A 114,808-nucleotide genomic window follows, 5' to 3' on the forward strand; every position below is an offset into this window, starting at 1 on the left:
GCTTACCGGGCTTACCAGGTGCAGCATGACCTGTAGGCCGGGTAAGTACAGCGCCACCCGGCATTTTTATTGAGCTGAAAACGTGAACACATTAGAACAAACAATTGGCAATACGCCTCTGGTGAAATTACAACGTCTGGCGCCGGATAACGGTAGTGAAATTTGGGTCAAGCTGGAAGGCAATAATCCCGCAGGTTCGGTGAAAGATCGCGCCGCGTTGTCGATGATCGTCGAAGCGGAAAAGCGCGGAGAAATTAAGCCAGGCGACGTGCTGATTGAGGCGACCAGCGGTAATACTGGTATTGCGCTGGCAATGATCGCCGCGCTGAAGGGCTACCGCATGAAGCTGCTGATGCCAGACAACATGAGCCAGGAGCGCCGTGCGGCGATGCGCGCCTATGGTGCCGAGCTGATTCTGGTCACCAAAGAGCAGGGGATGGAAGGCGCGCGCGATTTAGCCCTTGAGATGGCGCAGCGTGGAGAAGGCAAGCTGCTGGATCAGTTTAATAATCCGGATAACCCGTACGCGCATTACACTACCACCGGACCGGAAATCTGGCAGCAGACGTCAGGTCGTATTACCCACTTTGTCTCCAGTATGGGAACGACAGGCACCATTACCGGTGTGTCGCGTTTTCTGCGTGAGCAAGAAAAAGCGGTCACTATCGTTGGCCTGCAGCCGGAAGAGGGCAGTAGTATTCCGGGAATTCGCCGCTGGCCTGCGGAATATATGCCGGGCATTTTTAACGCCTCGCTGGTGGATGAGGTGCTGGATATTCATCAGAACGATGCGGAAAACACCATGCGTGAACTGGCCGTTCGCGAAGGGATTTTCTGTGGTGTCAGTTCTGGTGGCGCGGTAGCGGGGGCGTTACGTGTGGCGCGCGCGACCCCGGGAGCGGTGGTGGTGGCTATTATCTGCGATCGCGGCGATCGCTACCTTTCAACCGGCGTGTTTGGCGAAGAGCACTTTAACCAGGGATTAGGGATTTAGTTTTCAGGCCTGATAATCATAGCACTATCAGGCAAACGTACGGCACGAGCGCCGGATGACGACGTAAAGCGTCTTATCCGGCCTGCCATAATCAATCGTTACGTTTTTCCACAAGCTTATCAAGGAATTGCCACAGTTTCTCATTCATCTGCTGATAATCCCATGCTCGCATCTCTTCAATGGAACGGATGAAACGCTTGCCTTTAGCTTCCGCCAGTTCTTGTTCGGAGTGTTGAATAAGCCCTTCTATAGCATCAGCCGTAAACTCCATATGGCACTGAAAACCATAAACAAAATTACCGTATTGCACGATTTGTCGTGGGCAGCCCTCGCTGGCAGCAAGAATGGTCGCCTGGTCGGTTAATCCTGGCATGTCGTTGTGCCAGTGACCGACGGTAAGCGGTGAGCCGAAATGGCTGAACAGCGGGTGCTGTTGACCGGCTTCGGTCAGAACGATGGGGTAGTGACCAATCTCTTTTTCCGGACTCTGGCACACCTTCGCACCCAGCGCTTCGCCGATTAACTGTGAACCCAGGCAGATCCCTACCACAATTTTACGTGCCGCAATCGCCTGGTTGATCAGATGCTGCTCGGCCTGAGAATCAAAGTACGGGCACTCTGCCAGCGTGGTTCGTGGTGACTGCGGACCGCCAAACACCACCAACATATCGAAATCATCGGCGTTCGCAGGGACCGCTTCTCCGGCATAAACGCGCGACCAACTGACGCTATAGCCGCGTGATTCGGCCCACGGCAGATACGCGCCAGCAGATTCGAAAGACTCATGAATAACAAAATGAACTCGCACTTTTTCTCTCCTGTTAGCGTTTTAGCGCCTGATGAATATCAGCCGCCAGCTTATCAATGTCGCTGTCAGTTAAGGTTGACAGCGTAATACGCAGGCCGTGGGCAGGCGTGTTGACGCCAAACACTTCGCCTTCCCGCACCAGCCAGCCGGACTTTGCCAGCGCAAAAGCGATCGCCTGGCTGTTATCTTCCAGCGGTAGCCACATATTCAGACCGTCACCAACGGGCAACTCAATGCCATGTCGCCGCAGTGCTGCCGCCAACGTTTGCTGCTGGGCGGCGTAAAACTGCTGAGTTTGCGCCAGCGTGTGTTGATAAGTCTCGTCACTCAGGCAGGCGCAGGCCAAATCCTGCAACAGGTGGCTGACCCACTGACTACCGGAGTTGAGCCGTAAACGCAGTTTCCCGGATGTGACGGGATCGCTGGCTACGATGGCCAGGCGTAAATCCGGACCTAACGTTTTTGACATCGAACGGACAATCGCCCAGTGCGTGGTTTCCTTCGCAATCACCGGATACCAGTGGCAAGCAGATAGCAGCGCAAAGTGGTCGTCGACGATCACCAGCGTCTGCGGATAGCGGGCCAGGATTTCCTGCAATTGCGCCGCCCGTGAGGCGCTCAGGCTGCATCCTGTGGGGTTATGCGCGCGCGGTGTCAGAATTACTGCCCGCGCACCTTTCTGTAGCGCGAGTTCCAGTTGGTCCGGCAGCATGCCTTCGTGGTCAACATTGGCCGGACTGGCGGAGAAACCAGCATAACGCAGCATGTTGATGCTGCTCAAAAAGCATGGATCTTCTACGACAACGCTATCACCAGGCAGTAAATGGGCGCACAGTAGCCGTTCGATAGCATCAATAGCGCCGCTGGTGATATCAATTTCCCCTTTGCCGGGCATTGCATTTTGCATCCATTGTGATGCCCATACCTTAAGCCCTGGTGACACAGCGGCATCGCCGTACAAACGCGGATTCTTATTTATCTTTGCGAAATAACTACTCAGGTCAGGAAGACGCGAGGGCGCTGGATTACCGCCGGAAAGATCGATAAGCGGGGTATCCGGATTACCACCTTCCAGCGCAACGGGGGCAGTAATCCCCTTAATCACCGTGCCGTTGCGTCCCAGGCTCTGCGCCAACCCGGAGGTGACCAGGCGTTTGTAAGCCGCCGCGACAGTATTGCGGTTCACGTTTAATTCCGTTGCCAGTTCCCGCACTGGTGGCAACGTTTCTCCCGCTGCCAGCGTGCCTGTAGTGACATGTTGACGGATACTGTCAAAAATTTCGTTAGCGGTTTTTCCGTCGATCATTATTGACCTATGACAAAATGAATTTTAGCATATGACGATAATAGTGAGGCGTAGGCCCGCTGTCCAGCGAGAGGAGAAATTTATGGAGCAGGAGAGTGATATCCAGTCAGTGCTCTTTGACGACACGAATCGGGCGTTACAGACCGATATCGTCGCCGTCCAGTCACAGGTGGTATATGGCAGCGTAGGCAACAGTATCGCTGTTCCGGCTATTAAAGCGCAGGGATTACGCGTGACGGCAGTACCCACGGTACTGTTCAGTAACACCCCGCATTATGAAACCTTTTATGGCGGCGTTATTCCGTCTGACTGGTTTAGCGGCTATCTCCGCGCCTTAAGCGAGCGTGATGCCTTGCGTGAGCTAAAGGCGGTGACAACAGGATACATGGGCAGCGCGGAGCAAATCGCCTTGCTGGCACAGTGGCTGGAAACCGTTCGGGCCACGCATCCGGACCTATGCATTTTGGTCGACCCCGTGATTGGCGATACGGATAGCGGCATGTATGTGAAAGCCGAAATCCCGGAAGCTTATCGTCAGCACCTGCTGCCGTTGGCACAGGGGCTGACGCCGAATGTGTTCGAGCTGCAAATGCTAAGCGGAAAGCCGTGTCGTACGCTTGATGAAGCCATTACGGCGGCACAATCACTGCTCACTGACACCCTGAAATGGGTGGTAATAACCAGCGCGCCGGGGGATACCGAAGAGATTATTAACGTTGCGGTGGTGACGGCTGAAACGGTTGAGGTGTTAGCCCATCCGCGAGTGAAAACGGATCTGAAGGGGACTGGCGATCTGTTTTGTGCAGAGCTGGTGAGCGGCCTTGTACTGGGGAAAGCGCTGACGACCGCGACGCACGACGCCGCGCAGCGGGTGCTGGACGTGATGACGTGGACGCACCAGTGCGGTTGTGATGAATTAATTCTGCCACCGGCAGGGGAGGCGCGATGAAGAGTTACCGGCTGGTAGTTCGCCAGAATGGGCGTATGGTTGGACATTTTGACACCAACGGGGCAGCAGCGCTGGAAGATATCTGTGTAGCGCGGGCCATGTTTGGTATTGCGGGTGGCTACGACTGTGAATTGTTAGTGGCAGACTCGGAGCGACGGATGCTGGAAAGCGGGCCGGAAGGGATGAAGATTCTGATGCGCGAGGCGTGTTACCGACCGGTCACCTCACAGATTTAATGCCGGATGGCGACGAGAACGTCTTATCCGGCCTACGTTACGGAGTTTGCTGTAGGCCGGATAAGCGTAGCGCCATCCGGCAGGGTTTTGATATCCATCAGATAAAAAAAATGGCGCCTGATGGCGCCATCTTTCTCTGCAAAAAGAATTACTTCTTGATGCGGATAACCGGAGTCTCACCCACTGTCACGCTACCGGACAGTTTGATCAGCTCTTTGATTTCGTCCATGTTGGAGATAACAACCGGAGTCAGGGTAGACTTGGCTTTTTCTTCCAGCAGCGGCAGATCGAATTCAATAACCGGGTCGCCCACTTTCACGCGCTGACCTTCTTCAGCGATGCGTTTGAAGCCTTCGCCTTTCAGTTCAACGGTATCAATACCGAAGTGAACAAACAGCTCAATGCCGCTGTCGGATTCGATAGAGAAAGCGTGGTTGGTTTCAAAGATTTTGCCGATGGTGCCATCAACAGGAGCAACCATTTTGTTACCGGTTGGTTTGATAGCAATGCCATCACCAACGATTTTTTCAGCAAAAACTACATCCGGCACGTCTTCGATGTTGACGATCTCGCCAGAGAGCGGAGCAACGATCTCAATAGTTCCGGTGTCTTTCTTATCATCAGAAACCAGAGATTTCAGTTTATCGAACAAACCCATGATCTTCTCCTAAGCAGTAAATTGGGCCGCATCTCGTGGATTAGCAGATTGTTTTTTCTTCAATGAACTTGTTAACCAGCGTCATTAACTCGTCCGTTGTCGGTTGAGCAAGAGCCTGCTCTGCTAACACCTTCGCATCTTCGAAGTTCGTGTTACGGATAATCTTCTTAATGCGCGGGATAGAAATGGCGCTCATAGAGAATTCGTCCAGACCCATCCCCAGCAACAGAAGTGTAGCACGTTCGTCGCCTGCAAGCTCACCACACATGCCAGTCCATTTGCCTTCAGCATGAGAAGCATCAATAACTTGCTTGATCAGCGTCAGCACAGATGGCGACATCGGTTGGTAAAGGTGTGAAATCATATCATTACCACGGTCAACTGCCAGGGTGTACTGCGTTAAATCATTGGTGCCGATACTAAAGAAATCAACTTCTTTGGCTAAATGACGCGCAATTGTTGCCGCAGCTGGTGTTTCCACCATCACGCCAATCTCAATGCTCTCGTCAAATGCTTTACCTTCGTCGCGCAGTTCCTGTTTGTAGATTTCGATCTCTTTGCGCAGTGCACGCACTTCTTCAACAGAGATGATCATTGGGAACATGATACGCAGTTTGCCGAAAGCAGAGGCGCGCAGGATAGCGCGAACCTGGTCACGCAGGATCTCTTTACGATCCATGGCGATACGCACGGCACGCCAGCCCAGGAACGGGTTCTCTTCTTTCGGGAAGTTCATGTACGGCAGTTCTTTATCGCCGCCGATGTCCATGGTACGGACGATGACCGCCTGAGAGCCACAGGCTTCAGCAACGGCTTTATACGCAGCAAACTGTTCTTCTTCAGTTGGCAGCGACTCACGGTCCATGAACAGGAATTCGGTGCGGTACAGACCCACACCTTCAGCGCCGTTACGCTCGGCGCCTTCAACGTCACGAACGGTACCGATGTTGGCGCAAACTTCAACCTGGTGACCGTCCAGCGTGATAGCCGGCAGATCTTTCAGCTTAGCGAGTTCCGCTTTCTCGGTTGCAACCTGCTCCTGAACGGCACGCAGTTGCTCAATAACGTCGTTGGTCGGATTGACGTAAACCTGATTGTTTACGGCATCCAGAATCAGATAGTCGTCGTTTTTCACCTGAGAGGTGACGCTACCCGTACCTACGATGGCAGGCAGTTCCAGAGAACGCGCCATGATAGAGGTATGAGAGGTACGTCCGCCCGCATCAGTGATGAAACCCAGCACCTTGTTCAGGTTCAGCTGTGCGGTTTCTGACGGGGTCAGGTCTGCGGCAACCAGGATAACTTCGTCCTGGATAGCGCTCAGATCAATAATTGCCAGACCCAGAATGTTACGCAGCAGGCGTTTACCGATGTCACGTACGTCAGCCGCACGTTCTTTCAGGTATTCATCATCCAGCTCTTCCAGGGCTGTGGCCTGACCTTCGATAACTTCATGCGCAGCTGCATCAGCCGTCATGTGCTTATCTTTAATCAGGGCTATGATTTCCTGCTCCAGCTCCTCATCTTCGAGCAGCATGATATGCCCTTCAAAGATGGCTTCTTTTTCTTCACCGAACGTTTCACCAGCTTTGGTTTTGATCGCTTCCAGTTGCGCAGATGCCTTGGCACGACCGCTCAGAAAACGTTCAACTTCCTGATCAACCTTGTCGGCAGAAATTTTTTTCCGGTCAATGACGATCTCGTCTTCTTTCAGCAGCAATGCTTTACCGAAAGCGATACCCGGGGATGCTAAAATGCCTGAAATCATAACCCTACCTTACTTGTGACTGATATTTAAAAGAACTCGTTGAACTTACTCGAGTTCAGCCATCAGTTTAACCAGATGCTCAACTGCTTTCTGCTCGTCTTCACCTTCTGCGGACAGGGTGACAACGGTACCCTGAGTCAGGCCCAGAGTCTGCAGTTTAAACAGGCTTTTGGCGCTAGCGCTTTTGCCGTTGGAAGTCACAGTAATTTCAGAAGTAAAGCCTTTTGCTTCTTTAACAAACTGAGCAGCAGGGCGAGTATGCAGACCGTTCGGAGCGGTAATGGTAACTTCTTGCTGGAACATTATATTTCCCCAACTTATAGGTTTAGTGTTGTGGAACTAAAGTCTAGCCTGGCGGCTCAACTTTAGCCTGTATTGTTAGCATCGGCGTAAACTGGACGCGACACAAAAGGAGTTCGGTGCAATCCGTTGCTGGCAACTTCTTGCCGCTGACGTTTCGTTCGTCATTAAACATTATGCCGCGAAAGGAAGAGTTGAACCAAATCATAAAATCGATTCAGCTAGCGCTTTTCCTGTAACGATTAATTTCGCGCATCAAAATAATTAGTTTGGTTAAATACCAGTTCCGGCGGGCTGAATCAATGCCAGGCGAGTTGAAACTTTGAAGCAGGCCACAAAAAAGCACCCCAAAGGGTGCTTTTTTACGCGTTTTTAACATGCTGGCACTACTGTTGCAGTTCTTTCTCTGTAAAGAGATCGGCAAACAGTGCAGTGCTCAGATAACGCTCACCCGATGACGGTAGAATAACCACTATATTCTTATTGGTAAAGGTTTCATCTTCCTGGAGCTTAAGCGCGGCAGCAACCGCAGCACCGGAAGAGATCCCAGCCAGAATACCTTCTTCTTCCATCAGACGACGCGCAGTAGAAATAGCTTCATCATTAGTGATGGCAACGACTTTATCGATAAGCTTCAGATCAAGGTTACCCGGAATGAAGCCTGCGCCAATACCCTGAATTTTATGCGGGCCTGGTTTGAGTTCTTCACCAGCCAGCGCCTGGGCGATAACCGGGGAGTCGGTAGGTTCAACCGCGACGGTGATCAGATCGGTTTTGCCTTTAGTGCCTTTAATGTAACGGGTCACACCAGTCAACGTACCGCCGGTACCGACGCCGGAAATAAAGACATCAACCTGGCCATCGGTATCTTCCCAGATTTCCGGGCCGGTGGTTTTTTCGTGGATTTCCGGGTTTGCCGGGTTGCTGAACTGCTGCAGCAGCAGGAATTTTTCCGGATCGCTGGCCACAATTTCTTCCGCTTTCTGAATCGCGCCCTTCATACCTTTTGCGCCTTCGGTCAGCACCAGGTTCGCTCCCAGCGCTTTTAAGAGCTTGCGGCGCTCAATGCTCATGGTTTCAGGCATGGTCAGAGTCAGTTTGTAGCCGCGAGCTGCGGCAACGTAGGCCAGCGCAATCCCTGTGTTGCCGCTGGTTGGTTCGACCAGCTCTACACCCGGTTTCAGTACACCACGTTTTTCGGCATCCCAAATCATGTTGGCACCGATACGGCATTTGACGCTAAAGCTTGGGTTGCGTGATTCCACCTTCGCCAGAATGCGTCCGTTACCGATACGGTTCAGTCGAACCAGCGGCGTATGACCGATAGTCAGCGAGTTGTCTTCAAAAATCTTACTCATGGCCTGTCCTTAACTGTATGAAATTGGGATACCGCTTCAGCATACCTGTTGAGAAAGTATGGGGAAGTAAGGAATTCGTATATCTATATGCCACCAGGAAATAATGCGTTGCAGTATGGAATAAGAGCGGGCATAAGCCAGCCCGCTTTTACACATTTTTGCATTACTTCCATAACGCGTGCTTAGCACGATAGCAGTCTACCCACATCGCCGTGGCACCACAAACCGCGACCGGCATGATGAACAGATTGAGCACCGGAATCATGGTGAACAGGCTGGTCAATGCGCCAAATTGCATATTGGTGACCTTGCGTGTGCGCAGCGCGACGCGCATCTCCTTAAAAGGCACCTTATGGTTATCAAACGGATAATCGCAGTACTGAATGGCCAGCATCCACGCGCTGAACAGGAACCACAGCACCGGGGCGACGGTCTGCCCAATACCCGGAATGAAATAGAGGATCAGCAACACGACGGCGCGCGGGAGATACCACGCCAGCTTTTGCCATTCACGTTTCATAATACGGGGAACATCTTTCATGATGCCGAGAACGCCGGTGTCAGGCGGTGTTGCGCCCGTTAAGCGTGCTTCCAGCTGTTCTGCCAGCAGACCGTTAAACGGCGCGGCAATCCAGTTGGCTATGGTGGAAAACAGGTAGCCGAACACCAGTAGTACGGAGATAGTGACAATCGGCCACAGCAAGTAGCTGAGCCACTGAAGCCAGTCAGGGACGTGACTCATCAGCGCAGGGATCCAGCTATCGAGTTGTGTGAATAGCCACCAGAATGCGCCGCCCATCAGCAGGATATTCACCAGCAAAGGCAGGATGACAAAGCGACGAATGCCCGGTTGGGTGATGAGCTTCCATCCCTGTGAAAAGTAATAAAGGCCGCTGCGAGGTACGACTGCAGATGATGAAACCATGGTCAGGACATACTCCTTGTTATATAAGCTCTGGTAAACTTTGCGTATCTTACCGGGTTGTTGAGCGTTAAGCTGTTCAGAAATGTTCGAAAAAACAGCAAAAAGCACAATTTTGTTCATCTTTATGCCGTGAAAGCCAAGAGTGCACTTGCACTTGGCGTAATCGACAAATACTCTTAGTGAGTAAATGTTTGCCGTGGTGGCAAGGTGTTAGAACAACAGAGAATATAATGATGCAGGATTTGCGTCTGATATTAATCATTGTTGGCGCGATCGCCATAATCGCTTTACTGGTACATGGTTTTTGGACTAGCCGTAAAGAGCGGTCTTCTATATTCCGCGATCGCCCACTGAAACGCATGAAGTCTAAACGTGAAGACGAGGATTCGTTCGACGACAACGTCGAGGAAGACGAAGGCGTGGGCGAAGTTCGCGTTCATCGTGTGAATCATGCTCCCGGTAACGCGCAGGAACATGGTGTTCCTCCTCAGTCGCCGCAACACCAGTACCAGCCGCCTTATGCGTCTGCTCAGCCGCGTCAATCCGCGCCGCAGCCTGCACAAGCGCCGGTACCGCCGCCGCATGCTCAGCCGCAGCCCGTGCAACCGCAGCAGCCGGTGCAACATCAGCCTGTTCAGCAACAACCTGTGCAGCAGCCGATGCAGCATCAGCCCGTTGCTCCGCAGGTTCAGCAGCCCGTGCAGCAAGCACCGCAACCTGCACCGCAGGCTTTCCAGCCCGCAGAGCCTACCGTTGAACATCAACCGCAGCCTGAGCCGGTAGTTGAAGAAGCGCCTGTTGCTGAAAAACCACAGCGTAAAGAAGCGGTCATTATTATGAACGTTGCGGCGCATCACGGTAGTGAGCTCAACGGTGAAGTGCTACTCAACAGCATTCAGCAAGCCGGTTTTAAATTTGGCGATATGAATATTTTCCATCGTCATTTGAGCCCGGATGGCAGCGGTCCTTCGCTGTTCAGCCTTGCCAATATGGTTAACCCAGGAACGTTTGACCCCGAAATGACGGGTGATTTCAGCACCCCTGGCGTGACTATTTTTATGCAGGTTCCGTCCTACGGTGACGAGCTGCAAAACTTTAAGCTGATGCTGCAGTCCGCACAGCACATTGCCGATGAAGTGGGTGGTGTGGTGCTCGACGATCAACGTCGCATGATGACGCCGCAGAAACTGCGCGAGTATCAGGACCGCATCCGCGAAGTTAAAGAATCTCACGCCTGATTTTCCTCTGGCGTGACATCTCCTTGCTAAACCCCCGCCTGTCGGGGGTTTTTTATCATTGATGGTGCGATATGGAATCAATCGAACAACAACTGACAGAACTGCGAACCACGCTTCGCCATCATGAGTATCTCTACCATGTGATGGATGCGCCGGAAATTCCCGATGCGGAATACGATCGCCTGATGCGTGAACTGCGCGAGCTGGAAGCGCAGCATCCGGAACTTATCACCCCCGACTCGCCAACCCAGCGTGTTGGCGCCGCCCCGTTAGCAGCGTTCAGCCAGATTCGCCATGAAGTGCCAATGCTGTCGCTGGATAACGTGTTTGATGAAGAGAGTTTTCTCGCCTTCAACAAGCGCGTGCAGGACAGACTGAAGAGTACGGATAAACTAACCTGGTGCTGCGAACTGAAGCTGGACGGGCTGGCGGTCAGTATCCTGTATGAAAACGGTGTGCTGGTCAGTGCCGCAACGCGTGGTGATGGTACTACGGGTGAGGATATTACCTCGAACGTGCGCACCATCCGTGCGATCCCGTTAAAACTGCGTGGCGATAACATTCCGACGCGTCTGGAAGTGCGCGGTGAAGTGTTCCTGCCGCAGGCCGGATTTGAAAAAATTAACGAAGAGGCCCGCCGCACTGGCAACAAAGTGTTTGCTAACCCGCGTAACGCAGCGGCCGGGTCATTGCGCCAGCTCGATCCGCGTATTACAGCGAAGCGACCGCTTACTTTCTTCTGCTATGGCGTAGGTGTGCTGGAAGGTGGTGTGTTGCCTGATACCCACCTGGGCCGTCTGCTGCAATTTAAAGAGTGGGGATTGCCGGTGAGCGACAGAGTTACGCTTTGCGACTCTCCGGAGGAAGTACTTGCTTACTATCACAAGGTTGAAGAAGACCGACCGACGCTGGGATTCGATATCGACGGTGTGGTGATCAAAGTCAACTCCATGGTGTTGCAGGAACAACTGGGTTTTGTTGCCCGCGCGCCGCGCTGGGCTGTGGCCTTTAAGTTCCCGGCGCAAGAGCAGATGACCTTCGTACGTGATGTTGAGTTTCAGGTTGGTCGTACCGGGGCGATTACGCCTGTCGCCCGCCTTGAGCCAGTTCAGGTTGCCGGGGTGTTGGTCAGTAACGCCACCTTGCACAATGCGGATGAAATTGAGCGTCTTGGTTTGCGTATTGGCGATAAAGTCGTCATTCGCCGTGCGGGCGATGTCATCCCGCAGGTAGTGAATGTCGTGCTTTCCGAGCGCCCGGACGATACGCGTGAAATTGAGTTTCCCACCCACTGTCCGGTATGCAACTCTGACGTTGAGCGTGTGGAAGGCGAAGCGGTCACTCGCTGTACCGGTGGTTTAATCTGCGGGGCGCAGCGTAAGGAATCGCTGAAACACTTCGTTTCCCGCCGCGCGCTGGACGTTGACGGCATGGGCGATAAAATTATCGATCAACTGGTCGAGAAAGAGTATGTCCACACGCCAGCGGATCTCTTCACACTGACCGCAGGTAAGCTGACCGGTCTTGATCGTATGGGACCGAAATCGGCACAAAATGTGGTGAATGCGCTGGAAAAAGCGAAAGAAACGACGTTTGCCCGTTTTCTCTACGCGCTGGGTATTCGCGAAGTCGGTGAAGCCACGGCGGCTGGTCTGGCGGCGCATTTTGGCACCCTTGAGGCGCTGGAAGCGGCTTCCATTGAAGAGCTGCAAAAAGTGCCGGATGTCGGCATTGTGGTAGCGACCCACGTGTTTAATTTCTTTGCTGAAGAGAGTAACCGCGAGGTGATCGTCCAACTGCTGGCGCAGGGGATTCACTGGCCGGCGCCGGTGGTCATCAACGCTGAAGAAATCGACAGCCCCTTCGCGGGTAAAACGGTAGTGCTGACCGGGAGCCTGAGCCTGATGTCACGCGATGACGCCAAAGCGCGACTGACTGAGTTGGGTGCAAAAGTGGCCGGCAGCGTATCGAAGAAAACCGACCTGGTGATTGCCGGTGAAGCGGCGGGTTCGAAGCTGGCAAAAGCGCAGGAACTGGGTATTGCCGTGATCGATGAAGCTGAAATGATCCGCTTACTGGGTGCCTGAGATGGAAAAAGAGCAGCTCGTTGAAATCGCCAATACCGTGATGCCCTTTGGCAAATATAAAGGGCGTCGGCTGATTGATGTACCGGAAGAGTATCTGCTGTGGTTTGCCCGTAAAGATGAATTCCCGCCGGGCAAGCTCGGCGAGCTGATGCAAATCACGCTGCTGATTAAAACTGAAGGGCTGACGCAACTGGTGCAGCCCCTGAAACGCCCGTTCTAAGCCTTTGCGGCGCGGCTTTTCTGCTGCGCCTGCAATGCGTCTGTTTGTTGCTTGTAGCGACGTGCCAGCACGGCACACACCATCAGCTGAATTTGATGGAAGATCATCAACGGCAGCACCATCATTCCTATCACTGACGTCGGGAACAGAATATTTGCCATTGGGATCCCATTCGCCAGGCTCTTTTTCGATCCACAAAAGACAATGGTGATCTCATCGGCTTTGTTGAAGCCGCATTTCCGCGCAACAAAGACGTTGATGCCAATCACGATTGCCAGCAATACGATGCTGACCACCACGATAAACAGCAGTGAGCCAATCCCCACTTTGTGCCAGATCCCGTTAACCACGGCTTCACTGAAGGCGGAGTACACCACCAGCAAGATGGAGGATTGGTCCGTTTTGGCGATCCATTTTTTATGTCGGGACACCCAGTTACCAATCCACGGACGTGAAAGATGTCCCAGTACGAACGGCAGCAACAGTTGCAGCATGATTTTCCCCACCTGCTCCAGACTGCCTTCTGCGCCATGCATATTCATTACCAGGCCAACCAGTAACGGCGAGAGAAAAATACCCAGCAGGCTGGAGGCCGAAGCGGAACACACGGCGGCAGCAACGTTACCCCCCGCCAGCGACGTAAAAGCGATTGCCGACTGCACCGTGGCCGGCAAAATACACAGGTACAGGAAACCGGTGTACAGCATCGGGTCAACATTTACCGGTGCCCACCAGGCGAACAGAACGCCCAGCACCGGGAAAACAACAAACGTGCTGCACATCACCCACAGATGTAAACGCCAGTGACTACCGCCGGCAATAATGGCTTCACGCGAAAGCTTCGCCCCGTGCATAAAAAACAGTAGGGCAATGGCAGCGGTGGTTAAGCCTTCAAAGAAAGGTACAAAGCCACCTTCGGCCGGGAAAAAGGACGCCAGTAAAACGACCGTAATCAACGTTATCGTGAACGGATCAAGGATACGAAAAAGTTTCATAAAAGCTCCTGAAATTCGGTAGGAACATTTTGCGTTTTTCTGTTTGAGAAATAAAATTGATTTATTGCATCCATATATGAATCGAATAGATGAATTACTCTCTGCGTCAGCTCCGTATCTTTGTTACCGTCGCTCAGGCCAAAAGCTTTAGCCGGGCGGGGGATATCATTGGCTTAAGCCAGTCTGCGGTCAGCCACAGCGTTAAAGAGCTGGAAGGGCAGACGGGTGTGCGGTTGTTAGATAGAACAACGCGGGAAGTAGTGCTGACGGAAGCAGGGCACCAGTTGGCGGCGCGGCTGGAACGTATTCTGGATGAACTGCACAGCACGCTGCGTGAAGCAGGCCAGGTGGGAACGCAGTTAACCGGAACGGTGCGCGTTGCCGCCAGCCAGACAATATCTGCTCACCTTATTCCACAGTGTATTGCCCAGAGTAATCAGCTTTATCCAGCAATCGATTTTGTGCTGCACGATCGTCCGCAACAGTGGGTGCTGGAGAGTATTCGTCAGGGCGAGGTGGATTTTGGCATTGTGATAGATCCAGGTGCTGTGACCGATCTACAGTGTGAAGCAGTGTTATCCGAACCGTTCCTGCTGTTGTGTCGAGAGGATCATCCGCTAGCCCAACGCGAATGGGTAAATTGGCAGGATTTATATCATGAGCGCCTGGTATTACAGGATTACGCTTCCGGCAGTCGACCGTTGATCGATGCGGCACTGGCTCACTTTTCCATTGAGGCCAATATCGTTCAGGAGATAGGTCACCCTGCCACGCTTTTCCCGATGGTTGAGGCGGGGATTGGTATCAGCGTGCTGCCTGCGCTGGCGCTTCCTCTGCCACAGGGCAGCCATTTGCAGGTTAAACGCCTGACGCCGGTTGTGGAACGACAATTGATGCTGGCACGACGTAAAAATCGTTCTTTATCGACTGCGGCCCAGGCGCTGTGGGACGTAGTACGGATGCAGGCCAGTGAATTAACCGCCGGTCGGGCACGGGATCCTTTGTACCAGCTTTAACGATATGGCTGGTGTTAGTCATGTCGTTAAGTTTGGCTTTCAGTATCGATGAACTGATCGTTAACTTTTATATTTTTACCCGGCACCGGACTACCTCTTTATATTTATAAATTCTCCTGCGATATTCTTAGGCAATTGCTTAGCTTGCGGATTTGTAAGGCTATTTTAAATTATTACTTTTTTTCTTGACCTTCCACTTGCTGGAAGGTTGATACTCTTTATACGCAAGTACGGATAGCAGTATCTAATACAATGATGTATAGCAATTGATTAATGAAATGACTAAGCAATTTATACAGTAACTCGTTATAGGTAGAATTAACACGATCCCGATGGAGTAATATTAGTGACATGTTAAATAATCCTACAATAGCTGGTTGCTGAAACTAATCCGGTAAATATATTTAACTAATGGGGTATTGGCGGCGATGATAAGAAAAAATAATATTTTAATTGCAATGCAAATTAGTATGCTGGCATGGTCTGGTTATACGTTTGCAGCAGACAGAGTGTATGTAGCAAATGAAGGTGCAGATTCAGTTAATGTACTTGATGCTGCGTCTTTAAAGACTGTAGATAAAGTACATGTTGGTAAAATGCCGCATAACGTTCAGGTGTCACCAGACAATAAAACAGTTTGGGTAACCAACCTTGGTGCTAACGGGACACATTCATCAGGCTCTGAACATATGGATATGAGTAAAGATGCCCATTCTGAGAAAATGGATATGGGCAAAGATTCTCATGCAGGCAAAAAGGAACATGGCGAAGTTTGGGTTATTAATGCCGAAAATGATACGGTTATTGCAAAACTTCCGGTTGGCGCACACCCTGCGCATGTTGCCGTCACCCCTGATGGGAAAATGGCGTATATCTCAAATAGTGCAGATAACACTATCAGCGTGATTGATGCAGAACATTTGAAAAATTTAACGACAATTAATGTAGGTAAATTCCCTCATGGCCTCAGAGTGAGTCCTGACGGTAAAGAAGTTTATATCGCGAATATGAAAGGGGGCTCGGTATCCGTTGTCGATACAGCCAGTAATAAAGAAGTCGCGCAGATCCCATTAGGTAAAATGCCAGCCCAGGTAGGTTTCTCACCGGACGGAAAACGGGTGTTTGTTTCCCTGTCTGGTGAAGACGCTGTAGCGGTGATTGATACAGCAACGCGTAAAGTTGTGAAGAAAATTAATGTTGGTACCGTACCAATCCAGCTGTTTGGCACTCCGGATGGTAAAAGCATGCTGGTAACCAATCAGGGCTCGAAGAGCAAGCCGGGTAACACAATAAACATGATTGATATCGCAAGCCTTACGGTAGCGAAAACCATCACCACTGGCGATGGGGCCCATGGCGTGGTTGTCGATAAAAATGGCAAGTATGCTTACGTAACTAACTCATTTGCAAACTCTGTTTCGATGATTGACATTAATGAGCGTAAGGTAGTGAACACGCTCCCGGTAGACAACAACCCAAATGGTATCAGCTGGGGCTCTGTCGAAGTGACGCCTAAATAACTGTGCTAGCATTTATCAATACCCGTCATTCGCTGGCGGGTATTTTCATGAATATTCTATAAATAAAGGAACGACAGATGAGAAAGCCGGAGCGGACAAAAACGCTGCCTAGTAAGTTCAATTTTGATGATACTGTAAACAGACTCGTCAGCGTATTGAATGCTAAAAATATTCGTATTTTTGTGCAGGTTGATCAACAGCAAGCGGCAACGGATGTAGGTCTTGCTCTGCGACCGACGATGTTATTTCTGTTTGGTAACCCAAAGGGTGGTACTCCTGCCATGCAAGCAAATCCTCATGCGGCAATAGAGCTACCCCTACGGGTGGTTATTTGGCAGGATGATAATGGTGATACCCATATAGATTATCAGGATGCAAGTACTGTTCTGGAGTTTGATTATGGTGTTGCACATAACGTTGTTGCTCCAGTTAACATCCTGACAACCCTTCTTAACGAAGTGGCCGGTAATTAATTGCAAATAACACTAAATGCCTCGTGGATATTTAGTGTTATTTTTCTGCGTTTATTATGCAAGTATTTAACTCGCTATAATAAACCTATTGAATAATACATATGATGTTCATTGATCTTCAATGTTTGTCAATTCGTCTATTTTATAAATAGAAGATTTTTTGTTTGCAATATTATGTGAAGAGTATATCTTGGCGCTCAAATATTAATATGTAAGTTATGAGGATAGTTATGAAAAAGACATTAGTCACATCATTGGCCGCTTCTTTGTGTTTTCTCAGTCTGTCTGCCTTTGCTGCTACAGAAATCTCGCAACAAGAAGCCAATAGTTTAAAACATGTCAAGTCAATCACCGTAACGGAAAATACGGTGAATCAATGTATGCACAAAATTTCGAAAATGGCAGATAAAGAAGGTGCTGATTTCTTTGTTATTAAGAACTTCTCTTCTATAGGCAATGGTTCTCAGGCTGTAGTGACCAGCGAACTCTATAAGAAGTAAACAGCTGTTTCCCCCGTTTTAATTATTGATTAGCGAAAGTGCGTTGTTGTACCTGCTTTCGCTTATTAATAATCAACAAATGTTTGTCAGTCATTCTCAGGGCGGGTTTTGTCAGCCCACTCGTCTAACGAATTCCTGATGTGTTGGTACTCCTTGCCATTTCTGGCAGAAAAAAAATGTGAGTTCAGGCCGATTTAGCACATGCCATCTATACCGATTTACTATCGGTTATCGGGATAAACGGTATTGGTAATCGATTGCGTAGTCTCGCTATAACAATGCGGTACGCTACGTTATTTCGATTACTCAGTATTAAGGACATCTCATGAGCCACTCTCTTTTCTCGCAAAATCCCTGGTATAGCGCTGATATCATTCGTGGTTACAAACCGGATTTTACGCCGCGCGTAGCCTTTATCCTCGGCTCAGGCCTGGGGGCGTTGGCGGATCAAATTGAGGATGCGGTTGCCATCTCTTACGAGAAACTACCAGGGTTCCCGGTGAGTACCGTACACGGTCATGCTGGTGAACTGGTGTTGGGAAATCTGGCGGGAATTCCGGTGGCCTGTATGAAAGGACGTGGACATTTCTATGAAGGTCGCGGTATGACGGTGATGACGGATGCCATTCGTACGCTGAAGCTGCTGGGCTGTGAGCTGCTGTTTTGCACCAATGCTGCAGGCTCTTTGCGTCCCGAAGTCGGACCGGGTAGCCTCGTTGCGCTTAGCGATCACATCAATACGATGCCGGGTACGCCGATGGTAGGGCCAAACGATGAGCGTTTTGGCGAGCGATTCTTTTCACTGGCGAATGCCTATGATGCTGACTACCGCGCGATCCTGCAAACTGTTGCCGCTGAGGAAGGATTCCCGCTGAGTGAAGGGGTTTTTGTCTCTTATCCGGGGCCGAACTTTGAAACCGCGGCAGAAATCCGCATGATGCAAATTATCGGTGGTGACGTGGTGGGGATGTCGGTGGTGCCTGAAGTTATCTCTGCGCGCCACTGCGGTTTGAAAGTGGTTGCGGTGGCGGCCATCACCAACCTGGCGGAAGGTCTGGGTGATGTTAAATTATCTCACGCGCAGACGCTGGCAGCGGCGGAACTCTCCCGGCAGAATTTCATCAATTTGATCTGCGGATTCTTGCGCAAACTGGCCTGAATAACTAAAAAATGACCCCGCTTGCGGGGTCTTACTTTATGGCAAGGAACGGAAAAATGGGTATCGCATCTCGCTTAAAGCTCATGTCGTTTTTGCAATATTTCATCTGGGGAAGCTGGTTGGTAACCCTGGGTTCCTACATGATTAATACCCTGGATTTTACCGGCGCGAACGTCGGTATGATTTACAGTTCGAAAGGGCTGGCGGCGATTATCATGCCGGGCATTATGGGCATCATTGCCGATAAATGGCTACGCGCCGAGCGCGCCTATATGCTTTGTCATCTGGTGTGTGCGGGCGTGTTGCTATATGCCACAACCGTTACCGATCCGCAGACCATGTTTTGGGTGATGCTGGTTAACGCAATGGCGTATATGCCGACGATTGCGTTATCGAATAGCGTCTCATACTCGTGCCTGGCGCAATCAGGTCAGGATCCGGTCACCGCGTTCCCGCCAATTCGTGTATTTGGCACCATTGGGTTTATTGTGGCGATGTGGACTGTCAGCTTGATGGGACTGGAACTGAGCAGCGCGCAGTTGTATATCGCTTCAGGCGCATCGCTGCTGCTGGCTCTGTATGCGCTTACGTTGCCGAAAATTCCGGTTGCTGAGAAGAAAGCAAACACCACGCTTGCCAGCAAGCTCGGTCTGGACGCCTTTGTCCTGTTTAAAAAACCGCAGATGGCAATCTTCTTTTTGTTTGCGATGATGCTGGGGGCGGTGTTGCAAATCACCAACGTCTTTGGCAATCCGTTCCTGCATGATTTTGCCCGTAACCCGGAATTTGCCGACAGCTTTGTGGTGAAGTACCCCTCCATATTGCTTTCCGTTTCACAGATGGCGGAGGTGGGCTTTATTCTCACTATTCCGTACTTCCTTAAACGCTTTGGCATTAAAACGGTGATGCTGATGAGCATGCTGGCATGGACGCTGCGCTTTGGCTTCTTTGCCTTTGGCGATCCGTCGCCGTTTGGTTTTGTGCTGCTGCTGATGTCGATGATCGTCTACGGCTGTGCGTTTGATTTCTTCAATATCTCGGGATCGGTATTTGTCGAGCAGGAGGTTAGCTCTAACATTCGCGCCAGCGCGCAGGGGCTGTTTATGACGATGGTAAACGGCGTTGGCGCGTGGGTGGGATCAATTCTGAGTGGTATGGCGGTGGACTATTTTTCTGTCGATGGCGTCAAGGATTGGCAAACTATCTGGCTGGTGTTTGCCGCGTATGCGCTGGCTCTGGCGGTTATCTTTGCATTGTTCTTTAAGTACAAGCATGAGCCTGAACGACTGGCACAGAAATCACCGGCACATTGACACTCCATTGGCGGCGGGTTCTGATACCCGCCGTTTCATTTTCTGCGAGGCAATGTGGTAACTTTGCGCATTATCCTTATTTCAGGAGCGCATTATCCATGGAACGCACGCACCGCATCGATCTGAAGTTACTGCGTTATTTTCTTGCTGTCGCAGAAGAACTGCATTTTGGACGTGCTGCTGCTCGCCTGAATATGTCGCAACCGCCGCTCAGTACCCATATTAAAGAGCTGGAGCAACAGCTCGGCACTTTGCTATTTATCCGTCATTCCCGCAGCGTGGCGTTAACTCACGCGGGAAAGATATTGATGGAAGAGTCGCGCCGACTGTTATCCAGTGCTAATCAGGCGCTGGCGAGAGTGGAGCAAATTGGTCGTGGTGAGGCAGGGCGAATTGAGCTTGGCGTTATCGGTACAGCGATGTGGGGAAAAATGCGTCCGGTGATGCGGCGTTTTATGAAGGATAATCCCAATGTTGAGGTGCTGTTTCGCGAGAACATGCCCGCGATGCAGATGACGATGCTGGAACGGCGTGAACTGGATGCGGGAATTTGGCGGATGGCCACTGAGCTTCCTCCCGGGTTTACCAGTTTGCGTTTGCATGAGTCCTCTTTTCTGGTTGCCATGCCGGAAGAACATCCTCTTACTGCCTGTGAGTCCATACCGCTGGAGGCGTTGAGAAATGAATATTTTGTCACAATGCCTTCCATTCATACTGACTGGGCATTTTTGCAGCGAGTTTGCCTGAGTGCTGGATTTTCCCCGATGATTATTCGTGAGGTGAGGGAGCCGCAAACGGTGCTGGCGATGATCAGCATGGGGATTGGTATTACGTTAATTGCTGACAGCTATGCGCAGATGAATTGGCCTGGCGTGGTATTTCGACCGTTAGAGGAACGTATTCCCGCAGATTTGTATATTGTGTATGACCAACAGCAGGCGACACCCGCGCTGGAGAAACTGGTAGCGGCATTGACGATGTGATGTCTGTGCCGGATGGCGACTGACGTCTTATCCGGCCTACGTGTGGGGTATTGTCTGTAGGCCTGATAAGCGTAGCGCATCAGGCGATGCAGGTTCGAATCTTATAAATCGCAGATAGCAAAAAGGCGCCTTTAGGGCGCCTTTTTACATTGGTGGGTCGTGCAGGATTCGAACCTGCGACCAATTGATTAAAAGTCAACTGCTCTACCAACTGAGCTAACGACCCGAAGTGGTGGGTGATGACGGGATCGAACCGCCGACCCCCTCCTTGTAAGGGAGGTGCTCTCCCAGCTGAGCTAATCACCCACTTCGGTACTTCAATTTTATTGTAAGAAATCCAGCTGGCGAGAAAGTGGTGGGTGATGACGGGATCGAACCGCCGACCCCCTCCTTGTAAGGGAGGTGCTCTCCCAGCTGAGCTAATCACCCACTTCTCAATTTCTTACTCTACACGGCGGAGACTACATAAAGTAGTTGGTGGGTGATGACGGGTTCGAACCGCCGACCCCCTCCTTGTAAGGGAGGTGCTCTCCCAGCTGAGCTAATCACCCCCGCTGTGTGGAGTCGCATTATAGGGAGAGTTGAAAATGAGTCAACGCATTTTCTAAAGAATTTGTTCGTTCGTCGTAAATTTAAACAAAACGATCGCAAATCAATCCATGCAGCATGATTTGTATACGAAAATGGCAAAGCGTGATGTTCCAACCTGAACAACATTGAGGAATCAGACCACAGTGATAGAATACGAGCCTGATAATCTTTCCAGGATTTGCCGGTTGTCGGCATCTTTATAAACGTAAGGCCATTTCATGAAAATCAAAACTCGCTTCGCGCCAAGCCCGACAGGTTACCTGCACGTCGGTGGTGCGCGTACTGCTCTATATTCCTGGCTTTTTGCACGTAACCATGACGGTGAGTTTGTGCTGCGTATTGAAGACACCGATCTCGAACGCTCCACTCCGGAAGCTATTGAAGCCATTATGGATGGCATGAACTGGCTGAATCTGGAATGGGATGAAGGCCCGTACTTCCAGACCAAACGTTTTGATCGCTACAACGCCGTGATTGATGAGATGCTGGAAGCCGGTACCGCGTATAAATGCTACTGCTCCAAAGAGCGTCTGGACGCACTGCGCGAAGAGCAGATGGCAAACGGTGAGAAGCCACGTTACGACGGTCGCTGCCGCCACGGGCATGAACATCATGCTGCTGATGAACCATGCGTGGTGCGTTTTGCCAACCCGCAGGATGGATCCGTTATTTTTGACGACCAGATCCGTGGGCCGATCGAATTCAGCAACCAGGAGCTGGACGATCTGATCATCCGCCGTACTGACGGTTCCCCGACCTACAACTTCTGTGTTGTGGTCGACGACTGGGATATGGAAATCACTCACGTTATTCGTGGAGAAGACCATATCAACAACACTCCGCGTCAGATTAACATCCTGAAAGCGCTGAATGCGCCGGTGCCGGTTTATGCACACGTGTCGATGATCAACGGCGACGACGGTAAAAAACTCTCTAAACGTCACGGTGCGGTCAGCGTTATGCAGTATCGCGACGACGGTTACCTGCCGGAAGCGCTGCTGAACTATCTGGTGCGTCTGGGCTGGTCCAGCGGCGATCAGGAAATCTTCACCCGTGAAGAGATGATCAAACTGTTCTCCCTTGGTGCGGTGAGCAAGTCTGCCAGTGCGTTCAACACCGAAAAACTGCAGTGGCTGAACCATCACTACATTAATTCGCTGGCACCTGAATATGTGGCAACGCATCTGCAATGGCACATTGAGCAGGAAAATATCGATACTCGCGTCGGCCCGCAGCTGTCTGAGCTGGTTAAACTGCTGGGTGAGCGCTGCAAAACGCTGAAAGAGATGGCGCAGAGCTGCCGCTACTTCTACGAAGACTTTGCTGAGTTCGACGCGGATGCAGCTAAGAAACACCTGCGTCCGGTAGCGCGTCAGCCGCTGGAAGTGGTTCGCGATAAGCTGGCTGCTATCAGCGAGTGGACGGCAGAAAACGTGCACCACGCGATTCAGGCAACCGCTGATGAGCTGGAAGTGGGTATGGGTAAAGTTGGGATGCCGCTGCGCGTAGCCGTAACCGGCGCGGGTCAGTCTCCGGCGTTAGACGTCACGGTGCATGCGATTGGTAAATCCCGCTGCATTGAGCGTATTAATAAAGCGCTGGCGTTTATTGCTGAGCGTGAAAGCCAGCAGTAAGACCGGTTGAGCTATGAAACAACGGCAGGAGCGTATCCTGCCGTTTTTTTTGCCTGTTATTCAGACTCATCAATACCCAGACGGGTAAGGAAAGTGCGAATACCTTCGCGCGAAATATACATTGCCAGCTTTTCTTGTTCCGTTGGGGACATGTTGTCCAGTGCGCTAATTATCTGGCGACAGGCGTGGCTACGCACCACGTGGGTATATTCTGCCAGCGGTTCCTCAGCCTGATAAATTTCAGGGACTTTGCGAAAAGCCGGAATATTGAGCAGAAACGTACGGACGCTGGAGTCGATATGGATCAGTCTTGCACGACCCCCTTTAACGCCGGGAAACTTTTCGGTGGTCCAGTTTTGTTCTCTGATCCAACGATTGACGGTTTGTTTGGCAACCCCGAGACATTCCGCCAGTTCTTCGGTCGTCATTTTGCTGCGTAATTTTTTCATATTATTTGTTGTCGCGGATCCCTAAGCGTTGTAACAAACCCGTAATGCCTTCACGCAGGATCAGTGACGTAAACATTTTTTGTTCTGACGGAGTCATCTCTTTGGCGAGCCTAATCAGTAGAGCTTCGATAGAGGCATCGCCGGATAACGATAAATTATCTGATAAACCTTCGGCTGAACGCTCAGCACTGCGAATGTATTCACGAACTTGTTCGGTGACGTGAACCAGACGCGCTTTACCGCCCTGTACGCCTGGTTTTGGTGATGTAGCCCAACCCTCCTTGCGCACCCATTTATTGATGGTCTGTCGGCTGTATCCGGTCAGATTAGCAAGTTCTTCTGGCGTCATCCGTTCCTTGAACATAACGATTCCCTGAATAGTCGTGGGGTTAATTAGTGGCTCATTTTATAGCACCATTTTAGTAGAAACCGTGACGCGTTTAACTACTGAATGCGAGTTGTTACGCAATGTTCTTCATTTGACTGCTTTTTCAGCGATTGAATTCTATGAGTTAATTTTGCCGTTGACACACGCGAAGGGAATTCATATGATGCCGCCCGTCAACTCGACAAGCTTTACGTAATGGGGCTATAGCTCAGCTGGGAGAGCGCTTGCATGGCATGCAAGAGGTCAGCGGTTCGATCCCGCTTAGCTCCACCAAATTTAATCCCAATAAATTTGGTACGTACGTAATAGCATCGTGGGGCTATAGCTCAGCTGGGAGAGCGCTTGCATGGCATGCAAGAGGTCAGCGGTTCGATCCCGCTTAGCTCCACCAAAATTTAAACCCTCGCTGAAAAGCGGGGGTTTTTTGTTTCTGTATCCTACCTGTTCTTACCCTGTATCTCTTCGGTTTGCTGAATAGCAGGCATAAAAAAACCGGGGAGAAGAATCTCCCCGGTCTTATCAATACGACGTTGTCTTACGCTTACAGCACCAGTGCGGCGATAGATGCAGACAGTACGCTCACCAGCGTAGAGCCGTACACCAGCTTCAGACCGAAGCGGGAAACCACGTTACCTTGCTCTTCGTTCAGACCTTTAATCGCACCGGCGATAATACCGATGGAAGAGAAGTTAGCGAAGGAGACCAGGAACACGGACAGGATACCTTCTGCGCGCGGAGAGAGCGTGGCGGCAATTTTCTGCAGATCCATCATCGCAACGAATTCGTTGGAAACCAGTTTGGTTGCCATGATACTGCCCACCTGCAGCGCTTCGCTGGACGGCACACCCATTACCCATGCAACCGGGTAGAAGATGTAGCCCAGGATGCCCTGGAAGGAGATGCTGTAACCAAACCAGCCGGTCACGGTGGCGAACAGGGCGTTCAGGGCTGCAATCAGCGCGATGAAACCAATCAGCATCGCTGCAACGATAATTGCCACTTTGAAACCTGCCAGGATGTATTCACCCAGCATTTCGAAGAAGCTCTGGCCTTCGTGCAGGTTAGACATCTGAATGTTTTCTTCGCTGGCATCAACGGTGTACGGGTTTATCAGCGACAGCACGATAAAGGTGCTAAACATGTTCAGAACCAGCGCCGCAACCACGTACTTCGGTTCCAGCATGGTCATGTACGCGCCGACGATAGACATGGAAACGGTCGACATCGCCGTTGCAGCCATGGTGTACATACGGTTGCGAGACATTTTGCCGAGAATATCTTTATAGGCGATAAAGTTCTCGGACTGACCCAGGATCAGGGAGCTGACGGCGTTGAAGGATTCCAGCTTGCCCATACCGTTCACTTTGGATAACAGGAAACCAATCGCGCGGATGATAACCGGCAGAACGCGGATATGCTGCAAAATACCGATAAGAGCGGAAATGAAGACGATTGGGCACAGCACTTTCAGGAAGAAGAATGCCAGGCCTTTGTCGTTCATGCTGCCGAAGACAAAGTTTGTCCCTTCATTAGCGAATCCGAGGAGTTTTTCAAACATCTCGGAGAAGCCTCTCACGAAGCCCAGACCGACATCAGAGTTCAGGAAGAACCATGCCAGTAACACTTCAATAACAAGCAATTGAATAACATAACGAATGCGGATTTTTTTACGGTCACTGCTTACCAGCAGTGCGAGTACCGCAACCACGGCAAGGGCCAGGACGAAATGAAGAACGCGGTCCATATTTGCTCCAAATATGAGGCAGGTTTAGTTTTCGTGCACATTCTATGTAACAACCATAAAGAAAACGAGATCAAACACACACTATAATAAGGACCTGTGACGAGATTCAAAATTAGTGATCGGTGATACACTTCTGTTATGTTTAGTATGGAAGTGAAAAGTTATGTCATTGTGCTAATCTCATAACAATAATTAAACATCTCACCGGTATTTCCAGAATCCTTATCGATCCATAGACAAACGCTATCAGAGAAATCAACTTCACCCATTAAAATGAATTTGATAATCATTCTCAATAGGCGTAGCTTGAAACATAGCAAAGGCTATGTTTCTGAGGCACTAAAATGACTAACGATCGCGTTGAGAGTAGCAGTGGACGGGCAGCGCGCAAGTTGAAGCTCGCATTAATGGGACCTGCGTTCATCGCGGCGATCGGCTACATCGATCCGGGCAACTTCGCCACCAACATCCAGGCAGGGGCCAGCTTTGGCTATAAACTGTTGTGGGTGGTGGTCTGGGCAAATCTGATGGCGATGCTGATTCAGGTGCTGTCGGCAAAGCTGGGTATTGCCACGGGTAAAAACCTGGCGGAGCAAATTCGCGATCACTATCCTCGTCCGGTGGTGTGGTTCTATTGGGTGCAGGCCGAAATTATCGCCATGGCGACAGACCTTGCTGAATTCATTGGTGCCGCGATTGGTTTCAAATTGATCCTCGGCGTGTCGTTATTGCAGGGGGCCGTGCTCACCGGTATCGCGACTTTTTTGATTCTGATGTTGCAGCGCCGTGGGCAAAAACCGCTGGAAAAAGTGATTGGCGGCTTGCTGCTGTTTGTGGCTGCGGCTTACATTGTGGAACTGATCTTTTCCCAGCCGAACTTCGCGCAACTTAGCAAGGGAATGGTTATCCCGAGCCTGCCTAATTCCGAAGCGGTGTTCCTGGCGGCTGGCGTGCTCGGCGCGACTATCATGCCACACGTCATTTATCTGCACTCTTCCTTAACTCAGCATCTGCACGGCGGAACACGTCAACAGCGCTATGCGGCCACGAAATGGGATGTGGCAATCGCCATGACGATTGCTGGATTTGTCAATCTGGCGATGATGGCGACGGCTGCCGCTGCATTTCACTTTAGCGGGCATACCGGTATTGCCGATCTCGATCAAGCGTATCTGACACTTGAACCGCTGTTGAGTCACGCTGCGGCGACGGTATTCGGTTTAAGCCTGGTGGCTGCGGGACTTTCTTCTACCGTGGTCGGTACGTTGGCCGGGCAGGTGGTGATGCAAGGGTTTATCCGCTTTCACATTCCGCTTTGGGTACGCCGTACCGTCACCATGATGCCATCATTTATTGTGATTTTGATGGGACTGGATCCGACGCGTATTCTGGTGATGAGCCAGGTATTGCTCAGTTTTGGTATTGCACTGGCGCTGGTGCCGCTACTGATCTTTACCAGTGACGGTAAGCTGATGGGCGATTTGGTGAATACCCGTTGGGTAAAACAGGTAGGCTGGGTGATTGTTGTACTGGTGGTGGCGCTTAATATCTGGCTGTTGGTAGGAACCGCACTCGGTTTGTAAAAACAAAAGGGCCCGTTGGCCCTTTTGTTACATTAATGATGATGTTTGTGGCCACGCCCGCGACCGCGGTGGTCGTCACGATCGTTCCAGCCTTCACGATAACCACGCTCATAAGCTTTGCGTTTGTCCCAGCCACGATGGTAGCCGTTGTCATGACGCCACCAGCGATTTTTGCGCCACTCATAGTTATGGTGCCAGTAATCCCGGTCGCGCCAGCGGCCGCCATCCCAGTAGTTACCGTAGTTATCGCGATCGCCAATTTGTAATTTTATTGATGGCAGCAGGGTGATTTCGCCAGCGTTCGCGGCCAGCGGTGTAAAAGCCAATAAGACTGCCGCCAGAATCAGTGACCTGAACATGTTTTCTCTCCTTCACGATCGAGCCGTAGCCGGCCTGTTAACGTAATATTACGGGGCAGTAAAGCCCCGTTTCATCGCCTTAACTCTTAAATCGCAAGTGAGAGCACTTTTTGTTAATAAATGTGTCTTTATTTCAATCAACTCAGGATAGCATCAATCTCCGCGCACTCTTCAGACGTAAAGTGACGGTTTGCCAGCATACCGACAGCGTCTTCAATCTGCGCCGTTTTACTCGCGCCAATCAGCACGGACGTGACTTTGTCATCCCGTAACACCCATGCCAGCGCCATTTGGGAAAGCTTTTGCCCGCGTTGTTCTGCCAGCACATTCAGCGCCCGCACTTTTTCCAGCTTTTGTGGAGTGATCTGGTCCGGATTCAGAAAGCGACTGGTGCTTGCCGCACGAGAATCCGCAGGAATGCCGTTCAGATAGCGGTCGGTTAACTGTCCGCCAGCCAGCGGTGAGAAGGCGATACTGCCGACACCTTTTTCCTGTAATAGTGACAGCAAGCCACCTTCGACCCAACGTTCAAACATGGAATATTTGGGCTGGTGAATAAGGCATGGCGTACCTAAATCGTCGAGTATTTCAATCGCCTGCCTGGCAAGATCTGCCGGATAGTTAGACAACCCGACGTACAGCGCTTTGCCCTGACGGACGATGTGATCCAGCGCGCGCATGGTTTCTCTGAGCGGTGTTTCAGGGTCGGGGCGATGGTGGTAGAAGATATCGACATACTCCAGCCCCAGACGCTTCAGGCTTTGATCGAGACTGGCAATCAGATATTTGCGTGAACCCCAGTCACCGTAGGGACCTTCCCACATGGTGTAGCCCGCTTTTGTGGAGATAATAAGCTCATCTCGCCACGGTAAAAAATCTTCCTGCAGGATCCGACCAAAATTACGTTCTGCCGAACCCGGTGGTGGACCATAGTTATTTGCCAGATCAAAATGGTTGATTCCCAGATCGAATGCGCGCTGTAACAATGCGCGACTGTTCTCGACCTGTGTGGTATCGCCAAAATTGTGCCACAAACCCAGAGAGACAATCGGGAGCTTAAGGCCGCTCTGACCGCAGCGGCGGTACTCCATTGTCTGATAACGATTTTCATCTGCGTGATAAACCATGTCACCCCCCTTCCACAATGCGTGTGCCTTTCAGTGTATACGGTTACACCGTCGATTCTTCAATGAATTTTTACCGCCAGAACTGTAAATCTTGCTTTCCACCCCTTCACAGCGACTTTCCTGGACAGTCATCACAGTTCTTCGATACTCAACATGAGGTTACCGTCAGAAGGATAGCTGTCATGCAAACCCCGTATTCCGTTGCTGATTATCTGCTGGACAGGCTGGCAGGCTGTGGCGTTGGCCATCTCTTTGGTGTGCCGGGCGATTATAATTTGCAGTTTCTTGACCACGTGATTGAACATCCCAACGTATGTTGGGTCGGGTGTGCGAATGAATTGAATGCGGCTTATGCGGCAGATGGCTATGCCCGGGTATCCGGGGTTGGGGCGCTGCTCACCACGTTTGGTGTGGGGGAGTTAAGCGCAATTAACGGTATCGCGGGTAGCTTCGCGGAATATGTTCCTGTTTTGCATATTGTCGGCGCACCCTGTCGCGGCGCGCAGCGTCGCGGAGAGTTGATGCATCACACTTTGGGTGACGGTGACTTTCAGCATTTTTACCGCATGCAGCAGGCGGTAACGACGGCCAGCGCGATACTGGATGAACAAAATGCCTGCTATGAGATTGACCGTGTGTTGCGAATGATGCTCAGCGAGCGCAGGCCGGGCTATCTGATGCTACCTGCTGATGTGGCTAAACAGCCTGCTACGCCACCGAATGATATTATGATTGTTCCTCTGAGCGAGCCGGAAAGCAGCGTGATAGAGGCGTTTCGCTACCATGCCCGTGAACGATTGCTGGACAGCCCACGCGTAGCGTTGCTGGCCGACTTCCTCGCGCTGCGTTTTGGCCTGCAGCCGGTTTTACAGCGCTGGATGGCGGAAACGCCGATGGCTCATGCCACGTTGTTGATGGGCAAAGGACTGTTTGATGAGCGTCACCCGGCGTTTGTTGGCACGTACAGCGCTGGAGCCAGCAGCGATTATGTACGTCAGGCGATAGAAGATGCCGATACGATAATGTGTGTCGGCACACAATTTGTCGACACCCTGACTGCTGGGTTTACACAACAGCTACCGCTGGATCGCACCATTGACGTTCAGCCCCATGCGTCACGAATTGGATCCCACTGGTTTAACATCCCGATGGAGCAGGCGGTCACCACATTACGTGAGCTGTGCCTGGAAATGTCGTTTTCTCTACCGCCAGAACGTCCGCCAATTAGGCATGTTCAGGTTGAGAAGGGCCCACTGACGCAGGAAAACTTCTGGCACACGGTGCAGCAGTTTCTGAAGCCTGATGACATTATCCTCGTCGATCAGGGAACCGCCGCCTTTGGCGCGGCTGCGCTCTCACTACCTTGCGGGGCGGAAGTACTGGTTCAACCGTTGTGGGGATCTATCGGCTACGCGCTCCCGGCGGCATTCGGCGCGCAAACGGCCTGTCCGGACCGTCGGGTGATCCTGATTATTGGCGATGGCGCGGCGCAGCTCACCATTCAGGAGCTGGGCTCCATGCTCAGAGACGGGCAATCGCCGGTTATTTTATTGCTCAACAATGACGGTTATACCGTGGAGCGGGCCATACACGGGGCAAATCAGCGCTATAACGACATCGCCGCCTGGAGCTGGACGTCGGTGCCGCAGGCGTTTAGTCGTGAATGTCAGGCCGAATGTTGGCGGGTGAAGCAGGCGGTACAGCTGGAAGAGGTGCTGGCCCGGTTGTCCCATCCGCAACGACTGTCGTTAATTGAGGTGGTGCTACCGAAAGCCGATCTTCCTGAATTATTGCGCACGGTGACCCGTGCGCTGGAATCTCGCAACGGCGGATAGCTATTTATCAGGGCGCTCAGCGACCATCATCGGTTTGCCTGCCAGCAGCAGCCAGGCGGGCAGCATGACGATGCACAGCAGTGGCAGCAGGGTGGAATCTGGCACCACCACTGCTGCCATAAACAGGCTCAGCCAGGCGTCACGGGTGACGACCAGCACCAGCCCGAGAATAGAGCAAGAAACCGTGATGGCAGCCGGCACCGCTTCAACATGGGCGTGCAGCATCAGGCCAAGCGCGACGCCAACGAATACCGCCGGGAAGATTCGTCCGCCGCGAAAACCACTCGCCGCTGCAACCACTAATGCCGTTAGTTTGATCACGGCGAGCATGAAATAATCTGATGTCCCCAGCGTTTGGCTAAACGCCATCTGCTGCATTTCGTCCAGTCCCTTAAACAAGGTAAGCGGCCCGCCGATAACACCCAAAATGCCAAGGATAAAACCGCCTGCCCCGAGGATCAGCACCGGGTGTTTTAATCGATGCATTAAATGGTGCAAACGCGGCAGACACCAGACGGCAACCATCCCAGCGGCAATGGCGATGGCAGCAACAACCGCGCCGCTGAGGATATCGATCAAGTGCATCTGCGTGTAGTGCGCGATGGGCAGTGAAAAATGGGGGTGAAAAAACAGGCTGGTGGTTAGCGAACCTGCGGCGGCGGCCATTAACGGTGCAAACAGGCGATCCCACAAGGGCACATCGTTTGAGCTATTCAGCGTTTGCGAAAATATCAGCGCGGCGGCAACGGGGGTACCAAATAGCGCGCCGATGGTACCGGCAGAGGCGAGAATGGTCCAGTCCAGCTTTGCAATGCGCGGAAACATGCGGCTACCAAGTGCCACTGCCAGAGCGATATTTACGGTCATGATGGGGTGTTCCGGACCCAGACTGACGCCACCCGCGAGGCCGAGGATTAGTGCTGCCAGCAGGCCCGGTATTGCTGACGTTGGCACCGGCATACCAATTAACGGTTCACAGGCCGGATCCGGGCCTGCGTGGCCATGGCTGTAACGGATTACTAACCCGACCATGATCCCCGTGAGTGTCAGCATACCGATAATCCAGACCGGAGAGTCCTGGGCTATACCGATGCTAACAGGCAGACGTTCCCACAAAAACTGCTGTAAAACGGAAGCCACTTTCATCACAACGATCAACACCAGGCTGGACGCTATGCCAATGATTAGCGCTGGGGTTGATAGCAAGAGCATCGTTCTGGCTCGCGGATGGAGCATTTTCTATTCCTTAAAACAGAGTCATAGACATAGTTTGCACAGCCTGTCTGACGACATCGCTGCAAATGGTGCTGAAACGATAAAGTAATTGTGTGATCTGGATCGATTTTCCACGGGCATCAGCCTTCAGACCGTTGTTGTTATGTCCCCATGAATTTACAGTGTGGCAAAGATTTATTCTGACTTTAGCGGAGCAGTGGAAGAATGACAAAATATGCTTTAGTAGGGGATGTTGGCGGCACCAACGCGCGTCTTGCTCTGTGCGATATTGCCAGCGGCGAGATTTCGCAGGCAAAAACCTATTCCGGGTTGGATTATCCAAGTCTGGAGGCGGTGGTGCGCGTGTACCTGGATGAGCATAGCGTTAGCGTTGAAGATGGTTGTATTGCCATTGCCTGTCCGATCACCGGCGACTGGGTGGCAATGACCAACCATACCTGGGCGTTCTCTATTGCTGAGATGAAAAAAAACCTGGGCTTCAGCCATCTGGAAATCATCAATGATTTCACCGCTGTGTCGATGGCGATCCCGATGCTGAAAAAAGAGCATTTAATCCAGTTTGGTGGCGCGGAACCTGTTGAAGGTAAACCTATTGCTGTTTATGGCGCAGGAACCGGGCTCGGCGTGGCGCATCTGGTCCACGTGGATAAACGCTGGGTAAGCCTCCCTGGTGAAGGCGGCCACGTGGATTTTGCGCCTAACAGCGAGGAAGAGGGAATTATCCTTGAGGTTCTGCGCGCGGAAATAGGTCACGTGTCCGCAGAACGCGTGCTGTCTGGTCCGGGACTGGTGAATCTGTATCGCGCGATCGTCAAATCTGACGGACGCCTGCCGGAAAATCTGCAGCCGAAGGATATCACCGCACGGGCGCTGGAAGATTCCTGCATTGACTGTCGTCGTGCGCTGTCGCTGTTCTGCGTCATCATGGGACGTTTTGGTGGCGATCTGGCGTTAACGCTGGGCACATTTGGCGGTGTGTACATCGCCGGCGGTATTGTGCCGCGCTTCCTCGACTTCTTTAAAGCGTCGGGCTTTCGCGGTGGTTTTGAAGATAAAGGCCGTTTTAAAGCCTACGTGCAGGATATTCCGGTGTATCTGATCGTGCACGATAATCCTGGACTACTTGGCGCTGGTGCGCATTTACGTCAGACGCTGGGCCATATTTTGTAAGGTCAGGGCCGGATGGCGCTCAGCGCTTCTCCGGCCTTGTCGTTCTGGCTGTTCATATTTTTTAAAATTATCTTGATCATCTGTTGTTCAAATAAATCGGCATGCAGGTATCTTGTGTTTTTATATTTTTTATCGGTATCCAGATAGGGTTGATGCAAACAACATTCTGGCGGCGTGCATGAGATCAGGGTGTTAATAAGGTCAATTGGTTTAGGGTATTCTATAAATAGCGGGCCATGGCGATAGTTATGTTTATTTTGCCATTCCGCCAGATCGTCCATAAAACACTCTGCGGTTGGTTTCGGCATCGCGCTGGCTTTATATTTGCCCAACACAATATAAGCCAGGTTGTATAACCCGTGCGCGTATGGCCAGAACATTTTATGGAGCTTAGTGAGCCCTGGTTCTCTCAATGCAGACACGCTTTTACAATATAAATCGAGTTGCGTGCCTGCTTCTGTCACATCCTCATCCAGGAGCGCCATCAGATAGCTGAGGATGAACATATCGCTTACTGTTTGCTTCGTGGTCAGCACCTTTTGCGCTCTTTTTCTGGCATCCACTGCAAAGTCTGCACGTTTGTACCACACCGCCATCATTAAATTCGTCATGGCCAGGTTAACAGGGTGACCGTTATCACTCATGCCCAATTTTTCAGGCAATAAGAGCGGTACTCGGTTAAATAAACCCGCGGCAAGAATCTCTAGTGTCGTCCATACATTAATACTGTGATCGCAGCCTGAGTCCACACCCTGCGTCACATGTTTAATCATCGCAGACTGTCGCAGGGATAAGTGTAGAGATTCCATATCATTTGACTGTATCGCGGTTTTATATCCTAATAACTCCGGGCTGCGCTTCATGCGCAGCATAAAAAGCCATGAACTCAGCTGTTGTTGCAGTGAATAATCCAGATGGCATTGTTCATGAATATCCAGGCACTCAGCTAAATAATCGTCCGTACTTATCCATATCAGGGCATTTTTTTCCGCTTCTTTTGCGTATTCGCGTAGATATGTACGTTGATATTTTTCGCTCAGCTTCGCCATGACATCACCTGTAAAAAATAGAGTGACGACCAATATACTACAAACTTAGTTCCGCTATCCCGTTCGTCGCGGAAACGACTGAAAGCGTGCGCTGTACTCTCCATTCGTCACGCTTTTTCAGCACTATAAATGCATTAATTGTCTGAATTCTTTCACTTTGCTCCGACTAACCGGGATTTCAAATTCCAGATCCTTTAAACGCAGAATATAAGTGTTGTTAAACCAGGGTTCGATCTCGCGGATTTTATTCAGATTTACGCAGAACGAGCGGTGGCAGCGGAAGAAATGCGAAGCCGGCAGTTTGCTGCAAAATTCGCTGATGTTCATCGGCATGACGTATGATTCTCGTCGCGTATAGACGAACGTCATCTTTTCATGCGCTTCAGCGTAGTAGATGTCGTTGATTGGGGTCACGATGATCCGCTCATCTTTGATCAGGTTGATCGTATCGTTTTCGCGGGCCACCGGACTTACAGGGGACGTTCCCGTTTGCTGTTGCTGCCAGGCGGCTTCCAGCTTTTGCAGCATGCTGACAATGCGTGATTCCTGGTACGGCTTCAGAATGTAGTCAAAAGCTTCCAGTTCGAAGGCTTCAACAGCATGCTCTTTCCACGCGGTAATAAACACAATAAAGGGTTTATGTGCGAACTGGCTGATATTTTGTGCCAGCAATACGCCGTCCAGCGAGGGAATATTAATATCCAGAAAAATGGCGTCAACGCGGTTGTGCTGGAGATATTTCAGCACGTCCAGACCATCGTCAAACGTGCCGACAATCTCCATCTGGCTGTGCTCTTTTATCAGCCAGCTCAGTTCCTGTTGGGCCAGGAATTCATCTTCAACAATGATGACTTTCACGACTTCACTCCTGGTTAAAGCAATAATGTAGTTGGCGCGGCTACGGGCGAGTGCACATTAGGTACATAAAAGGCAATCTCTGTGCCTGGCTCCAGACGGCGGATATGTAATCCCTCACCGTAGAGCAGCTTAACGCGATGGTGCACATTCAACAGACCAATTTTATTGCCCGGCATTTCATTGGACTCGACCCGTTCAATCACTTTTGGGTCGATACCATGACCCGTGTCTCGTACGGCAATCCGTACCCGGTTGCCGCACTCCGCAACGCTGATAGTGACCACACCTTTCCCTTTGCAGGGCTGAATCCCATGGACGATAGCGTTCTCGACCAACGGCTGAATCAGCAGGCTGGGAATAAAACAGCTTACCTCTTCATCGATATCATAAATAACGGTCAGCTTGTCGCCAAAGCGGGCCTGTTCGATGGTGATGTAATCCTTGATTTGATACAGCTCTTTCTTGATGTCGATCTGCTCATCGTCTTTTAATTCAATATTATAGCGAAGATAGCGCGACAAATTAAAAATGAGCTGACGTGCGGTGTCCGGGTTAAGGCGTACCGACGATGAAATCGCGTTCAGGGCATTAAACAGAAAATGGGGATTTATTTTGCTTTGCAGCGCGCGTAGCTCTGCCTTATTTGCCATTTCTCGTAGTTGCTCTGCGCGGGAGACTTCAAGCTGGGTGGAGATGATTTGCGACAGACCGATCGCCATTTCCTGTAACGAGGAAGTGATTTGATGAGCGTGACAGTAGTAGATCTTCAGCGTGCCGGTCACGACGCCTTTCTCCCAAAGCGGGATCACCAGCATAGAGTGAATTTCCGGGGTGCGATGTGCTTCATCATTGTTTTTTATGATGATTTTACCGTGATTTATGGCCTCCTGCGTGGTGGGGCTGACGAAGTCATCGTTATCGCGGTAGTTAATCTCTCCAACGCCAACATAGGCCAGAACGTGCTGAGTATTGGTGATGGCAACCGCGTCTGCGTGGATATCGTGGCGAATAATTTCGCACACCTGACGTAACGACTCGCTGTTGACCTGGCGAAAGAGCGGCAGCGTTTTGTTGGCGATATCCAGCGCCAGCTTGGCCTGTTTTGCAGCGCTGGCTTCTTTCTCACCTTCAACGCTTTGTACCAGCATCACGATAAAACCAATACAGACGCTGCCGAGGATCATCGGGATACCTATTTTTGAGACAATATCCAGCCCCAGTTCGGTGGTGGGTGCCCAGGCGACGACCAGTATCATGGTCAGTGATTCGCACAGCATTCCGCCTAAAATACCCGCGCGCCAGTGCTGCGCTTTGGGGATCTTACGGTTGATCCACCCGGCAATGCAGCCAGCCAGAATGCTGGTAATAAAGCAGGGTAGGGCAGTTACGCCGCCAATATCGATCAGGTAACGGTGGGTGCCTGCGATCAGTCCCGTAATAATGCCAACCCATGGACCGAACAGGATCCCTCCTGACATGACCGCGATAATACGCACATTGACCAGAGAACCTTCTACCGGTACGCCTGACCAGGTACTGAACAGGGCAAACATGGAGAAAATCGCGGTAACGGCGAGCAGCTCTTTTGGGGAGTGGGCTGACTTGTGCAACAGTTCGCGAAACAGGCGGATACGAATCAGGAAAAACAGACAGAACAGCATCAGTGCTGCCCGGTCAAATACCGCCAGCAGCATATTGAATATTTCGTGCACGGGTGACTCTTGCGCAAGGGTTAAACCACTATGATAGGTAACCTGAGGCAGGATGACCAGCACCCCCGCAGTTCAGAGCTAATGGGGAAAAACCATAATATTAAAAGGGGATTGTTGCATGATTGTTGTATTTACAATACCTGTCCTGTGAGTGCTGCGTTCAAGGTAATGTATTTAACAACAAAATGTTAAATGATGGTAATTTTAAGCGAGTTGTGAAAATGAATATTTCCTCATTTTACTCAGCTGTTCCTCTTTTTCGTCAGGAAAAAATATTTTGTTTTGCCTCTCGACAGAAGGAAATTATTCAGGCTATTTTCTAAACGTGCCACCATCGTGGCAGCGTCGCTCGGACGGTCCGGGCGCTAACGTTAATCTGAGGATATTATGGCTGACTCCCGCCCTGAACGTCGCTTTACGCGTATTGATCGCCTTCCCCCGTACGTTTTTAACATCACCGCTGAACTGAAGATGGCTGCGCGTCGGCGCGGCGAAGATATTATCGATTTCAGTATGGGGAACCCGGATGGGGCCACGCCTCCTCACATTGTCGAAAAACTGTGTACCGTGGCTCAGCGCCCGGATACTCACGGTTACTCCACCTCACGCGGCATTCCGCGTTTGCGTCGGGCGATTTCCCGCTGGTACCAGGAACGCTATGACGTTGAGATCGATCCTGAATCTGAAGCCATTGTGACCATCGGTTCCAAAGAGGGGCTGGCGCACCTGATGCTGGCAACGCTCGATCATGGTGATACGGTCCTCGTGCCCAACCCAAGTTATCCCATCCATATCTATGGCGCGGTGATTGCCGGCGCGCAGGTGCGTTCAGTGCCGCTGGTTGAGGGTGTCGACTTCTTTAATGAGCTGGAACGCGCAATACGCGAAAGTTACCCGAAGCCGAAGATGATGATCTTAGGTTTCCCATCCAACCCGACCGCGCAGTGCGTCGAGCTGGAATTCTTTGAGAAAGTGGTGGCCCTGGCTAAACGCTATGACGTGCTGGTGGTTCACGACCTGGCCTACGCTGATATTGTTTATGACGGCTGGAAGGCACCATCGATTATGCAGGTACCCGGCGCTCGCGACGTCGCTGTTGAATTTTTTACCCTGTCGAAAAGCTACAACATGGCGGGATGGCGTATCGGGTTTATGGTGGGCAACAAAACGCTGGTGAACGCGCTGGCGCGAATCAAGAGCTATCACGATTACGGGACCTTTACGCCACTGCAGGTTGCGGCAATTGCCGCGCTGGAAGGCGATCAGCAATGTGTGCGGGATATCGCTGAGCAATATAAACGTCGTCGCGATGTGCTGGTCAAAGGACTGCATGAAGCAGGCTGGATGGTCGAGATGCCAAAGGCCTCAATGTACGTTTGGGCGAAAATTCCAGAGCAATACGCCGGGATGGGATCACTTGAGTTTGCCAAGAAGCTGCTGAACGAAGCGAAGGTATGCGTTTCGCCAGGGATTGGGTTTGGTGATTATGGTGATACGCATGTGCGATTTGCGTTGATTGAAAACCGTGACCGTACCCGCCAGGCTATTCGCGGCATCAAGGCGATGTTTCGCGCAGATGGCCTGTTACCGACCAGTGCAAAATCGACTTCTGAAAGTACCGACTGACAGAATGTTCCCCCAAAATGCAAAACAGGAGCCTGATGGCTCCTGTTTTTTTGCTGCGTTTTTTAATTTAGATCATCAGGGCGAAAGTACCGGCCCAAACGATGACCATAAAAGAAATGCCCATAAAGAAATATTTCACTTTTCATCTCTCCGCGTACCTGAGGTACGTCTAAATGAACATATGCTTACCTGACAGAGAGCTGATGCACTCGCGAACGAAAGGGAGAATACCCCTCATTTGCTTGGCTGCATCATCTCAGAATTCTGAGCTTTAATGCTCCAGACGGCGCTAATGTACGCCTAAAAATGAGGAGAGACAAGAGGCATTTTTTTATTTAATTTTAATAACTTACAACTGTCGTGATTCGGCGACAGTTTAATTTCTGCCGGTAATAAATTGCTATTGAGCGACGGAATGGTTACTCGGAGAATTCTCATATCGCCATGATGTTAATGCGGTTAATTTTTCGCGGAATGAGATAATGAAAAGGTTAAAAATGACCAGATTAATGATGTTAGCACTCGTTTTTACGCCACTGACGTCGATGGCGGCCTCACCGTTGGCGTTTAATTTCAGCTGCGCAAGTATTGGTGGTGTGAATAGTGATGGCAAAGGCAATGTTTGGATTGATGGCTCGAAGGCGACGGTGAAGGCCTTCAATGAAAATTACTGGGAAGCCAAAAGCGGGAACAATACGGTTTCTATTTCTCGTAAAGATGACGGAAATCCGGACGTTTCCTGGAGTGGGCCGAATCGAAAGCACGGGGTATGCCTGCCTGAAGATAATATTGACTTTTCTGGGGCCAAAAAATCGACCAGCACTGGACCCTCTTTTTCCTGCGCTGCGGTTGCAAAGGGCAGTATCGAGGAGATTATCTGCCACAGTCCTTCGCTCTCAGAAATGGATTTAGCGTTAAACGGGGCCTACAAGCAGGCGCTGGTTAAATCGAGCAATAACCCGACGCTGAAAGCAGAGCAGCGCGGTTGGGTGAAAGGGCGTAACGAGTGCTGGAAGGAACAGGATAAATCAGCCTGCATCGCCCGCAACTACAACGAGCGAATGGCTGAGCTGCACAGCAAATGGGGCGTTAAGTAATTCAACCGTAGAAAAAAAGAAAGGCCTTACGGCCTTTCTTTTTAGATATACAACGAAGCTTCACCCATCGGGCGAGTTTTGAAGCGACGGTGGATCCAGAGATACTGCTCGGGTGCACGCATGATCTCTTTTTCGATAATTTTGTTCATATACGCCGCAGCCTGGCTTTCATCTGCCGGGTAACCTTCCATTTCTGGGGTGATGAACAGGCGGTAACCGGTGTTATCTGCTTTTCTCACCATGGTTACGGTCAGCATTGCTGCGCCCGATAATCGTGACAGCACGTAGGTACCGTTGGTGGTCGCCACGTCTTTGACTGCGAAGAAGGGGGCAAAAGAACTCCCTTTACGACCATAGTCCTGATCGGGGGCAAACCACACTGCCTCGCCTTTTTTCAGGGCGCCGACAATACCACGCAGATTATTTCTGCCGATCATCGCCTTGTTGGAGCGCATACGACCGCGGGTTTGGATCCACTCCATCAACTTATTATTGTGCGGACGATAGGTTGCCATCATTGGCTGGCAAAGCCCCATTACGCGACCACCCAACTCGAGCGACATAAAGTGTACGCCAACGACCATCACGCCACGGTTTTGCATCTGAGCACGCTTCAGGTTGTCCAGCCCTTCTACATCAAACCATTTACGCACCCGACGGTCCGGCCAGAACCAGGCCATACCTGTTTCAAGCAGCCCCATGCCGAGCGAACGGAAATTCTCATCGACCAGTTTGTCTCTTTCTTCCTGTGACAGATTTGGGAAACAGAGTTCGAGATTTTTACGTGCAATAGATTCACGGCGTTTTAAAAATGGACGAGCCAGCGTTCCTGTACGGGTACCAAGAAAACACAATACGGGATAGGGAAGCTGTACCAGTAACCAGAGCACACCAACACCAAACCATGTGAGCCAGTAGCGCGGATGCAAAAACGCGCGTGAAAATTTACATTGGGGGAACATAAGCACCTGTTGTTGATACGAAATAGATGTATCGCGAAGATTCTTTGCCTGTCGCTTTACACTCTGCACTGATCGTTAGGCCGCCATGAACGACATTGGTTCCTGTTAAGAGTGTAAAACTGAGTCAGGACAAAACCACGAGGGGGCATGAATGATCGGACGCACAATGTACACCCGAAAATTAATGTCAGCCAGAAATAATTACTCAAGATTCGTAAATGTTTTTAGGGCGATTAAGGGCAAAATTTCGCCTATATATAATTCGTTGTTTTTATGATGATTAAATAAAAGACGGAGAAACAGTGTAATAGTAAGCGGTCGAATGATTTTTGTGAATAAAATGTTGCTCAAATTGCATGCAGATAGGAATTGTCTTAGAATATAAAGTTAAGGGAGTGTAAGGACTTACGTTAAGTTTACGGCAGACAGGAGGTATCGCTATGCTCTATTTCTGGACCTTTCTCATACTGAGCATTCTGTGCGTCAGTTGCTATATCTGGCAGGTTATAGGCGCTGCGGCGTCAATTAGCGCTTTTCTCGGCATGGCCATCCTTACGGCATTAATTTACGTTTTTACTATGCGGCTGACCAATGGTAACGAAATGGTAACTGGATTATTCCTGTTTCTTGCTCCGACATGTGGTTTGATCATTCGCTTTATGGTCGCGGATGGTAAGCAATAATTTGGAATGTTACGTTTAGCAATAAATTATTACTTTGAGTTGTTTATTATTTATCTGAGTTTATCGAAGTGCCAGCATCGCTGGCACTTTTTTGTGAGACCGAAATGAATTACCGGGCATCCGCCAACTGGAGTGATGCTTCCTCTTGCTGAGCATTTTTTCGCTGTTGCTCAAGTTCCAGCGCACCGCGATGAGAGAGGTAGCAGAACAGGATGCAGCAAACAATACCCCCCATCAGCAGATAGAAGCCGCCGTGCCACCCCATTTTGTCGACCATTACGCCAAACAGACTGGTGCCCAGCGATGCGCCAAAAATGTAGCTCATAAATCCGCGCAGTCCTACTGCAGAACCTACTGCGAAGCTGGGGACGATTTCCATCGTCTGAACAGAAGCGAGGAACTGTGGAACATAGATCAGGCAACCCACAATGGCGGCAAAAATAGTGACCATCAGCAGGGATTCACTTTTCCAGTAGCCGATCAAACAGACGAAAATCAGCGCCATACAAATCATGGCCAGCGGCATGCGACGGCCTTTAAACAGTTTATCGGTAAGCCAGCCCGCCAGTAATGTGGAAGGGATTGCCGCCCATTCAAAAAACAGAAAAGCGATGCTCATTTGCTCTTTCGAGAAATGTTTTTCGGTTAACAGATAAATAGGCAACCAGCTAATCATGCCAAAACGCACCATATAGACGAAGACATCTACCAGTGAAACATACCAGGCATTCTTATTACGCAGCACATAGGTGCAGAAGATCTGGAAGGCGCTCATATTTTCTGGCGCCTGGTCAGTGTGTCGGGAATTTAATACTACTTTTTCTTCCGGCATCATTTGTTCCAGAGCCGGTAAGCCTTCCTGGCGCGGTGAACCTTTCCCCAGAATCAGCACAATAAAAGCAAACAGTACGGCAACACCGGCCGGGACAATATAGCTGGCGCTTTGCCAGTGCTCGCTCCCTAAAATGGCAAAGGCGGCACCAACAATCGGAGCGACAATACCACCGCCAACGTTGTGAGAAATATTCCAGAATGCGCCGACGCGTCCACGTTCTTTACGCGGAAACCAGTTGGCGATGGTAATAAATGAAGGACCAACGCCCATTCCCTGAAACAAACCGTTGAAAACGACCAGAGCGGCAAAAATCCAGAATCCGGTACTGAATCCTAAACCGACGTTTACGATGGCGCACAGAACCAGGCCGCATGCCATAAAGACCTTAGGGCTGGCCTTGTCTGCCAGACTACTCATAATGCCTTTACTGATCCCATAGGCAATAAGCATGCAGCTGCTGAGTAGACCAATTTGCGTGGCACTGAGATCCAGATGTTCTTTCAGGTACGGTGTTGATAGCGTGAAGTTATTACGCACAATATAGTACGCAAGATAGCCAAGAAATACGCTGAGTAATGCCTGAATGCGGTATCGGCCATAAGTTTCCTGGACTTTCTCCGCCGGGACTTTATTTGCCGCTGGCCCTGCCTTAAATATGGATAACATATCATCACCTAAATTTATATTGATGTGAATATCAGGATTTTTCGCAGTGAAGAGTGAAATAGACGGTAGAGAAACTCAAGTTGATGAAATGAGTCACTATTGACACAATTTGTGGATTGCGTGGCTGATTTTGACTCTTTTTAAATAATGGCTTTTCAATTCTATTCTTTTACGAACGCTTTTATCATCGGCGTGTGCGGATATTAACAAATTCAGACTGCGTTTTCGGGTATTCTTTACCGATGTCGTCACTTTCCGTTTGGTTATTCTACGAATAACCTTATTCTTCCCCCAGTCGGTGATAAACGGGTAAGTTTTGTCTCAATATTATTTTTTGCGTATGTTGGTATTTATGAACGGGATCACAAACAGACTTTTGGGCCGGGGGCGTTGTTGGGCGTTCTCGCTCTGTTTTATGTCGTTGTCGGTGAGTTGCCTGGCGCAGGGTAAAGAGCTGGTAATGGCGACAACCTTTTCCCCTGGGGCAACGGCCTGGATTATTCAGCGTTGGCAGACTGAACCGGGGTCGGTGATGATTCGCACGTTAAACCGGACCAGCAGTTCGTTGGAGCAACTGCTGGATACCGCGAATGCGGAAAATGTTGATCTGATTTTGACCTCATCCCCTATGCTGTTGCAGCATCTGCAGGAGCATCAGAAGTTGGCGCCTTTCGAAAATGCGTTGCCGGAAAGCCAGCGGCTGGTGCCAGACTCTATCCGTTCGACCTCCGTGGCAGTGGCGATATCTGGTTTTGGTCTGTTGATTAATCGTTCTGCGCTGGTGGCACGGCATCTGTCGCCTCCTGCCGACTGGGGGGATTTAACGCTGCCCAAATATCAGAACGCGCTGTTGATGAGTAGCCCATCGCGTTCGGATACCAACCATCTGATGGTTGAGTCATTGCTACAGCAAAAAGGGTGGGAAGCGGGGTGGGCGACGCTGCTGGCGAGTGCTGGAAATCTGGTGACGATTTCATCACGCAGTTTTGGCGTAGCCGACAAAATTAAGAGTGGCCTGGGCGTGGCGGGGCCGGTCATTGATAATTATGCCAACCTGTTGCTTAACGATCCTCACCTGGCTTTTACCTATTTTCCACGCTCGGCGGTATCGCCAACCTATGTTGCTGTTCTCAAGAACAGCCAGCACCCCAATGAAGCGCGTCGTTTTATCCGCTATTTGTTAAGCCCGGAGGGGCAGCGGATCCTTGCTGATGCGAATACGGGGAAATATCCGGTAACGCAGCTCGCATCTGATAATCCCCGCGCTGCTCAGCAGGTTATTTTAATGAACCAGCCTCCGCTTAATTATCGGCTGATCCTTAAGCGACAACAGTTAGTGCAGCGGATGTTTGATACCGCCATCAGTTTCCGTCTTGCGCAACTGAAGGATGCATGGCGGGCACTATACAGTGCGGAAGCACGCCTGAAACGCCCGCTACCCGAAATCAGAGCCTTACTTACCAGCGTTCCGATAGATGCCAAAAGTAGTGAAGATGAAGCCTGGCTTGCGCAGTTTGATAATAAAAGCGTTGCCGAACAGCAGATGATGGAGTGGCAGCTCTGGTTTCTTAAAAACCAGCGTCAGGCGATATCAAAACTGGAAGAATTAAAATGAAAGGTGGATCGATACTGCAACGCCTTCGCCAACTCAGCATCAGCAGCAGCCTGCGGGGAGCCTTTCTAACGGGCGCATTACTGACGTTGAGCGTAAGCTGCGTCAGTTTGTACTCCTGGCATGAGCAGAGCTCGCAGATACGCTATTCGCTTGATGATTACTTCCCGCGCGTGCATTCCGCTTTCTTGATTGAAGGAAATCTTAACCTGGTTGTGGACCAGCTAAATGAATTCCTGCTGGCTCCCAATACAACAGTAAGGCTGCAACTGCGCAATCAGATAATCTCGCATCTGGATAAAATCGAAGTGCTGAGCAGGGGGTTGCAACCAGCAGAACAGCAGCAACTGGCGGTGATTTTGCAGGATAGCCGGGCGCTGATGGCGGAACTGGACCGGGTGCTCTACAACATGTTCCTTGTCCGCGAAAAAGTGAGCGAACTTTCTGCGCGCATTGATTGGCTACATGATGATTTTACTACTGAGCTGAATTCACTGGTGCAGGACTTTACCTGGCAGCAGGGGACGTTGCTGGATCAAATCGAGGCCAAAAATGGTGATGCGGCGCTGTATCTCAAACGTGCCCGAGAGGTGCAAAACGAGCAGCAGCAGGTCTACACCCTGGCAAGAATTGAAAACCAGATCGTTGATGATTTACGCGACAGGCTCAATGAACTGAAATCGGGTAGCGACGATGGCATGCTGGTGGAGAATCACATCCGCTACCTGGAAAATCTGAAGAAAACGGCGGATGAAAATATCCGCACCCTCGATGACTGGCCCAGTACTATCACACTGCGACAAACTATCGATGAGCTGCTGGAAATCGGGATGATGAAAAATAAAATGCCCGATACGATGCGCGATTATGTCGCAGCGCAAAAAGCGCTGGTTGATGCCAGCCATGCCAGAGAGGCCACGCTTGGGCGCTTTCGAACACTGCTGGAAGCGCAACTGGGGAGTAGCCATCAGCAAATGCAGACGTTTAACCAGCGGCTGGAACAAATTGTTCGCGTCAGCGGTGGACTTATCCTGCTGGCGACGCTGCTGGCGCTACTTCTCGCCTGGGGGCTTAACCACTACTTCATTCGCTCGCGTCTGGTTAAGCGTTTTACTGCGCTCAACCAGGCCGTGGTGCAAATTGGTCTTGGCAGAACGGATGCCTCTATCCCGGTATATGGACGCGATGAACTGGGGCGTATTGCAGGCTTGCTGCGTCATACCCTGGGCCAGTTGAGTGCGCAAAAAAATCAGCTGGAGCAGGAAGTGACCGAGCGCAAGGAGATTGAATCCGATCTTCGTGCAACGCAAGATGAGCTGATCCAGACGGCAAAACTGGCGGTGGTCGGCCAGACTATGACCACGCTGGCGCACGAGATTAATCAACCGCTGAATGCGCTGTCGATGTACCTGTTTACGGCAGGGAGGGCAATCGAACAGGGGCAACCCGCTCAGGCCAGAAGCACATTAACCAAAGCGGAAGGGCTGATTACTCGCATCGATGCCATTATCCGTTCACTGCGTCAGTTTGCTCGCCGGGCCGAACCTGGCACGCCTCTGCATCCGGTCGATCTCCGACAAACGTTCAACGCTGCCTGGGAGCTGTTGGCCATGCGACACAAGCCACAGCAGGGTACGCTGACGCTCCCAGACCGGGGCGTGTGGGTGGCTGGTGATGAAGTGCGTATCCAGCAGGTGCTGGTAAACGTCCTGGCAAATGCGCTGGATGCCTGTCCGGTTGCGGCGAAAATAGAGGTTCACTGGCAGACCGAAGGCAGCCGGTTGTGCGTATTTATCAGCGATAACGGCCCCGGTTGGCCTGGAGCATTATTACCATCACTGTTAAAACCGTTTACCACCAGTAAGGATGTTGGCCTCGGTATTGGCTTATCGATTTGTGTATCGTTAATGATGCAAATGAACGGCGAACTGCGCCTGGCGTCGACCCCGGGGCGCAATGCCTGCGTCGTTCTGCAATTTAATCTGACGGATGTAAACGATGTTGAGTGATGAATATTCTGTTCTGCTTATTGATGATGATGCCGATGTTCTTGACGCTTACACCTTGTTGCTTGAACAGGAGGGATATCATGTATTCGCATGCAGTAACCCTTTTGATGCCCGAAATTGGCTGCAGGCCGACTGGCCAGGGATTGTCCTGAGCGACGTGTGTATGCCTGGCTGTAATGGAATTGACCTGATGACGTTGTTTCATCAGGATGACAATCAGCTTCCGATCCTGTTGATCACCGGACATGGCGATGTCCCGATGGCGGTGGACGCGGTGAAGAAAGGTGCGTGGGATTTTCTGCAAAAACCGGTTGATCCAGGCAAACTGCTGGTGTTGGTAGAGGATGCGTTGCGTCAGAGAAAATCTGTGATTGCACGTCGTCACTATTGCCAGCAAAAGCTCCAGGTTGAACTGGTCGGCTACAGTGACTGGGTTAATCAGTACCGCCAGCGCTTACGGCAACTGGCTGAAACGGATATTGCCGTCTGGTTTTATGGCGAGCCGGGAACGGGGCGTATGACCGGAGCCCGTTATTTGCATCAGCTTGGGCGCAGCGCTGAAGGACCGTTTATCCGCGGGGAATTGACGTTAGAGAATGCGGGGCAACTCAATGACCTTATTGCCCAGGCGCAAGGGGGAACGCTGGTCCTGAGCCATATTGAGTGCCTTACGCGCGAACAGCAGCACCAGCTGGTGCATTTGCAAAGCCAGGAGCGGCGTCCGTTTCGCTTAATTGGCATTGGCGCCACTTCGTTGGTGGAACTGGCGGCAACTAATCAGATTGTGGCCGAACTCTATTACTGTTTTGCGATGACGCAAATTGGTTGCCAGCCGCTGTCTCAGCGCCCGGATGATATTGAGCCGCTGTTTCGCCATTATCTGCAGAAAGCCTGTCTGCGCCTGAATCATCCCGTGCCCGAGGTTGACGGGGAATTACTAAAAGGAATGCGGCGTCGCGTGTGGTTAAGCAATGTTCGAGAGCTGGCCAATGCCGCCGAGCTTTTTGCCGTTGGGTTATTGCCACTGGCTGAAACCTCGAATCCACAGCTACATTTGCCCGAACCGACACCGCTCGATCGTCGGGTCGATGAGTACGAGCGACAGATCATTACCGAAGCGCTTAATATTCATCAGGGACGTATTAATGAAGTGGCGGAGTATTTACAAATTCCGCGTAAGAAACTGTATTTGCGCATGAGAAAATACGGACTGAGCAAGGAACACTATAAGTTTTAGCAGATGGCGTGTGGGGAAGAAGAGCGGTTGACGGTATTTCGGTGGCGGCGCTAGCGTTCACCGAAATACGCGACGGAACTCTGGGTGATTATCGGGGTGTTTTTCTTACCACATCAAATCGTCAGGAATGACAAAATCAGCATACGGATCGTCTTCGTCCTTCGCTTCCTGGCTCAGTTCGCAATTGAGAACAATATAGCTTGCATCGCGCTGGGCAATCTTGTCGGCGACAACAGCCGGGATAATGGCGTATTCGCTCTCGCTGCTGCTTTCAGCCGTCAGGCGGGCAATGGCCAGACGGCCCTTGATCAACTGAGACTGGGTTACTTTATCAACATAAACTTTTTTGATCAGGTTATTGTCGGTAAAGTTGTAACCAATATCGCCACGGGAAATGGTGATTTTGTTCATTTCAATCAGTTGCTTGATCTGCGCTTTGTATTCTTTAGACAATGCGGCCTGCTTCTGCTGTTCGCTGAGCTGCTTATCACGCTCGACCTGTGCTTTTTTATTTTCTTCAACCGCTTCTCTGGCTTCACGAGCCTGAACGCGCGATTTTTTCGCCGTTCTCTGCACTTTCGCCATTTTTTTGCTGCTGACCAGACCCGCTTTAAGCATCTGTTCTTGTAGGGTAAGTTTTGTCATTGTCGCTTCTAATCCAAAAAATCGTTGTAAGGATTATAACCTTAACGTTCGACGGGACGCCAGAATGATGGCCGCGCCATGGCTGTTATCTCGGGCTGCTGTCACTGTCCTGTGCTTCTCTCTCTTTTGAATCAGTTAATGATTACCTGATTTTTTAATAAAAAATAATATGCCAAATAAGTTAATAAAATGGACTATAGGTTTACAAATCCGTATTAGTCAGGGTTTTATTCTGATTGAAGTAATTAAATAGAGTTATTCTGGCAAAAATTTAATCTAAAAAACAAACGGTTGCCCATTGTTCAAATTTAAAGAGCCGCTTCTTTACGCCGATAACCATAATGAAGATATGGATAATGGAGGGAAGTGGCATGTGGTGGGTTTATCGAATGCCGATGAAAATGAAGTTAATAATTGCGCTACAACCATTATTACTGGCGTTATGTTGGTTTGCTGGTTCAGGAATATTAACGCGCATTGAGACAGAACGGCAGATGGAGAATATTGCCCAACTGACAGCGCTCGCACGCAGTGCCGGAAATGTAGTGCATGAATTGCAAAAAGAACGCGGCATGAGTGTCGGGTTTCTGGGGGCTGAAGGGAAGACGTTCAAAGATGAGTTAAACGCACAGCGGGCTTTGACCGATCGCGAGATCGAGGTATTTGTGCGGTCACTGTCCGATACTGCATTACCGGAAGGGGATGTCGCCACCTCTGTCGCTACGTTTAAGAAAAACATTCTTTCTCTCTCCACTATACGGGAGAACGTCACGCAATTAGGGCTTCCGGCTTCAGATGTCGTTAAGTTTTATACCAACGTCATTGCTGATGTGCTGAATTTTGTGGGTAGATTGGGGCAGTTGACGGATTCTGGCGAGATGGCAAACGCATTTGCCGCCTACTACAACCTGCTGAATTTGAAAGAACAAGCGGGTATTGAACGGGCGCTGTTATCAAATATCTTTTCCTCCGGCCATTTCGCCGACGGACAGTTACATCAACTCAGTGATGTCGTCAGTAAACAGAACGTTTGGTTGGCAGAATCGTTACGCCTGAGTTCACCGGAACAGGCGGCCATGTTGAAAAGCCGCTTACAGTCAGCAGAAGCGTCAAAAGCCCTCGCATTTCGCGAGATCGCGTTTAACCATGTCGAGAATGGTGGATTTGGTGTCGATCCTACTACCTGGTTTAAAGTACAAACCCAGCGTATTGAAGTGATGCGGCAGATAGAAAATGTGACGGCGAATCGTCTGTTGGCGAATGCAGAAAAACTCGCGCAGGATGCACGAAAAAACTGGCAAATATATATGGCTGTTAGCCTGTTAGCGCTCCTGGCATCATTGACGTTCGCTGGGGCCATCGCAATCAATATGCACCGTCAGTTTAGTGACACGCTACGCAAGATTGCGGGTATGAATGGCGATCTGACTCAACGTCTGGCGACCCCGGGCAAAGATGAGCTTTCCTCACTTAATCGTGCCTATAACACGATGCTGGAAAGTATTCAGCATATTGTACAGGAGATTAAGCAAGGCTCCGTGGTTTTGTCCGATGCCAGTAGCAGTATTACGGCGGGAAATCAGGATCTGGCTCAACGTACAGATGAACAGGCTGCATCAATAGTAGAAGCTGTGGCCAGTATGGAGCAGTTATCAACTGCGATTACGCAAACAGCGGATAATGCCCGCGAAGCTGAGCATCTGACAATCAGACTGGAAAAAGAGGTCCGACAGGCCAGTAACGTTGCCAGTGCGGCGAACCAGAGCATGGGGGATATTCGCGCTTCCAGTGAGAAAATCTCGAATATTGTGACCTCGATTGATGATATTTCGTTTCAGACTAACTTACTGGCGCTGAATGCGGCAGTGGAAGCTGCACGGGCTGGAGAGATGGGCAGGGGGTTTGCTGTCGTAGCCAGTGAAGTGAGAAATCTTTCGCAGCGTTGCGCCAAAGAGGCTAACCAAATCCGTGAGCTGGTCGCGCAGAATATGGTCAAAATTAGTGAGGGCGTTGAACGGGTTACTGCATCTGCTACCGCGCTGGAAGCCGCGGCGGATAATACCACCAGTATGAAGCAATATATTGCAGATATCGCTCGTGTGGCGACGGAGCAGTCACAAGGGGTAACCCAGATAAACCTGGCATTGCGACCGATGGAGCAGGTTACACAGCAAAATGCGGCGTTGGTATCTCAGGCTGCGAGCGACAGCCAGCGGCTGGACAATCTGTCGGCAACCATGAAGGATCTGGTTAACCGTTTTGTTGTCTGACGTGATGCAGTTTAACCGACCCGGAAAACATACCGGGTCGGTTAGTTGTCGTATCCTCATGGTGAGGATACGAGGGAAGATTGGTCAGGCACTTTCAGTGGGTTAGAAAAAGATTTCTGACACAGGGATGTCGTCGCTGGTAAAGTGAGCAACCAATACCGAGATCTGGCCAGAAGGGAATTCAGTGTGACCGAGCGTATTGATTATCAGGCTGAAAAATATAGTTTTACTGAGGTGACAGAGTGTTCCCGTCTTACCGGCCAGTGGGCTGATGTTATTGCTGAATGCCGGGAAATGAAGGCGGGGCCCCAAGAACGTCTGCGTATTGCTTTATTGAATGTGGACTACGTGACCAGCTTTGAGCTGCCTTTCCGCTTGTTATTACTCCGTACTCCACAACTGATTGCCAGCGTGCGTGAAGAGCTGCAGCTTAGTCAGAAAAACGTCATCTTTAACGGCAAACGCTTTGGTTGTGTTTACAGCCTGAAAGCGAGTCTCGGTGGGATACCGGATGAATTTCAGTACCGCTTGTCACATCGTATCCGGCGCATTAGTCCTGCAGGTTCAAGCGAAGCGCCATATCAGCAGATTGCTAAAACAGTAAAAGCGCCGCGTGAACGTCTGAAGCTGGCACTGGAATCGGGCCTTGATGTCACTGCGCTGGACGGGCTTTTCTGGTTTGGCAGCCAGCGTATTGCCGCTGATGTGTTGAGGCTGAGAAAAGCAGGGATGCGGATAGCGACAAAGCAGACAATGGTGTCCGACAATCTTACTGCAACAGTGAGGAATGTGCCGTTTTACCGCCTGGCACAGGGATGAACTGACTGGTAAATGAAGGGATTATAACGGGGAGCATAAGAATTCATGGTGTCCCCTGCAGGAATCGAACCTGCAACTAGCCCTTAGGAGGGGCTCGTTATATCCATTTAACTAAGGGGACGTATATCTAACTGATTTTCAAGCGTTCAGCTTGAGTCGCATGTTATCCTATCATTCCCCGTATCATCAAGCATTTCATTCCTTTTATTTCTTATCCTTTCTTATCAATCCGCTTAGAAAATCACTTCGTTCACTTGCCATTGCGTACAGATTGAGTACAGAATGATGAAAATCAGTGTGTACAGGATACAGAGTCGTGGCCCTCAGTGATACCAAGCTTCGCAGCATCAATGCTAAGCCCTACAGCGGCGCACCCGAAGTCACAGATGGTGACGGCCTGAGTGTACGTATAACCCCAACCGGAACGATTACGTTTCAGTTTCGCTACCGTTGGAATGGTAAGCCAGTTCGCCTTTCTGTTGGCCGCTATCCAGCCATGTCTCTCAAAGAGGCTCGTGTAGTCGTTGGCGAGATGCGTGAATTGTACCTCAAGGGGCTAAACCCTAAAAATTATTTTGCTAAAGAAGATGGAGAGCTAACGCTCAAAGAGTGTCTCGACCAGTGGTGGAGCAAATATGTTGAAACGCTGAAACCAAATACACAGACGCTTTATAAGTCGGTTGTGTACAACACCATGTACACAGAATTTCCAGATGCACCGGTAGTAAATATCCCTGTTTCAGCTTGGGTCAGGTTCTTCGACAAGCAGGAAAAGAAAAACGGTAAAAAGGCAAGGGTGCTGCTTCTCCAGCTCAGATCAGTTATGAACTGGTGTATAAGCCGACAGTTAATCGCTTCATGTGAAGTTTTGAAGCTCAGCGTTAAGAACATAGGAAAGAAACCTGATGTTGGTAGCAGGGTTCTCACCTATACCGAGTTGGCAAAAATATGGTTAGCGCTGGAAAACAACAAGATCGTTACCCCTAACAAGGTGCTTCACCAGCTTCTGTTGCTTTGGGGGGCTAGGTTGTCAGAACTTCGCCTTGCGACCGCCAGTGAATTTAATATGGATGATCTGATCTGGACAACGCCAGCAGAGCATTCCAAGATGGGTAATATCATTCGTCGTCCTGTATTTGATCAGGTGAAGCCTTATGTTGAAAGACTACTAAATGCTGGTAATGGTGTACTCTTCCCTGGACAGGAACTGGACAAGGCAATTGATCGTTCGTCAGCAAATCTATATATGAAGAAGTTAAGGGATAAGATTGATATACCGGAATGGCGAACGCACGACTTCAGGCGCTCTCTGGTAACGAATTTGTCCGGGGAGGGGGTTATGCCCCATGTCACCGAAAAGATGTTGGGTCATGAGTTGGGGGGGGTGATGGCTGTGTATAACAAACACGACTGGCTGGTGGAGCAGAAAGATGCCTATGAACTTTATGCAGATAAAGTCTTTTGGTATATCAAAAACATATATTAATTACTTTGCTCTAACATGGTAAACGATTAGTAATTATTCTTGCATAGAGCTTGGTTTGTTAAGTAAATGGTTTTTTTGGTTTTATTTTATAACTGGTTCGGTTGGGCGGTTTTTTACTCGCCCATTCAATATGATTGCTATCACGATGTTTTAAATGATAAACCTACGCAAGTTGTTTAAAAATGTTTTTGTGTCTAAAAAAAATGCTGGGTATGCAGCTTTTAGGTCATTGATGGAGTTTACTGAAACCATCGCGGCAACCTGATTTTTATTTTCAGCGCATTTCTTTTCCGCATTCATATAAAATTCTGAAGCCTTTTTTATCATTTGGTTTGAAAAACCAGAAACAGATATATTTTTTTCATTGGTGTCCACTATTATGACACAGTATCCACTATTATATAACTTACTTTTAGTTATGTGTTCGGCAATTTGACTGAACGCGTTTAATACACTATTAACATTCAGATCCTGTGATAGTAATTTCAACTCTTCGGAAATTACATTGTGACTTTTGTTTAATGTGGGATCTTTTGATTCAATTCTGTAAAATAACTCTGATACTAATATAAAAAAGCGTAACCACCTAGCATCACCTAAACTTGATTTTAATGATTCTCTTCTAAATATCCCAACCATTTCAACAGCAGTTGCCCAACTATGCTGGATTGCTGTTCTTATTTGCATTTCAATTTTTAATCCGTTTAAATCCGGATACTTTTGATTTTGGAATGAATGTACAATATGCAAACTTCTATAGCCAGATTCTTTTGTTCCAGAAATATAATCGTGAATCTTGTGTAATTGGTGTTTGAAAGTAAGTGATAATATTTCTTCTTTTATTGCATATGCTTGTTCTATATTATCAACTATAGCCCTACACCCTCCAAGATCTTGCATGCGACCAAGTTGCATACTCGGAAACCTAGCTAACTTTTCAACAATGGATGGGAGTCTTTTTATCCTTGAAGATATAATTGCATTTGGATTCAGAGCTTTTGCTTCTCTATCTAAGTACTTAGTAAGCTGTTCTAATGGGTATACATGGCACATACGCCAGTCATGGAGTATTTGCACATCTTTATCATCATATATTTGATTTTTCGTAAAACAGTTCACTAAACGTTCTCCCGCTCTAGATACTTCTTTTCGGGAACAACCTAACTCGTACATGATAACCTCCAGCTATGTTTCTATTTAGACTATTCGGTTGGGCATTAAACACTAAATTATGAATTTTATAAACATAGCTTTATACTATTATAAACATAATGTTGCGAATTTGTGATCTGTGTATGAGGTTTTCTATTTTAGAGTAAGGTTTGTGCTGTAATGACATGTCAGATGGTGGTTTTTTGTGCAGATTTGTCAGCCTGATCATTGGATTGTGCCTAATTATGCGACACTTTGAGTGTCTCTAATGCCATCAAGAAGTTATCAGTATTAAAAGTTTTATCTGATGGTGACTTTTTCTTTTTATAATTCTTGTGGTTAAGATTAGGGAGACGGAGTAATTTTATTTGATACACTTAACTAATGAATGTTATTCCGGTTGCAATGTTTTCATATACTGCATGATGACTTCTGCATCCATAATTACAAATATTATTGCTAAGGCTATGGGGTAAAATAAATAATGTTTTATGGTTTGAAGTCTACTGTATATTTTTAATTATTCGGAAGGATTAATACCACCTGCTTCTAACCAAGTTTCAACAGCCTTTCGACTATACCGTGTTGGATATGTTAGAACTGGTTTAGGAAAACCGCGCTCTTTACGTAATCTCCAGACGGCAATTTTTTTCTTACCCAACAGTTCAAATACTTCTTTCTCTTCCATAAAATCATTGCTAGTCATAATAACTTCATCAATAATTATCGTTATAAATACAGGTTTCGTATCCGCCGTGAGCAGCTTTATAGTGGGTAACGACAACACCACGCAATTAGCTTCGCGTCAACCAATGCAATCGCCTTATCAATCACCTTCACTGCATCGGCCATTACGCTGTACCTTCACGAAGTTGGTTAGCGAATAACAGAGCCTGATTACCAGCGTGAACAATGCTTTCTTCTTGCTCTTCTTTCCCTATGGCAATAGTGACTTTTGCGTACTTTTCCACACCAGTGGCCTGGATATCGCGAATAACCTGATCGGTTAATGGAGTTAACCCGCATAATTCTCTCGGTTAGTTTCTCCGTGTTATATGTGCCCTGCACAGCGCTGAATTTTGGTTGCACGAATCCCTCGCCAAAAGGCGAATAAAAGTTTGGGTTTCGTTTCAGTAAATGCTCCATCAAGAGGCACTTAGTGAAACGGGCGACTGCAATCGCCGGTTAGTTTCTCCACTCAATTGAAAGCGCGTTCCGCTGGTTTTGGATTTAACGAACTGGCACTTAATGACAAGGGACAGAACGCGCTTTCAGTTGAGTAAAAAGGGCGGTACCAGGGACTTCAAAGGTTGGTACTGGTACCGCCAAGACTCCACACAGCTTTCTTACTTCCTTGAACCACGCTGGCTACGTGATTTGGTGTGTGGTGGCTGACGCTGATCTCCAGCTCAGTGGCTCGGTGTTTCAATATCGTAACCGCCCGTTCCATCCGCGTTCGATCAGTCCGTATGCTCGCTTAGAACGTTTCGCCTGCTTATCTTTTCTCAACTGTTTGACGGTCAGCCCCGTAATCCACCACAATTGGAAGCGCATTCTGCCTGTTTCACACCTGTCACCCATAACTGGTAAGTGAAGGGGTGCGCTTTCATGTTGTGAGTTGTGCTGCCGGGACTCAAACCCGGACAGCCGGGATATCATTGCAGCAGCAACGAGGAGTCTGGATGCAATATGGAAAGACGGGCACAGATATCAGAAAGCAGGGGTAATACTGGGGGACTTCTTCAGTTAGGGGATCGCCCAGTTGAATCTGTTCGATGATAATGCGCCTCGCCGGGGTAGTGAGAAGTTGATGGAAGTTCTGGATCATCTGAATGCAAAGGAAGGACGGGGGGCGCTTTATTTCGCTGGTCAGGGTATTCAGCAACAGTGGGCAATGAAACGTGAACTGCTATCGCCAAGGTATACAACTAGGATAAAAGATATTTTAAGGGTGAACTAGATATTTTTAAATGATAAGGAATTCAATGTTATATTGAGAATGGTTTGGTGATGTGTTATTGTTTTAATTATTTTATTTTGATTTGGTGATTTCATGAAATTTAATAATTATAATCCTACTCATGATGGTTATCTTCCTGTTAGGGTTCTTCAACATAATATAATTTATGAGTTTGAAAAAGTTGTGTGTGTTTTTACAACTGCATCTGCGAGTGCAATTGCAAATGAAGGTTTAAATAAAAGCATTAACTATATTGTAAATAAAGATGCTCAGAATGGGTATACAGTTGCGCCTCCATGTGTTTATGTGAAATCTAAAACAATTCAGATACAAGAAACATTTTTAGCATACCTTTGGGGGATTAGCTATTGTCTTTATACATTTGCCAATGAAATTATAAGTAGAGAGGGGAATGTTTGTCCTGAAAAAAATAATGAAATTAACAGAGTGTTCAAATATTCCTGCTCATTAATCAATAAATATTCAGAATGGGATAAAACGATAATCCCAAACCCAGAGGAGTATGAGGAAGAGTTCAGGGGTGATATAGAAAAGGTAAATGAGATTTTCCTGATGGCCTTCAATTTCATTCTTTGTCATGAGTTTTCGCATGTTGAATGTGGCCATTGTAATACAAACGGTGACATTTCAGATGAACAGAAGAAAGAATTAGAAATCAATGCGGATAAAAGAGCTATTGAATTACTTACGACCGGTCAAAATACTCCTTCTGTGAGTTATGGAATTAGTGTGGCTATAATTTCGCAGGTGTTTTTTGGAGCGAAATTACATCAAAAAATCCATCCTGATGTAGATGTACGTATTTTGAATGCTTTTACACAATTAGAATTAAATGACAATGATCAATCATGGTTAATAGCTTGCATTGGTATGGCACTGTGGTCTGATAAGTATTCTATGGATTTATTTTGGTGTGAAGGAAAAAGTTTCAAGGATCTGTTTGAAATGATAACAAAATCGCTTGATTGAAGATCTGATATTATCATGGATCTGAATTATTTTGTGTGCCTGAATGTTACGCTATCAGTTTCGGAAGTATACTTTTTCATTTAGCAATTGCTCTTCACGTTCCGTTTGAAAGTGTTAATTAGAGCATAATAAAACTAACTGGCCAATAGGTCTGGATGCTTAGAATGTCATGTTATGATTCTTCAGCGAACAGAACGAAGTAATCTTAACGAGTTATAGGCAATGTTTATTATTTTGTGTACATATTTGAGTACATTTTATTGATTTGAATTTAAATAAACCGTATATTTTCAATTGGTTGATTTTCTTGAGTATTGTATCCATTCACTAAGGGGACGAAGCGGCACGAGTATAGCGTTTTTTACTCACAACGGTAAGTCTCAAGCCGCCCGACTGCTCAAACAGTCACCATTCAGGCCTGTTTTTTCTGGTTTTTCTGCGTTTGCTCATCACGCTTTGCTTGCAACCTGGCTTCTTCCTTGCGTTTGTTGCTCATATCATTGCGGATCTGCGCATGGCTCATTAGCGCGAAAATAAACGTTCCGCCACAGATATTCCCGGCGAGCGTTGGTAGCGCAAAGGGCCAGAAAAAATCACTCCAGTGCAGCGTGCCATTAAAGACCAAATAGAGAATTTCCACCGAGCCGACGACGATATGCGTGGTATCACCTAACGCAATCAGCCAGGTCATCAGAATAATGACCACAATTTTTGCCGCTCCGGCGGCGGGGAACATCCACACCATCGTGGCAATTAACCAGCCAGAAATGATGGCGTTGGAAAACATCTCTGTTGGCGTATTTTTCATCACATCCATACCAATTTTCACGAAGGCATCGCGGGTCTCTTCATCAAAAATCGGCATATGTTCAAAGGCCCATGCGGCAACCCCGGTGCCAATAATATTACCCAGCAGCACCACGCTCCACAGGCGCATCAACAGGCCAAAATTGCCGAGGGTAGGGTTTTGCATCACCGGCAGTACAGCGGTGACGGTATTTTCGGTAAAAAGTTGCTGGCGGGCCATAATGACAATAATAAAGCCGAAGGTATAACCGAGGTTCTCGAGTAAAAATCCCCCTGGCACGCCTTCCAGCTGTACGTGAAAAATCCCTTTTGCCAGTAGCGAGGCTCCCATCGACAGTCCTGCTGCGATGGCTGACCACAGTAGCGCCATCGCGTCACGCTCCATCTCTTTCTCCCCATCCTGGCGAATATGTTCATGGATTGCCATGGCGCGGGAGGGGAGTCTGTCCTCATCAAGCTCTATCTTTTTTCCTGTTAGCTTTTCATCGCTTTCCACCTCGAGTTCGTCGCTGTGTCGATCAATCTTATCTTTCTTGATGTCATTCATGGCCGAATCCTGAATAAGCACGTATTGCTAAAGCGTAGCGGCTTTTGTCTGAAAATCAGCGGGAGAAAGTCTGAGATAGCAAAAATAGTAACGTTTGTTTTTATCGGGTTAGTTAGAATAGAACCGCCGCGGAGTGCGCATTACCAGGCTATGATCAAATCAGTAAGACAGGGTATATAGACATCATTTGACGTGCTGTTACAATCGCTCACATCTAAACAGGCGGATACGTCATCGTTCCGTCATGGATGGCAATCAGCGATAGCCATAAAACACAGGGAGACACTTATGAAGCTTCGCCTGTCGGCGCTTGCGCTGGGAACCACACTTTTGGTGGGGTGTGCGAGCTCCGGTACTGAACAGCAGGGGCGTTCGGACCCATTTGAAGGGTTCAACCGCACCATGTACAACTTCAACTTTAATGTTTTAGATCCATACGTTGTTAGACCCGTAGCTGTTGCCTGGCGTGACTATGTTCCGCAGCCGGCGCGTAATGGTTTAAGCAACTTTACGGGGAACCTTGAAGAGCCGGCCGTCATGGTCAACTATTTCCTGCAAGGCGATCCTTATCAGGGGATGGTGCACTTTACCCGTTTCTTCCTGAATACCCTGTTAGGTATGGGCGGCTTTATCGATGTGGCAGGTATGGCTAATCCGAAGTTGCAGCGCGTTGAACCACACCGCTTTGGCAGCACGTTAGGACACTATGATGTTGGTTACGGGCCGTATATGCAGCTTCCGTTCTACGGTAGTTTCACGCTGCGTGATGACGGTGGTGATATGGTCGATACGCTGTATCCGGTACTGTCCTGGCTGACCTGGCCGTTGTCGATAGGCAAATGGACGGTTGAAGGGATTGAAACTCGCGCGCAACTGCTCGACTCTGACGGTCTGCTGCGTCAGTCTTCCGATCCTTACATCATGGTGCGTGAAGCTTACTTCCAGCGTCATGACTTTATTGCGAACGGCGGGAAACTCAAACCAGAAGAAAACCCGAACGCGAAAGATATTCAGGATGATTTAAAAGAGATCGATTCTGAGTAAGGAATTGGGCAAATAAAAAGGTGAGCTAAAAAGCTCACCTTTTTTACGTCTGAAGAAAATCAGAATGCGTAGTTCAAGTTCATACCGTACAACCAGGCTTTCCCTTCAGATTCAAAGGAGTATGGGCCTTCTTCGAATTTCACTTTCTGACCGTGCATATAAGAGATGCCAACATCCAACGATGCATCCTTATTAAAGGCGTAGGTTGTACCCGCGCTCAGCCAGAAGCGGTCCTGATCCGGAATAGAGATGGAACGACGGTTTGCCGGAACCGGGCTATCATCAAAGGCGATACCGGTACGGAACGTCCAGGTATCATCATAGTAATAGGTAGTACCGAGCGCGATGCGATAGGAGTCTTTGAAGCCTTCTTCTTTATAGAACAAGGTTTGGCCGTTGTTGCCTTTTGCTTTCAGCTCCTGGAACTGACTCCAGCTGGTATAAGCCATGCTGTAGTGAACCGCCCACTGTGGTGCAACGCGGTTATAGCCTGAAAACTCCCACATTTCTGGCAGGTTCAGATCAAGTGAACCATCGATCGTACTGCCGTTGGTTCCTGCTGGCAGGCTGGCGAACACCGGACGCAACTGCGCAGGAATACGGTCCATTGATGGCAGATTGCTGCGGTAATCACCGTTGAAGTCAATTTTTACTTCAGAACGGTAGGTGAAACCGTAGCGGTTATCTTTATCTACTTCATAAAGAAGGCCAGCATTCCAACCGAAGCCCCACTCGTCACCTTTCAGGCGCGCAATCTGTGTATCTGCCGGATATTGCGCGGCCAGTGATGGAGGAATTCTGCCCCCGGAGCCTGCAACGATCTGCTGTGGTAAATCGCCAGCATAGCGTTCAAGCTTCGCTTTTGCATAGACGGCGTTTAAACCGAGACCGAAGCTAAAATGATTGTTCAGGCGATAAGCACCGCTCAGGTTTAGATTGAGCGTTTCCAGATCGGTTTTTCCGCCCATCGAGCCTGCTGTGTAATTATTGTTAAACTCCGTAGCCAGGCCGTAGTTAGAGGTGACTGAGGCCCCCCAACCAAACTGATCGTTAATCGGAGCAACAAAATGCACGTTCGGTATCCAGGCTGTTGGGGCGATATTATCCTGGCTGGCGTCATTGCCAATACGCGAGCGACCGGAAATATCTACATCCGGGTCAACGAAAATTGCACCTGCTGAGAAAGTAGGGCGATCGAACATCATAATCAGTGCCGGGTTACGACTGGCGTTACCTGCATCATCTGCAATTGCGCCTTCACCCGAATATGCCCGGCCAAGGCCAGAGGAAGAAAATTCGTTTAACTGAAAGCCTGCAGACCAGGCCTGTGTGGAGATAATTGCCACTGCGACTGCGAGAGCAGACTTTGTAAACAGGGTTTTCTGGCTCATGACCATAACCTCATAGATTTATTTTTATACAAACAATGTTACATGCCGTAACAGGAGCGCGAAGTGTAGGGTCTGAGGTACGACTTAGAAATCAGACCAGTGGCGTGAGTATAGGTCGGACCAGCTGGAATGTTGCAAGTATGTTTATAAATATTTTCAAATTTGATCAGAGAAACGCGATCCAGCTGGCAAAATTGCGGGGGTGCGCACTCACCTGTTTGGGCGATTTTTGTTTTAGATCATTTTTAAGTGTGATTTCGGTCACTTATCGCATTTCATACAATTAACGACTGGAGAGGCGAATAATGGGAGCGTAAAATATCCCTATCGTTTATCTGGCACCTCAGGTGCGAATACAGAGGAAATCTACAATGAGTAAATGCAGTGCTGATGAAACCCCGGTTTGCTGCTGTATGGATGTTGGCACCATCATGGACAACTCCGATTGCACCGCGTCCTACAGCCGTGTGTTCGCGAACCGCGCAGAGGCAGAAGAAACGCTGGCTGCTCTGACCGAAAAGGCGCGTGGCGTGGAATCTGAGCCTTGCCAAATCACCTCGACCTTTACTGAAGAGTCAGAAGGTGTGCGTCTGGATATCGACTTTGTTTTTGCCTGTGAAGCTGAAACGCTGATCTTCCAGCTGGGCCTGCGTTAATCCCCCTCTGCAAAAGCCCTTGCTATCTGATAGCAAGGGCTTTTTCGTAACTGTCAGTGATTATTCACTGTGTCTTAGCTCCCACTTTCTTTTCTCTCCGCTTGGCTAAATGTAAAAAATTGGTTAAGACTATGATCAGGTCAGACCACTTATTTTATTTTTTTACAGGGGAGTGTTATGAGTCAGGCTTTACCGCTGGTTACCCGCCAGGGCGACCGTATTGCCATTGTAAGTGGGTTGCGTACGCCATTTGCTCGTCAGGCTACCGCGTTTCATGGCATTCCCGCCGTTGATTTAGGAAAAATGGTCGTCGGTGAGCTGCTGGCGCGCAGCGAAATACCTGCTGATGTGATTGAGCAACTGGTTTTTGGTCAGGTGGTGCAAATGCCTGAAGCGCCAAATATTGCTCGTGAAATCGTGCTGGGAACCGGCATGAATGTGCATACGGATGCCTATAGCGTAAGCCGAGCCTGCGCGACCAGTTTTCAGGCAGTGGCGAATGTCGCGGAAAGCCTGATGGCGGGGTCTATTCGTGCGGGAATTGCGGGTGGTGCGGACTCCTCGTCAGTCTTGCCTATTGGCGTTAGTAAAAAGCTGGCGCGGGTGCTGGTGGATGTCAATAAGGCCCGGACTACCGGTCAACGCCTTAAACTCTTTTCCCGACTGCGTTTACGTGATCTGATGCCTGTGCCGCCAGCCGTCGCTGAGTATTCCACCGGTTTGCGTATGGGGGATACGGCTGAGCAAATGGCCAAAACCTATGGTATTACCCGAGAACAGCAGGACGCTCTGGCGCACCGCTCTCATCAGCGTGCCGCTCAGGCGTGGGCTGAGGGAAAGCTGGCAGATGAGGTAATGACTACCTACGCGCCACCGTTTAAAGATCCTTTTTCAGAAGATAACAATATTCGCGGTAACTCTACGCTGGCCGATTACGCCAAACTACGTCCGGCGTTTGACCGCAAGCACGGCACTGTCACCGCAGCAAACAGTACCCCACTGACGGACGGTGCAGCCGCCGTGATCATGATGACGGAGTCGCGTGCGAAAGAGTTGGGGCTGGTGCCGCTGGGATACCTGCGTAGTTTTGCTTTTACCGCCATCGATGTCTGGCAGGACATGCTGCTGGGACCTGCGTGGTCAACGCCGCTTGCCCTGGAGAGAGCGGGTCTGACCATGGCAGATTTAACCCTAATCGATATGCATGAAGCCTTTGCCGCTCAAACGCTGGCGAATATTCAGTTGCTGGGTAGCGAACGTTTTGCCCGCGACGTGCTGGGCAGAGCACATGCCACTGGCGAAGTTGATGACAGTAAATTTAACGTGCTGGGTGGATCGATTGCCTATGGACACCCCTTCGCCGCCACTGGTGCGCGCATGATTACCCAAACCCTCCATGAGTTACGACGTCGTGGCGGTGGTTTTGGTTTAGTGACCGCCTGTGCAGCTGGTGGTTTGGGTGCAGCCATGGTTCTGGAGGCGGAATAATGGAAATGGCATCGGCTTTTACACTAAACGTACGCCTGGATAACGTTGCTGTTGTCACCATTGATGTGCCCGGAGAGAAAATGAACACCCTGAAAGCGGAGTTTGCTTCTCAGGTACGGGCCATTCTGAAACAAATTCGCGATAACAGAGCATTGCGCGGCGTGGTGTTTATTTCGGCTAAACCCGATAACTTCATTGCCGGGGCGGATATCAACATGATTGGTAGCTGTCGCAGCGCGCAGGAAGCCGAAACGTTGGCCCGTCAGGGGCAGCAGATGATGGCTGAAATCAATGCCTTGCCGATCCCGGTTATCGCCGCGATTCATGGCGCATGCCTCGGCGGTGGCCTGGAGATGGCGCTGGCGTGCCACAACCGTATTTGTACCGATGATGTTAAAACCGTACTGGGTTTACCGGAAGTACAACTTGGCTTGTTGCCCGGCTCCGGTGGTACGCAGCGGCTGCCGCGCTTGATTGGCGTAAGTACCGCACTGGATATGATCCTCACCGGAAAACAATTACGCGCAAAACAGGCGCTGAAAGTTGGTTTAGTGGATGAAGTTGTACCGCATTCCATTTTGCTGGAAGCAGCCGTTGAACTGGCTAAAAAGGACAGTTCTGCGCATCGAACACTGCCCGTGAGAGAGCGAGTGCTGGCGGGGCCGCTGGGGCGGGCGCTGTTGTTCCGCATGGCCAGTAAAAAGACGGCGCAAAAAACGCAAGGTAACTACCCTGCAACAGAACGTATCCTTGAGGTCATCGAAACCGGGCTAGCGCAAGGCAGCAGTAGCGGTTACGACGCTGAGGCCCGCGCGTTTGGTGAACTGGTGATGACATCCCAGTCTCAGGCGCTACGGCACATCTTTTTTGCCAACACCGATGTGAAAAAAGATCCCGGAAGTGATGCGAAACCTGGCCCGCTAAACAGCGTAGGTATTTTGGGCGGCGGTCTGATGGGCGGCGGTATTGCCTACGTGACGGCCTGTAAAGGCGGCTTGCCTGTGCGCATCAAAGATATAAACGCTAAGGGAATCAACCACGCGCTGAAGTACAGCTGGGATCAGCTTGAAACGAAGGTTCGCCGCCGTCATATCAAAGCCAGCGAACGCGATAAACAGCTGGCGCTGATTTCGGGATCAATCGACTACCGTGGCTTTGCGCATCGCGATCTAATTATTGAAGCCGTGTTTGAAGATCTGTCGCTAAAACAACGGATGGTGGCAGAAGTTGAGCAAAATTGCGCACCTCATACCATTTTTGCTTCTAACACCTCATCTTTGCCCATTGGCGATATTGCTGCGAACGCTGCAAGGCCCGAACAAGTGATTGGTTTACACTTTTTTAGTCCGGTGGAAAAAATGCCGTTGGTCGAAGTGATCCCGCATGCCACGACCTCTGAGCAGACAATTGCAACTACCGTTAAGTTAGCGAAAAAACAGGGCAAAACGCCGATAGTGGTGAGAGATAAGGCCGGCTTTTACGTTAACCGCATTTTAGCGCCTTATATTAACGAAGCGATTCGTATGTTGACCGAAGGCGAGCGGGTCGAAACCATAGACGCCGCGCTGGTTAAGTTTGGTTTTCCAGTTGGGCCAATCCAACTTTTGGATGAGGTCGGAATTGATACGGGCACTAAAATTATACCAGTGCTTGAGGCTGCATATGGAGAACGTTTTAGCGCGCCTGCAAATGTTGTTGCTTCAATTTTGAATGACGATCGCAAAGGTAGAAAAAATGGTCGGGGTTTCTATCTTTATGGTGCGAAAGGGCGTAAAAGCAAAAAACAGGTCGACCCTGCAATTTATACGCTTATTGGCGTCCAGGGTCAGGGCCGACTTACCGCTGCGCAGATAGCAGAGCGGTGCGTTATGTTAATGCTCAATGAAGCAGCCCGTTGTTTCGACGAGAAGATAGTCCGCAGCGCACGTGATGGCGACATCGGCGCTGTATTTGGTATTGGTTTTCCGCCATTCCTCGGCGGCCCGTTCCGGTATATGGATTCTCTCGGCGCGGGTGAAGTGGTTGCGGTTCTGCAACGGCTGACCACGCAGTACGGCTCGCGGTTTACACCGTGTGAGCAGTTATTGCAGATGGCGGAACGCAGTGAAAGATTCTGGAATATTGGGGAAACTGACCTGAATTCATGAGGTCAAAGGTAGGATGAATCCGCACTGAATGTATGGGTCGCGCTCAAAATGTAAACAGAGATTGACTATACTTACGCCGTTGAGGTAAAAAACAGCGTTTCATTCGGTGAATGGATAAGGCACAATGCCGGCCACCATATCGTTACCACAGCCAATAGGGGCTGTGAATAAAGGTAGTGGTGATTCTGGTTAACAAAAGCGGTGCAATATGCAAGTTTTTATCATGCGTCACGGCGACGCGGCCCTCGATGCCGCCAGTGATTCGGTTCGTCCCTTAACCTCCTGTGGTTGTGACGAATCTCGCCTGATGGCGAACTGGCTGAAAGGTCAAAAAGTGGATATCGAACGTGTTCTGGTGAGCCCGTTCCTACGAGCCGAACAAACGCTGGATGTGGTGGGGGAGTGTATGAACCTGCCAACCGGTGTTGATGTTTTGCCGGAGCTGACTCCCTGCGGCGATGTCGGTCTGGTCAGCGCCTATTTACAGGCTCTGGCCAATGAAGGTATCGCCACGGCACTGGTTATCTCTCACTTGCCTTTAGTGGGATATCTGGTGTCTGAGCTTTGCCCGGGCGAAACACCGCCGATGTTTACCACATCAGCGATTGCCAGCGTTACGCTTGATGAGAGCGGGAAGGGTACTTTTAACTGGCAGATGAGCCCGTGTAACCTGAAAATGGCAAAAGCGATTTAAACAGGCCGGATAAGGCGCAGCCGCCACCCGGAAAATCAAAGAGCCGCAAATGCGGCTCTTTTTGTTTTTTTGCATCACGGAAGTTCGGGCGGTAGCCACTCTTCCACTTCAATCAGCACCAGCAGCGCGGCGTCGCCACCGTACTCTTTCGGTGCCTGATGAAAGGCCATTACGTGCGGATGCTGCGCCAGCCAGAGCGGCGTTTGCTGCTTAAGAATATGCTTTCCGTGGCCATGCATCACGCAGGCACAAAACACATGTTCGCGACGACAGGCGGCAATCAGCGCGCCTAACTCCTGTTTGGCCTGCTGCTGGGTCAGTCCGTGCAGATCGAGAAACAGCTCCGGGGAGTAATCGCCACGGCGCATTTTTTTCAGTTCGAAATGGCTCACGTCGGCACGCAGGTATCTTACCGGGCCGTCCGTATTCAGCAGCGGCTGAAACTCGTCCGAGAAATAGTGGCTGGCATCAGCCTGCTCTTGTAGCAGCCTTTTAACCGGAACCTCGGCAATTTTTTTACGTGGGGGGCGGTGAACAATGGTGTCCTGTTTAATTTTACGCGTACCGGTCATCAGCTGGCGAAACAGCGTCTGATCCTCCTCGCTGAGCGATGTTTTCTTTTTCATTCGAGAGTCTCAACTTTTATTTTCCGTTAGTTTAACCCGACTCGGCGGGCATCCGATCGCTTAAAACGCAATTTTCGCGTTCAGGCCCCGTGTGAATGCTGATTTATCGCCGTCTTCGTGGCAAACTAGCCGCCGAAATTAATACGAGCATGCCCTGGAGGAATACGTGGATAAAATTTTCGTCGATGAAGCAGTGAGTGAACTGCATACCATTCAGGACATGTTGCGTTGGGCGGTCAGCCGTTTTAGCGCGGCGAACATCTGGTATGGCCATGGCACGGATAACCCATGGGACGAGGCCGTACAACTGGTGCTGCCGTCACTTTATTTGCCGTTGGATATTCCAGAAGATATGCGTACCGCGCGTCTGACCTCCAGCGAGCGTCATCGTATTGTTGAACGCGTGATTCGCCGCGTCAACGAGCGCATTCCGGTTGCTTATCTGACCAACAAAGCCTGGTTCTGCGGGCATGAATTTTATGTTGATGAACGCGTGCTGGTTCCACGTTCACCGATTGGCGAGCTTATCAATAACCGCTTTGCGGGCCTTATTAATGAGCAACCGCAGCATATCCTCGATATGTGTACTGGCAGCGGCTGTATTGCCATTGCCTGCGCGTATGCCTTCCCGGAAGCCGAAGTCGATGCGGTGGATATTTCCACTGACGCGCTGGCGGTGACCGAACACAATATTGAAGAACACGGTCTGATCCATCACGTCACGCCGATCCGTTCCGATCTGTTCCGCGATCTGCTGAAAGTCCAGTATGACCTGATTGTGACCAACCCGCCGTATGTCGATGCGGAAGATATGTCCGATCTGCCAAACGAATATCGTCACGAACCTGAGCTGGGTCTGGCGTCCGGCAGCGATGGGCTGAAACTTACCCGCCGCATTCTGGGGAACGCCCCGGACTACCTGTCAGATAACGGTATTCTGATTTGTGAAGTCGGAAACAGCATGGTACATCTGATAGAGCAATACCCGGATGTACCGTTCACCTGGCTGGAGTTCGACAACGGCGGTGACGGCGTATTCATGCTGACCAAAGAGCAGTTAGTTGCTGCTCGCGAGCACTTCAGCATTTATAAAGACTAATTACACGCGCACATACACAACACGCATAACGGAGCCGTGATGGCAGGAAACACAATTGGGCAACTCTTTCGCGTAACCACTTTCGGCGAATCACACGGGCTGGCGCTCGGTTGTATTGTCGATGGTGTTCCGCCGGGCATTTCTCTGACAGAAGCTGACCTGCAGCACGATCTCGACAGACGCCGTCCGGGCACATCGCGCTACACTACGCAGCGTCGTGAGCCGGATCAGGTGAAAATCCTCTCCGGGGTGTTCGAGGGCGTTACCACAGGCACCAGCATTGGCCTGCTGATCGAAAATACCGATCAGCGTTCACAGGATTACGGCGCGATTAAGGACGTTTTTCGTCCGGGACACGCCGACTATACCTATGAGCAAAAATATGGCCTGCGCGACTACCGTGGCGGCGGACGTTCATCCGCACGTGAAACGGCGATGCGCGTGGCGGCCGGAGCTATAGCCAAAAAATATCTGGCGGAAAAATTCGGCGTTGAGATCCGCGGCTGCCTGACGCAGATGGGTGATATTCCGCTGGAGATCAAAGACTGGTCCCAGGTGGAACTTAACCCGTTCTTTTGTCCGGACCCGGATAAACTCGAAGCGCTGGACGAACTGATGCGCGGGCTGAAGAAAGAAGGTGACTCCATCGGAGCGAAGGTGACCGTTGTTGCACGCGGTGTACCTGCGGGTCTCGGCGAACCTGTATTCGACCGCCTGGATGCCGACATCGCCCATGCGCTGATGAGTATTAACGCCGTTAAGGGCGTTGAGATTGGTGATGGATTTGACGTTGTTGCGCTGCGCGGCAGCCAGAACCGTGACGAAATCACCAAAGAAGGTTTCCAGAGTAACCATGCGGGCGGCATTCTGGGCGGGATCAGCAGCGGGCAACAAATCATTGCTCATATGGCGCTGAAACCGACGTCCAGCATTACCGTTCCTGGGCGCACTATTAACCGCTTTGGTGAAGAAGTCGAAATGATCACTAAAGGTCGCCACGATCCGTGCGTTGGGATCCGCGCCGTACCGATCGCCGAGGCGATGCTGGCGATCGTATTGATGGATCACCTGCTGCGTCAGCGGGCGCAAAATGCGGACGTGAAGACCGATATTCCACGCTGGTAAGAGATGAAAAAAACGGCACTTGCGGCGCTGGCTCTGTTTGCCAGTACCGCCTGTCTGGCGGCGACGCCCTGGCAGAAAATTACCCATCCGGTTGCGGGCAGCGCGCAGTCTATCGGCGCGTTTTCCAATGGCTGTATTGTTGGTGCAGATACGCTGCCTGTACAGTCAGAACATTATCAGGTGATGCGTACCGATCAGCGTCGTTACTTTGGCCATCCGGATCTGGTGAGGTTTATCCAGCGTCTGAGTTATCAAGCCAATAGCCAGGGGCTGGGCACGGTGTTAATCGGCGATATGGGTATGCCGGCCGGTGGGCGATTCAATGGCGGTCACGCCAGCCACCAGACGGGACTGGATGTAGATATTTTCCTGCAACTGCCGAAAACGCGCTGGACCCAGTCGCAACTGCTGCGGCCGCAGGCGTTAGATCTGGTCTCACAGGATGGCAAACGTGTTGTGCCGTCACTGTGGAAACCGGAGATTTTCAGCCTGATCAGGCTGGCAGCAAAAGATAATGAAGTAACGCGTATTTTCGTGAATCCGGCGATTAAGCAACAACTTTGTCTGGATGCAGGGACCGACAGGGACTGGTTGCGTAAAGTGCGGCCGTGGTTCCAGCATCGTGCGCATATGCACGTGCGGTTACGTTGTCCTGCCGACAGCCTTGAGTGCGAAGATCAACCGTTACCGCCACCGGGTGACGGCTGTGGCGCAGAGCTGCAAAGCTGGTTCGAACCTCCAAAACCTGGAACCACCAAGCCTGAGAAGAAGACACCGCCGCCGTTGCCGCCTTCCTGCCAGGCGCTACTGGACGAGCATGTACTCTAATGGATCATTTTGCCTCTCTGTTTATGGTGTCGCCACTGCTGTTAGGTGTGCTTTTTTTTGTGGCGATGCTGGCAGGTTTTATTGATTCTCTGGCCGGAGGTGGTGGTCTACTCACCATCCCGGCATTGATGGCGGCCGGGATGCCACCTGCGCAAGCGCTGGCAACCAATAAGCTGCAAGCCTGCGGGGGATCTATCTCTTCCTCCCTCTATTTTATTCGTCGGGGTGTGGTTAATCTGGCGGATCAGAAGCTCAACATCTTCATGACCTTTATCGGCTCAATGAGTGGCGCGCTGTTGGTTCAGCACGTGCAGTCAGATGTTCTGCGCCAGATCCTGCCAGTATTGGTTATCTGTATTGGCCTTTACTTTCTGTTGATGCCGAAAATCGGGGAAGAGGACCGACAGCGCCGACTGCACGGTTTGCCTTTCGCGCTGGTGGCCGGGGGCTGCGTCGGCTTTTACGATGGCTTTTTTGGTCCGGCGGCAGGGTCATTCTACGCGCTGGCCTTTGTCATGCTGTGCGGATACAACCTGGCGAAATCGACGGCCCACGCCAAAGTATTAAATGCCACATCGAATATCGGTGGGTTGTTGCTGTTTGCTCTCGGCGGCAAAGTGATTTGGGCGACAGGTTTTGTGATGCTCATTGGCCAGTTTATTGGCGCACGGATGGGCTCTCGACTGGTACTCAGCAAAGGACAAAAACTCATTCGGCCAATGATCGTTATTGTCTCCGCCGTGATGAGCGCAAAGCTACTTTATGATAATCATGGACAGGAGATTCTCCACTGGCTGGGGATGAACTAATGAATAATACGCATCACTACGAACAGTTAATTGAGATTTTTAACGGCTGCTTTGCCGATGAATTTAATACCCGTCTGATTAAAGGCGACGACGAACCGATCTATCTTCCAGCGGATGCGGAATTACCGTATCACCGTATCGTTTTTGCGCATGGTTATTACGCCAGTGCGTTACACGAAATTTCACACTGGTGTATCGCGGGTAAAGCCCGTCGTGAACTGGTCGATTTCGGTTACTGGTACTGCCCGGACGGACGCGACGCGAAGACACAATGCCAGTTTGAAGATGTGGAAGTGAAGCCGCAGGCGTTTGACTGGTTGTTTTGCATGGCGGCGGGCTACCCGTTTAACGTCAGTTGCGACAATCTGGAAGGGGACTTTGAACCGGATCGCGTGGTATTCCAGCGCCGTGTTCATGCTCAGGTGATGGAGTACCTGGAAAAGGGGATCCCTGAACGTCCGGCGCGTTTCATTAACGCGTTACAGAATTATTATCACACGCCTGAACTTACGGCGGAACAATTCCCGTGGCCCGAAGCGCTCAACTGAAGCCGCTGCCACGTTTACAATGAGGAAATAAGATGATCGCGGAGTTTGAATCACGCATTCTGGCATTAATCGACGATATGGTAGAGCACGCCAGCGATGATGAGTTGTTTGCCAGTGGCTATTTGCGTGGGCACCTGACGCTGGCTGTGGCTGAGCTGGATGCTGGCGAGGACCATTCCGCTGAGGCATTGTACGCCAATGTGACCAGCAGCCTGGAAAAAGCCATCAGCGCAGGCGAACTCTCGCCGCGTGACCAGGCGTTAGTGAAAGAGATGTGGGACACACTGTTCCAGAAGGCAACGCAATAATAATTGCAGTGGATTGTGCCGGATGGCGACGCGAAGGCGTCTTATCCGGCCTACGCGGACGGGGGTTGTAGGCCAGATAAGCGTAGCGCCATCAGGCAATGGCGAGATGGTATCTTATTTCACCGCTTTACCCTTCAATAACTTCCTCACCCATAGACGATTCGGATTCAGCGCTGCCAGCGTGTTGGCATCCATTGGTATGGGTTCATTGCTCATTTGCGATGCCAGAATTTCTGCACACAGCGGGGCAGTACACAGCCCGCGCGAGCCCAGTGCACCTAACATAAATAAATCGGAATACACCGGGGCGTTTACGGCGTGCTCTTTGTCTTCGGCAAGAGTGGCATACTGGCTGAGCGTGGCGTCATAATCCGCGACGTTGCCGACCATTGGCATGTGATCGCGCGTGGCGCAGCGCACTCCACAACGGGCGGCATTGCCACTAACGTCTACTTCTTTTGCCCACGAGGCATTCGGGAAACAATCTATTAAGCGCTGACGGTTTTGCTGCTGATCGTCCGCGCGATACAGCGTTTCTTCACTTCCGCGATGATAGCTGGCGCCAATGCAGTGCTGCTGGTTTTGCGGGTTATGCGGCGTGAGGTAGCCGTCATAGCACAGCACCTGACGCAGCGCTGAAAGCGAAGGCGTGGTAGGAATGTGACTCACCTGACCGCCTACGGAGTACACCGGTAGCGACTGCGTTTGCTCAACGCCATTAATGCGATGCCCGTTAGCCAGAACCACCGCAGCGTGAGTGGCGGTTTCGCCACTGGCAAACGTCAATTGCCAGTGTTCTGTCTGCCGAGACAGCGAGGCCAGCGTATGTTGATACCGGGTGCGTAATCCCAGCGTTGCGGCGTAGTCGAATACGGCGGCGGTTAATTGTGCCGGACACAGCCATCCTCCGGCAGGGTACTGAATCCCGCCGCATCCGGTTTCTACGCCGGTCGTTTGTAAAACCTGCTCTGCGTTAACGCTGACGGCGAGCGCATCAGGCAATTCAAGGGACAGCATTTGGTCGATTTTTTGCTGGCTTTTTTCATCCCACGCCAGTTGTGTCACACCGCACCAGTCATGCGCGAACTCAACGGGGAGGGCGTCATACAGTCGACGAGCGAAGGTAAACGCGGTGGGGAAAAAGAGATTAATGGCCGCGTCATGCTTGCTGAGTAGCGGATAAAGCGCGCCCTGGCGATTGCCGGATGCCCCCCCGGCTGGATTATCGTCGGTGCAATAGAGTGTGACCTGCCAGCCGCGACGCAGTAACGCCAACGACAGCAATGCGCTGGCAATCCCCCCACCAATAATGGCGGCCTCACGTTTATCTGTTCCGGAACGTGCAAACCAGGGAGCCGAGGAGGGGCGCGCCAGCGTCTGTTCCATTACGCCACAGAGCATTTCGCGTTTGCGACCAAAGCCTTTGCATTTTTGCATCGTAAACCCGGCTTCCTGCAATCCCCGACGCACAAAGCCCGCTGAGGTGAAGGTCGCCAGCGTACCGCCCGGACGAGCCAGACGGGCCATTGCGTTAAACAGCGTTGGCGTCCACATATCCGGGTTTTTTGCCGGCGCGAAACCGTCCAGAAACCAGGCGTCCACTTTTTGATTCAGGGAGTCATCGAGCTTACTGGTCAGTTCGTTAATATCGCCAAACCACAGATCCAGCGTGACGAGTCCTTCATCAAGGAGCAGGCGATGGCATCCCGCCAGCGGCAGCGGCCATTGCTCTTGCAGCGCCGTGGCCCACGGGGCAAGTTCTGGCCAGTGCTGATGGGCTAAGGTGAGATCTTCGCGCGTTAGCGGATATTTTTCAAAACTGATGAAATGTAATCTTTCCAGGGTAGCTTCAGGATGGGTATCGCGAAAATCGGCAAATGCCTGCCAGAGCGTCAGGAAGTTAAGTCCGGTGCCAAACCCGCTTTCTGCCACCACGAAGAGGGGGCGTGAATGCGCAGGGAAGCGCTGGGCGAGATGATTCCCGCCGAGAAAGACATAACGTGTCTCTTCAAGCCCGTTATCATTAGAAAAATAGACATCGTCAAAATCTCGGGAAACAGGTGTACCCTCAGCGTTGAATTCAAGGTTTGCAGGTTGTATAGCGTATTGTTTCACGTAAGTTACTCGTCTGGCAGGCTGTGCCCCGATCTTAGCGATGAGTGCCTGGCTGCGCAAATTTCCACATTAAATGGCTGATCGGACTTGTTCGGCGTACAAGTGTACGCTATTGTGCCACTCGAAACTTTAAAATAGTGCGACTTACAGAGGTATTGAATGAAACGTGCAGTGATTACTGGCTTGGGCATCGTTTCCAGCATCGGTAATAACCAGCAGGAAGTCCTGGCATCTCTGCGTGAAGGACGTTCAGGGATCACTTTCTCTCAGGAGCTGAAGGACTCCGGCATGCGTAGCCACGTTTGGGGCAACGTAAAACTGGATACCACTGGCCTCATTGACCGCAAAGTAGTGCGCTTTATGAGCGACGCATCCATCTATGCATTCCTTTCTATGGAACAGGCAGTGGCTGATGCCGGCCTTGCAGCAGAAGATTACCAGAACAACCCGCGCGTTGGCCTGATTGCAGGTTCCGGCGGCGGTTCCCCGCGTTTTCAGGTGTTCGGTGCTGACGCAATGCGTAGCCCGCGTGGTCTGAAAGCGGTTGGCCCGTATGTGGTCACCAAAGCGATGGCGTCCGGCGTTTCTGCCTGCCTCGCAACGCCGTTCAAAATCCACGGCGTAAACTACTCTATCAGCTCTGCCTGTGCGACATCTGCGCACTGTATCGGTAACGCGGTAGAACAAATTCAGCTGGGCAAACAGGACATCGTTTTTGCTGGCGGCGGCGAAGAGCTGTGCTGGGAAATGGCGTGTGAATTCGACGCCATGGGCGCGCTGTCTACCAAATACAACGATGCGCCGGAAAAAGCTTCCCGTACCTATGACGCAAACCGTGACGGTTTCGTTATTGCAGGCGGCGGCGGTATGGTCGTGGTTGAAGAGCTGGAACACGCGCTGGCACGTGGCGCGCATATCTACGCGGAAATCGTCGGTTATGGCGCAACGTCCGATGGCGCAGACATGGTTGCTCCGTCTGGTGAAGGCGCAGTACGTTGCATGCAAATGGCGATGCACGGTGTAGACACCCCGATCGACTACCTGAACTCTCACGGTACCTCTACCCCGGTAGGCGACGTGAAAGAGCTGGGGGCAATTCGTGAAGTGTTTGGCGACAACAGCCCGGCAATCTCTGCGACTAAAGCCATGACCGGCCACTCCCTGGGCGCAGCTGGCGTACAGGAAGCTATCTACTCTCTGCTGATGCTGGAACACGGCTTTATCGCGCCGAGCATCAACATTGAAGAGTTGGATGAGCAGGCGGCAGGTCTGAACATCGTGACTAAACCGACCGAGCAGGCGCTGACTACTGTGATGTCCAACAGCTTCGGCTTTGGCGGCACTAACGCTACGCTGGTTATGCGTAAGCTGAAAGCATAAGACAGTGTGCCGGATCTTATATCCGGCTCATGCTGTACAGTAAAGGGAGCCGTCAGGCTCCCTTTTTTATATCGTTGACAATCGATCGGGTTTACAGGCAGACTCCAGCTTCAACATTATCCTCTTGATAATGCGTAAGCGTTTAACGTTATCCAACGCACCTTAATCCTGATAGTCAGGTAGAGGGGGCGTGGACATTCCTCGCCTTACTCTGCATTTTGGAGTAACGCATGACAGCTGTAACCCAACAAGAAAAAACACCTTCGGCGAACTTTTCGCTGTTTCGTATCGCTTTTGCAGTTTTCCTGACCTATATGACGGTCGGTCTCCCTTTGCCCGTGATTCCTCTGTTTGTGCATCAGGAACTGGGCTATGGCAATACCATGGTCGGTATCGCCGTAGGCGTACAGTTTCTGGCAACGGTATTAACGCGCGGCTACGCCGGGCGCTTAGCCGATCAATATGGTGCTAAACGCTCGGCGCTACAGGGGATGTTTGCCTGTGGGCTGGCGGGCGCGGCGTGGCTTTTAGCCGCGCTATTACCTGTTTCTGTCCCTGTAAAATTTGCGTTGTTAATCGTCGGGCGTTTGATCCTCGGTTTTGGCGAAAGCCAACTGCTCACCGGTACGCTGACCTGGGGGTTGGGGCTGGTCGGTCCAACACGCTCCGGTAAGGTGATGTCGTGGAACGGAATGGCAATTTACGGCGCGCTGGCCGCCGGTGCACCGTTGGGCCTGTTGATCCACAGCCACTTTGGCTTCGCGGCGCTGGCGGGAACGACGATGGTATTACCATTGCTGGCATGGGCATTCAACGGCACCGTGCGCAAAGTGCCTGCGCATGCAGGAGAACGTCCTTCTTTATGGAGCGTAGTCGGGCTTATATGGAAACCGGGCCTGGGCCTGGCGCTGCAGGGCGTTGGCTTTGCGGTGATCGGTACATTTATTTCACTCTATTTTGTCAGCAACGGCTGGACGATGGCGGGGTTCACCCTGACTGCGTTTGGTGGGGCGTTTGTGCTGATGCGCATTCTGTTTGGCTGGATGCCGGACCGTTTCGGCGGCGTGAAGGTTGCCGTTGTCTCTTTGCTGGTGGAAACAGCGGGGCTGATTTTGCTGTGGCAGGCCCCATCGGCCTGGATTGCGCTGCTCGGGGCGGCATTAACCGGGGCCGGGTGTTCGCTTATCTTCCCGGCATTGGGCGTCGAAGTGGTGAAGCGAGTGCCCGCGCAGGTTCGCGGTACGGCGCTGGGCGGTTACGCCGCGTTTCAGGATATCTCCTACGGTATAAGCGGTCCGGTCGCCGGGGTGCTGGCCACCGCGTACGGTTATCCCTCAGTGTTCCTTGCCGGGGCGATATCCGCCGTGGTGGGGATTATTGTAACGTTGCTTACGCTGCGTAAAGGTTAAGCGACCAGCCAGAAAATGGCTAACGCAATTATCAACGCAACAAACAGCAGTCCCGGTCGTGCCGACAGAGATTTAACCGTTTCAATCATCGGCGCGAACGGGCTGTAAATGGGCTGCAGATGACGCGGCTCGCTGAGCTCACGTTCTCGTTCCACGCGACGCAGGAAAATTTGATTGAGCAAGTCCTGCACCTGCACCGTGGTCAGAATCGATTGTGGTTGGATCTGATACGTTTGCTGTGCGTATTCTTTTATCGCTGTCAGCTCATTCGGCTCTAATGGCAGCTTCAGCGCCGCCTGGAGCGTTTGTAGCGTCGGTGCGCTTTGCAGGCTGAGCGTCTGGCGCGCCTGCAGCCAGGTGACCAGGTGCGTAAACTGTTTGGCAGGGATCAGCTCACCGCTTTTTACGCCAGACAACTCCAGCATCGACTGCCAGATCATCTTCCCGGATTCTCCCGTGGCCGCCGCCAGTTTGGTAACTAACTGGTTCAGCGTATTGTGCTCTGCGGGGAGCAAAGGGCGATCGGTAGCCGGGCGCTGCTGCGGCTGCGGTATCGACAGCTGTCCTTGTTGCAGCAGCGTGAGCACGTTCTTCAACTGCTCAGGCGTGAGCTGGCTGAGCGCCGTTTGCCCATACTGCTGACGGATAAAATCACTCACCGCCTGGCGATTATTTCCCTGGCTCAGTAATTCAGTGAGCTGCGAAAGCACCTGACGATTAACATGATTTTGCTGAGCAACCCCCAGTCGTTGGTTAAGGTTTTGCTCAGCGGCAGGAAAGTGACGTGATTGCAGCGGCGTATCACTTTTGACGCCCAGATCGTGCTTCATTCCGGCCCACACCTCAGCGCTTTGCTGCTGGGTGAGTGAAATCAAACGGGTAATTAGCCGTTCCAGCACAGTACGTTGTTGCGTGGATAGCGGTTGTTCACCCGCAGCGGAAGGGGCATTTTGGCCTTCGCCGGGAGGGCGTGCGGGCGTACCTGAAATGGGCTGCATCATCTCTGTTCCTTAAATCTGTGCTGACCAGGTCTCGCAGTATGCCTGGCGGCGAGATTATGGCACACTTGCCCGGTTAACTCTCGTTCTCAAACAGGTGCGAAAGACGTGAAAATCCTCGTTGATGAAAATATGCCCTATGCCCGCGAACTGTTCAGTCGTTTGGGGGAGGTCAAAGCGGTTCCCGGTCGTCCGATTCCCGTTGCTGAACTGGATGATGCGGATGCTTTAATGGTGCGCTCGGTGACGAAAGTAAATGAATCACTGCTTGGCGGAAAACCGGTTAAATTTGTCGGTACGGCAACCGCTGGCACAGACCATGTGGATGACGCCTGGCTTGCGCAGGCGGGGATCGGTTTTTCCGCCGCGCCCGGTTGTAACGCAATAGCGGTCGTAGAATATGTTTTTTCAGCGTTGCTGATGCTGGCGGAGCGCGACGGGTTTGCGTTACGCGATCGCACCGTAGGCATTGTGGGTGTGGGCAATGTGGGCGGGCGTTTGCAGGCGCGTCTGGAAGCGCTGGGGATCCGCACGCTGTTGTGCGATCCACCGCGAGCCGATCGCGGTGACGAAGGCAATTTCTGCTCGCTGGATGAACTGGTTGAGCAAGCCGATGTGCTGACTTTCCATACCCCGCTGTTTAAAGACGGGCCGTACAAAACGCTGCACATGGCGGATGACGCGCTGATTAGCCGGTTGAAGCCGGGCACCATTCTGATCAACGCCTGCCGTGGGGCGGTCATCGACAATACGGCATTGCTGAACCGATTGAATGCCGGTCAGTCGCTGAGCGTTGTGCTGGATGTCTGGGAAGGAGAGCCGGATCTCAATGTGGCGTTGCTGGAGAAAGCCGATATCGGCACGGCGCACATTGCCGGGTATACCCTCGAAGGAAAAGCGCGTGGCACCACGCAGGTCTTTGAGGCCTATAGTAAGTTTATTGGTCACGAGCAGCACGTTGCGCTCAGTACCCTGTTACCCGCGCCGGAATTTGGTCGTATCACCCTACATGGCCCGTTAGATCAGCCAACGCTGAAAAGGCTGGTGCATTTAGTGTATGATGTGCGCCGCGATGATGCGCCGCTGCGCAAAGTCGCTGGAATTCCGGGTGAGTTTGATAAACTGCGTAAAAATTACCTTGAGCGTCGTGAATGGTCGTCTTTATATGTGATGTGTGACGACGCAACGGCTGCTGCCTTATTGTGTAAGCTGGGTTTTAACGCTGTTCATCATCCGGCACATTAATGTCTTCTTAATGCTCCCTGTCGAATAATGCGACAGGGACGCTTACGTATTTCTTGGAGTAAATCACCATGTCTGAAGGCTGGAATATTGCCATTCTGGGCGCAACGGGCGCCGTAGGCGAAGCCCTGCTCGATACGCTGGCTGAACGCCAGTTCCCGGTCGGTGAAATTTATGCGCTGGCGCGTAATGAAAGCGCCGGTGAACATCTGCGTTTTAACGGTAAATCGGTCATAGTGCAGGACGTTGCAGACTTTGACTGGACGCAGGCACAGTTGGCATTTTTTGTTGCGGGCGCTGAAGCCACCGCCGCCTGGGTAGAAGAAGCCACTAATGCGGGTTGCCTGGTGATCGACAGCAGCGGTCTGTTCGCGCTTGAGCCAGACGTTCCGCTGGTGGTTCCGGACGTTAACCCGTTCGTGCTGGCGGATTACCGTAACCGCAATGTGATTGCGGTGCCTAACAGTCTGACCAGCCAACTGCTGTCTGCACTGAAACCGTTGATTGATGACGGTGGGCTTTCGCGTATTACGGTGACCAATATTATCTCAGCTTCCGCTCATGGCAAAAAAGCGGTGGATGCGCTGGCCGGACAGAGTGCAAAACTGCTTAACGGTATCCCGATTGACGAAGATGATTTCTTTGGCCGTCAGTTGGCATTCAACATGCTGCCGCTGCTGCCCGATCGTGAAGGTAGCGTGCGTGAAGAACGTCGTATCGTTGATGAAGTGCGCAAAATTATGCAGGATGACGGTCTGCTCATCTCTGCCAGCATCGTGCAGTCCCCGGTATTTTATGGCCACGCGCAGATGGTGAATTTTGAGGCCCTGCGCCCGTTGGCGGCGGAAGAAGCGCGCGATGCGTTTTCACGCGGTGAAGACGTGGTGTTGTCGGAAGAGACCGATTTCCCGACCCAGGTTGGCGATGCATCGGGCACGCCGCACCTTTCTATTGGCTGCGTGCATAATGATTACGGTATGCCAGAGCAGGTTCAGTTCTGGTCTGTGGCGGACAACGTACGCTTTGGCGGCGCGTTAATGGCGGTGAAAATAGCGGAAAAACTGGTGCAGGAGTACCTGTACTAATGTCTGACCAGCAACAGCCGTCAACCCATAAAATTGCGCTGGGCATTGAGTATGACGGCAGCAAATATTATGGCTGGCAGCGCCAGAACGAAGTGCGTAGCGTTCAGGAAAAACTGGAAAAAGCGCTCTCTCAGGTGGCGAATGAACGCATCAATGTTTTTTGTGCAGGACGCACGGATGCGGGCGTTCATGGCACTGGGCAGGTCGTGCATTTTGAAACCACTGCCCAGCGTAAAGATGCGGCCTGGACACTGGGGGTAAATGCGAATTTACCTGGTGACATCGCCGTGCGCTGGGTTAAAGCTGTACCCGATGATTTTCATGCCCGATTTAGCGCCACGGCTCGCCGTTATCGCTACATCATCTACAATCATCGGTTGCGCCCTGCTGTTTTGGGTAAAGGGGTAACCCATTACTATGAACCGCTGGACGCTGAGCGTATGCATCGTGCGGCCCAGTGTCTGATTGGCGAAAATGATTTTACCTCGTTTCGAGCGGTGCAGTGTCAGTCGCGCACGCCGTGGCGAAACGTGATGCACATTAACGTCGAACGTTTCGGTGCATATGTGGTGGTGGATATTAAAGCGAATGCCTTTGTACATCATATGGTCAGGAATATTGTCGGCAGCCTGATGGAAGTTGGCGCCAACAACCAGCCGGAGAGCTGGATAGCAGAACTGTTAGCGGCAAAGGACAGAACGCTGGCAGCGGCAACGGCGAAAGCGGAAGGACTGTATCTGGTTGCGGTAGATTACCCGGACCGGTTCGACCTGCCAAAACCGCCTATGGGCCCGCTATTTCTGGCGGACTAATTTGAGTCGTATAAAGGCAAAACTATGGACCTGATTTACTTTCTTATCGATTTTATCCTGCACATTGATGTGCACCTGGCGGAGCTGGTTGCGGAATACGGTATCTGGGTATACGCCATTCTGTTTCTGATCCTGTTCTGTGAAACCGGGCTGGTGGTGACACCATTCCTGCCAGGGGATTCGCTGCTGTTTGTTGCGGGTGCGCTTTCTGCGCTGCCAACCAACGATCTTAATGTTCATCTGATGGTGGCACTGATGATTGTGGCGGCGATTGTGGGCGATGCGGTGAACTACACGATTGGCCGATTGTTCGGGGAAAAACTTTTCAGTAACCCGAACTCCAAAATTTTCCGCCGCAGCTACCTGGATAAAACCCATGCGTTCTACGAGCGTCATGGCGGTAAGACGATTATCCTGGCGCGTTTCGTGCCAATCGTGCGTACATTTGCGCCGTTTGTTGCCGGTATGGGACATATGTCCTACCGTCACTTTGCGATGTATAACGTCGTAGGCGCATTGCTGTGGGTATTGTTGTTCACCTACGCAGGCTACCTGTTCGGCGATCTGCCGATCGTCCAGGAAAACCTGAAATTATTGATTGTGGCGATTATCGTCCTTTCCGTATTGCCGGGGGTGATTGAAGTAATTCGCCATAAGCGTGCTGCGTCACGGGCTGCAAAATAGAAAGTAACTCAGCGGTTCGACCACTTTTTTATCCAAAGTTTCGGGCTGTTATGTTTTAATGTGCAACATTCATGGTCTGTTAGGGGCAAAAATGGCATTATGCGCCCCTTATAACAAAGCTGACTAGGGTTCAGGCAGAAAGGTCACCAATGAGCTGGATTGAACGAATTAAAAGCAACATTACTCCCACCCGCAAGGCAAGCATTCCTGAAGGGGTGTGGACCAAGTGTGATAGCTGCGGTCAGGTTTTATACCGTGCTGAGCTGGAACGTAATCTTGAGGTCTGTCCGAAGTGTGACCATCATATGCGCATGTCGGCGCGCAATCGCCTGCATAGCCTGTTAGATGAAGGTTCTCTTGTGGAACTGGGTAGCGAGCTTGAGCCGAAAGACGTGCTGAAGTTTCGTGACTCCAAAAAATACAAAGACAGACTGGCTTCTGCGCAGAAAGAAACTGGCGAGAAAGATGCGCTGGTGGTGATGAAAGGCACACTTCACGGTATGCCGGTCGTTGCTGCGGCATTCGAGTTCGCGTTTATGGGCGGCTCCATGGGCTCTGTGGTCGGCGCGCGTTTTGTCCGTGCCGTTGAGCAGGCGCTGGAAGACAACTGTCCGCTGATCTGCTTCTCCGCTTCTGGCGGGGCGCGTATGCAGGAAGCGCTGATGTCTTTGATGCAGATGGCGAAAACCTCTGCTGCGCTAGCGAAAATGCAGGAACGCGGTTTACCGTATATTTCTGTACTGACCGACCCAACAATGGGTGGTGTTTCCGCAAGCTTCGCGATGCTGGGCGATCTCAACATTGCAGAACCGAAAGCACTGATCGGCTTCGCTGGTCCACGTGTTATCGAGCAAACCGTACGTGAGAAACTGCCGCCGGGATTCCAGCGCAGCGAGTTCCTGATTGAAAAAGGCGCTATCGATATGATCGTTCGCCGTCCGGAAATGCGCCTGAAACTGGCAAGCATCCTGGCGAAGCTGATGAATCTTCCTGCGCCGAATCCGGATGAGCCGCGTGAAGGCGAAGTGGTACCTCCGGTTCCCGATCAGGAACCAGAGGCCTGATAGTTTACGCTATGGGTTTCGGGTTGCAGGCAGGCGACAAGAGTGTTAATCCCGATGAACTTACACCGTTAAGTGATTCGGGAGAGCGAGTACAGCCAACACATCTGCAACGTGGAAAACGACGTGTAAAAAAGGGCAGGCCGGTTGGCGCTGCCCTTTTGCTTTTCTCAACGTAAAGAATCTACAGGCATCATGGACAATAAACGTATCCCTCAAGCCGCGTCGCCCCTGGCGTCGTGGCTTTCTTATCTTGAAAACCTGCACAGTAAAACCATCGATCTGGGCCTTGAACGCGTCAGCCAGGTGGCGCGTAAACTGGGTGTGTTGAAACCTGCGCCATTTGTTTTTACGGTGGCAGGAACCAATGGGAAAGGCACAACCTGTCGTACGCTGGAATCTGTGCTGACTGCGGCAGGCTATAAAGTTGGGGTGTACAGTTCGCCTCATCTGGTGCGCTACACGGAACGCGTGCGCGTGCAGGGGCGTGAACTGCCGGAATCAGCTCATACCGCCTCGTTTGCTGAGATTGAAGACGCACGTGGTGACATTTCCCTGACTTACTTTGAATACGGTACGTTATCGGCACTCTGGCTGTTTAAACAGGCCCAACTGGATGTTGTTATTCTGGAAGTGGGGTTAGGCGGCCGCCTTGACGCCACCAATATCGTCGATGCCGATGTCGCAGTAGTCACCAGTATTGCGCTTGACCATACTGACTGGCTGGGCCCGGATCGCGAAAGTATTGGTCGAGAGAAGGCAGGGATTTTCCGCGCAGAGAAACCGGCCATCGTCGGCGAACCGGAAATGCCTTACACCATCGCGGATGTCGCTCAGGAGAGCGGGGCGATTTTGCAACGTTGCGGTGTGGACTGGCGCTATGCGGTCACGGAGAACTACTGGTCGTTTACTGATGCTCATGGAACGCTGGCGCACCTGCCGTTGCCGCAGGTGCCACAACCTAATGCTGCAACCGCACTGGCCGCACTGCGCGCAAGCGGCCTTAACGTCAGCGAGCAGGCCATTCGTGACGGTATCGAACAAGCGATTTTACCGGGACGCTTCCAGATTGTGAGCGAGTCGCCGCGGGTGATTTTTGATGTTGCCCATAACCCGCATGCGGCGGAGTATCTGACCGGACGTCTGAAAAAGTTAGTGAAAAGCGGGCGTGTACTTGCGGTTATCGGTATGCTACATGATAAAGATATTGCCGGTACGTTGGCCTGGCTGAAAAGTGTGGTTGACGACTGGTACTGTGCGCCCCTGGAAGGGCCGCGTGGTGCAACGGCAGAACAGCTGCTGGAGCACCTGGGCAAAGGCAACGCTTATGACAGCGTGGCGCAGGCATGGGCTGCGGCACTTGCTGAGGCGAAGCCAGAAGATACCGTGTTGGTGTGTGGATCGTTTCACACTGTCGCACATGTCATGGAAGTAATAGACGTGGGGAGAAGCGGTGGCGAGTAAGTTTCAGAACCGATTAGTCGGCACAATTGTGCTGGTCGCGCTCGGGGTAATTGTGCTTCCCGGGCTGCTTGACGGCCAGAAAAAGCATTATCAGGATGAATTTGCAGCGATCCCACTGGTGCCTAAACCCGGCGATCGCGATGAACCAGACATGATGCCAGCAGCAACGCAGGCGCTGCCGACTCAGCCGCCGGAAGGGGCGGCAGAAGAGGTGCGTGCGGGTGATGCTGCCGCGCCATCGTTGGATCCATCACGTTTGACGACGGCAAACAGCGCGGAGTTAGATCCTGTCCCTGCGCCTGTGGAACCACCGAAACCTAAACCGAAACCGCAGCCTGTTGCCGTCGCCCCGACGCCGGCACCGACTCCAGCGCCGAAACCGGCCGCTGAGGAAGCGCCAGCCCCAACCGGCAAAGCGTATGTTGTACAGCTCGGTGCATTGAAAAACGCGGATAAGGTCAATGAGATCGTGGGTAAACTTCGTGGCGCGGGCTTCCGGGTATATACTTCCCCGTCAACGCCGGTGCAGGGTAAAATAACCCGCATTCTCGTAGGGCCTGACGCCTCCAAAGATAAGCTGAAGAACTCGCTGGGCGAGCTGCAGAAGATCTCTGGTTTGAGCGGGGTGGTGATGGGGTATACCCCTAACTAAGGGATTGCGTTACGTTGCTCTGATGTAGGCCGGACAAGGTGTTTACACCGCCATCCGGCAGTGTCCGAAGAGGCATAAAATCGTATGGCGTTGAAGATTTTTTCAGCGCCATTTTTATTTACGCGTGGAAAGGAAATCCCTACGCAAACGTTTTCTTTTTCTGTTAGAATGCGCCCCGAACAGGACGACAGGGCGTAAAATCGTGGGACACATATGGTCTGGATTGATTACGCCATTATCGCGGTGATTGGTTTTTCCTGTCTGGTTAGCCTGATCCGTGGCTTTGTTCGTGAAGCATTATCGTTGGTGACTTGGGGTTGTGCTTTCTTTGTCGCCAGCCATTACTACACTTACCTGTCTGTCTGGTTTACGGGCTTTGAAGACGAACTGGTTCGAAATGGGATTGCTATCGCGATACTGTTCATCGCGACACTTATCGTCGGCGCTATCGTTAACTTTGTGATAGGCCAACTGGTAGAGAAAACAGGACTGTCGGGTACCGACAGAGTGTTGGGGATTTGCTTCGGTGCTTTGCGTGGAGCGTTGATCGTCGCCGCCATACTGTTCTTTCTCGATACCTTTACCGGTCTGTCGAAAAGTGAAGACTGGGGTAAGTCACAGCTGATCCCGCAGTTCAGTTTCATCATCAGATGGTTCTTTGACTATCTGCAAAGCTCGTCAAGTTTCTTGCCCAAAGTATAAACTTTGGGTCGTTGCTGAACGAGGAAAAGACGTATGTGCGGTATTGTCGGTATCGCCGGTGTTATGCCGGTAAACCAGTCGATTTATGACGCGTTAACGGTGCTCCAGCATCGTGGTCAGGATGCTGCGGGCATCATCACCATTGATGCCAACAACTGCTTCCGCTTGCGTAAAGCAAACGGAATGGTGAGCGATATTTTTGAAGCGCGCCATATGCAGCGTTTGCAGGGCAATATGGGCATCGGTCATGTGCGTTACCCAACGGCTGGCAGCTCCAGCGCCTCCGAAGCTCAACCTTTTTACGTCAACTCACCGTATGGCATTACGCTTGCCCACAATGGCAACCTGACCAATGCACATGAGTTGCGTAAAAAGCTGTTTGAAGAAAAGCGCCGCCACATCAATACCACTTCAGATTCTGAAATTCTGCTGAATATTTTCGCCAGCGAGCTGGATAACTTCCGCCATTACCCGCTGGAAGCCGACAATATTTTTGCGGCCATTGCGGCAACCAACCGCCAGATTCGCGGCGCCTATGCCTGCGTGGCGATGATTATCGGTCACGGTATGGTTGCCTTCCGCGACCCTAACGGTATCCGTCCGCTGGTGATGGGCAAACGCGATATTGGCGATGGCCGTACCGAGTACATGGTGGCGTCTGAGAGCGTAGCGCTGGATACGCTGGGCTTTGAATTCCTGCGCGACGTAGCACCTGGCGAAGCAGTGTACATCACCGAAAAAGGCCAGCTGTTTACCCGTCAGTGTGCCGATAACCCGGTGAGCAATCCATGTCTGTTTGAATACGTTTACTTCGCACGTCCTGACTCCTTTATCGACAAGATTTCCGTCTACAGCGCCCGTGTGAATATGGGGACTAAGCTTGGCGAAAAAATTGCCCGTGAGTGGGAAGATCTGGACATCGACGTAGTAATCCCAATCCCGGAAACCTCCTGTGATATCGCGCTGGAAATTGCCCGTATTCTCGGTAAGCCGTACCGCCAGGGGTTTGTGAAAAACCGCTATGTGGGCCGTACCTTTATCATGCCGGGCCAGCAGTTGCGTCGTAAATCTGTGCGCCGTAAGCTGAACGCTAACCGTGCGGAATTCCGTGATAAAAACGTGCTGTTGGTGGATGACTCCATCGTGCGTGGCACCACCTCAGAACAGATTATCGAGATGGCGCGTGAAGCCGGAGCGAAGAAGGTGTATCTGGCCTCTGCCGCCCCGGAAATTCGCTTCCCGAACGTTTATGGCATCGATATGCCTACGGCGACGGAGCTGATTGCGCATGGTCGTGAAGTGGACGAGATTCGCCAGATAATCGGCGCAGATGGTCTGATCTTCCAGGATCTGAACGATCTGATTGAAGCTGTCCGTGCTGAGAACCCGGATATTCAGCAGTTTGAATGTTCAGTGTTTAACGGTGTGTACGTTACCAAAGACGTCGACCAGCAATATCTCGATTTCCTCGACTCCCTGCGTAATGACGATGCCAAAGCGGTGTTGCGTCAGAACGAAGCGGAAAACCTTGAGATGCACAACGAAGGTTAATGTTTGCTCGCAAGCAAGGGCGCAACCTGCGCCCTTGCTTGCAACTCACCGTAATTTCCTGCAAAGTCGGCCCTGAGCAAGTAAGGGCGATTACACATGAAACGACTCATCATTGGTATTTCTGGTGCAAGCGGGGCAATTTACGGCGTGCGCCTGTTGCAGGTATTGCGTGACGTCACTGATGTGGAAACCCACCTGGTGATGAGTGCCGCTGCCCGACAGACGCTGGCGCTGGAAACGGACCTCTCTGTGCGCGACGTGCAGGCGCTGGCAAATGTGAATCATGATACCCGTGATATCGCCGCCAGTATCTCCTCCGGCTCTTTTCAGACTGCCGGAATGGTTATTCTGCCTTGTTCAATCAAAACGCTTTCTGGCATCGTCCACAGTTACACCGATGGGTTGCTTACCCGTGCGGCAGATGTGGTGTTGAAAGAACGTCGTCCGCTGCTGCTGTGTGTACGCGAAACGCCGCTGCATCTGGGGCATTTGCGATTGATGACGCAGGCGGCAGAAATTGGGGCGGTAATTATGCCACCTGTCCCGGCGTTTTATCATCGTCCGCAAACGCTCGATGATGTGATTAATCAAACGGTTAATCGCGTGCTTGACCAGTTTGATATTACCCTCCCGCAGGACCTGTTCACCCGCTGGCAAGGGGCGTAAGCCGTTCCATCAGCGTGCAAAGAATCATCCGTTGCCCTGTTTCAGGGCAATTTTGTAACCGCGATCATATCCTCAACATTTAATTCGTTAAAACTCAACGAAACGCTGCGGTTCAACCGCCAGACCTGCTATCTTCAAAATCAGGACATTATTGCAACGTTTTATTAACATATTTAACGTCGAATATCCTCATCGACGTGAAAATGGCATAAGACATGCATGAAAAAGTCTGCAAACACACAACACAACGTAAAACATAATAAAATTACGCCACTTGAGGGTTATGTATGAAGAAGACGGTTCTTGCTTTGTCTTTGCTGGTAGGACTCTCCGCCACCGCGGCCAGCTACGCAGCACTTCCGCAGACGGTTCGTATTGGTACAGATACAACGTACGCTCCTTTTTCCTCTAAAGATGCCAAAGGCGACTTTGTCGGCTTCGATATCGATCTGGGAAATGAGATGTGTAAGCGCATGCAGATCAAATGCACCTGGGTTGCCAGTGACTTTGATGCGCTGATCCCATCGCTGAAAGCGAAAAAAATTGATGCCATCATCTCCTCGCTTTCTATCACCGAAAAGCGTCAGCAAGAGATTGCGTTCTCAGACAAACTTTACGCTGCAGACTCACGTCTGATCGCCGCGAAAGGTTCCCCAATTCAGCCGACTCTGGATTCCCTCAAGGGTAAACACGTTGGCGTCCTGCAAGGCTCTACTCAGGAAGCCTATGCCAATGACAACTGGCGCAGCAAAGGCGTGGACGTGGTGGCCTATGCGAACCAGGACCTCATCTATTCTGACCTGACGGCAGGCCGTCTGGACGCGGCATTGCAAGATGAAGTCGCGGCCAGCGAAGGCTTCCTGAAGCAGCCTGCTGGTAAGGATTACGCTTTTGCCGGTCCGTCGGTGAAAGATAAAAAATACTTTGGTGACGGAACCGGGATTGGCTTGCGCAAAGATGATGCAGAGCTGAAAGCCGCTTTCGACAAAGCGCTGGGCGAACTGCGTAAAGACGGCACCTACGACAAAATGGCGAGCAAATATTTTAATTTTAATGTCTACGGCGATTAATACAGCGGCGTGGGGAATTGACTGCACCATTGCGGGTAACCATTTCGGTGCATAATAATTTCAGTGCACTGTTTTGGTGCTTTTATCGCTGACTTAATAAGCATGAGTGCATACTTAAGCGCTTTTCATGCAAATAAATACCGCCGACAGGGTAGAATGCTTTGCCTTGTCGGCCTGATTAATGGCACGATAACTGCACCTGGTCCTGTAAAGATCCCCTATAAAAGACAGTCTGTTGAGGATAGTTATGAAAAAACTGGTGTTGTCTCTTTCTCTGGTTCTGGCTTTCTCCAGTGCTACCGCAGCATTTGCAGCCATTCCGCAAAAAATTCGTATCGGTACCGATCCCACTTATGCGCCGTTCGAATCGAAGAATGCGCAGGGTGAATTAGTCGGTTTTGATATCGATCTGGCTAAAGAGCTGTGCAAACGTATCAATACGCAATGTACCTTCGTGGAAAACCCGCTGGACGCGCTGATCCCTTCGCTAAAAGCGAAGAAAATCGATGCCATCATGTCCTCGCTTTCCATTACTGAAAAACGTCAGCAGGAAATCGCATTTACCGACAAGCTTTATGCAGCCGATTCGCGTCTGGTTGTCGCTAAAGATTCTGCTATTCAGCCGACCATTGAGTCGCTGAAAGGCAAACGTGTTGGTGTGCTGCAGGGCACTACCCAGGAAACGTTCGGCAACGAACACTGGGCGCCAAAAGGTATTGAGATTGTCTCTTATCAGGGGCAGGACAATATCTATTCTGACCTGACTGCCGGGCGTATTGACGCCGCGTTCCAGGATGAAGTTGCGGCCAGCGAAGGCTTCCTGAAACAGCCAGTCGGTAAAGATTACAAATTCGGCGGCCCGTCTGTGAAAGACGAGAAGTTGTTCGGCGTGGGTACCGGTATGGGGCTGCGCAAAGACGATAATGAACTGCGCGAAGCGCTGAATAAAGCCTTTGCCGAAATGCGAGCTGACGGTACTTACGAGAAGCTGGCGAAAAAGTACTTCGATTTTGATGTTTACGGCGGTTAATTACCGCAGGTGCTGATAAAGCCCGTAGATTTTTGACGCGTTGAATTTATGCCCGATGGCACCGCGCTTATCCGGCCTACGGTGATTTTGTAGGCCGGATAAGGCAAGGCCGCCATCCGGCATTTAACGGTTAGTCTGAAATCAAAAGAGGCTTACTACTCCACCACACACGACAGGACAGGCAGCATGTTGTATGGCTTTTCAGGTGTTATTTTACAGGGCGCAATTGTTACGCTGGAGCTGGCACTCAGCTCGGTGGTACTGGCGGTTCTGATAGGTCTTGTCGGCGCAGCAGCAAAGCTGTCGCAAAGCCGGGCAATGGGACTTATTTTCGAAGGGTACACAACGCTAATCCGCGGCGTACCCGATCTGGTCTTAATGCTGCTCATCTTCTACGGATTACAAATCGCGCTGAACACCATTACCGATGCCATCGGTATCGGCCAGATTGATATTGATCCGATGGTTGCGGGCATTATCACCCTTGGATTCATCTACGGCGCCTATTTTACCGAAACTTTTCGCGGTGCGTTTATGGCTGTACCAAAAGGCCATATTGAAGCCGCGACGGCGTTTGGCTTTACCAGCTCACAAATATTTCGTCGCATTATGTTCCCGGCGATGATGCGTTATGCCTTACCGGGAATCGGCAATAACTGGCAGGTTATTCTTAAGGCTACGGCGCTGGTATCGTTGCTTGGACTTGAAGACGTGGTGAAAGCGACTCAGCTTGCCGGGAAGAGTACCTGGGAGCCGTTCTATTTTGCCGTCGTGTGCGGGGTCATCTATCTGGTGTTTACCACTGTTTCTAATGGTGTGCTGCTGTACCTTGAGCGCCGCTATTCCGTGGGTGTGAAGAGGGCTGACCTGTGATCGAGATTATTCAGGAATACTGGAAGTCCCTGCTGTGGACCGACGGATATCGCTATACTGGCGTCGCTATCACCCTGTGGCTTTTGATTTCGTCAGTAGTGATGGGCGGAATACTGGCACTCTTTTTGGCGATTGGTCGCGTTTCCAGTAATAAATTTATCCAGTTTCCCATCTGGCTGTTCACCTATATTTTTCGTGGGACGCCGCTGTACGTTCAGCTACTGGTGTTTTATTCCGGGATGTATACGCTGGAAATAGTTAAAGGCACGGACTTCCTCAACGCGTTTTTCCGCAGCGGGCTGAATTGCACCGTGCTGGCGCTGACGCTGAATACCTGCGCCTATACCACGGAGATTTTCGCCGGGGCTATTCGTTCCGTGCCTCACGGTGAGATTGAGGCTGCGCGCGCATACGGTTTCTCGTCATTCAAACTGTATCGATGCATTATTTTACCTTCCGCGCTGCGTATTGCGCTGCCGGCATACAGCAATGAAGTCATTTTAATGCTGCACTCCACGGCGCTGGCATTTACTGCAACGGTACCTGATTTGTTGAAAATCGCTCGCGATATCAACTCGGCAACATATCAGCCGTTTACCGCCTTCGGTATTGCCGCTGTGCTGTATTTGATTATTTCGTATGTCCTGATCAGTCTGTTCCGTAAAGCGGAAAAACGCTGGTTGCAGCATGTATCCTCTAAATGATTCGAGTAACACGATGTCTGAAAATAAATTAAACGTTATCGATTTACATAAGCACTACGGCGAACATGAAGTGCTGAAAGGGGTATCGCTGCAGGCCAACGCGGGTGATGTTATCAGCATTATTGGCTCGTCAGGTTCCGGTAAAAGTACCTTCCTGCGCTGCATTAACTTTCTCGAGAAACCGAGTGCCGGGTCGATTGTCGTCAGCGGTCAGAACATTGGTCTGGTGCGCGACAAAGACGGCCAGTTGAAGGTTGCGGACAAAAATCAGCTACGCCTGCTGCGTACGCGTCTGACGATGGTCTTTCAGCACTTTAATCTGTGGAGTCACATGACAGTGCTGGAAAACGTCATGGAAGCGCCGATTCAGGTGTTGGGGCTGAGCAAGCAGGAAGCTCGCGACCGTGCGGTGAAGTATCTGGCTAAAGTGGGCATTGATGAGCGCGCACAGGGCAAATATCCGGTGCACCTGTCCGGTGGTCAGCAGCAGCGTGTTTCCATTGCCCGTGCGCTGGCGATGGAACCGGAAGTGTTGCTGTTTGATGAACCTACGTCGGCGCTTGATCCTGAGCTGGTGGGTGAAGTGCTGCGCATTATGCAACAGCTGGCTGAAGAGGGGAAAACCATGGTGGTGGTGACCCACGAAATGGGGTTTGCTCGTCATGTTTCCACGCACGTGATTTTCCTGCATCAGGGGAAAATTGAGGAAGAGGGCGACCCGGAGCAGGTATTCGGTAATCCGCAAAGCCCGCGTTTGCAGCAGTTCCTTAAAGGATCGCTGAAGTAAGTCAACAGCCCGGAGGCGCTACGCTTTCCGGGCTTACAATTTTAGCGCGTCGCGCTCCAGCCGAAACACCCAGTCGTCGTAGGCGATGCCGTCAATCTCATACGCCTTTTCCAGTACCTGCGTACGTACAAAGCCTGTCTTTTCCAGAATACGGATTGAACCCTTGTTATCCGCCAGCGCGTATGCGTTTATCGCCGTCACACCTGCATGCTCGAAGGCATACTGGCACACCGCGCGCACGGCTTCGCTGGCAATACCTTTCCCCTGAGCCTGTGGCATGATGGCGTAGCCGAGGTCGGCTTCCTGCGGGTAAAGATGGCTGATTTGCAGACCAATATCGCCAAGTGGCGTCGGGCTGTTATGTTCGCGGATGACGAAAGTGTGCTGTGCGGCCAGACGTCTGGCGAATAACAGCCGCGTATCTTTCGCCGGGGCGATGTTGCCCATATAGCGCATGACTTCAGGACATTCACGGAGTTTCTGGAAAAATGACCAGTCAGAAAATTGAAACAAAGAGAGGGTAAGTCGGGGAGTCGATATTATCGCCATAACGTCGCCATTGCGGAAATCTGGTCTATAACCTTACCACCACAACGGCGACTGTGAATAGCGCTTAGGGGTTATCGGATGACATCCGCCAGCGCTTCTTCTAAATCGTACCAGCGAAACGTGAAACCGGAAGCTTCCAGGCGTTTGGGCAATGCGCGTTGTCCACCAAGGACCAGTACTGACGATTCCCCCATCAGCAGTCGCATAGCGGTGGCGGGAACGCGCAGAATGGCAGGGCGGTTCAGAGCGTGACCCAGCGCGTGGGCAAACTGCTCATTGTGCACCGGGTATGGCGAAACCATATTGAAGGAACCACGTAGATCGTTATTCAGCAGCCAGATAATTCCGTTGACCATATCATCAACATGGATCCAGGCCATATACTGGCGTCCGTTACCGATCGGGCCGCCTAAGCCAAGACGAAACGGCGGGACCATTTTTGCCAGAATGCCGCCTGCTGAGGCCAGTACCACGCCGGTACGCAGCATACATACGCGGGTTTTGTCGCTTTGCGCAGTGCTGGCAATTTGCTCCCAGCGGGCGCACAGCTTGTGGGTAAATTCGTTATGCGGTGGCTCTTCTTCCGTAACCACAACTTCGCCCAAATCGCCGTAGTAACCGGTAGCGGAACCGGAGATTAACACTGAGGGCGGCGTCTCGCTCGCATTGATTAAATCGACCAGTTTCTGCGTAATGCCCCAACGGCTCTGGCACAAGCGTTCCTTTTGCTGTGCGCTCCAGCGCTTATCTGCAATAGGCTCTCCGGCAAGGTTAATCACGGCATCAATATTATTGAGATGTTGCCGCTCTTCCAGTCCTTTCCATAACGTGACCCGAGAGTCGAGAATCTGACGAGCCTTATCAGGGGTACGTGTCACTACGATTATCTGATGCCCCAGTTCCAGCAGGCAGGGGATCAGATGACGTCCAATCAGGCCAGTACCGCCGGTAATCAGAATCTGCATGTCGCCTCCCGGGTTACGTTTTAGCGCTGCCAGCTCAGCGTCATTGATACTGAGTCGGCGTAACGCAATGCGTGAAGTTTATCTATCTCGACTTCAGCATAAGTGACCCAGTGATGTTCGCGTGCGATATCGAGCACATCTTGAGTTAATTTTTCTAACAATGAGAAGCGGTTACCCTCCACGTGGGCAATGATGCTCTTGGTGATAGTGCGATAATTCAGCGCGTCGTTGATATCTTCGCTGGTACGGGCTTTGTCTGCCGGATAGTGGATGGCAATGTTGATGACGATATCCTGGCGATTAAGGATCTCCTCTTCTTTGATGCCGATAAAGGTGCGCAGACGAAGGTTTTTTATACGAATAATGGCGTCAGGTTGTGACATTGCAGGTTTCCTCCATGTATGAACCTCTGCATGATACACGAGAACCGAATTGCGTCACCGCTTCTCACTCAGTGCTTGCTGCATGGCGCGTTCCGTGGCAGGACGCGTACGGATGCGTTCGTGCCAGTTATTGACCGCCGGGTAATTGTCGAGGTCGATGCGCTGACGCTGATGGGCGTGGATCCACGGCCAGCAGGCAATGTCAGCAATGCTGTAGTGATCGCCTCCCAGCCAGGGTGACGTTTCCAGACGTTTATTCATCACGTTGTACAGGCGCTGGGTTTCAACCTGGTATCTTTCAATAGCGTAAGGGATCGTTTGCGGAGCGTAATGACTGAAATGATGATTCTGCCCCAGCATGGGACCCAGACCGCTGACCTGCCAGAACAGCCACTGCAGTGTGGTGTGGCGTTCGCGTAATTCACCGCTGAGCAGCTTACCGCTCTTCTCCGCCAGATAGAGTAAAATTTCTCCGGACTCAAACAAGCTGATGGGCCTTCCGCCATCTTCCGGCGCATGATCGATAATGGCCGGGATTTTATTGTTCGGCGAGATCAGCAGAAAATCGGGGCGAAACTGGCTACCTTTGCTGATATCGACATGAATCAGACGGTATTGCAGCTGTGCCTCTTCAAGAAACAGCGTGATTTTGTGACCGTTTGGCGATGGCGTGTAATAGAGATCGATCATTTTCAGCATCCGTTTTGTCATGAACCGGGTCATTACAAGTATAGAGCCTGTTGGCGTGCGTGAGTTTTCATCAAGTGACAGCGAGAGAAAGACTCTATATTTTGAAGGCAAGCCAATACACTTCAGAGGACATTATGAGCAAATCTGCAATTACGCTGTGGTCAGATGCCAATTTTTTCTCCCCCTACGTGCTGTCTGTTTATGTCGCTCTGCAAGAGAAGGGGCTACCTTTCACGCTGAAAACCGTTGATCTCAATAGTGGTGAACACTTGCATCCTTCATGGCAAGGTTACGCCTTAACGCGCCGCGTACCGGTTCTTGAGATCGATGGTTTTGAACTGAGCGAATCATCAGCGATTACGGAGTTCCTGGAAGAGAGCTTTGCGCCGCCACAGTGGGAGCGTATCTATCCGCACGATGTGCAAAAACGCGCGCGGGCGCGCCAGGTTCAGGCGTGGATCCGCAGCGATTTAATGCCTATCCGTGAAGAACGATCAACAGATGTTGTTTTTGCTGGCGTAAAGAAAGGACCGTTAAGCGAAGCGGGAAAAGCCAGTGCGGAAAAACTGTTCGCTACTGCGAGCAGTTTACTGAGCCACGGTAAGCAGAATTTATTTGGCGAATGGTGTATCGCTGACTGCGATTTAGCGCTAATGCTTAATCGCCTGGTCCTTAACGGCGATGAGGTTCCAGAAGCGCTTGCGGAATACGCCACCTTCCAGTGGCAACGCGCTTCAGTACAGCGTTTTATCGCGCTTTCAGCGAAGCGTTCCTGCTGAAAAACGGGCCGTAATCCAGTATCATTACAAGGTAATTTTCAGCGAGGAGTGAGTGATGAAACTGATGTTCGCATCGGACATTCATGGTTCGTTGCCAGCCACGGAACGCGTACTCGAACGGTTTGCTGCAAGCGGCGCGCAATGGCTGGTGATATTGGGTGATGTTTTAAACCACGGGCCGCGTAATGCGCTTCCAGAAGGCTATGCACCTGCGCAGGTTGCTGAACGGCTGAATGAGCTGGCATCGCGAATTATTGCGGTGCGTGGTAATTGCGACAGCGAAGTGGATCAGATGCTCCTGCATTTTCCGATGACTGCGCCGTGGCAGCAAATTCTGACAGAAAACCAGCGACTCTTTTTGACGCACGGACACCTTTTTGGCCCGCAAAATATGCCGGTGCTCAATGCGGGCGATGTTCTGGTTTATGGGCATACTCATCTGCCGGTTGCTGAGCGGCGCGAGGGTATCTATCATTTCAATCCCGGCTCGGTAAGCATCCCGAAAGGGGGCTTTGCGGCAAGTTACGGGATTCTGGATGATAATGTTCTCAGCGTAATGGCACTCAATGATCAAAGTGTTATTGCACAGGTCGAGATTAATCCGTAATTTACCCCACAAACATAAACGCGCCGTAAGAGCGCCAGAAAAAAGAAGGTTTCCTGATGGTGGAACAGCGTCGTTTGGCAAGTACTGAATGGGTGGATATTGTGAATGAAGACAACGAAGTCATTGCACAGTCCAGCCGGGAACAAATGCGGGCGCAACGCTTACGCCATCGTGCAACGTATATCGTTGTGCATGATGGTATGGGCAAAATTCTGGTTCAACGTCGCACTGAGACAAAAGATTTTTTGCCCGGCATGCTGGATGCCACCGCAGGCGGTGTGGTTCAGGCTGACGAGCAGATGCTGGAATCAGCGCGTCGTGAAGCAGAAGAGGAACTGGGGATTGCGGGCGTGCCGTTTGCCGAGCATGGTCAGTTTTACTTTGAAGACCAGAACTGTCGCGTATGGGGTGGGTTGTTTAGCTGCGTTTCCCACGGACCGTTTGCGCTTCAGGAAGATGAGGTCAGTGAAGTTTGCTGGTTGACGCCGGAAGAAATTACCGCGCGCTGCGACGAATTTACACCGGACTCCCTGAAAGCCCTGGCGCTGTGGATGACCCGCAACGCCAAGAATGAAGGGGCGAAAGCCGAAAAGCAGGAAGAAGCTGAGTAAACTCTGTTCATCCGGCCTACTGCGTCGAGAAATCGAGTAGGCCGGACGCACACTTTTTAATGGTAACCCATCATCTGCGCGCCAATCACCACCACGCTGGACATAATAAACAGCAGTCCCAACAGCGTAGCACCTACCTTCAGCCAGTTACGAAAATCCACCCGACAAACGCCTAACGTAGCCATCAGAGATGCTGACGTCGGATAGATAATATGACTGAATCCGTCGCCAAACTGGAAGGCCAGGACTGTGACCTGACGGTTTACGCCAACCAGATCGCCCAGCGGTGCCAGTAGCGGCATGGTTAACGCAGCCTGACCAGAGCCGGAAGTGACGAAGAAATTAAATACTGCCTGGAACAATAGCATAAACCACGCCGCGATGGCGTTATCCAGCCCGCTGATGCCATTGGCAATGCTGTGCAGCAGAGTGTTTAACACGCTGGCTTCACCCGCCTCTCCATTACCGACCAGCAGTAAAATGCCTTTGGCAAAACCAACCAGCAGGGCAGGGGCAATCATCATTCGTGCACCCTCAGTGAATGAGGAGGCCATGATGTTGACAGTCATGCCGTTGAGCCGAAACACGACGCCGATAATGCCAATCACCAGACCCATCGTGAAGAACTGACTGGCGATCTCAGGAATAAACCACGCGTTGACGATAACGCCCCAGACAACCCAAATCATCACCGCGGTCAGCACCACTAGCACTAACCAGTCGCCCAGCGTGAAGCGTCGTTCCACGACTTCGTCCTGCTGCTCGCGAAAGAAGCGGTCGGATTCATGTACCCGGGACAAAAGCGGATTCTTTTTGATTCGCGCCGCATAGGCCAGCGTGAAGGTCAGCCCGATTAGTGTAGCGATCACCCAGACCACGATGCGTAGCCCGGAACCAGAGAGCACCGGTACCCCCGCAATACCTTGCGCGACCACCACGCAAAATGGGTTCATCCATGAGCTGGCGAAACCAATCTGAGTCGCGATATAGGTAACCAGCACGGTGGTGATACTGTCGTAACCTAGCCGTACCATCAAAGGCGCGATGATAATGGCAAAGGCAACAGCCTCTTCCCCCATGCCAAACACCGCGCCGCCTAAGGAGAAGAGAATAAACAGCACTGGGATAAACAGGACCTCGTTGCCCCGCGTATGGCGAATGAGCGCCAGGATGCCGTTATCAATGGTGCCGGTACGCATAACGATGCCGAATGCGCCGCCAATGACCAGCATAAACATAATGATGCCGACAGCAGTGCCGAATTTCGAGCCGGAGGTTAATCCTTCAAACGGGAAATTCATCAGGCCTGGGCGTTCATCTCCGGTGGTGAATAACTGCACCCGGTGATACTGCTCTTCACCTGCGTCGTTGGTCAGAATACGAAAGGAATGGGGGTCAACCACCTTACGGGTTTTGGTTTGTCCATCAACCTGATACTGCACTTCCTGGCTGTCGAACATCCCGACGGGAACAACCCATGTTGCCAGACTGGTTAAAATGGCGACGAAAAAAATAATCACCAGCGTGTCGGGCATCGCCCATTTTTTAGCTGGCTGTGATTCTGTTACTGCTGACATGAAAGACTATCCCTGTTGCAACGCAAAAGAGAGTAAGTATGCGAACAGAAGAATAGTTATTCATTGATGCAGCGCATCCAGGCAAATGTTTCAGATTATGCCAAAAGGGAAATAGACATAAAAAAACCGGAAATATCAGCTATTTCCGGTTTGATAAGCAGATGTGTTGCCGGATAAGAGATCCGGCACACTCGGCAGATTACTGCTGCTGCTGGGAAGACTGGATCGCGGTCAGTGCGATGGTGTAGACGATATCGTCTACCAGCGCGCCACGAGACAGGTCGTTCACCGGCTTGCGCATACCCTGCAGCATTGGCCCAATGGAGATCAGGTCGGCAGAACGCTGTACCGCTTTGTAAGTGGTGTTACCGGTGTTCAGATCCGGGAAGATGAACACGGTAGCGCGACCTGCAACCGGAGAGTTCGGCGCTTTGGATTTCGCTACGTCAGCCATAACAGCGGCGTCGTACTGCAGCGGACCGTCGATCATCAGGTCAGGACGTTTTTCCTGTGCCAGACGGGTTGCTTCGCGAACTTTCTCTACGTCACTACCTGCACCAGAAGTACCGGTGGAGTAGGAGAGCATCGCTACGCGCGGTTCGATACCGAAGGCAATTGCGGAATCAGCGGACTGAATCGCGATTTCTGCCAGCTGCTCTGCAGTCGGATCCGGGTTGATCGCGCAGTCGCCGTAAACGTAAACCTGATCCGGCAGCAGCATGAAGAACACGGAAGACACCAGAGAGCTACCCGGTGCAGTTTTGATCAGCTGCAGCGGCGGACGGATGGTGTTCGCGGTGGTGTGTACTGCACCAGAAACCAGACCGTCAACATCGTCCTGTTCCAGCATCAGGGTACCGAGAACCACGTTGTCTTCCAGCTGTTCGCGGGCAACGGTTTCGGTCATACCTTTGTTTTTACGCAGTTCGACCAGGCGAGCAACGTAGCTTTCGCGAACCACATCTGGATCAACGATTTCTACGCCAGCGCCCAGTTCAACGCCCTGAGAGGCTGCAACGCGGGTGATCTCATCCGGGTTACCCAGCAGTACGCAGGTTGCGATACCACGTTCAGCACAGATGGCTGCCGCTTTAACGGTACGCGGTTCGTCGCCTTCCGGCAGAACAACGCGTTTGCCCGCTTTGCGCGCCAGCTCGGTCAACTGATAACGGAACGCTGGCGGAGACAGACGACGGCTACGCTCAGAGGTTGCAGTCAGGGATTCAATCCAGTCAGCGTTGATGTAGTTAGCAACGTATTCCTGAACTTTCTCAATGCGCTCGTGATCGTCAACCGGAACTTCCAGGTTGAAGCTCTGCAGGCTCAGAGAGGTCTGCCAGGTGTTGGTGTTTACCATGAATACCGGCAGGCCGGTTTCAAATGCACGTTCGCACAGTTTAGTGATGCGCGCGTCCATTTCGTAGCCGCCAGTCAGCAGCAGGGCACCGATTTCCACGCCGTTCATGGCCGCCAGGCATGCTGCAACCAGCACGTCAGGACGATCTGCGGAAGTTACCAGCAGGGAGCCTGCGCGGAAGTGTTCCAGCATATGTGGAATGCTGCGTGCGCAGAACGTCACAGACTTCACGCGACGGGTGTTGATATCGCCTTCGTTAACGATGGTGGCGTTCAGGTGACGCGCCATATCGATTGCACGAGTAGCGATCAGATCGAAGCTCCATGGCACCGCGCCCAGAACCGGCAGCGGGCTGGATTCTTGCAGTTTAGCCGGATCAACTTTGATCACTTTCGCTTTGGAAGAGTCGTCGAAAATCTCGGACAGATCCGGGCGAGTACGGCCCTGCTCATCAACCGGTGCGTTCAGTTTGTTAACGATTACGCCGGTGATGTTGGTGTTTTTCGCGCCGCCGAAGCTGCTGCGAGTCAGTTCAATACGCTCGTTCAGCTGTTCCGGGGTGTCGGTACCCTGAGACATAACGAAGACGATTTCCGCGTTCAGCGTTTTCGCGATTTCGTAGTTCAGAGACTGCGCGAACTGATGTTTACGGGTTGGGACCAGGCCTTCAACCAGTACAACTTCAGCGTCTTTGGTGTTCGCGTGGTAGTTCGCGATGATCTCTTCCATCAGCACATCTTTCTGATTGCTGGACAGCAGAGATTCAACGTGGCTCATCTTCAGCGGCTCTGCGGCTGGCAGAGAAGAGTTAGCACGGACGATGCTGGTAGTCTGGTCTGGCGCATCGCCACCGGCACGCGGTTGAGCGATCGGCTTAAAGACGCTCAGACGAACGCCTTTGCGTTCCATTGCGCGGATCACGCCAAGGCTGACGCTGGTCAGGCCGACGCTGGTTCCGGTAGGGATCAGCATAATAATACGGGACACGGTTTATCCTCTTTCGTTACCGCCAATTTAGACGGGTTACAAAACAGCACCGCCAGCTAGGCTGGCGGTGTGAAATCAGGCAGTCAGGCGGCTCGCGTCTTGCGCGATAACCAGTTCTTCGTTGGTTGGGATAACCAGCGCAGGACGGGTACCTTCTTTGTTGATGAAACCAGATTTGCCGAAACGTGCGGCCAGGTTACGTTCGTGGTCAACTTCAAAGCCCAGAACGCCCAGTTTGCCCAGAGACAGTTCACGAACCATCGCTGCGTTTTCACCGATACCACCGGTGAAGACAACTGCATCCAGACGACCATCCATCAGCGCAGTGTAAGAACCGATGTATTTCGCCAGACGGTGGCAGTAAACGTCCATTGCACGTTTAGCGTCTTCTTTAGTAGCGTAGTTATCTTCAACATAACGGCAGTCGCTGGTGACTTCGGTCAGACCCAGCAGGCCGGACTCTTTGGTCAGCATTTTGTTGATCTGGTCAACGTTCATGCCCAGGGTATCGTGCAGGTGGAAGATGATCGCCGGGTCGATGTCACCGGAACGCGTACCCATCACCAGACCTTCCAGCGGGGTCAGACCCATGGAGGTATCAACACATTTACCGTTACGGATAGCAGATACAGAACCGCCATTGCCCAGGTGGCAAGTGATGATGTTCAGCTCTTCAACCGGTTTGTTCAGCACTTTTGCCGCTTCCTGAGTGACGAAGAAGTGGCTGGTACCGTGCGCGCCGTAACGACGAACGCCGTGTTCTTTGTACAGGCTGTACGGCAGAGCATAGAGGTAAGACTCTTCCGGCATAGTCTGATGGAACGCGGTGTCGAATACAGCCACGTTTTTGTCTTTCAGATTAGGGAAGGATTTCAGCGCTTCTGCGATACCGATCAGGTGAGCCGGGTTATGCAGCGGTGCGAAAGAGGCAGAATCTTTGATGCCCTGAATAACGGAATCATCGATAACCACGGAGCTGGTGTACTTCTCGCCGCCGTGTACGATACGGTGACCAATAGCGGTCAATTGCGCAGACAATTCTGGTTTTTGTGCCAGAATAGTGTTAACGATAAAGTTCAGCGCTTCACTGTGAGCGGCGCCTGCACCTAAAGCCGCTTCTTGTTTACCGCCGTCCATTTTCCACTTGATACGTGCTTCTGGGAGATGGAAACATTCGGCTAAACCAGAGAGGTATTCTTCACCGTTTACTGCATCGATGATGGCAAATTTCAGTGAGGAGCTACCGCAGTTCAGAACCAGTACTAACTTACTCGACATGGAAGTACCTATTTATGATACGTGGCTAAAAAAACGTCAGGGAGTCATAGAGCGTAGCGCATGATGACACCGACGTTTATGATTAACATCATGCGCCATAGTCTTTTTGGGCACGATGGAATAAATACCTTTGAGTCTATGTCATTTTGCGTATTTTTCAGGCAATGGCATAATGTATGCCAATTTGACGACTCAATGATTTTGGACTACAGGCCTTACAGGCCGGCACAGGATACCTGAATGTGGGTATCAAAGACAAAATGTTTTGAACGATGTCCCTTGTAGTTGTTGTTTTGCACAAATTTTTTAATTTTTATATGTGAAGTTGAGGTAACCGCCATGTCGACACCGGATAATCGCTCCGTCAATTTTTTTAGCTTGTTTCGCCGGGGGCAGCACTATGCAAAGACGTGGCCAATGGAAAAGCGCCTTGCGCCCGTGTTTGTTGAGAACCGCGTGATCCGCATGACGCGTTACGCGATTCGTTTTATGCCGCCTATCGCCGTCTTCACCTTATGTTGGCAAATTGCGTTAGGGGGGCAGTTGGGCCCGGCCGTGGCGACTGCGCTGTTTGCGCTTAGCCTGCCGATGCAGGGGATGTGGTGGCTGGGAAAACGTTCTGTAACGCCGCTGCCGCCTTCAATTCTCAATTGGTTCTATGAAGTCCGGGGTAAATTGCAAGAAGCTGGGCAGGCGCTCTCTCCGGTAGAAGGAAAGCCGGATTACCAGGCGCTGGCTGACACGCTTAAGCGCGCCTTCAAACAACTGGATAAAACTTTCCTTGATGATTTGTAATTGACCCCTGATTACGCATATAAAAGAAGGCACAAGATGCCTTCTTTTTTTTCATCGCAGTAGTAGTGATACAGGAGTCCCAAATGGAAATGACCAACGCTCAACGTCTGATTTTGTCGAATCAGTACAAAATGATGACTATGCTCGATCCAACTAACGCCGAGCGTTATCGTCGTTTGCAGACGATTATTGAACGCGGTTACGGCTTGCAGATGCGTGAGCTGGATCGTGAGTTTGGTGAACTGACGGAAGAAACCTGTCGTACGATTATCGATATTATGGAGATGTATCACGCATTACATGTGTCCTGGACTAATCTTAAGGATGCGCAGGCTATTGATGAGCGTCGCGTGACCTTCCTCGGTTTTGACGCCGCAACGGAAGCCCGTTTCCTCGGGTACGTTCGTTTTATGGTCAATGTGGAAGGTCGTTACACCCACTTTGATGCGGGTACGCATGGCTTCAACGCCCAGACCCCAATGTGGGAAAAATATCAGCGTATGCTGAATGTTTGGCACTCTTGCCCGCGTCAGTATCACCTGAGCGCGAATGAAATTAACCAAATCATTAATGCCTGAGGGGGCGAGCGTGCAGTGCAAAGGTTTTCTGTTTGATCTGGATGGAACGCTGGTCGATTCCTTACCCGCAGTAGAGCGTGCGTGGTGCAACTGGGCCGATCGCTTCGGCCTCGATCACGCCGAGGTACTTGGCTTTATTCATGGTAAGCAGGCCATTACCTCCCTGCGACACTTTATGGTGGGCAAGTCTGAGGCAGAGATCGCCGCGGAATTTACCCGTCTGGAACAGATCGAAGCGACGGAAACCGCCGGGATCACCGCGCTGCCGGGGGCAGTTGATTTACTCAACCATCTCAATAAAGCAGGTATTCCATGGGCGATTGTGACCTCCGGTTCTATGCCGGTCGCACGTGCGCGTCATCGTGTTGCCGGGCTTCCTGCTCCTGAAGTGTTTGTCACCGCCGAGCGGGTAAAAAGAGGGAAACCAGAGCCAGACGCGTATCTGTTAGGCGCTCAGCTTCTGGGCCTGGCACCGCAGGAATGTGCAGTCGTGGAAGATGCCCCCGCCGGGGTGCTCTCAGGACTGGCTGCTGGGTGTCATGTCATCGCGGTTAACGCGCCAGCGGATACGCCGCGTCTGGACGAAGTTGATTTTTCGCTGACCAGTCTGGAACATATTTCTGTGACCAAACAACCCAACGGAAATGTGGTCGTTATAAGAAATACCTGATCATGATTTAGCCCCAGATTGTTGGGGCTTTTTTATGGCAGAATCAGTCCATCCCTCTCATTTAACAAGGATATGTTGTGAACGGTGAATTGATATGGGTTCTCTCATTGCTGGCGATTGCCGTCGTCTTGTTTGCAACTGGCAGAGTGCGTATGGACGCGGTCGCTTTGCTGGTCATTATTGCCTTTGTTCTGAGTGGAACATTGAGCATCACAGAGGCTTTTTCCGGGTTCAGCGATCCTAATGTTATTTTGATAGCGGCTTTATTCATTATCGGCGACGGCCTGGTGCGTACCGGCGTGGCGACGGTAATGGGTGCCTGGCTGGTGAAGGTCGCTGGCAGCAGTGAAGTCAAAATGCTGGTGTTGCTGATGATAACCGTAGCCGGACTCGGTGCCTTCATGAGTTCGACCGGTGTGGTCGCCATCTTTATTCCGGTTGTCTTAAGCGTTTCTATGCGCATGCAAATCTCCCCCTCACGGCTAATGATGCCGTTGAGCTTTGCCGGATTGATAAGCGGCATGATGACGCTGGTGGCAACGCCGCCGAACCTGGTCGTCAACAGTGAATTGTTACGTGAAGGACTTAACGGTTTTAGCTTTTTTAGCGTAACCCCACTGGGACTGGTGGTGTTGGTACTCGGCATAATTTATATGCTGGTGATGCGTTTTATGCTGAAAGGTGAAGACTCCGGGCAGCCGGGAGACGGCTGGAAGCGCCGGACCTTTCGCGATCTGATCAAAGAATATCGCCTGACAGGGCGTGCCCGTCGCCTGGCGATTCGCCCGGGTTCTCCCATGATTGGCCAACGTCTGGATGACCTGAAATTGCGTGAGCGCTACGGGGCAAACGTGATTGGTGTTGAACGCTGGCGGCGTTTTCGCCGCGTGATTGTCGATGTTAACGGGGTTTCTGAGTTCCGTGCCCGTGACGTGTTGCTGATTGATATGTCAGCGGCTGACGTCGACCTGCGTGAATTTTGCAGCGAGCAACTGTTGGAGCCGATGGTGCTGCGCGGTGAATACTTCTCCGAGCAGGCGCTTGACGTGGGTATGGCCGAGATTTCATTAATCCCTGAATCGGAATTGATCGGCAAAACGGTACGGGAAATCGCTTTTCGTACGCGTTATGGCCTGAATGTCGTCGGACTGAAGCGTGATGGTACGGCACTGGCCGGAGCGGTGGTGGATGAACCACTGCTGATGGGCGATATCATTCTGGTAGTGGGTAACTGGAAACTCATCACTTTGTTGGGGCAAAAAGGGCGCGATTTCGTGGTACTGAATATGCCCGTGGAAGTCAGTGAAGCTTCCCCGGCGCACAGCCAGGCGCCGCATGCGATTTTCTGTCTGGTGCTGATGGTCGCGTTAATGCTCACCGATGAAATCCCTAATACGGTTGCCGCGATTATCGCCTGTTTGCTGATGGGAAAATTCCGCTGCATCGATGCCGAAAGCGCCTATAAAGCCATTCACTGGCCAAGTATTATTTTGATTGTCGGAATGATGCCCTTTGCGCTGGCATTACAGAAAACGGGCGGTGTTGATCTGGTGGTTAAAGGGCTAATGGACGTTGGTGGAGGGTACGGCCCGTATATGATGCTGGGCTGCCTGTTCGTGCTGTGCGCGACCATTGGGTTATTTATCTCTAACACTGCGACGGCGGTACTGATGGCGCCGATTGCGCTGGCGGCAGCAAAGTCGATGGGCGTTTCGCCGTATCCTTTTGCGATGGTGATTGCGATGGCGGCTTCCGCAGCCTTTATGACGCCAGTGTCTTCACCGGTAAACACACTGGTACTCGGGCCGGGTAACTACAGCTTTAGCGATTTCGTAAAAATTGGCGTGCCGTTTACCATCATTGTGATGGTGGTGTGCGTGGTGATGATCCCGATGCTGTTTCCGTTTTGATTTTTATGTGCCGGATGGCGGCTAACGCCTCATCCGGCCTACAAAGGCAATGTCGCCGCAAACTTACAATGGAGAATCCTGACTGATTTCATCTAATGAGAGGTGAAAACTCGGGACGAACACGTCCATAAAGTAGTCCATCTCTTCGCTGCGTCGTGACTCCAGCGTTTTTTCCAGACGTGTTTTCGCCAGCAGAAATTCGTTGTTACCGGCAGAGAGTTCTTCCAGGCACTTCAGATACGCGCACAGGGCATCGGCCTGTTTAACAATCGACCTCTCTTCTTCACTTAAGGCATGTTCATCAATGAGCGGCGCAAAAATATCGCGCAGCTCATCGGGAACCATATCGACCAGTTTTTGTTGGGCAATTTTCTCTATCGCTTTATATTCTTGGGCAATCTGCGAGTTGAAATATTTCACTGGGGTAGGGAGATCGCCGGTTAACACCTCTGACGCATCGTGATACATCGCCAGCAGGGCAATACGCTCAGCATTAACCTGACCACCAAATTTACGGTTTTTAATTGCGGCCAGCACATGGGCAACCATGGCAACCTGCAGACTGTGTTCGGACACGTTTTCGGTGCGCACGTTGCGCATCAGCGGCCAGCGGTTAATGAGTTTCAGACGGGAGAGGTGGGCAAAAAAGTGGCTCTGCTTCATAACGACCCTTACTCAGTGACTTCAGTAACGGTATTTTGCGCAGAGAGTGCTACCGGATGCAAACCCGGCAGCACTTTGCGTGGTTACAGCTGGCGATACCCTGACAGGAAACGCTCAAATTTACTCAGCGACATTTCGATATCGTCAATACGCGGTAGCGTGACGATGCGGAAATGATCCGGCCACGGCCAGTTGAATGCCGTCCCCTGGACCAGCAGTACTTTTTCCTGCAACAGGAAGTCGAGTACCATTTTCTGGTCGTCATGAATATTGAAGCGTTTAGCATCAATTTTCGGGAACATATACAGCGCACCGCGCGGTTTTACGCAAGAGACGCCGGGGATGTCATTAAGCAGTTCCCAGGCGCGGTTACGTTGCTCATACAGACGTCCGCCTGGCATGATGAATTCGCTGATGCTCTGATATCCACCCAGTGCGGTCTGAATGGCATGTTGTGCCGGAACGTTGGCACACAGGCGCATAGAAGCCAGCATCTCAAGGCCTTCGATATACCCTTTGGCATGTTTCTTCGGTCCGTTCAGTACCATCCAGCCCTGGCGGAAACCGGCAACACGATAGGTTTTTGACAGGCCGTTAAAGGTAATAGTCAGCAGGTCAGGGGCCATTGCCGCAATCGAGTGGTGCTCGGCGTCATCGTAAAGAATTTTGTCGTAAATCTCGTCCGCAAAGATGATGAGATTGTTTTGGCGGGCAATCTCAACAATCTCCATCAGCAGCTCTTTAGAATACACCGCGCCAGTAGGGTTGTTTGGGTTGATGATGACGATCCCACGGGTACGCGGCGTAATTTTGGCGCGGATATCATCCAGGTCCGGGAACCAGTCTGACGATTCGTCACACAGGTAGTGCACGGCATTACCACCAGAGAGCGAAACCGCCGCCGTCCACAGTGGATAATCAGGTGCAGGAACCAGCATTTCGTCCCCACTGTTTAGCAATGCCTGCATGGCCTGCACAATCAATTCAGATACGCCGTTACCGATATAGATATCTTCCACGGTTACGTCGCGCATCCCACGGGCCTGGTAATGCTGCATGATTGCTTTGCGGGCTGAATAAAGGCCTTTGGAATCGCAATATCCTTGCGCAGTTGGCAAATTGCGGATCACATCCACCAAAATTTCATCTGGCGCTTCAAACCCGAAAGGCGCAGGGTTGCCGATGTTCAGTTTCAGAACTTTGTTGCCTTCTTCTTCCAGGCGCTTTGCTTCCTTCAGAACCGGGCCGCGAATGTCATAACAGACGTTTTCTAATTTGCTGGATTTTTCAATGGGGGACATGAACGTTGACCTTTTTAGCTGTGAATGCCACTCCCTGCCGTGGAAGTCAGCCCAGCACAATGTACTCCCACGACGGTGAGTTTTGAAGGGTCTTTAGTAGAAGATTTTGGAAAGCAGGAGGATTATAATTCGCTGTTAATAACTAAATAATGTGATTTTTGTAGAGTAATAATCTGGATTATTGTGTTTTTTGTGGTTTATATTTTAATTTGTTAGCGTGGGTATGGTGATTTGTCTGGTCAAAAAAAGTTAGGTCTGTAAAGACAAAGTAGCTGAGATCTCAGCTGAATGGCGTAATTCGAAAATACTGAGGTTTGGCCTGCGAAATCTGTTATCGGTCTGATCCCTGCGTGATGCGGTGTGAATCCATTGTTAAGCATAATTAATGAATTGAGGAATTCTTAATTAATTATTATTTATTATTTAAACGACATCAAATTGAGTGGGCCAATAATACGAAAACCGTTGCACTGACATAACACCAATTTGCCCGGAATTATTCGCGATAACACTTATAAATATAGTGGTTTTAGGTTAAGATAACTCCTATGAAATGGTGTGTAGTACGAATTTTACGATAATTCAAATGTTTGTTGGTTGTTCCTAACATCCTGAAAAGTTAGTTTTTAATGTGTAAATTATTGTTCGTTAACTATTTTTTAAATTTACAAAATTTACATGTTTCCCATTAGTCAGAATCATCCAGCAGCTAAAAAATACGGCTCTTTCTCGTTGCTATATTCCGATGAATATCACGGGTATTAAAATAGCTCAGAAAGAGAATTGTTTCGTTTGTTAAACCAAATACATCCTTATTTTCACTTGGTTACACTAAGCGAAACTGAAGGGAGGCACATTACAAATGGAGTTGTTTGATTCTGAATGCACAGCATTAACCCGGTATGACCCGCGAGTAAGTGAAAAACTATGATAAATGCAAATCGTCCGATAATTAACCTCGACCTCGATCTGCTGAGAACCTTTGTTGCTGTTGCCGACCTGAATACCTTTGCGGCTGCGGCAGCTGCGGTATGTCGAACTCAGTCTGCGGTAAGTCAGCAAATGCAGCGTCTTGAACAACTTGTGGGGAAAGAGTTGTTCGCGCGCCATGGACGCAACAAACTGCTGACCGAACATGGTATCCAGCTGTTGGGTTACGCCAGGAAAATACTGCGATTTAATGATGAGGCATGCTCATCATTGATGTTTAACAATCTTCAGGGGGTGTTAACTATCGGTGCTTCTGATGAATCCGCCGATACCATACTCCCTTTTCTGCTTAACCGTATAAGTTCGGTTTATCCGAAACTTGCACTGGATGTCAGAGTGAAACGCAATGCCTACATGGTGGAGATGCTTAAGTCGCAAGAAGTAGATTTAGTGGTCACCACTAACCGACCTGGCGATTTTGAGTGCCTGAATTTGCGAACTTCACCGACGCACTGGTATTGCGCAGCCGAATATATCCTGCAAAAAGGCGAACCGGTGCCGTTAGTTCTGCTGGACGATCCCAGCCCGTTTCGCGATATCGTGCTGGCGACGTTGAATGCCGCACAGATCCCGTGGCGTTTGGCTTATGTCGCTTCAACATTGCCTGCGGTCCGCGCGGCGGTAAAAGCAGGGCTGGGCGTTACTGCCCGTCCTGTCGAAATGATGAGCCCGGATTTACGCGTACTGGGTGCGGCGGACGGATTGCCACCTCTGCCTGATACCGAGTATCTGCTGTGCAGCGATCCGGCCACGCAAAATGAATTAGCTCAGGTTATCTTTAAGTCGATGCAGACATATCAAAATCCTTGGCAATACAATCAGTTTACCCCTGAAGGAGGAGATGACTCGCTGATTGTTGAAGGCGACTTTGAGTAAAGCGTCACAAAAAAACGTTTTAAAATGTAAGTGTAAAAAAGAGCCACTGATGATGAAAAAACATCCAGCGGCTCTTTTTTTATGCAAATATTACTGCTTTCTGTTCATTCATATACTAAAACTTAACAAAATCAGCAGGTAAAAAAACAGACTGACAATAGGATGAAAAATAATCAGCTGAGTTGCTAAATGTTTCCATGTTAAAAAACTAGAGAAATTGTTGCTGTTTTTTATGGTGAATTAACAAAAGCGTGTCACAGATCAAGAAAATACTCCCATTTAGGGGGAGGCATCTGGGTGAATTCCTGTCAAAATAGACGTGTATTATCTTTTTTACTTCACTACGGACACGATTCAACAACATTAAAAATGACCGATGATGCAATCGAAATGGGTCTAAAGAGCACTTTATGTTAATGAAGTTGGAACAGTGTAAAATAATGTGAGGAAACTTTTGTTAAAGTTGACAAAAGGTTATAGAAAGGAGTAAAAAACCCCATCAATTAGCTGTATAAAATGATTTTTCACAGTGATTGTAAGGTTTTTTTTATTCCTCCCCATGAATCGATGTGGCGTTCATCTGCCGAAAAGAGCAGAGAATTTGGCGCTACTTTTGATGAGTAAGCAATGAGTATGTCAACATCCACTGAAATCATCGCTCATCACTGGGCATTCGCTATCTTTCTTATCGTTGCCATTGGCCTGTGCTGCCTGATGCTCGTCGGCGGCTGGTTTTTAGGGGGTCGCGCACGCGCGAGATCTAAAAACGTGCCGTTTGAATCAGGTATCGACTCGGTCGGCACCGCCCGCCTGCGCCTGTCTGCCAAGTTTTATCTGGTAGCCATGTTCTTCGTTATCTTCGACGTTGAAGCGCTGTATCTGTTCGCATGGTCAACTTCTATCCGTGAAAGCGGTTGGATTGGCTTTGTGGAAGCTGCAATTTTTATTTTTGTGTTACTGGCAGGTCTGGTTTATCTGGTGCGTATTGGCGCGCTGGACTGGACGCCCGCGCGTTCACGCCGCGAGCGTATGAACCCGGAAACGAACAGTATCGCTAATCGTCAACGCTAACCGCGAGGCATTAAGATGGATTATACGCTCACCCGCATAGATCCTAACGGTGAGAACGACCGTTACCCCCTGCAAAAACAGGAGATCGTAACCGACCCCCTGGAACAAGAAGTTAACAAAAACGTGTTCATGGGCAAACTGCATGACATGGTTAACTGGGGCCGTAAAAACTCAATTTGGCCATATAACTTTGGCCTTTCCTGCTGCTACGTTGAGATGGTGACCTCGTTTACCGCCGTGCACGATGTGGCCCGTTTTGGTGCGGAAGTACTGCGTGCATCGCCGCGTCAGGCTGACCTGATGGTCGTAGCCGGAACCTGCTTTACCAAAATGGCACCAGTTATTCAGCGCCTTTACGATCAGATGCTGGAACCGAAATGGGTTATTTCCATGGGCGCATGCGCCAACTCCGGCGGTATGTACGACATCTATTCTGTGGTGCAGGGCGTTGATAAATTTATTCCGGTCGATGTGTACATCCCGGGATGTCCGCCGCGCCCAGAAGCGTATATGCAGGCTCTGATGCTGCTGCAAGATTCCATTGGCAAAGAACGCCGCCCGCTCTCCTGGGTGGTTGGCGATCAGGGCGTTTATCGCGCCAATATGCAGTCAGAACGCGAGCGTAAACGCGGCGAACGTATTGCTGTAACGAATCTTCGTACACCAGACGAGATTTAATTTGCGCCTGTCGGCAGCAGCACTTCCTTCGCTTATCACTACATAAATAGCGCGAAGCACTGCCGACCACCACGGACCATTTGCAATGGTGAACAATATGACCGACTTAACCGCGCAAGACGCCGTATGGCAAACACGGGATCACCTTGATGACCCGGTCATTGGCGAACTGCGCAACCGTTTTGGGCCGGATGCCTTTACCGTTCAGGCGACTCGCACCGGGGTACCCGTTGTTTGGGTCAAGCGTGAACAATTACTGGAAGTTGGCGATTTCTTAAAGAGACTGCCGAAACCTTACGTCATGCTGTTTGACTTACACGGCATGGACGAACGTCTGCGTACGCACCGCGAAGGGTTACCTGCCGCGGATTTTTCCGTTTTCTATCACCTGATCTCCATTGAACGCAATCGCGATATCATGCTCAAGGTGGCTTTGTCTGAAAACGATCTGCGCGTACCGACTTTCACCAAACTGTTCCCGAACGCCAACTGGTATGAGCGTGAAACCTGGGAAATGTTTGGCATCGATATCGAAGGTCACCCGCACCTGACGCGTCTGCTGATGCCGCATACCTGGGAAGGTCATCCGCTGCGTAAAGACTACCCGGCGCGTGCGACCGAATTTGATCCGTTTGAGCTGACTAAAGCCAAACAGGATCTGGAAATGGAAGCGCTGACCTTCAAACCAGAAGATTGGGGTATGAAGCGTAGCACCGAAAATGAGGACTTCATGTTCCTCAACCTCGGTCCTAACCACCCGTCTTCTCACGGTGCTTTCCGTATTGTGCTACAGCTTGATGGCGAAGAAATCGTCGACTGCGTACCTGACATCGGCTACCACCACCGTGGCGCTGAAAAGATGGGTGAACGTCAGTCCTGGCACAGCTACATTCCGTACACCGACCGTATTGAGTACCTCGGCGGCTGTGTAAACGAAATGCCTTACGTACTGGCCGTTGAGAAGCTGGCTGGTATCACCACGCCGGATCGCGTCAACGTGATTCGCGTGATGTTGTCCGAACTGTTCCGTATCAACAGCCACCTGCTGTACATCTCCACGTTCATTCAGGACGTCGGCGCGATGACCCCGGTCTTCTTCGCCTTTACCGACCGTCAGAAAATCTATGACGTGGTGGAAGCGATCACCGGTTTCCGTATGCACCCGGCCTGGTTCCGTATCGGCGGTGTGGCACACGATCTGCCGCGCGGTTGGGACAAGCTGCTGCGTGACTTCCTCGACTGGATGCCAAAACGTCTGGATTCTTACGAGAAAGCCGCACTGCGTAACACCATCCTGAAAGGCCGTTCGCAGGGCGTTGCCGCTTACGGTAAGAAAGAAGCGCTGGACTGGGGTTGTACCGGTGCTGCGCTGCGCGCGACCGGTATTGATTTCGACGTGCGTAAAGCGCGTCCGTACTCTGGCTACGAAAACTTTGACTTTGAAGTCCCGGTTGGCGGCGGCGTTTCTGACTGCTATACCCGCGTGATGCTGAAAGTTGAAGAGCTGCGCCAGAGTCTGCGCATCCTTGAGCAGTGCCTCAATAACATGCCGGAAGGCCCGTTCAAAGCGGATCACCCGCTGACGACGCCGCCGCCGAAAGAGCGCACGCTGCAACATATCGAAACCCTTATCACCCACTTCCTGCAGGTTTCGTGGGGCCCGGTTATGCCGGCAAACGAGTCCTTCCAGATGGTGGAAGCGACCAAGGGTATCAACAGTTACTACCTGACCAGCGATGGCAGCACCATGAGTTACCGTACCCGTATCCGTACCCCGAGCTATGCGCACCTGCAGCAGATCCCGGTAGCGGTACGTGGCAGCCTGGTGTCCGACTTAATCGTCCATCTGGGTAGTATCGATTTTGTTATGTCAGATGTGGACCGCTAATTATGCACGAGAATCAACAACCACAAACCGAGGCTTTTGAGCTGAGTGCGGCTGAGCGTGAAGCGATTGAGCACGAGAAGCACCACTACGAAGACCCGCGTGCGGCGTCCATTGAAGCGCTGAAAATCGTTCAGAAACAGCGTGGCTGGGTGCCGGATGGGGCGATCTATGCGATCGCTGATGTGCTGGGTATTCCGGCAAGCGACGTAGAAGGTGTTGCTACGTTTTATAGCCAGATCTTCCGCCAGCCGGTAGGTCGCCATGTGATCCGCTATTGCGACAGCGTGGTGTGCCATATCAACGGTTACCAGGGGATCCAGGCCGCGCTTGAGAAAAAACTCAACATCAAGCCGGGGCAGACGACCTTTGATGGTCGCTTTACGCTGCTGCCGACCTGTTGCCTGGGGAACTGCGATAAAGGGCCAAACATGATGATCGATGAGGATACTCACGCTCACCTGACCCCGGAAGGCATTCCCGAACTGCTGGAGCGGTATAAATGAAAGACATTATCCGTACTCCCGAAACCCATCCGCTGACCTGGCGTCTGCGTGATGACAAACAGCCGGTCTGGCTGGACGAATACCGTAGCAAGAACGGCTACGAAGGTGCGCGTAAGGCCCTGACCGGGCTGTCACCGGACGAAATCGTTAATCAGGTAAAAGACGCTGGCCTGAAAGGGCGCGGCGGCGCGGGCTTTTCCACCGGTCTGAAGTGGAGCCTGATGCCGAAAGACGAATCCATGAACATCCGTTACCTGCTGTGTAACGCCGATGAAATGGAGCCGGGCACCTATAAAGACCGTCTGCTGATGGAACAGCTGCCGCACCTGCTGGTGGAAGGCATGCTGATTTCCGCGTTTGCGCTGAAAGCGTACCGTGGTTACATCTTCCTGCGCGGTGAATATATCGAAGCCGCCGTGCATCTGCGTCGCGCGATTGCCGAAGCGACTGAAGCCGGTCTGCTTGGCAAAAACATCATGGGCACTGGTTTCGACTTCGAACTGTTTGTCCACACCGGGGCAGGGCGTTACATCTGCGGTGAAGAAACCGCGCTGATCAACTCCCTCGAAGGTCGCCGTGCTAACCCTCGTTCCAAGCCGCCGTTCCCGGCAAGCTCTGGCGCATGGGGCAAACCGACCTGCGTAAACAACGTCGAAACCCTGTGTAACGTACCGGCTATCCTAGCGAACGGCGTGGAGTGGTACCAGAACATTTCGAAGAGCAAAGACGCGGGCACCAAGCTGATGGGCTTCTCTGGTCGCGTGAAGAATCCTGGCCTGTGGGAACTGCCTTTCGGTACTACCGCGCGTGAGATCCTCGAAGATTACGCGGGCGGCATGCGCGATGGACTGAAGTTTAAAGCCTGGCAGCCAGGCGGTGCAGGGACTGACTTCCTGACCGAAGCACACCTCGATCTGCCGATGGAATTCGAAAGCATTGGTAAAGCAGGTAGCCGTCTGGGCACCGCGCTGGCCATGGCTGTTGATCACGAGATTGGCATGGTTCCTTTGGTGCGTAACCTCGAAGAGTTCTTTGCCCGCGAGTCTTGCGGCTGGTGTACGCCGTGCCGTGACGGTCTGCCGTGGAGTGTGAAAATTCTGCGCGCGCTGGAGCGTGGCGAAGGCCAGCCTGGGGATATCGAGACACTTGAGCAACTGTGTCGTTTCCTCGGCCCGGGTAAAACCTTCTGTGCACACGCACCGGGTGCAGTGGAACCGCTGCAGAGCGCCATTAAATATTTCCGCGAAGAATTCGAAGCTGGCATCAAGCAGTCCTTCAGCAATACCCATCAGATTGGTGGTATTCAGCCGAACCTGCTGAAAGAGCGCTGGTGATTACAGGGTTAGCCCTGTGTCGCGATAAGAAATTCGATTAACGCTCGGTTACGACCGAGCCAACTGGAAGCATGCTGACTATGGCTACGATTCATGTAGACGGCAAAGAATATGAGGTCAACGGAGCGGACAACCTGCTGGAAGCTTGTCTGTCTCTCGGCCTTGATATTCCGTACTTTTGCTGGCACCCGGCGCTGGGAAGCGTCGGTGCTTGCCGCCAGTGTGCGGTGAAGCAATATCAAAACGCGGAAGACACGCGTGGTCGCCTGGTGATGTCTTGTATGACACCGGCCACCGAAGGCACCTTTATTTCTATTGATGACGAAGAAGCGAAACAGTTCCGCGAAAGCGTCGTGGAGTGGTTGATGACTAACCACCCGCACGACTGTCCGGTCTGTGAAGAGGGCGGCAACTGCCACCTGCAGGATATGACCGTCATGACCGGTCACAGCTTCCGTCGCTACCGCTTCACGAAGCGTACTCACCGTAACCAGGACCTGGGGCCGTTCATCTCTCACGAAATGAACCGCTGCATCGCCTGCTATCGCTGCGTACGTTACTACAAAGATTACGCCGATGGCGCGGATCTGGGTGTCTATGGCGCACATGACAACGTCTACTTCGGTCGCCCGGAAGACGGTACGCTCGAAAGCGAGTTCTCTGGTAACCTGGTAGAAATTTGCCCGACCGGCGTCTTCACTGATAAAACGCACTCCGAGCGTTATAACCGTAAATGGGACATGCAGTTTGCGCCGAGCATCTGCCAGCAGTGTTCC

At 51.0% G+C, this 114,808-nt stretch carries 107 protein-coding genes, 7 tRNA genes and 1 pseudogene (1 of these 115 running past the window's edge); 73 read left to right on the forward strand and 42 right to left on the reverse strand.

Translation table 11 applies throughout. The annotated features are described in order from the left end of the window. Window positions 1-82: 82 nt before the first annotated feature. Window positions 83-994 (forward strand): cysteine synthase CysM, encoded by a 912-nt coding sequence (gene cysM, locus OGX90_RS07595; protein ID WP_003835014.1) that lies wholly within the window; start codon window positions 83-85, stop codon window positions 992-994. 91 nt (window positions 995-1,085) lie between these two features. Here cysM and OGX90_RS07600 read toward each other — a convergent pair whose 3' ends face one another. Further along, window positions 1,086-1,802, reverse strand: coding sequence for a type 1 glutamine amidotransferase (locus OGX90_RS07600; RefSeq protein WP_048234763.1), 717 nt, complete (start codon window positions 1,800-1,802; stop codon window positions 1,086-1,088). Window positions 1,803-1,815: 13 nt separating this feature from the next. After that, window positions 1,816-3,108 (reverse strand): MocR-like B6 salvage transcription factor PtsJ, encoded by a 1,293-nt coding sequence (gene ptsJ, locus OGX90_RS07605; protein WP_286623459.1) that lies wholly within the window; start codon window positions 3,106-3,108, stop codon window positions 1,816-1,818. A gap of 82 nt (window positions 3,109-3,190) precedes the next feature. Between ptsJ and pdxK the strand changes: the two genes are divergently transcribed. Continuing rightward, entirely contained in the window at window positions 3,191-4,057 is an 867-nt protein-coding gene (pdxK, locus tag OGX90_RS07610; protein ID WP_198803178.1) for a pyridoxine/pyridoxal/pyridoxamine kinase, read from the forward strand. Then, on the forward strand, window positions 4,054-4,293 hold the full coding sequence (locus OGX90_RS07615; protein WP_008785406.1) for a hypothetical protein: 240 nt from the start codon (window positions 4,054-4,056) through the stop codon (window positions 4,291-4,293). The genes pdxK and OGX90_RS07615 overlap by 4 nt, the downstream gene beginning before the upstream one ends. A gap of 148 nt (window positions 4,294-4,441) precedes the next feature. On the opposite strand, the gene crr is transcribed toward OGX90_RS07615, so the two are convergent. From crr to cysZ, 5 genes are all read right to left on the reverse strand, one after another. Beyond that, window positions 4,442-4,951 carry a PTS glucose transporter subunit IIA gene (gene crr, locus OGX90_RS07620; protein ID WP_000522253.1) on the reverse strand — a complete coding sequence of 170 codons (510 nt, stop codon included), beginning with the start codon at window positions 4,949-4,951 and terminating at the stop codon, window positions 4,442-4,444. Window positions 4,952-4,991: 40 nt separating this feature from the next. After that, the gene (gene ptsI, locus OGX90_RS07625; RefSeq protein WP_008785405.1) at window positions 4,992-6,719 is read right to left on the reverse strand and encodes a phosphoenolpyruvate-protein phosphotransferase PtsI; all 1,728 of its coding nucleotides are present in this window, start codon (window positions 6,717-6,719) and stop codon (window positions 4,992-4,994) included. A 45-nt stretch (window positions 6,720-6,764) separates the two neighbouring features. Then, the gene (gene ptsH / locus OGX90_RS07630) at window positions 6,765-7,022 is read right to left on the reverse strand and encodes a phosphocarrier protein Hpr (RefSeq protein ID WP_002913505.1); all 258 of its coding nucleotides are present in this window, start codon (window positions 7,020-7,022) and stop codon (window positions 6,765-6,767) included. 383 nt (window positions 7,023-7,405) lie between these two features. Beyond that, window positions 7,406-8,377: a cysteine synthase A gene (gene cysK / locus OGX90_RS07635; protein WP_003038091.1), complete on the reverse strand. Its 972-nt coding sequence runs from the start codon at window positions 8,375-8,377 to the stop codon at window positions 7,406-7,408. 163 nt (window positions 8,378-8,540) lie between these two features. Then, a complete protein-coding gene (gene cysZ / locus OGX90_RS07640) occupies window positions 8,541-9,302 on the reverse strand; it encodes a sulfate transporter CysZ (RefSeq protein WP_057066948.1) in 762 nt (253 codons plus the stop codon). 230 nt (window positions 9,303-9,532) lie between these two features. Between cysZ and zipA the strand changes: the two genes are divergently transcribed. The 3 genes from zipA (at window position 9,533) to OGX90_RS07655 (ending at window position 12,847) form a co-directional block, all read left to right on the forward strand. Further along, window positions 9,533-10,540, forward strand: a complete 1,008-nt coding sequence (gene zipA, locus OGX90_RS07645) for a cell division protein ZipA (RefSeq protein ID WP_286623463.1) — start codon at window positions 9,533-9,535, stop codon at window positions 10,538-10,540. A 71-nt stretch (window positions 10,541-10,611) separates the two neighbouring features. Beyond that, window positions 10,612-12,627, forward strand: coding sequence for an NAD-dependent DNA ligase LigA (gene ligA, locus OGX90_RS07650; protein WP_060683464.1), 2,016 nt, complete (start codon window positions 10,612-10,614; stop codon window positions 12,625-12,627). A 1-nt stretch (window position 12,628) separates the two neighbouring features. Further along, the gene (locus OGX90_RS07655) at window positions 12,629-12,847 is read left to right on the forward strand and encodes a DUF3820 family protein (protein WP_111465276.1); all 219 of its coding nucleotides are present in this window, start codon (window positions 12,629-12,631) and stop codon (window positions 12,845-12,847) included. Here the strand turns inward: OGX90_RS07655 and OGX90_RS07660 are convergent. Continuing rightward, window positions 12,844-13,842, reverse strand: coding sequence for a bile acid:sodium symporter family protein (locus OGX90_RS07660; protein ID WP_003038103.1), 999 nt, complete (start codon window positions 13,840-13,842; stop codon window positions 12,844-12,846). The genes OGX90_RS07655 and OGX90_RS07660 overlap by 4 nt on opposite strands. Window positions 13,843-13,931: 89 nt before the next feature. On the opposite strand from OGX90_RS07660, the gene OGX90_RS07665 reads away from it, so the two are divergent. The 7 genes from OGX90_RS07665 to OGX90_RS07695 all read left to right on the forward strand — a co-directional run bounded on the left by OGX90_RS07665 (window position 13,932) and on the right by OGX90_RS07695 (window position 20,806). Next, window positions 13,932-14,858 carry a LysR family transcriptional regulator gene (locus OGX90_RS07665; protein WP_003834913.1) on the forward strand — a complete coding sequence of 309 codons (927 nt, stop codon included), beginning with the start codon at window positions 13,932-13,934 and terminating at the stop codon, window positions 14,856-14,858. A gap of 428 nt (window positions 14,859-15,286) precedes the next feature. Continuing rightward, window positions 15,287-16,378, forward strand: coding sequence for a YVTN family beta-propeller repeat protein (locus OGX90_RS07670; RefSeq protein WP_286623465.1), 1,092 nt, complete (start codon window positions 15,287-15,289; stop codon window positions 16,376-16,378). A 77-nt stretch (window positions 16,379-16,455) separates the two neighbouring features. Further along, entirely contained in the window at window positions 16,456-16,851 is a 396-nt protein-coding gene (locus tag OGX90_RS07675; RefSeq protein WP_286623467.1) for a DUF302 domain-containing protein, read from the forward strand. Window positions 16,852-17,081: 230 nt separating this feature from the next. Then, window positions 17,082-17,351 (forward strand): YdgH/BhsA/McbA-like domain containing protein, encoded by a 270-nt coding sequence (locus tag OGX90_RS07680; RefSeq protein WP_008785396.1) that lies wholly within the window; start codon window positions 17,082-17,084, stop codon window positions 17,349-17,351. Between the two features lie 325 nt (window positions 17,352-17,676). Then, complete coding sequence (xapA, locus tag OGX90_RS07685) at window positions 17,677-18,510, forward strand: xanthosine phosphorylase (protein WP_008785395.1); 834 nt, start codon at window positions 17,677-17,679, stop codon at window positions 18,508-18,510. Between the two features lie 56 nt (window positions 18,511-18,566). Continuing rightward, complete coding sequence (locus OGX90_RS07690; RefSeq protein WP_003834901.1) at window positions 18,567-19,823, forward strand: nucleoside permease; 1,257 nt, start codon at window positions 18,567-18,569, stop codon at window positions 19,821-19,823. 98 nt (window positions 19,824-19,921) lie between these two features. Next, a complete protein-coding gene (locus tag OGX90_RS07695; protein WP_191226957.1) occupies window positions 19,922-20,806 on the forward strand; it encodes a LysR family transcriptional regulator in 885 nt (294 codons plus the stop codon). A gap of 150 nt (window positions 20,807-20,956) precedes the next feature. Here OGX90_RS07695 and OGX90_RS07700 read toward each other — a convergent pair. From OGX90_RS07700 to OGX90_RS07715, 4 genes are all read right to left on the reverse strand, one after another. Beyond that, window positions 20,957-21,032: transfer RNA gene (locus OGX90_RS07700), tRNA-Lys, on the reverse strand. A gap of 4 nt (window positions 21,033-21,036) precedes the next feature. Beyond that, window positions 21,037-21,112: transfer RNA gene (locus OGX90_RS07705), tRNA-Val, on the reverse strand. A gap of 47 nt (window positions 21,113-21,159) precedes the next feature. Then, window positions 21,160-21,235: transfer RNA gene (locus tag OGX90_RS07710), tRNA-Val, on the reverse strand. A 46-nt stretch (window positions 21,236-21,281) separates the two neighbouring features. Next, window positions 21,282-21,357, reverse strand: a tRNA-Val gene (locus OGX90_RS07715). Between the two features lie 258 nt (window positions 21,358-21,615). Between OGX90_RS07715 and gltX the strand changes: the two genes are divergently transcribed. Then, the gene (gltX, locus tag OGX90_RS07720; RefSeq protein WP_048234782.1) at window positions 21,616-23,031 is read left to right on the forward strand and encodes a glutamate--tRNA ligase; all 1,416 of its coding nucleotides are present in this window, start codon (window positions 21,616-21,618) and stop codon (window positions 23,029-23,031) included. Window positions 23,032-23,087: 56 nt separating this feature from the next. Here the strand turns inward: gltX and OGX90_RS07725 are convergent, their stop codons facing one another. Continuing rightward, window positions 23,088-23,480 (reverse strand): MerR family transcriptional regulator, encoded by a 393-nt coding sequence (locus OGX90_RS07725; protein ID WP_003834896.1) that lies wholly within the window; start codon window positions 23,478-23,480, stop codon window positions 23,088-23,090. 1 nt (window position 23,481) lies between these two features. Beyond that, on the reverse strand, window positions 23,482-23,844 hold the full coding sequence (locus OGX90_RS07730) for a YfeC-like transcriptional regulator (RefSeq protein ID WP_286623469.1): 363 nt from the start codon (window positions 23,842-23,844) through the stop codon (window positions 23,482-23,484). 221 nt (window positions 23,845-24,065) lie between these two features. Between OGX90_RS07730 and OGX90_RS07735 the strand changes: the two genes are divergently transcribed. Continuing rightward, window positions 24,066-24,141: transfer RNA gene (locus tag OGX90_RS07735), tRNA-Ala, on the forward strand. Window positions 24,142-24,183: 42 nt separating this feature from the next. Beyond that, a tRNA-Ala gene (locus OGX90_RS07740) sits at window positions 24,184-24,259 on the forward strand. Window positions 24,260-24,409: 150 nt separating this feature from the next. On the opposite strand, the gene nupC is transcribed toward OGX90_RS07740, so the two are convergent. Next, window positions 24,410-25,612, reverse strand: coding sequence for a nucleoside permease NupC (gene nupC / locus OGX90_RS07745; RefSeq protein ID WP_003834893.1), 1,203 nt, complete (start codon window positions 25,610-25,612; stop codon window positions 24,410-24,412). 273 nt (window positions 25,613-25,885) lie between these two features. Here nupC and OGX90_RS23890 point away from each other — a divergent pair, with 273 nt between their 5' ends. Both OGX90_RS23890 and OGX90_RS07750 read left to right on the forward strand, forming a co-directional pair. Beyond that, entirely contained in the window at window positions 25,886-25,960 is a 75-nt protein-coding gene (locus OGX90_RS23890) for a hypothetical protein (protein ID WP_418219455.1), read from the forward strand. Further along, window positions 25,957-27,195 (forward strand): Nramp family divalent metal transporter, encoded by a 1,239-nt coding sequence (locus OGX90_RS07750; protein WP_008785392.1) that lies wholly within the window; start codon window positions 25,957-25,959, stop codon window positions 27,193-27,195. The genes OGX90_RS23890 and OGX90_RS07750 overlap by 4 nt, the downstream gene beginning before the upstream one ends. A 32-nt stretch (window positions 27,196-27,227) precedes the next feature. Here the strand turns inward: OGX90_RS07750 and ypeC are convergent, their stop codons facing one another. Together ypeC and mgrA are read right to left on the reverse strand one after the other, a co-directional pair. Further along, a complete protein-coding gene (gene ypeC, locus OGX90_RS07755; RefSeq protein WP_003834889.1) occupies window positions 27,228-27,554 on the reverse strand; it encodes a DUF2502 domain-containing protein YpeC in 327 nt (108 codons plus the stop codon). Between the two features lie 137 nt (window positions 27,555-27,691). Next, the gene (mgrA, locus tag OGX90_RS07760; protein ID WP_071445181.1) at window positions 27,692-28,681 is read right to left on the reverse strand and encodes an L-glyceraldehyde 3-phosphate reductase; all 990 of its coding nucleotides are present in this window, start codon (window positions 28,679-28,681) and stop codon (window positions 27,692-27,694) included. Window positions 28,682-28,863: 182 nt separating this feature from the next. On the opposite strand from mgrA, the gene OGX90_RS07765 reads away from it, so the two are divergent. Continuing rightward, window positions 28,864-30,516 (forward strand): alpha-keto acid decarboxylase family protein, encoded by a 1,653-nt coding sequence (locus OGX90_RS07765; RefSeq protein WP_198801504.1) that lies wholly within the window; start codon window positions 28,864-28,866, stop codon window positions 30,514-30,516. Here the strand turns inward: OGX90_RS07765 and OGX90_RS07770 are convergent, their stop codons facing one another. Next, complete coding sequence (locus OGX90_RS07770) at window positions 30,517-31,752, reverse strand: ion channel protein (protein ID WP_008785389.1); 1,236 nt, start codon at window positions 31,750-31,752, stop codon at window positions 30,517-30,519. It abuts the gene before it with no gap. Window positions 31,753-31,956: 204 nt separating this feature from the next. Between OGX90_RS07770 and glk the strand changes: the two genes are divergently transcribed. Next, complete coding sequence (gene glk, locus OGX90_RS07775; RefSeq protein WP_003028256.1) at window positions 31,957-32,922, forward strand: glucokinase; 966 nt, start codon at window positions 31,957-31,959, stop codon at window positions 32,920-32,922. A 2-nt stretch (window positions 32,923-32,924) separates the two neighbouring features. Here glk and OGX90_RS07780 read toward each other — a convergent pair whose 3' ends face one another. The 3 genes from OGX90_RS07780 to OGX90_RS07790 all read right to left on the reverse strand — a co-directional run bounded on the left by OGX90_RS07780 (window position 32,925) and on the right by OGX90_RS07790 (window position 36,541). Further along, a complete protein-coding gene (locus tag OGX90_RS07780) occupies window positions 32,925-33,971 on the reverse strand; it encodes a hypothetical protein (protein ID WP_286623472.1) in 1,047 nt (348 codons plus the stop codon). A 123-nt stretch (window positions 33,972-34,094) separates the two neighbouring features. Then, window positions 34,095-34,829, reverse strand: a complete 735-nt coding sequence (locus OGX90_RS07785; protein WP_003834866.1) for a LytR/AlgR family response regulator transcription factor — start codon at window positions 34,827-34,829, stop codon at window positions 34,095-34,097. Window positions 34,830-34,843: 14 nt separating this feature from the next. Beyond that, on the reverse strand, window positions 34,844-36,541 hold the full coding sequence (locus OGX90_RS07790) for a sensor histidine kinase (RefSeq protein WP_234096376.1): 1,698 nt from the start codon (window positions 36,539-36,541) through the stop codon (window positions 34,844-34,846). Window positions 36,542-36,928: 387 nt separating this feature from the next. Here OGX90_RS07790 and alaC point away from each other — a divergent pair, with 387 nt between their 5' ends. Continuing rightward, complete coding sequence (gene alaC, locus OGX90_RS07795; RefSeq protein WP_008785386.1) at window positions 36,929-38,167, forward strand: alanine transaminase; 1,239 nt, start codon at window positions 36,929-36,931, stop codon at window positions 38,165-38,167. A 67-nt stretch (window positions 38,168-38,234) separates the two neighbouring features. On the opposite strand, the gene ypdK is transcribed toward alaC, so the two are convergent. Next, window positions 38,235-38,306 carry a membrane protein YpdK gene (gene ypdK / locus OGX90_RS07800; protein ID WP_010723117.1) on the reverse strand — a complete coding sequence of 24 codons (72 nt, stop codon included), beginning with the start codon at window positions 38,304-38,306 and terminating at the stop codon, window positions 38,235-38,237. A 343-nt stretch (window positions 38,307-38,649) separates the two neighbouring features. On the opposite strand from ypdK, the gene OGX90_RS07805 reads away from it, so the two are divergent. Beyond that, a complete protein-coding gene (locus OGX90_RS07805; RefSeq protein ID WP_060683476.1) occupies window positions 38,650-39,264 on the forward strand; it encodes a lysozyme inhibitor LprI family protein in 615 nt (204 codons plus the stop codon). Window positions 39,265-39,305: 41 nt separating this feature from the next. Here OGX90_RS07805 and lpxP read toward each other — a convergent pair whose 3' ends face one another. Next, window positions 39,306-40,226, reverse strand: a complete 921-nt coding sequence (lpxP, locus tag OGX90_RS07810; RefSeq protein ID WP_020996694.1) for a kdo(2)-lipid IV(A) palmitoleoyltransferase — start codon at window positions 40,224-40,226, stop codon at window positions 39,306-39,308. Window positions 40,227-40,666: 440 nt separating this feature from the next. Here lpxP and OGX90_RS07815 point away from each other — a divergent pair, with 440 nt between their 5' ends. Further along, entirely contained in the window at window positions 40,667-40,909 is a 243-nt protein-coding gene (locus tag OGX90_RS07815) for a DUF2545 family protein (protein WP_008785383.1), read from the forward strand. Between the two features lie 109 nt (window positions 40,910-41,018). Here the strand turns inward: OGX90_RS07815 and pgtP are convergent, their stop codons facing one another. Continuing rightward, a complete protein-coding gene (pgtP, locus tag OGX90_RS07820) occupies window positions 41,019-42,410 on the reverse strand; it encodes a phosphoglycerate transporter PgtP (RefSeq protein ID WP_048234793.1) in 1,392 nt (463 codons plus the stop codon). A 415-nt stretch (window positions 42,411-42,825) separates the two neighbouring features. On the opposite strand from pgtP, the gene pgtC reads away from it, so the two are divergent. Genes pgtC through pgtA form a run of 3 tightly spaced genes read left to right on the forward strand, consistent with a single transcriptional unit; the run spans window position 42,826 to window position 47,268 of the window. After that, a complete protein-coding gene (gene pgtC, locus OGX90_RS07825; RefSeq protein ID WP_270422801.1) occupies window positions 42,826-44,025 on the forward strand; it encodes a phosphoglycerate transport regulator PgtC in 1,200 nt (399 codons plus the stop codon). An 11-nt stretch (window positions 44,026-44,036) separates the two neighbouring features. Then, on the forward strand, window positions 44,037-46,031 hold the full coding sequence (pgtB, locus tag OGX90_RS07830) for a two-component system sensor histidine kinase PgtB (RefSeq protein WP_172111188.1): 1,995 nt from the start codon (window positions 44,037-44,039) through the stop codon (window positions 46,029-46,031). Then, on the forward strand, window positions 46,021-47,268 hold the full coding sequence (gene pgtA / locus OGX90_RS07835; RefSeq protein ID WP_286623477.1) for a two-component system response regulator PgtA: 1,248 nt from the start codon (window positions 46,021-46,023) through the stop codon (window positions 47,266-47,268). The genes pgtB and pgtA overlap by 11 nt, the downstream gene beginning before the upstream one ends. 105 nt (window positions 47,269-47,373) lie before the next feature. On the opposite strand, the gene OGX90_RS07840 is transcribed toward pgtA, so the two are convergent. Further along, entirely contained in the window at window positions 47,374-47,913 is a 540-nt protein-coding gene (locus OGX90_RS07840; protein WP_020996692.1) for a DUF2058 domain-containing protein, read from the reverse strand. A gap of 371 nt (window positions 47,914-48,284) precedes the next feature. On the opposite strand from OGX90_RS07840, the gene OGX90_RS07845 reads away from it, so the two are divergent. Together OGX90_RS07845 and OGX90_RS07850 are read left to right on the forward strand one after the other, a co-directional pair. Next, the gene (locus tag OGX90_RS07845) at window positions 48,285-50,183 is read left to right on the forward strand and encodes a methyl-accepting chemotaxis protein (RefSeq protein ID WP_048224902.1); all 1,899 of its coding nucleotides are present in this window, start codon (window positions 48,285-48,287) and stop codon (window positions 50,181-50,183) included. A 186-nt stretch (window positions 50,184-50,369) separates the two neighbouring features. Then, window positions 50,370-51,002: an ECs1377 family protein gene (locus OGX90_RS07850; protein WP_286623479.1), complete on the forward strand. Its 633-nt coding sequence runs from the start codon at window positions 50,370-50,372 to the stop codon at window positions 51,000-51,002. Between the two features lie 46 nt (window positions 51,003-51,048). Here the strand turns inward: OGX90_RS07850 and OGX90_RS07855 are convergent. Then, window positions 51,049-51,123: transfer RNA gene (locus OGX90_RS07855), tRNA-Arg, on the reverse strand. Between the two features lie 195 nt (window positions 51,124-51,318). Between OGX90_RS07855 and OGX90_RS07860 the strand changes: the two genes are divergently transcribed. Next, window positions 51,319-52,488 carry a tyrosine-type recombinase/integrase gene (locus tag OGX90_RS07860; protein ID WP_286623481.1) on the forward strand — a complete coding sequence of 390 codons (1,170 nt, stop codon included), beginning with the start codon at window positions 51,319-51,321 and terminating at the stop codon, window positions 52,486-52,488. Window positions 52,489-52,638: 150 nt separating this feature from the next. Here the strand turns inward: OGX90_RS07860 and OGX90_RS07865 are convergent, their stop codons facing one another. Both OGX90_RS07865 and OGX90_RS07870 read right to left on the reverse strand, forming a co-directional pair. After that, on the reverse strand, window positions 52,639-53,661 hold the full coding sequence (locus OGX90_RS07865) for a RelA/SpoT domain-containing protein (protein ID WP_286623483.1): 1,023 nt from the start codon (window positions 53,659-53,661) through the stop codon (window positions 52,639-52,641). Window positions 53,662-54,160: 499 nt separating this feature from the next. Next, a complete protein-coding gene (locus OGX90_RS07870; RefSeq protein ID WP_286623485.1) occupies window positions 54,161-54,346 on the reverse strand; it encodes a hypothetical protein in 186 nt (61 codons plus the stop codon). Between the two features lie 936 nt (window positions 54,347-55,282). Here OGX90_RS07870 and OGX90_RS07875 point away from each other — a divergent pair. Together OGX90_RS07875 and OGX90_RS07880 are read left to right on the forward strand one after the other, a co-directional pair. Then, window positions 55,283-55,600 (forward strand): annotated as a pseudogene (locus tag OGX90_RS07875) (DUF4113 domain-containing protein); the annotation flags it as partial. A gap of 93 nt (window positions 55,601-55,693) precedes the next feature. Further along, on the forward strand, window positions 55,694-56,590 hold the full coding sequence (locus OGX90_RS07880; protein ID WP_286623487.1) for a phage exclusion protein Lit family protein: 897 nt from the start codon (window positions 55,694-55,696) through the stop codon (window positions 56,588-56,590). 412 nt (window positions 56,591-57,002) lie between these two features. Here OGX90_RS07880 and OGX90_RS07885 read toward each other — a convergent pair whose 3' ends face one another. Next, window positions 57,003-57,944 (reverse strand): formate/nitrite transporter family protein, encoded by a 942-nt coding sequence (locus OGX90_RS07885; RefSeq protein WP_048215842.1) that lies wholly within the window; start codon window positions 57,942-57,944, stop codon window positions 57,003-57,005. 288 nt (window positions 57,945-58,232) lie between these two features. Here OGX90_RS07885 and mlaA point away from each other — a divergent pair, with 288 nt between their 5' ends. Continuing rightward, on the forward strand, window positions 58,233-58,988 hold the full coding sequence (gene mlaA / locus OGX90_RS07890) for a phospholipid-binding lipoprotein MlaA (RefSeq protein WP_003028190.1): 756 nt from the start codon (window positions 58,233-58,235) through the stop codon (window positions 58,986-58,988). 59 nt (window positions 58,989-59,047) lie between these two features. Here the strand turns inward: mlaA and fadL are convergent, their stop codons facing one another. After that, a complete protein-coding gene (fadL, locus tag OGX90_RS07895; protein ID WP_020996688.1) occupies window positions 59,048-60,379 on the reverse strand; it encodes a long-chain fatty acid transporter FadL in 1,332 nt (443 codons plus the stop codon). A gap of 371 nt (window positions 60,380-60,750) precedes the next feature. Here fadL and OGX90_RS07900 point away from each other — a divergent pair, with 371 nt between their 5' ends. The 4 genes from OGX90_RS07900 (at window position 60,751) to sixA (ending at window position 65,364) form a co-directional block, all read left to right on the forward strand. After that, entirely contained in the window at window positions 60,751-61,035 is a 285-nt protein-coding gene (locus OGX90_RS07900) for a YfcZ/YiiS family protein (protein ID WP_003834838.1), read from the forward strand. Window positions 61,036-61,212: 177 nt separating this feature from the next. After that, on the forward strand, window positions 61,213-62,523 hold the full coding sequence (fadI, locus tag OGX90_RS07905; protein WP_008785369.1) for an acetyl-CoA C-acyltransferase FadI: 1,311 nt from the start codon (window positions 61,213-61,215) through the stop codon (window positions 62,521-62,523). Next, the gene (fadJ, locus tag OGX90_RS07910) at window positions 62,523-64,670 is read left to right on the forward strand and encodes a fatty acid oxidation complex subunit alpha FadJ (protein WP_071445198.1); all 2,148 of its coding nucleotides are present in this window, start codon (window positions 62,523-62,525) and stop codon (window positions 64,668-64,670) included. The genes fadI and fadJ overlap by 1 nt, the downstream gene beginning before the upstream one ends. Before the next feature lie 208 nt (window positions 64,671-64,878). After that, window positions 64,879-65,364 (forward strand): phosphohistidine phosphatase SixA, encoded by a 486-nt coding sequence (sixA, locus tag OGX90_RS07915; protein ID WP_003028179.1) that lies wholly within the window; start codon window positions 64,879-64,881, stop codon window positions 65,362-65,364. Between the two features lie 74 nt (window positions 65,365-65,438). On the opposite strand, the gene smrB is transcribed toward sixA, so the two are convergent. Next, window positions 65,439-65,990, reverse strand: a complete 552-nt coding sequence (smrB, locus tag OGX90_RS07920; RefSeq protein WP_003839296.1) for an endonuclease SmrB — start codon at window positions 65,988-65,990, stop codon at window positions 65,439-65,441. Between the two features lie 166 nt (window positions 65,991-66,156). Here smrB and prmB point away from each other — a divergent pair, with 166 nt between their 5' ends. From prmB to OGX90_RS07950, 6 genes are read left to right on the forward strand one after another with little or no spacing between them, the layout of a single operon-like run. Next, the gene (gene prmB / locus OGX90_RS07925) at window positions 66,157-67,089 is read left to right on the forward strand and encodes a 50S ribosomal protein L3 N(5)-glutamine methyltransferase (RefSeq protein ID WP_003028173.1); all 933 of its coding nucleotides are present in this window, start codon (window positions 66,157-66,159) and stop codon (window positions 67,087-67,089) included. Window positions 67,090-67,128: 39 nt separating this feature from the next. Beyond that, the gene (gene aroC, locus OGX90_RS07930; protein ID WP_003834825.1) at window positions 67,129-68,214 is read left to right on the forward strand and encodes a chorismate synthase; all 1,086 of its coding nucleotides are present in this window, start codon (window positions 67,129-67,131) and stop codon (window positions 68,212-68,214) included. A 3-nt stretch (window positions 68,215-68,217) separates the two neighbouring features. Beyond that, entirely contained in the window at window positions 68,218-69,042 is an 825-nt protein-coding gene (mepA, locus tag OGX90_RS07935; RefSeq protein ID WP_032944099.1) for a penicillin-insensitive murein endopeptidase, read from the forward strand. Continuing rightward, window positions 69,042-69,851, forward strand: coding sequence for a sulfite exporter TauE/SafE family protein (locus tag OGX90_RS07940; protein ID WP_003834821.1), 810 nt, complete (start codon window positions 69,042-69,044; stop codon window positions 69,849-69,851). Before mepA ends, OGX90_RS07940 begins: the two co-directional genes overlap by 1 nt. After that, window positions 69,851-70,399: an elongation factor P hydroxylase gene (locus OGX90_RS07945; protein ID WP_003834819.1), complete on the forward strand. Its 549-nt coding sequence runs from the start codon at window positions 69,851-69,853 to the stop codon at window positions 70,397-70,399. The genes OGX90_RS07940 and OGX90_RS07945 overlap by 1 nt, the downstream gene beginning before the upstream one ends. Window positions 70,400-70,431: 32 nt before the next feature. Beyond that, the gene (locus OGX90_RS07950; protein ID WP_003028163.1) at window positions 70,432-70,707 is read left to right on the forward strand and encodes a YfcL family protein; all 276 of its coding nucleotides are present in this window, start codon (window positions 70,432-70,434) and stop codon (window positions 70,705-70,707) included. A gap of 114 nt (window positions 70,708-70,821) precedes the next feature. On the opposite strand, the gene mnmC is transcribed toward OGX90_RS07950, so the two are convergent. Further along, complete coding sequence (mnmC, locus tag OGX90_RS07955; RefSeq protein WP_234692616.1) at window positions 70,822-72,822, reverse strand: bifunctional tRNA (5-methylaminomethyl-2-thiouridine)(34)-methyltransferase MnmC2/FAD-dependent 5-carboxymethylaminomethyl-2-thiouridine(34) oxidoreductase MnmC1; 2,001 nt, start codon at window positions 72,820-72,822, stop codon at window positions 70,822-70,824. A 159-nt stretch (window positions 72,823-72,981) separates the two neighbouring features. Here mnmC and fabB point away from each other — a divergent pair, with 159 nt between their 5' ends. Continuing rightward, window positions 72,982-74,202, forward strand: coding sequence for a beta-ketoacyl-ACP synthase I (fabB, locus tag OGX90_RS07960; RefSeq protein WP_048215847.1), 1,221 nt, complete (start codon window positions 72,982-72,984; stop codon window positions 74,200-74,202). A 230-nt stretch (window positions 74,203-74,432) separates the two neighbouring features. Next, the gene (locus tag OGX90_RS07965) at window positions 74,433-75,611 is read left to right on the forward strand and encodes an MFS transporter (RefSeq protein WP_003834805.1); all 1,179 of its coding nucleotides are present in this window, start codon (window positions 74,433-74,435) and stop codon (window positions 75,609-75,611) included. Here the strand turns inward: OGX90_RS07965 and flk are convergent. Continuing rightward, window positions 75,608-76,609, reverse strand: a complete 1,002-nt coding sequence (flk, locus tag OGX90_RS07970) for a flagella biosynthesis regulator Flk (protein ID WP_008785362.1) — start codon at window positions 76,607-76,609, stop codon at window positions 75,608-75,610. The genes OGX90_RS07965 and flk overlap by 4 nt on opposite strands. Before the next feature lie 108 nt (window positions 76,610-76,717). Here flk and pdxB point away from each other — a divergent pair, with 108 nt between their 5' ends. The 15 genes from pdxB to hisP all read left to right on the forward strand — a co-directional run bounded on the left by pdxB (window position 76,718) and on the right by hisP (window position 90,992). Continuing rightward, the gene (gene pdxB, locus OGX90_RS07975; RefSeq protein ID WP_032944094.1) at window positions 76,718-77,854 is read left to right on the forward strand and encodes a 4-phosphoerythronate dehydrogenase PdxB; all 1,137 of its coding nucleotides are present in this window, start codon (window positions 76,718-76,720) and stop codon (window positions 77,852-77,854) included. 68 nt (window positions 77,855-77,922) lie between these two features. Further along, window positions 77,923-78,936, forward strand: a complete 1,014-nt coding sequence (locus tag OGX90_RS07980) for an aspartate-semialdehyde dehydrogenase (protein ID WP_008785360.1) — start codon at window positions 77,923-77,925, stop codon at window positions 78,934-78,936. Then, complete coding sequence (truA, locus tag OGX90_RS07985) at window positions 78,936-79,748, forward strand: tRNA pseudouridine(38-40) synthase TruA (RefSeq protein ID WP_003028142.1); 813 nt, start codon at window positions 78,936-78,938, stop codon at window positions 79,746-79,748. The genes OGX90_RS07980 and truA overlap by 1 nt, the downstream gene beginning before the upstream one ends. Window positions 79,749-79,772: 24 nt before the next feature. After that, entirely contained in the window at window positions 79,773-80,432 is a 660-nt protein-coding gene (locus tag OGX90_RS07990) for a DedA family protein (RefSeq protein ID WP_003028140.1), read from the forward strand. A gap of 149 nt (window positions 80,433-80,581) precedes the next feature. Further along, on the forward strand, window positions 80,582-81,496 hold the full coding sequence (accD, locus tag OGX90_RS07995) for an acetyl-CoA carboxylase, carboxyltransferase subunit beta (RefSeq protein ID WP_003834797.1): 915 nt from the start codon (window positions 80,582-80,584) through the stop codon (window positions 81,494-81,496). Window positions 81,497-81,688: 192 nt separating this feature from the next. Further along, window positions 81,689-82,957: a bifunctional tetrahydrofolate synthase/dihydrofolate synthase gene (gene folC, locus OGX90_RS08000; protein ID WP_286623491.1), complete on the forward strand. Its 1,269-nt coding sequence runs from the start codon at window positions 81,689-81,691 to the stop codon at window positions 82,955-82,957. Continuing rightward, window positions 82,947-83,609 carry a cell division protein DedD gene (gene dedD, locus OGX90_RS08005; RefSeq protein WP_048218334.1) on the forward strand — a complete coding sequence of 221 codons (663 nt, stop codon included), beginning with the start codon at window positions 82,947-82,949 and terminating at the stop codon, window positions 83,607-83,609. The genes folC and dedD overlap by 11 nt, the downstream gene beginning before the upstream one ends. Before the next feature lie 213 nt (window positions 83,610-83,822). After that, window positions 83,823-84,311 (forward strand): colicin V production protein, encoded by a 489-nt coding sequence (cvpA, locus tag OGX90_RS08010; RefSeq protein ID WP_003028129.1) that lies wholly within the window; start codon window positions 83,823-83,825, stop codon window positions 84,309-84,311. A gap of 33 nt (window positions 84,312-84,344) precedes the next feature. Next, entirely contained in the window at window positions 84,345-85,862 is a 1,518-nt protein-coding gene (purF, locus tag OGX90_RS08015) for an amidophosphoribosyltransferase (RefSeq protein WP_003028127.1), read from the forward strand. A gap of 96 nt (window positions 85,863-85,958) precedes the next feature. Continuing rightward, window positions 85,959-86,528 (forward strand): UbiX family flavin prenyltransferase, encoded by a 570-nt coding sequence (locus OGX90_RS08020; RefSeq protein ID WP_048234819.1) that lies wholly within the window; start codon window positions 85,959-85,961, stop codon window positions 86,526-86,528. A 287-nt stretch (window positions 86,529-86,815) separates the two neighbouring features. Next, window positions 86,816-87,598 carry a lysine/arginine/ornithine ABC transporter substrate-binding protein ArgT gene (gene argT / locus OGX90_RS08025; protein ID WP_006683634.1) on the forward strand — a complete coding sequence of 261 codons (783 nt, stop codon included), beginning with the start codon at window positions 86,816-86,818 and terminating at the stop codon, window positions 87,596-87,598. 247 nt (window positions 87,599-87,845) lie between these two features. Continuing rightward, window positions 87,846-88,628 carry a histidine ABC transporter substrate-binding protein HisJ gene (hisJ, locus tag OGX90_RS08030; protein WP_003028120.1) on the forward strand — a complete coding sequence of 261 codons (783 nt, stop codon included), beginning with the start codon at window positions 87,846-87,848 and terminating at the stop codon, window positions 88,626-88,628. 186 nt (window positions 88,629-88,814) lie between these two features. After that, window positions 88,815-89,501, forward strand: a complete 687-nt coding sequence (locus tag OGX90_RS08035) for a histidine ABC transporter permease HisQ (protein WP_003028118.1) — start codon at window positions 88,815-88,817, stop codon at window positions 89,499-89,501. Further along, window positions 89,498-90,205, forward strand: a complete 708-nt coding sequence (gene hisM / locus OGX90_RS08040; RefSeq protein ID WP_003028116.1) for a histidine ABC transporter permease HisM — start codon at window positions 89,498-89,500, stop codon at window positions 90,203-90,205. The genes OGX90_RS08035 and hisM overlap by 4 nt, the downstream gene beginning before the upstream one ends. Window positions 90,206-90,218: 13 nt before the next feature. After that, window positions 90,219-90,992: a histidine ABC transporter ATP-binding protein HisP gene (gene hisP / locus OGX90_RS08045; RefSeq protein WP_003028114.1), complete on the forward strand. Its 774-nt coding sequence runs from the start codon at window positions 90,219-90,221 to the stop codon at window positions 90,990-90,992. Between the two features lie 33 nt (window positions 90,993-91,025). On the opposite strand, the gene OGX90_RS08050 is transcribed toward hisP, so the two are convergent. The 4 genes from OGX90_RS08050 to yfcG form a co-directional block, all read right to left on the reverse strand. Next, complete coding sequence (locus OGX90_RS08050; RefSeq protein ID WP_071845290.1) at window positions 91,026-91,541, reverse strand: GNAT family N-acetyltransferase; 516 nt, start codon at window positions 91,539-91,541, stop codon at window positions 91,026-91,028. Between the two features lie 71 nt (window positions 91,542-91,612). Beyond that, entirely contained in the window at window positions 91,613-92,506 is an 894-nt protein-coding gene (locus OGX90_RS08055; RefSeq protein ID WP_286623494.1) for a TIGR01777 family oxidoreductase, read from the reverse strand. Window positions 92,507-92,526: 20 nt separating this feature from the next. Beyond that, the gene (folX, locus tag OGX90_RS08060) at window positions 92,527-92,889 is read right to left on the reverse strand and encodes a dihydroneopterin triphosphate 2'-epimerase (RefSeq protein WP_003028107.1); all 363 of its coding nucleotides are present in this window, start codon (window positions 92,887-92,889) and stop codon (window positions 92,527-92,529) included. Between the two features lie 54 nt (window positions 92,890-92,943). Next, window positions 92,944-93,579: a GSH-dependent disulfide bond oxidoreductase gene (gene yfcG, locus OGX90_RS08065; protein ID WP_020996685.1), complete on the reverse strand. Its 636-nt coding sequence runs from the start codon at window positions 93,577-93,579 to the stop codon at window positions 92,944-92,946. Between the two features lie 134 nt (window positions 93,580-93,713). Here yfcG and yfcF point away from each other — a divergent pair, with 134 nt between their 5' ends. Genes yfcF through yfcD form a run of 3 tightly spaced genes read left to right on the forward strand, consistent with a single transcriptional unit; the run spans window position 93,714 to window position 95,576 of the window. Beyond that, window positions 93,714-94,358 carry a glutathione transferase gene (yfcF, locus tag OGX90_RS08070; RefSeq protein WP_003834778.1) on the forward strand — a complete coding sequence of 215 codons (645 nt, stop codon included), beginning with the start codon at window positions 93,714-93,716 and terminating at the stop codon, window positions 94,356-94,358. Window positions 94,359-94,413: 55 nt separating this feature from the next. Beyond that, a complete protein-coding gene (gene yfcE, locus OGX90_RS08075; protein ID WP_008785353.1) occupies window positions 94,414-94,965 on the forward strand; it encodes a phosphodiesterase in 552 nt (183 codons plus the stop codon). A 56-nt stretch (window positions 94,966-95,021) separates the two neighbouring features. Continuing rightward, window positions 95,022-95,576: an NUDIX hydrolase YfcD gene (yfcD, locus tag OGX90_RS08080; protein WP_003834775.1), complete on the forward strand. Its 555-nt coding sequence runs from the start codon at window positions 95,022-95,024 to the stop codon at window positions 95,574-95,576. Window positions 95,577-95,632: 56 nt separating this feature from the next. On the opposite strand, the gene yfcC is transcribed toward yfcD, so the two are convergent. From yfcC to ackA, 3 genes are all read right to left on the reverse strand, one after another. Continuing rightward, on the reverse strand, window positions 95,633-97,153 hold the full coding sequence (gene yfcC, locus OGX90_RS08085) for a putative basic amino acid antiporter YfcC (RefSeq protein WP_060683497.1): 1,521 nt from the start codon (window positions 97,151-97,153) through the stop codon (window positions 95,633-95,635). A gap of 199 nt (window positions 97,154-97,352) precedes the next feature. Next, window positions 97,353-99,497 carry a phosphate acetyltransferase gene (gene pta, locus OGX90_RS08090; protein ID WP_008785351.1) on the reverse strand — a complete coding sequence of 715 codons (2,145 nt, stop codon included), beginning with the start codon at window positions 99,495-99,497 and terminating at the stop codon, window positions 97,353-97,355. Window positions 99,498-99,572: 75 nt separating this feature from the next. Further along, the gene (gene ackA / locus OGX90_RS08095; protein ID WP_286623496.1) at window positions 99,573-100,775 is read right to left on the reverse strand and encodes an acetate kinase; all 1,203 of its coding nucleotides are present in this window, start codon (window positions 100,773-100,775) and stop codon (window positions 99,573-99,575) included. Window positions 100,776-101,114: 339 nt separating this feature from the next. Here ackA and yfbV point away from each other — a divergent pair, with 339 nt between their 5' ends. The 4 genes from yfbV to OGX90_RS08115 all read left to right on the forward strand — a co-directional run bounded on the left by yfbV (window position 101,115) and on the right by OGX90_RS08115 (window position 104,728). Further along, a complete protein-coding gene (gene yfbV / locus OGX90_RS08100) occupies window positions 101,115-101,570 on the forward strand; it encodes a terminus macrodomain insulation protein YfbV (RefSeq protein ID WP_003028087.1) in 456 nt (151 codons plus the stop codon). A gap of 83 nt (window positions 101,571-101,653) precedes the next feature. Then, a complete protein-coding gene (locus tag OGX90_RS08105; protein WP_003028086.1) occupies window positions 101,654-102,148 on the forward strand; it encodes a YfbU family protein in 495 nt (164 codons plus the stop codon). Continuing rightward, complete coding sequence (locus OGX90_RS08110; RefSeq protein WP_008785348.1) at window positions 102,141-102,818, forward strand: sugar phosphatase; 678 nt, start codon at window positions 102,141-102,143, stop codon at window positions 102,816-102,818. Before OGX90_RS08105 ends, OGX90_RS08110 begins: the two co-directional genes overlap by 8 nt. A 77-nt stretch (window positions 102,819-102,895) precedes the next feature. Then, a complete protein-coding gene (locus tag OGX90_RS08115) occupies window positions 102,896-104,728 on the forward strand; it encodes an SLC13 family permease (RefSeq protein ID WP_032944084.1) in 1,833 nt (610 codons plus the stop codon). 63 nt (window positions 104,729-104,791) lie between these two features. Here OGX90_RS08115 and yfbR read toward each other — a convergent pair whose 3' ends face one another. Beyond that, window positions 104,792-105,391 (reverse strand): 5'-deoxynucleotidase, encoded by a 600-nt coding sequence (gene yfbR / locus OGX90_RS08120; protein ID WP_286623498.1) that lies wholly within the window; start codon window positions 105,389-105,391, stop codon window positions 104,792-104,794. 83 nt (window positions 105,392-105,474) lie between these two features. Beyond that, entirely contained in the window at window positions 105,475-106,692 is a 1,218-nt protein-coding gene (alaA, locus tag OGX90_RS08125) for an alanine transaminase AlaA (RefSeq protein WP_003028082.1), read from the reverse strand. Between the two features lie 927 nt (window positions 106,693-107,619). Here alaA and lrhA point away from each other — a divergent pair. The 7 genes from lrhA to nuoG all read left to right on the forward strand — a co-directional run. Then, window positions 107,620-108,558, forward strand: a complete 939-nt coding sequence (gene lrhA, locus OGX90_RS08130) for a transcriptional regulator LrhA (protein WP_003834760.1) — start codon at window positions 107,620-107,622, stop codon at window positions 108,556-108,558. 627 nt (window positions 108,559-109,185) lie between these two features. Beyond that, a complete protein-coding gene (gene nuoA, locus OGX90_RS08135) occupies window positions 109,186-109,629 on the forward strand; it encodes an NADH-quinone oxidoreductase subunit NuoA (protein WP_003028077.1) in 444 nt (147 codons plus the stop codon). Window positions 109,630-109,644: 15 nt separating this feature from the next. Then, a complete protein-coding gene (nuoB, locus tag OGX90_RS08140) occupies window positions 109,645-110,307 on the forward strand; it encodes an NADH-quinone oxidoreductase subunit NuoB (protein WP_003028075.1) in 663 nt (220 codons plus the stop codon). 85 nt (window positions 110,308-110,392) lie between these two features. Beyond that, a complete protein-coding gene (nuoC, locus tag OGX90_RS08145; RefSeq protein ID WP_003834757.1) occupies window positions 110,393-112,195 on the forward strand; it encodes an NADH-quinone oxidoreductase subunit C/D in 1,803 nt (600 codons plus the stop codon). Window positions 112,196-112,197: 2 nt separating this feature from the next. After that, the gene (gene nuoE, locus OGX90_RS08150) at window positions 112,198-112,698 is read left to right on the forward strand and encodes an NADH-quinone oxidoreductase subunit NuoE (RefSeq protein ID WP_003028069.1); all 501 of its coding nucleotides are present in this window, start codon (window positions 112,198-112,200) and stop codon (window positions 112,696-112,698) included. Beyond that, window positions 112,695-114,032, forward strand: coding sequence for an NADH-quinone oxidoreductase subunit NuoF (gene nuoF / locus OGX90_RS08155; RefSeq protein WP_003834753.1), 1,338 nt, complete (start codon window positions 112,695-112,697; stop codon window positions 114,030-114,032). Before nuoE ends, nuoF begins: the two co-directional genes overlap by 4 nt. A gap of 80 nt (window positions 114,033-114,112) precedes the next feature. Continuing rightward, window positions 114,113-114,808, forward strand: partial view of an NADH-quinone oxidoreductase subunit NuoG gene (gene nuoG / locus OGX90_RS08160; RefSeq protein ID WP_032941985.1) — the 5' end (the start) only. It continues 2,031 nt past the right edge of the window; 696 of the gene's 2,727 nt are visible here — the first part of the coding sequence; it begins with the start codon at window positions 114,113-114,115; its stop codon lies beyond the right edge, outside the window.

Origin of the sequence: Citrobacter sp. Cpo012, from assembly GCF_030333015.1 — a bacterium.
In the GTDB taxonomy this organism is placed as follows: Bacteria; Pseudomonadota; Gammaproteobacteria; order Enterobacterales; family Enterobacteriaceae; genus Citrobacter; species Citrobacter portucalensis.

What these genes read in the sequence shown, in the direction of transcription:
- aroC (WP_003834825.1), top strand. Translation starts at nt 67,129, where the DNA reads ATGGCAGGAAACACAATTGGGCAACTCTTTCGCGTAACCACTTTCGGC.
- yfcF (WP_003834778.1), top strand. Translation starts at nt 93,714, where the DNA reads ATGAGCAAATCTGCAATTACGCTGTGGTCAGATGCCAATTTTTTCTCC.
- pdxK (WP_198803178.1), top strand. Translation starts at nt 3,191, where the DNA reads ATGGAGCAGGAGAGTGATATCCAGTCAGTGCTCTTTGACGACACGAAT.
- OGX90_RS07805 (WP_060683476.1), top strand. Translation starts at nt 38,650, where the DNA reads ATGAAAAGGTTAAAAATGACCAGATTAATGATGTTAGCACTCGTTTTT.
- OGX90_RS07665 (WP_003834913.1), top strand. Translation starts at nt 13,932, where the DNA reads ATGAATTACTCTCTGCGTCAGCTCCGTATCTTTGTTACCGTCGCTCAG.
- smrB (WP_003839296.1), bottom strand. Translation starts at nt 65,990, where the DNA reads ATGAAAAAGAAAACATCGCTCAGCGAGGAGGATCAGACGCTGTTTCGC.
- purF (WP_003028127.1), top strand. Translation starts at nt 84,345, where the DNA reads ATGTGCGGTATTGTCGGTATCGCCGGTGTTATGCCGGTAAACCAGTCG.
- OGX90_RS07815 (WP_008785383.1), top strand. Translation starts at nt 40,667, where the DNA reads ATGCTCTATTTCTGGACCTTTCTCATACTGAGCATTCTGTGCGTCAGT.
- ligA (WP_060683464.1), top strand. Translation starts at nt 10,612, where the DNA reads ATGGAATCAATCGAACAACAACTGACAGAACTGCGAACCACGCTTCGC.
- ptsJ (WP_286623459.1), bottom strand. Translation starts at nt 3,108, where the DNA reads ATGATCGACGGAAAAACCGCTAACGAAATTTTTGACAGTATCCGTCAA.
- alaA (WP_003028082.1), bottom strand. Translation starts at nt 106,692, where the DNA reads ATGTCCCCCATTGAAAAATCCAGCAAATTAGAAAACGTCTGTTATGAC.
- cvpA (WP_003028129.1), top strand. Translation starts at nt 83,823, where the DNA reads ATGGTCTGGATTGATTACGCCATTATCGCGGTGATTGGTTTTTCCTGT.
- nuoF (WP_003834753.1), top strand. Translation starts at nt 112,695, where the DNA reads ATGAAAGACATTATCCGTACTCCCGAAACCCATCCGCTGACCTGGCGT.
- nuoE (WP_003028069.1), top strand. Translation starts at nt 112,198, where the DNA reads ATGCACGAGAATCAACAACCACAAACCGAGGCTTTTGAGCTGAGTGCG.
- OGX90_RS08055 (WP_286623494.1), bottom strand. Translation starts at nt 92,506, where the DNA reads ATGCAGATTCTGATTACCGGCGGTACTGGCCTGATTGGACGTCATCTG.
- hisJ (WP_003028120.1), top strand. Translation starts at nt 87,846, where the DNA reads ATGAAAAAACTGGTGTTGTCTCTTTCTCTGGTTCTGGCTTTCTCCAGT.
- xapA (WP_008785395.1), top strand. Translation starts at nt 17,677, where the DNA reads ATGAGCCACTCTCTTTTCTCGCAAAATCCCTGGTATAGCGCTGATATC.
- truA (WP_003028142.1), top strand. Translation starts at nt 78,936, where the DNA reads ATGTCTGACCAGCAACAGCCGTCAACCCATAAAATTGCGCTGGGCATT.
- OGX90_RS07980 (WP_008785360.1), top strand. Translation starts at nt 77,923, where the DNA reads ATGTCTGAAGGCTGGAATATTGCCATTCTGGGCGCAACGGGCGCCGTA.
- ptsI (WP_008785405.1), bottom strand. Translation starts at nt 6,719, where the DNA reads ATGATTTCAGGCATTTTAGCATCCCCGGGTATCGCTTTCGGTAAAGCA.
- lrhA (WP_003834760.1), top strand. Translation starts at nt 107,620, where the DNA reads ATGATAAATGCAAATCGTCCGATAATTAACCTCGACCTCGATCTGCTG.
- yfbV (WP_003028087.1), top strand. Translation starts at nt 101,115, where the DNA reads ATGTCGACACCGGATAATCGCTCCGTCAATTTTTTTAGCTTGTTTCGC.
- ackA (WP_286623496.1), bottom strand. Translation starts at nt 100,775, where the DNA reads ATGTCGAGTAAGTTAGTACTGGTTCTGAACTGCGGTAGCTCCTCACTG.
- lpxP (WP_020996694.1), bottom strand. Translation starts at nt 40,226, where the DNA reads ATGTTCCCCCAATGTAAATTTTCACGCGCGTTTTTGCATCCGCGCTAC.
- OGX90_RS08035 (WP_003028118.1), top strand. Translation starts at nt 88,815, where the DNA reads ATGTTGTATGGCTTTTCAGGTGTTATTTTACAGGGCGCAATTGTTACG.
- OGX90_RS07695 (WP_191226957.1), top strand. Translation starts at nt 19,922, where the DNA reads ATGGAACGCACGCACCGCATCGATCTGAAGTTACTGCGTTATTTTCTT.
- argT (WP_006683634.1), top strand. Translation starts at nt 86,816, where the DNA reads ATGAAGAAGACGGTTCTTGCTTTGTCTTTGCTGGTAGGACTCTCCGCC.
- mlaA (WP_003028190.1), top strand. Translation starts at nt 58,233, where the DNA reads ATGAAGCTTCGCCTGTCGGCGCTTGCGCTGGGAACCACACTTTTGGTG.
- OGX90_RS07670 (WP_286623465.1), top strand. Translation starts at nt 15,287, where the DNA reads ATGATAAGAAAAAATAATATTTTAATTGCAATGCAAATTAGTATGCTG.
- OGX90_RS07660 (WP_003038103.1), bottom strand. Translation starts at nt 13,842, where the DNA reads ATGAAACTTTTTCGTATCCTTGATCCGTTCACGATAACGTTGATTACG.
- yfcC (WP_060683497.1), bottom strand. Translation starts at nt 97,153, where the DNA reads ATGTCAGCAGTAACAGAATCACAGCCAGCTAAAAAATGGGCGATGCCC.
- folX (WP_003028107.1), bottom strand. Translation starts at nt 92,889, where the DNA reads ATGTCACAACCTGACGCCATTATTCGTATAAAAAACCTTCGTCTGCGC.
- OGX90_RS07840 (WP_020996692.1), bottom strand. Translation starts at nt 47,913, where the DNA reads ATGACAAAACTTACCCTACAAGAACAGATGCTTAAAGCGGGTCTGGTC.
- OGX90_RS07900 (WP_003834838.1), top strand. Translation starts at nt 60,751, where the DNA reads ATGAGTAAATGCAGTGCTGATGAAACCCCGGTTTGCTGCTGTATGGAT.
- glk (WP_003028256.1), top strand. Translation starts at nt 31,957, where the DNA reads ATGACAAAATATGCTTTAGTAGGGGATGTTGGCGGCACCAACGCGCGT.
- OGX90_RS07880 (WP_286623487.1), top strand. Translation starts at nt 55,694, where the DNA reads ATGAAATTTAATAATTATAATCCTACTCATGATGGTTATCTTCCTGTT.
- OGX90_RS07615 (WP_008785406.1), top strand. Translation starts at nt 4,054, where the DNA reads ATGAAGAGTTACCGGCTGGTAGTTCGCCAGAATGGGCGTATGGTTGGA.
- OGX90_RS07770 (WP_008785389.1), bottom strand. Translation starts at nt 31,752, where the DNA reads ATGCTCCATCCGCGAGCCAGAACGATGCTCTTGCTATCAACCCCAGCG.
- yfcD (WP_003834775.1), top strand. Translation starts at nt 95,022, where the DNA reads ATGGTGGAACAGCGTCGTTTGGCAAGTACTGAATGGGTGGATATTGTG.
- folC (WP_286623491.1), top strand. Translation starts at nt 81,689, where the DNA reads ATGGACAATAAACGTATCCCTCAAGCCGCGTCGCCCCTGGCGTCGTGG.
- OGX90_RS07765 (WP_198801504.1), top strand. Translation starts at nt 28,864, where the DNA reads ATGCAAACCCCGTATTCCGTTGCTGATTATCTGCTGGACAGGCTGGCA.
- OGX90_RS08105 (WP_003028086.1), top strand. Translation starts at nt 101,654, where the DNA reads ATGGAAATGACCAACGCTCAACGTCTGATTTTGTCGAATCAGTACAAA.
- fabB (WP_048215847.1), top strand. Translation starts at nt 72,982, where the DNA reads ATGAAACGTGCAGTGATTACTGGCTTGGGCATCGTTTCCAGCATCGGT.
- nuoA (WP_003028077.1), top strand. Translation starts at nt 109,186, where the DNA reads ATGAGTATGTCAACATCCACTGAAATCATCGCTCATCACTGGGCATTC.
- mgrA (WP_071445181.1), bottom strand. Translation starts at nt 28,681, where the DNA reads ATGGTTTATCACGCAGATGAAAATCGTTATCAGACAATGGAGTACCGC.
- yfcG (WP_020996685.1), bottom strand. Translation starts at nt 93,579, where the DNA reads ATGATCGATCTCTATTACACGCCATCGCCAAACGGTCACAAAATCACG.
- OGX90_RS08050 (WP_071845290.1), bottom strand. Translation starts at nt 91,541, where the DNA reads ATGGCGATAATATCGACTCCCCGACTTACCCTCTCTTTGTTTCAATTT.
- OGX90_RS07885 (WP_048215842.1), bottom strand. Translation starts at nt 57,944, where the DNA reads ATGAATGACATCAAGAAAGATAAGATTGATCGACACAGCGACGAACTC.
- sixA (WP_003028179.1), top strand. Translation starts at nt 64,879, where the DNA reads ATGCAAGTTTTTATCATGCGTCACGGCGACGCGGCCCTCGATGCCGCC.
- nuoB (WP_003028075.1), top strand. Translation starts at nt 109,645, where the DNA reads ATGGATTATACGCTCACCCGCATAGATCCTAACGGTGAGAACGACCGT.
- OGX90_RS07990 (WP_003028140.1), top strand. Translation starts at nt 79,773, where the DNA reads ATGGACCTGATTTACTTTCTTATCGATTTTATCCTGCACATTGATGTG.
- zipA (WP_286623463.1), top strand. Translation starts at nt 9,533, where the DNA reads ATGATGCAGGATTTGCGTCTGATATTAATCATTGTTGGCGCGATCGCC.
- OGX90_RS07965 (WP_003834805.1), top strand. Translation starts at nt 74,433, where the DNA reads ATGACAGCTGTAACCCAACAAGAAAAAACACCTTCGGCGAACTTTTCG.
- OGX90_RS07680 (WP_008785396.1), top strand. Translation starts at nt 17,082, where the DNA reads ATGAAAAAGACATTAGTCACATCATTGGCCGCTTCTTTGTGTTTTCTC.
- pgtP (WP_048234793.1), bottom strand. Translation starts at nt 42,410, where the DNA reads ATGTTATCCATATTTAAGGCAGGGCCAGCGGCAAATAAAGTCCCGGCG.
- OGX90_RS07945 (WP_003834819.1), top strand. Translation starts at nt 69,851, where the DNA reads ATGAATAATACGCATCACTACGAACAGTTAATTGAGATTTTTAACGGC.
- OGX90_RS07870 (WP_286623485.1), bottom strand. Translation starts at nt 54,346, where the DNA reads ATGACTAGCAATGATTTTATGGAAGAGAAAGAAGTATTTGAACTGTTG.
- OGX90_RS07845 (WP_048224902.1), top strand. Translation starts at nt 48,285, where the DNA reads ATGTGGTGGGTTTATCGAATGCCGATGAAAATGAAGTTAATAATTGCG.
- OGX90_RS07865 (WP_286623483.1), bottom strand. Translation starts at nt 53,661, where the DNA reads ATGTACGAGTTAGGTTGTTCCCGAAAAGAAGTATCTAGAGCGGGAGAA.
- OGX90_RS07780 (WP_286623472.1), bottom strand. Translation starts at nt 33,971, where the DNA reads ATGGCGAAGCTGAGCGAAAAATATCAACGTACATATCTACGCGAATAC.
- crr (WP_000522253.1), bottom strand. Translation starts at nt 4,951, where the DNA reads ATGGGTTTGTTCGATAAACTGAAATCTCTGGTTTCTGATGATAAGAAA.
- hisP (WP_003028114.1), top strand. Translation starts at nt 90,219, where the DNA reads ATGTCTGAAAATAAATTAAACGTTATCGATTTACATAAGCACTACGGC.
- cysZ (WP_057066948.1), bottom strand. Translation starts at nt 9,302, where the DNA reads ATGGTTTCATCATCTGCAGTCGTACCTCGCAGCGGCCTTTATTACTTT.
- mepA (WP_032944099.1), top strand. Translation starts at nt 68,218, where the DNA reads ATGAAAAAAACGGCACTTGCGGCGCTGGCTCTGTTTGCCAGTACCGCC.
- gltX (WP_048234782.1), top strand. Translation starts at nt 21,616, where the DNA reads ATGAAAATCAAAACTCGCTTCGCGCCAAGCCCGACAGGTTACCTGCAC.
- nuoC (WP_003834757.1), top strand. Translation starts at nt 110,393, where the DNA reads ATGGTGAACAATATGACCGACTTAACCGCGCAAGACGCCGTATGGCAA.
- yfcE (WP_008785353.1), top strand. Translation starts at nt 94,414, where the DNA reads ATGAAACTGATGTTCGCATCGGACATTCATGGTTCGTTGCCAGCCACG.
- yfbR (WP_286623498.1), bottom strand. Translation starts at nt 105,391, where the DNA reads ATGAAGCAGAGCCACTTTTTTGCCCACCTCTCCCGTCTGAAACTCATT.
- OGX90_RS07655 (WP_111465276.1), top strand. Translation starts at nt 12,629, where the DNA reads ATGGAAAAAGAGCAGCTCGTTGAAATCGCCAATACCGTGATGCCCTTT.
- OGX90_RS07940 (WP_003834821.1), top strand. Translation starts at nt 69,042, where the DNA reads ATGGATCATTTTGCCTCTCTGTTTATGGTGTCGCCACTGCTGTTAGGT.
- ptsH (WP_002913505.1), bottom strand. Translation starts at nt 7,022, where the DNA reads ATGTTCCAGCAAGAAGTTACCATTACCGCTCCGAACGGTCTGCATACT.
- alaC (WP_008785386.1), top strand. Translation starts at nt 36,929, where the DNA reads ATGGCTGACTCCCGCCCTGAACGTCGCTTTACGCGTATTGATCGCCTT.
- accD (WP_003834797.1), top strand. Translation starts at nt 80,582, where the DNA reads ATGAGCTGGATTGAACGAATTAAAAGCAACATTACTCCCACCCGCAAG.
- OGX90_RS08110 (WP_008785348.1), top strand. Translation starts at nt 102,141, where the DNA reads ATGCCTGAGGGGGCGAGCGTGCAGTGCAAAGGTTTTCTGTTTGATCTG.
- fadL (WP_020996688.1), bottom strand. Translation starts at nt 60,379, where the DNA reads ATGAGCCAGAAAACCCTGTTTACAAAGTCTGCTCTCGCAGTCGCAGTG.
- fadJ (WP_071445198.1), top strand. Translation starts at nt 62,523, where the DNA reads ATGGAAATGGCATCGGCTTTTACACTAAACGTACGCCTGGATAACGTT.
- OGX90_RS08020 (WP_048234819.1), top strand. Translation starts at nt 85,959, where the DNA reads ATGAAACGACTCATCATTGGTATTTCTGGTGCAAGCGGGGCAATTTAC.
- OGX90_RS07725 (WP_003834896.1), bottom strand. Translation starts at nt 23,480, where the DNA reads ATGAAAAAATTACGCAGCAAAATGACGACCGAAGAACTGGCGGAATGT.
- OGX90_RS07675 (WP_286623467.1), top strand. Translation starts at nt 16,456, where the DNA reads ATGAGAAAGCCGGAGCGGACAAAAACGCTGCCTAGTAAGTTCAATTTT.
- OGX90_RS07750 (WP_008785392.1), top strand. Translation starts at nt 25,957, where the DNA reads ATGACTAACGATCGCGTTGAGAGTAGCAGTGGACGGGCAGCGCGCAAG.
- flk (WP_008785362.1), bottom strand. Translation starts at nt 76,609, where the DNA reads ATGCAGCCCATTTCAGGTACGCCCGCACGCCCTCCCGGCGAAGGCCAA.
- ypeC (WP_003834889.1), bottom strand. Translation starts at nt 27,554, where the DNA reads ATGTTCAGGTCACTGATTCTGGCGGCAGTCTTATTGGCTTTTACACCG.
- OGX90_RS07690 (WP_003834901.1), top strand. Translation starts at nt 18,567, where the DNA reads ATGGGTATCGCATCTCGCTTAAAGCTCATGTCGTTTTTGCAATATTTC.
- OGX90_RS07730 (WP_286623469.1), bottom strand. Translation starts at nt 23,844, where the DNA reads ATGTTCAAGGAACGGATGACGCCAGAAGAACTTGCTAATCTGACCGGA.
- fadI (WP_008785369.1), top strand. Translation starts at nt 61,213, where the DNA reads ATGAGTCAGGCTTTACCGCTGGTTACCCGCCAGGGCGACCGTATTGCC.
- cysK (WP_003038091.1), bottom strand. Translation starts at nt 8,377, where the DNA reads ATGAGTAAGATTTTTGAAGACAACTCGCTGACTATCGGTCATACGCCG.
- nupC (WP_003834893.1), bottom strand. Translation starts at nt 25,612, where the DNA reads ATGGACCGCGTTCTTCATTTCGTCCTGGCCCTTGCCGTGGTTGCGGTA.
- pgtC (WP_270422801.1), top strand. Translation starts at nt 42,826, where the DNA reads ATGTCGTTGTCGGTGAGTTGCCTGGCGCAGGGTAAAGAGCTGGTAATG.
- pgtA (WP_286623477.1), top strand. Translation starts at nt 46,021, where the DNA reads ATGTTGAGTGATGAATATTCTGTTCTGCTTATTGATGATGATGCCGAT.
- OGX90_RS07950 (WP_003028163.1), top strand. Translation starts at nt 70,432, where the DNA reads ATGATCGCGGAGTTTGAATCACGCATTCTGGCATTAATCGACGATATG.